Annotated in this window: 106 protein-coding genes (1 of these 106 only partly in view); 49 read left to right on the top strand and 57 right to left on the bottom strand. The window is 66.9% G+C overall.

Annotated features, from left to right (window positions below; genetic code table 11):
* The 17 genes from truD to FEF15_RS08105 all read right to left on the bottom strand — a co-directional run.
* Nucleotides 1-896: tRNA pseudouridine(13) synthase TruD (truD, locus tag FEF15_RS08025; RefSeq protein WP_163558780.1), on the bottom strand; the 896-nt coding region annotated here is incomplete at its 3' end.
* Nucleotides 897-922: 26 nt separating this feature from the next.
* The gene (gene ispF, locus FEF15_RS08030) at nt 923-1,426 is read right to left on the bottom strand and encodes a 2-C-methyl-D-erythritol 2,4-cyclodiphosphate synthase (protein ID WP_163558781.1); all 504 of its coding nucleotides are present in this window, start codon (nt 1,424-1,426) and stop codon (nt 923-925) included.
* Nucleotides 1,427-1,430: 4 nt separating this feature from the next.
* Entirely contained in the window at nt 1,431-2,165 is a 735-nt protein-coding gene (ispD, locus tag FEF15_RS08035) for a 2-C-methyl-D-erythritol 4-phosphate cytidylyltransferase (RefSeq protein ID WP_163558639.1), read from the bottom strand.
* Nucleotides 2,158-2,514, bottom strand: a complete 357-nt coding sequence (ftsB, locus tag FEF15_RS08040; protein WP_163558640.1) for a cell division protein FtsB — start codon at nt 2,512-2,514, stop codon at nt 2,158-2,160. Before ftsB ends, ispD begins: the two co-directional genes overlap by 8 nt.
* A 221-nt stretch (nt 2,515-2,735) precedes the next feature.
* On the bottom strand, nt 2,736-3,812 hold the full coding sequence (locus tag FEF15_RS08045) for a transporter (protein ID WP_163558641.1): 1,077 nt from the start codon (nt 3,810-3,812) through the stop codon (nt 2,736-2,738).
* Between the two features lie 154 nt (nt 3,813-3,966).
* Nucleotides 3,967-4,767, bottom strand: coding sequence for a hypothetical protein (locus FEF15_RS08050; RefSeq protein WP_163558642.1), 801 nt, complete (start codon nt 4,765-4,767; stop codon nt 3,967-3,969).
* Nucleotides 4,768-4,806: 39 nt separating this feature from the next.
* Nucleotides 4,807-5,511, bottom strand: a complete 705-nt coding sequence (locus FEF15_RS08055) for a C39 family peptidase (RefSeq protein ID WP_163558643.1) — start codon at nt 5,509-5,511, stop codon at nt 4,807-4,809.
* A 112-nt stretch (nt 5,512-5,623) separates the two neighbouring features.
* Entirely contained in the window at nt 5,624-6,745 is a 1,122-nt protein-coding gene (locus FEF15_RS08060; RefSeq protein WP_163558644.1) for a hypothetical protein, read from the bottom strand.
* A 54-nt stretch (nt 6,746-6,799) separates the two neighbouring features.
* Nucleotides 6,800-7,429 (bottom strand): hypothetical protein, encoded by a 630-nt coding sequence (locus FEF15_RS08065; protein WP_163558645.1) that lies wholly within the window; start codon nt 7,427-7,429, stop codon nt 6,800-6,802.
* A 38-nt stretch (nt 7,430-7,467) separates the two neighbouring features.
* Nucleotides 7,468-7,998 (bottom strand): hypothetical protein, encoded by a 531-nt coding sequence (locus FEF15_RS08070; protein WP_163558646.1) that lies wholly within the window; start codon nt 7,996-7,998, stop codon nt 7,468-7,470.
* A gap of 879 nt (nt 7,999-8,877) precedes the next feature.
* Nucleotides 8,878-9,672, bottom strand: a complete 795-nt coding sequence (locus FEF15_RS08075) for a hypothetical protein (RefSeq protein ID WP_163558647.1) — start codon at nt 9,670-9,672, stop codon at nt 8,878-8,880.
* 46 nt (nt 9,673-9,718) lie between these two features.
* On the bottom strand, nt 9,719-10,423 hold the full coding sequence (locus tag FEF15_RS08080; protein ID WP_163558648.1) for a C39 family peptidase: 705 nt from the start codon (nt 10,421-10,423) through the stop codon (nt 9,719-9,721).
* 108 nt (nt 10,424-10,531) lie between these two features.
* Complete coding sequence (locus FEF15_RS08085) at nt 10,532-11,584, bottom strand: hypothetical protein (protein WP_163558649.1); 1,053 nt, start codon at nt 11,582-11,584, stop codon at nt 10,532-10,534.
* 52 nt (nt 11,585-11,636) lie between these two features.
* Complete coding sequence (locus tag FEF15_RS08090) at nt 11,637-12,266, bottom strand: hypothetical protein (protein WP_163558650.1); 630 nt, start codon at nt 12,264-12,266, stop codon at nt 11,637-11,639.
* A gap of 2 nt (nt 12,267-12,268) precedes the next feature.
* Nucleotides 12,269-12,703, bottom strand: coding sequence for a hypothetical protein (locus tag FEF15_RS08095; protein WP_163558651.1), 435 nt, complete (start codon nt 12,701-12,703; stop codon nt 12,269-12,271).
* Between the two features lie 377 nt (nt 12,704-13,080).
* The gene (locus tag FEF15_RS08100) at nt 13,081-14,439 is read right to left on the bottom strand and encodes a sigma-54 dependent transcriptional regulator (protein WP_240454111.1); all 1,359 of its coding nucleotides are present in this window, start codon (nt 14,437-14,439) and stop codon (nt 13,081-13,083) included.
* A gap of 171 nt (nt 14,440-14,610) precedes the next feature.
* On the bottom strand, nt 14,611-15,747 hold the full coding sequence (locus tag FEF15_RS08105) for a GNAT family N-acetyltransferase (RefSeq protein ID WP_163558652.1): 1,137 nt from the start codon (nt 15,745-15,747) through the stop codon (nt 14,611-14,613).
* 335 nt (nt 15,748-16,082) lie between these two features.
* On the opposite strand from FEF15_RS08105, the gene FEF15_RS08110 reads away from it, so the two are divergent.
* The 5 genes from FEF15_RS08110 (at nt 16,083) to FEF15_RS08130 (ending at nt 22,372) form a co-directional block, all read left to right on the top strand.
* Nucleotides 16,083-17,477, top strand: a complete 1,395-nt coding sequence (locus tag FEF15_RS08110) for a coniferyl aldehyde dehydrogenase (RefSeq protein WP_163558653.1) — start codon at nt 16,083-16,085, stop codon at nt 17,475-17,477.
* 108 nt (nt 17,478-17,585) lie between these two features.
* Nucleotides 17,586-19,472, top strand: a complete 1,887-nt coding sequence (gene edd / locus FEF15_RS08115) for a phosphogluconate dehydratase (protein WP_163558654.1) — start codon at nt 17,586-17,588, stop codon at nt 19,470-19,472.
* Nucleotides 19,472-20,440: a glucokinase gene (gene glk / locus FEF15_RS08120; protein ID WP_163558655.1), complete on the top strand. Its 969-nt coding sequence runs from the start codon at nt 19,472-19,474 to the stop codon at nt 20,438-20,440. Before edd ends, glk begins: the two co-directional genes overlap by 1 nt.
* Nucleotides 20,441-20,480: 40 nt before the next feature.
* Nucleotides 20,481-21,410 carry a D-hexose-6-phosphate mutarotase gene (locus tag FEF15_RS08125; RefSeq protein ID WP_163558656.1) on the top strand — a complete coding sequence of 310 codons (930 nt, stop codon included), beginning with the start codon at nt 20,481-20,483 and terminating at the stop codon, nt 21,408-21,410.
* A complete protein-coding gene (locus FEF15_RS08130) occupies nt 21,407-22,372 on the top strand; it encodes a carbohydrate kinase (protein WP_163558657.1) in 966 nt (321 codons plus the stop codon). Before FEF15_RS08125 ends, FEF15_RS08130 begins: the two co-directional genes overlap by 4 nt.
* An 85-nt stretch (nt 22,373-22,457) precedes the next feature.
* Here the strand turns inward: FEF15_RS08130 and tal are convergent, their stop codons facing one another.
* The 12 genes from tal to cra form a co-directional block, all read right to left on the bottom strand.
* Nucleotides 22,458-23,411, bottom strand: a complete 954-nt coding sequence (gene tal, locus FEF15_RS08135; protein ID WP_163558658.1) for a transaldolase — start codon at nt 23,409-23,411, stop codon at nt 22,458-22,460.
* A 19-nt stretch (nt 23,412-23,430) separates the two neighbouring features.
* Nucleotides 23,431-24,924: a xylulokinase gene (xylB, locus tag FEF15_RS08140; protein WP_163558659.1), complete on the bottom strand. Its 1,494-nt coding sequence runs from the start codon at nt 24,922-24,924 to the stop codon at nt 23,431-23,433.
* Nucleotides 24,924-26,411 (bottom strand): mannitol dehydrogenase family protein, encoded by a 1,488-nt coding sequence (locus FEF15_RS08145; protein ID WP_163558660.1) that lies wholly within the window; start codon nt 26,409-26,411, stop codon nt 24,924-24,926. The genes xylB and FEF15_RS08145 overlap by 1 nt, the downstream gene beginning before the upstream one ends.
* Nucleotides 26,412-26,461: 50 nt before the next feature.
* Nucleotides 26,462-27,094 (bottom strand): nucleoside triphosphate hydrolase, encoded by a 633-nt coding sequence (locus FEF15_RS08150; RefSeq protein WP_163558661.1) that lies wholly within the window; start codon nt 27,092-27,094, stop codon nt 26,462-26,464.
* Between the two features lie 18 nt (nt 27,095-27,112).
* Nucleotides 27,113-27,901: an L-iditol 2-dehydrogenase gene (locus FEF15_RS08155; protein ID WP_163558662.1), complete on the bottom strand. Its 789-nt coding sequence runs from the start codon at nt 27,899-27,901 to the stop codon at nt 27,113-27,115.
* On the bottom strand, nt 27,898-28,629 hold the full coding sequence (locus FEF15_RS08160; RefSeq protein WP_163558663.1) for an HAD family hydrolase: 732 nt from the start codon (nt 28,627-28,629) through the stop codon (nt 27,898-27,900). Before FEF15_RS08160 ends, FEF15_RS08155 begins: the two co-directional genes overlap by 4 nt.
* Nucleotides 28,630-28,638: 9 nt before the next feature.
* Nucleotides 28,639-29,787, bottom strand: a complete 1,149-nt coding sequence (gene ugpC, locus FEF15_RS08165) for a sn-glycerol-3-phosphate ABC transporter ATP-binding protein UgpC (protein ID WP_163558664.1) — start codon at nt 29,785-29,787, stop codon at nt 28,639-28,641.
* Between the two features lie 15 nt (nt 29,788-29,802).
* Complete coding sequence (locus FEF15_RS08170) at nt 29,803-30,696, bottom strand: carbohydrate ABC transporter permease (RefSeq protein ID WP_163558665.1); 894 nt, start codon at nt 30,694-30,696, stop codon at nt 29,803-29,805.
* 15 nt (nt 30,697-30,711) lie between these two features.
* Nucleotides 30,712-31,602: a sugar ABC transporter permease gene (locus tag FEF15_RS08175; RefSeq protein WP_163558666.1), complete on the bottom strand. Its 891-nt coding sequence runs from the start codon at nt 31,600-31,602 to the stop codon at nt 30,712-30,714.
* Between the two features lie 63 nt (nt 31,603-31,665).
* The gene (locus FEF15_RS08180) at nt 31,666-32,985 is read right to left on the bottom strand and encodes a sugar ABC transporter substrate-binding protein (RefSeq protein ID WP_163558667.1); all 1,320 of its coding nucleotides are present in this window, start codon (nt 32,983-32,985) and stop codon (nt 31,666-31,668) included.
* 159 nt (nt 32,986-33,144) lie between these two features.
* Nucleotides 33,145-34,095 carry a sugar-binding transcriptional regulator gene (locus FEF15_RS08185; protein ID WP_240454112.1) on the bottom strand — a complete coding sequence of 317 codons (951 nt, stop codon included), beginning with the start codon at nt 34,093-34,095 and terminating at the stop codon, nt 33,145-33,147.
* Between the two features lie 80 nt (nt 34,096-34,175).
* Nucleotides 34,176-35,177 carry a catabolite repressor/activator gene (cra, locus tag FEF15_RS08190; protein ID WP_163558668.1) on the bottom strand — a complete coding sequence of 334 codons (1,002 nt, stop codon included), beginning with the start codon at nt 35,175-35,177 and terminating at the stop codon, nt 34,176-34,178.
* Nucleotides 35,178-35,385: 208 nt separating this feature from the next.
* On the opposite strand from cra, the gene ptsP reads away from it, so the two are divergent.
* The 5 genes from ptsP to FEF15_RS08215 all read left to right on the top strand — a co-directional run bounded on the left by ptsP (nt 35,386) and on the right by FEF15_RS08215 (nt 42,906).
* Complete coding sequence (gene ptsP, locus FEF15_RS08195) at nt 35,386-38,253, top strand: phosphoenolpyruvate--protein phosphotransferase (protein ID WP_163558669.1); 2,868 nt, start codon at nt 35,386-35,388, stop codon at nt 38,251-38,253.
* Nucleotides 38,253-39,233, top strand: a complete 981-nt coding sequence (gene pfkB, locus FEF15_RS08200; protein ID WP_163558670.1) for a 1-phosphofructokinase — start codon at nt 38,253-38,255, stop codon at nt 39,231-39,233. Before ptsP ends, pfkB begins: the two co-directional genes overlap by 1 nt.
* Complete coding sequence (locus FEF15_RS08205; protein WP_163558671.1) at nt 39,230-40,990, top strand: PTS fructose-like transporter subunit IIB; 1,761 nt, start codon at nt 39,230-39,232, stop codon at nt 40,988-40,990. Before pfkB ends, FEF15_RS08205 begins: the two co-directional genes overlap by 4 nt.
* A gap of 73 nt (nt 40,991-41,063) precedes the next feature.
* The gene (gene pgi / locus FEF15_RS08210) at nt 41,064-42,722 is read left to right on the top strand and encodes a glucose-6-phosphate isomerase (protein WP_163558672.1); all 1,659 of its coding nucleotides are present in this window, start codon (nt 41,064-41,066) and stop codon (nt 42,720-42,722) included.
* Nucleotides 42,723-42,726: 4 nt separating this feature from the next.
* Nucleotides 42,727-42,906 (top strand): hypothetical protein, encoded by a 180-nt coding sequence (locus FEF15_RS08215; protein ID WP_163558673.1) that lies wholly within the window; start codon nt 42,727-42,729, stop codon nt 42,904-42,906.
* A 104-nt stretch (nt 42,907-43,010) separates the two neighbouring features.
* On the opposite strand, the gene FEF15_RS08220 is transcribed toward FEF15_RS08215, so the two are convergent.
* From FEF15_RS08220 to zwf, 3 genes are all read right to left on the bottom strand, one after another.
* Entirely contained in the window at nt 43,011-43,673 is a 663-nt protein-coding gene (locus tag FEF15_RS08220) for a bifunctional 4-hydroxy-2-oxoglutarate aldolase/2-dehydro-3-deoxy-phosphogluconate aldolase (RefSeq protein WP_163558674.1), read from the bottom strand.
* 33 nt (nt 43,674-43,706) lie between these two features.
* Nucleotides 43,707-44,375 carry a 6-phosphogluconolactonase gene (gene pgl, locus FEF15_RS08225; RefSeq protein ID WP_163558675.1) on the bottom strand — a complete coding sequence of 223 codons (669 nt, stop codon included), beginning with the start codon at nt 44,373-44,375 and terminating at the stop codon, nt 43,707-43,709.
* 108 nt (nt 44,376-44,483) lie between these two features.
* Nucleotides 44,484-45,980, bottom strand: coding sequence for a glucose-6-phosphate dehydrogenase (gene zwf / locus FEF15_RS08230; protein WP_163558676.1), 1,497 nt, complete (start codon nt 45,978-45,980; stop codon nt 44,484-44,486).
* Nucleotides 45,981-46,211: 231 nt separating this feature from the next.
* On the opposite strand from zwf, the gene FEF15_RS08235 reads away from it, so the two are divergent.
* The gene (locus FEF15_RS08235) at nt 46,212-47,069 is read left to right on the top strand and encodes a MurR/RpiR family transcriptional regulator (protein WP_163558677.1); all 858 of its coding nucleotides are present in this window, start codon (nt 46,212-46,214) and stop codon (nt 47,067-47,069) included.
* 81 nt (nt 47,070-47,150) lie between these two features.
* Here FEF15_RS08235 and FEF15_RS08240 read toward each other — a convergent pair whose 3' ends face one another.
* Entirely contained in the window at nt 47,151-47,657 is a 507-nt protein-coding gene (locus FEF15_RS08240; RefSeq protein ID WP_163558678.1) for a DUF4410 domain-containing protein, read from the bottom strand.
* Between the two features lie 194 nt (nt 47,658-47,851).
* On the opposite strand from FEF15_RS08240, the gene FEF15_RS08245 reads away from it, so the two are divergent.
* The 23 genes from FEF15_RS08245 to FEF15_RS08355 all read left to right on the top strand — a co-directional run bounded on the left by FEF15_RS08245 (nt 47,852) and on the right by FEF15_RS08355 (nt 68,299).
* Nucleotides 47,852-48,529 (top strand): beta-ketoacyl synthase chain length factor, encoded by a 678-nt coding sequence (locus FEF15_RS08245; protein WP_163558679.1) that lies wholly within the window; start codon nt 47,852-47,854, stop codon nt 48,527-48,529.
* Nucleotides 48,526-49,314 carry a lysophospholipid acyltransferase family protein gene (locus FEF15_RS08250; protein ID WP_163558680.1) on the top strand — a complete coding sequence of 263 codons (789 nt, stop codon included), beginning with the start codon at nt 48,526-48,528 and terminating at the stop codon, nt 49,312-49,314. The genes FEF15_RS08245 and FEF15_RS08250 overlap by 4 nt, the downstream gene beginning before the upstream one ends.
* On the top strand, nt 49,286-49,555 hold the full coding sequence (locus FEF15_RS08255; RefSeq protein WP_163558681.1) for a phosphopantetheine-binding protein: 270 nt from the start codon (nt 49,286-49,288) through the stop codon (nt 49,553-49,555). Before FEF15_RS08250 ends, FEF15_RS08255 begins: the two co-directional genes overlap by 29 nt.
* Nucleotides 49,473-49,814, top strand: coding sequence for an acyl carrier protein (locus FEF15_RS08260; protein ID WP_163558682.1), 342 nt, complete (start codon nt 49,473-49,475; stop codon nt 49,812-49,814). The genes FEF15_RS08255 and FEF15_RS08260 overlap by 83 nt, the downstream gene beginning before the upstream one ends.
* Before the next feature lie 7 nt (nt 49,815-49,821).
* Nucleotides 49,822-50,367: a hypothetical protein gene (locus FEF15_RS08265; RefSeq protein WP_163558683.1), complete on the top strand. Its 546-nt coding sequence runs from the start codon at nt 49,822-49,824 to the stop codon at nt 50,365-50,367.
* 131 nt (nt 50,368-50,498) lie between these two features.
* Nucleotides 50,499-52,028, top strand: coding sequence for an AMP-binding protein (locus FEF15_RS08270; RefSeq protein WP_240454119.1), 1,530 nt, complete (start codon nt 50,499-50,501; stop codon nt 52,026-52,028).
* Entirely contained in the window at nt 52,021-52,764 is a 744-nt protein-coding gene (locus FEF15_RS08275; RefSeq protein ID WP_163558685.1) for a glycosyltransferase family 2 protein, read from the top strand. The genes FEF15_RS08270 and FEF15_RS08275 overlap by 8 nt, the downstream gene beginning before the upstream one ends.
* On the top strand, nt 52,761-53,705 hold the full coding sequence (locus FEF15_RS08280) for a glycosyl transferase (RefSeq protein WP_163558686.1): 945 nt from the start codon (nt 52,761-52,763) through the stop codon (nt 53,703-53,705). The genes FEF15_RS08275 and FEF15_RS08280 overlap by 4 nt, the downstream gene beginning before the upstream one ends.
* Entirely contained in the window at nt 53,689-55,245 is a 1,557-nt protein-coding gene (locus tag FEF15_RS08285; protein ID WP_163558687.1) for an aromatic amino acid ammonia-lyase, read from the top strand. The genes FEF15_RS08280 and FEF15_RS08285 overlap by 17 nt, the downstream gene beginning before the upstream one ends.
* A complete protein-coding gene (locus FEF15_RS08290; RefSeq protein WP_163558688.1) occupies nt 55,232-55,672 on the top strand; it encodes an acyl-CoA thioesterase in 441 nt (146 codons plus the stop codon). Before FEF15_RS08285 ends, FEF15_RS08290 begins: the two co-directional genes overlap by 14 nt.
* Nucleotides 55,669-56,223 carry a LolA-related protein gene (locus FEF15_RS08295; protein ID WP_163558689.1) on the top strand — a complete coding sequence of 185 codons (555 nt, stop codon included), beginning with the start codon at nt 55,669-55,671 and terminating at the stop codon, nt 56,221-56,223. The genes FEF15_RS08290 and FEF15_RS08295 overlap by 4 nt, the downstream gene beginning before the upstream one ends.
* Entirely contained in the window at nt 56,220-58,505 is a 2,286-nt protein-coding gene (locus FEF15_RS08300) for an MMPL family transporter (RefSeq protein ID WP_163558690.1), read from the top strand. Before FEF15_RS08295 ends, FEF15_RS08300 begins: the two co-directional genes overlap by 4 nt.
* Nucleotides 58,492-59,754: an NAD(P)/FAD-dependent oxidoreductase gene (locus FEF15_RS08305; protein ID WP_163558691.1), complete on the top strand. Its 1,263-nt coding sequence runs from the start codon at nt 58,492-58,494 to the stop codon at nt 59,752-59,754. The genes FEF15_RS08300 and FEF15_RS08305 overlap by 14 nt, the downstream gene beginning before the upstream one ends.
* Before the next feature lie 80 nt (nt 59,755-59,834).
* Nucleotides 59,835-60,329: a DUF3261 domain-containing protein gene (locus FEF15_RS08310; RefSeq protein ID WP_276208205.1), complete on the top strand. Its 495-nt coding sequence runs from the start codon at nt 59,835-59,837 to the stop codon at nt 60,327-60,329.
* The gene (locus FEF15_RS08315) at nt 60,314-61,504 is read left to right on the top strand and encodes a beta-ketoacyl-ACP synthase (RefSeq protein ID WP_163558693.1); all 1,191 of its coding nucleotides are present in this window, start codon (nt 60,314-60,316) and stop codon (nt 61,502-61,504) included. Before FEF15_RS08310 ends, FEF15_RS08315 begins: the two co-directional genes overlap by 16 nt.
* Nucleotides 61,501-61,974 carry a hypothetical protein gene (locus FEF15_RS08320; RefSeq protein ID WP_163558694.1) on the top strand — a complete coding sequence of 158 codons (474 nt, stop codon included), beginning with the start codon at nt 61,501-61,503 and terminating at the stop codon, nt 61,972-61,974. The genes FEF15_RS08315 and FEF15_RS08320 overlap by 4 nt, the downstream gene beginning before the upstream one ends.
* Nucleotides 61,971-62,696, top strand: coding sequence for a 3-oxoacyl-ACP reductase FabG (fabG, locus tag FEF15_RS08325; protein WP_163558695.1), 726 nt, complete (start codon nt 61,971-61,973; stop codon nt 62,694-62,696). The genes FEF15_RS08320 and fabG overlap by 4 nt, the downstream gene beginning before the upstream one ends.
* Nucleotides 62,696-63,955 carry a beta-ketoacyl-ACP synthase gene (locus tag FEF15_RS08330; RefSeq protein WP_346427857.1) on the top strand — a complete coding sequence of 420 codons (1,260 nt, stop codon included), beginning with the start codon at nt 62,696-62,698 and terminating at the stop codon, nt 63,953-63,955. The genes fabG and FEF15_RS08330 overlap by 1 nt, the downstream gene beginning before the upstream one ends.
* Nucleotides 63,956-64,022: 67 nt before the next feature.
* On the top strand, nt 64,023-64,466 hold the full coding sequence (locus FEF15_RS08335) for an excinuclease ATPase subunit (protein ID WP_163558696.1): 444 nt from the start codon (nt 64,023-64,025) through the stop codon (nt 64,464-64,466).
* Between the two features lie 5 nt (nt 64,467-64,471).
* Nucleotides 64,472-65,071 (top strand): 4'-phosphopantetheinyl transferase superfamily protein, encoded by a 600-nt coding sequence (locus FEF15_RS08340; RefSeq protein WP_240454114.1) that lies wholly within the window; start codon nt 64,472-64,474, stop codon nt 65,069-65,071.
* 78 nt (nt 65,072-65,149) lie between these two features.
* Complete coding sequence (locus FEF15_RS08345; RefSeq protein WP_163558785.1) at nt 65,150-66,007, top strand: putative selenate ABC transporter substrate-binding protein; 858 nt, start codon at nt 65,150-65,152, stop codon at nt 66,005-66,007.
* A gap of 13 nt (nt 66,008-66,020) precedes the next feature.
* On the top strand, nt 66,021-66,788 hold the full coding sequence (locus FEF15_RS08350; protein WP_163558698.1) for an ATP-binding cassette domain-containing protein: 768 nt from the start codon (nt 66,021-66,023) through the stop codon (nt 66,786-66,788).
* The gene (locus FEF15_RS08355) at nt 66,785-68,299 is read left to right on the top strand and encodes an ABC transporter permease subunit (protein ID WP_205598498.1); all 1,515 of its coding nucleotides are present in this window, start codon (nt 66,785-66,787) and stop codon (nt 68,297-68,299) included. Before FEF15_RS08350 ends, FEF15_RS08355 begins: the two co-directional genes overlap by 4 nt.
* Here FEF15_RS08355 and FEF15_RS08360 read toward each other — a convergent pair.
* Together FEF15_RS08360 and FEF15_RS08365 are read right to left on the bottom strand one after the other, a co-directional pair.
* Entirely contained in the window at nt 68,296-68,667 is a 372-nt protein-coding gene (locus FEF15_RS08360; protein ID WP_163558699.1) for a RidA family protein, read from the bottom strand. The genes FEF15_RS08355 and FEF15_RS08360 overlap by 4 nt on opposite strands.
* 19 nt (nt 68,668-68,686) lie before the next feature.
* Nucleotides 68,687-69,028, bottom strand: coding sequence for a TraR/DksA C4-type zinc finger protein (locus FEF15_RS08365; RefSeq protein WP_163558700.1), 342 nt, complete (start codon nt 69,026-69,028; stop codon nt 68,687-68,689).
* Nucleotides 69,029-69,158: 130 nt separating this feature from the next.
* Between FEF15_RS08365 and FEF15_RS08370 the strand changes: the two genes are divergently transcribed.
* Complete coding sequence (locus tag FEF15_RS08370; RefSeq protein ID WP_163558701.1) at nt 69,159-70,499, top strand: MFS transporter; 1,341 nt, start codon at nt 69,159-69,161, stop codon at nt 70,497-70,499.
* Here FEF15_RS08370 and FEF15_RS08375 read toward each other — a convergent pair.
* The 6 genes from FEF15_RS08375 to FEF15_RS08400 all read right to left on the bottom strand — a co-directional run bounded on the left by FEF15_RS08375 (nt 70,406) and on the right by FEF15_RS08400 (nt 77,028).
* The gene (locus tag FEF15_RS08375) at nt 70,406-71,260 is read right to left on the bottom strand and encodes a universal stress protein (protein ID WP_163558702.1); all 855 of its coding nucleotides are present in this window, start codon (nt 71,258-71,260) and stop codon (nt 70,406-70,408) included. The genes FEF15_RS08370 and FEF15_RS08375 overlap by 94 nt on opposite strands.
* A gap of 85 nt (nt 71,261-71,345) precedes the next feature.
* Nucleotides 71,346-72,836 (bottom strand): SulP family inorganic anion transporter, encoded by a 1,491-nt coding sequence (locus tag FEF15_RS08380; RefSeq protein WP_163558703.1) that lies wholly within the window; start codon nt 72,834-72,836, stop codon nt 71,346-71,348.
* Between the two features lie 334 nt (nt 72,837-73,170).
* Nucleotides 73,171-74,085, bottom strand: a complete 915-nt coding sequence (locus FEF15_RS08385; RefSeq protein ID WP_163558704.1) for a DMT family transporter — start codon at nt 74,083-74,085, stop codon at nt 73,171-73,173.
* Nucleotides 74,086-74,143: 58 nt separating this feature from the next.
* Nucleotides 74,144-74,932: a slipin family protein gene (locus FEF15_RS08390; protein WP_163558705.1), complete on the bottom strand. Its 789-nt coding sequence runs from the start codon at nt 74,930-74,932 to the stop codon at nt 74,144-74,146.
* 54 nt (nt 74,933-74,986) lie between these two features.
* On the bottom strand, nt 74,987-76,486 hold the full coding sequence (locus tag FEF15_RS08395; RefSeq protein WP_163558706.1) for a nodulation protein NfeD: 1,500 nt from the start codon (nt 76,484-76,486) through the stop codon (nt 74,987-74,989).
* A gap of 194 nt (nt 76,487-76,680) precedes the next feature.
* A complete protein-coding gene (locus FEF15_RS08400) occupies nt 76,681-77,028 on the bottom strand; it encodes a hypothetical protein (protein WP_163558707.1) in 348 nt (115 codons plus the stop codon).
* Nucleotides 77,029-77,235: 207 nt separating this feature from the next.
* On the opposite strand from FEF15_RS08400, the gene FEF15_RS08405 reads away from it, so the two are divergent.
* From FEF15_RS08405 to FEF15_RS08420, 4 genes are read left to right on the top strand one after another with little or no spacing between them, the layout of a single operon-like run.
* A complete protein-coding gene (locus FEF15_RS08405; protein WP_163558708.1) occupies nt 77,236-78,321 on the top strand; it encodes an aminoglycoside phosphotransferase family protein in 1,086 nt (361 codons plus the stop codon).
* A 2-nt stretch (nt 78,322-78,323) separates the two neighbouring features.
* On the top strand, nt 78,324-79,574 hold the full coding sequence (locus FEF15_RS08410) for an ABC transporter substrate-binding protein (RefSeq protein WP_163558709.1): 1,251 nt from the start codon (nt 78,324-78,326) through the stop codon (nt 79,572-79,574).
* Between the two features lie 29 nt (nt 79,575-79,603).
* Nucleotides 79,604-81,298: an ABC transporter permease subunit gene (locus FEF15_RS08415; protein ID WP_163558710.1), complete on the top strand. Its 1,695-nt coding sequence runs from the start codon at nt 79,604-79,606 to the stop codon at nt 81,296-81,298.
* On the top strand, nt 81,295-81,930 hold the full coding sequence (locus FEF15_RS08420) for an ATP-binding cassette domain-containing protein (protein WP_163558711.1): 636 nt from the start codon (nt 81,295-81,297) through the stop codon (nt 81,928-81,930). Before FEF15_RS08415 ends, FEF15_RS08420 begins: the two co-directional genes overlap by 4 nt.
* Before the next feature lie 100 nt (nt 81,931-82,030).
* Here the strand turns inward: FEF15_RS08420 and FEF15_RS08425 are convergent, their stop codons facing one another.
* Nucleotides 82,031-82,423, bottom strand: coding sequence for a hypothetical protein (locus FEF15_RS08425; protein WP_163558712.1), 393 nt, complete (start codon nt 82,421-82,423; stop codon nt 82,031-82,033).
* A 298-nt stretch (nt 82,424-82,721) separates the two neighbouring features.
* On the opposite strand from FEF15_RS08425, the gene FEF15_RS08430 reads away from it, so the two are divergent.
* Together FEF15_RS08430 and FEF15_RS08435 are read left to right on the top strand one after the other, a co-directional pair.
* Entirely contained in the window at nt 82,722-83,411 is a 690-nt protein-coding gene (locus tag FEF15_RS08430) for a TIGR04283 family arsenosugar biosynthesis glycosyltransferase (protein ID WP_163558713.1), read from the top strand.
* Nucleotides 83,401-84,048, top strand: a complete 648-nt coding sequence (locus FEF15_RS08435; RefSeq protein WP_163558714.1) for a TIGR04282 family arsenosugar biosynthesis glycosyltransferase — start codon at nt 83,401-83,403, stop codon at nt 84,046-84,048. Before FEF15_RS08430 ends, FEF15_RS08435 begins: the two co-directional genes overlap by 11 nt.
* 280 nt (nt 84,049-84,328) lie before the next feature.
* Here the strand turns inward: FEF15_RS08435 and FEF15_RS08440 are convergent, their stop codons facing one another.
* From FEF15_RS08440 to doeA, 13 genes are all read right to left on the bottom strand, one after another.
* The gene (locus tag FEF15_RS08440) at nt 84,329-86,110 is read right to left on the bottom strand and encodes a diguanylate cyclase (protein WP_163558715.1); all 1,782 of its coding nucleotides are present in this window, start codon (nt 86,108-86,110) and stop codon (nt 84,329-84,331) included.
* Between the two features lie 112 nt (nt 86,111-86,222).
* On the bottom strand, nt 86,223-86,909 hold the full coding sequence (locus tag FEF15_RS08445; RefSeq protein ID WP_163558716.1) for a haloacid dehalogenase type II: 687 nt from the start codon (nt 86,907-86,909) through the stop codon (nt 86,223-86,225).
* Nucleotides 86,910-87,006: 97 nt separating this feature from the next.
* The gene (locus FEF15_RS08450) at nt 87,007-87,954 is read right to left on the bottom strand and encodes a cyclodeaminase (RefSeq protein WP_163558717.1); all 948 of its coding nucleotides are present in this window, start codon (nt 87,952-87,954) and stop codon (nt 87,007-87,009) included.
* Nucleotides 87,955-87,987: 33 nt separating this feature from the next.
* The gene (gene eutB / locus FEF15_RS08455) at nt 87,988-88,986 is read right to left on the bottom strand and encodes a hydroxyectoine utilization dehydratase EutB (protein ID WP_163558718.1); all 999 of its coding nucleotides are present in this window, start codon (nt 88,984-88,986) and stop codon (nt 87,988-87,990) included.
* A 255-nt stretch (nt 88,987-89,241) separates the two neighbouring features.
* Nucleotides 89,242-90,651, bottom strand: a complete 1,410-nt coding sequence (locus FEF15_RS08460; RefSeq protein WP_163558719.1) for an aminotransferase — start codon at nt 90,649-90,651, stop codon at nt 89,242-89,244.
* 174 nt (nt 90,652-90,825) lie between these two features.
* Nucleotides 90,826-92,319, bottom strand: coding sequence for an NAD-dependent succinate-semialdehyde dehydrogenase (locus FEF15_RS08465; RefSeq protein WP_163558720.1), 1,494 nt, complete (start codon nt 92,317-92,319; stop codon nt 90,826-90,828).
* A 209-nt stretch (nt 92,320-92,528) separates the two neighbouring features.
* Nucleotides 92,529-95,315, bottom strand: a complete 2,787-nt coding sequence (locus FEF15_RS08470; RefSeq protein WP_163558721.1) for a beta-eliminating lyase-related protein — start codon at nt 95,313-95,315, stop codon at nt 92,529-92,531.
* A 56-nt stretch (nt 95,316-95,371) separates the two neighbouring features.
* Nucleotides 95,372-96,370, bottom strand: coding sequence for a C45 family peptidase (locus FEF15_RS08475; protein ID WP_163558722.1), 999 nt, complete (start codon nt 96,368-96,370; stop codon nt 95,372-95,374).
* Between the two features lie 47 nt (nt 96,371-96,417).
* Entirely contained in the window at nt 96,418-98,001 is a 1,584-nt protein-coding gene (locus FEF15_RS08480; protein WP_240454115.1) for a biotin carboxylase, read from the bottom strand.
* A gap of 15 nt (nt 98,002-98,016) precedes the next feature.
* Nucleotides 98,017-98,886, bottom strand: a complete 870-nt coding sequence (locus tag FEF15_RS08485) for a carbon-nitrogen hydrolase family protein (RefSeq protein WP_163558723.1) — start codon at nt 98,884-98,886, stop codon at nt 98,017-98,019.
* A gap of 192 nt (nt 98,887-99,078) precedes the next feature.
* Nucleotides 99,079-99,555, bottom strand: a complete 477-nt coding sequence (locus FEF15_RS08490; RefSeq protein ID WP_163558724.1) for an Lrp/AsnC family transcriptional regulator — start codon at nt 99,553-99,555, stop codon at nt 99,079-99,081.
* A gap of 17 nt (nt 99,556-99,572) precedes the next feature.
* Nucleotides 99,573-100,586 carry a N(2)-acetyl-L-2,4-diaminobutanoate deacetylase DoeB gene (doeB, locus tag FEF15_RS08495; RefSeq protein WP_205598499.1) on the bottom strand — a complete coding sequence of 338 codons (1,014 nt, stop codon included), beginning with the start codon at nt 100,584-100,586 and terminating at the stop codon, nt 99,573-99,575.
* 28 nt (nt 100,587-100,614) lie between these two features.
* Nucleotides 100,615-101,814, bottom strand: coding sequence for an ectoine hydrolase DoeA (gene doeA, locus FEF15_RS08500; protein WP_163558725.1), 1,200 nt, complete (start codon nt 101,812-101,814; stop codon nt 100,615-100,617).
* Nucleotides 101,815-102,013: 199 nt separating this feature from the next.
* Between doeA and FEF15_RS08505 the strand changes: the two genes are divergently transcribed.
* Together FEF15_RS08505 and FEF15_RS08510 are read left to right on the top strand one after the other, a co-directional pair.
* Complete coding sequence (locus tag FEF15_RS08505) at nt 102,014-103,420, top strand: PLP-dependent aminotransferase family protein (protein ID WP_163558726.1); 1,407 nt, start codon at nt 102,014-102,016, stop codon at nt 103,418-103,420.
* 34 nt (nt 103,421-103,454) lie between these two features.
* Entirely contained in the window at nt 103,455-104,390 is a 936-nt protein-coding gene (locus FEF15_RS08510; RefSeq protein ID WP_163558727.1) for a glyoxylate/hydroxypyruvate reductase A, read from the top strand.
* A gap of 78 nt (nt 104,391-104,468) precedes the next feature.
* Here FEF15_RS08510 and FEF15_RS08515 read toward each other — a convergent pair whose 3' ends face one another.
* Nucleotides 104,469-106,424: a methyl-accepting chemotaxis protein gene (locus FEF15_RS08515; protein ID WP_240454116.1), complete on the bottom strand. Its 1,956-nt coding sequence runs from the start codon at nt 106,422-106,424 to the stop codon at nt 104,469-104,471.
* Between the two features lie 333 nt (nt 106,425-106,757).
* Between FEF15_RS08515 and FEF15_RS08520 the strand changes: the two genes are divergently transcribed.
* Both FEF15_RS08520 and FEF15_RS08525 read left to right on the top strand, forming a co-directional pair.
* Entirely contained in the window at nt 106,758-107,324 is a 567-nt protein-coding gene (locus FEF15_RS08520; protein WP_163558728.1) for a nicotinamidase, read from the top strand.
* A complete protein-coding gene (locus tag FEF15_RS08525) occupies nt 107,321-108,667 on the top strand; it encodes a nicotinate phosphoribosyltransferase (protein WP_163558729.1) in 1,347 nt (448 codons plus the stop codon). The genes FEF15_RS08520 and FEF15_RS08525 overlap by 4 nt, the downstream gene beginning before the upstream one ends.
* A gap of 16 nt (nt 108,668-108,683) precedes the next feature.
* On the opposite strand, the gene FEF15_RS08530 is transcribed toward FEF15_RS08525, so the two are convergent.
* Nucleotides 108,684-109,244 (bottom strand): DJ-1/PfpI family protein, encoded by a 561-nt coding sequence (locus FEF15_RS08530; RefSeq protein ID WP_163558730.1) that lies wholly within the window; start codon nt 109,242-109,244, stop codon nt 108,684-108,686.
* 170 nt (nt 109,245-109,414) lie between these two features.
* On the opposite strand from FEF15_RS08530, the gene FEF15_RS08535 reads away from it, so the two are divergent.
* The 4 genes from FEF15_RS08535 to FEF15_RS08550 all read left to right on the top strand — a co-directional run.
* A complete protein-coding gene (locus tag FEF15_RS08535; protein ID WP_163558731.1) occupies nt 109,415-110,086 on the top strand; it encodes a hypothetical protein in 672 nt (223 codons plus the stop codon).
* Between the two features lie 113 nt (nt 110,087-110,199).
* Complete coding sequence (locus FEF15_RS08540) at nt 110,200-111,129, top strand: lysine exporter LysO family protein (protein ID WP_163558732.1); 930 nt, start codon at nt 110,200-110,202, stop codon at nt 111,127-111,129.
* A gap of 376 nt (nt 111,130-111,505) precedes the next feature.
* Entirely contained in the window at nt 111,506-112,924 is a 1,419-nt protein-coding gene (locus tag FEF15_RS08545) for an ATP-binding protein (protein ID WP_163558733.1), read from the top strand.
* A 15-nt stretch (nt 112,925-112,939) separates the two neighbouring features.
* Nucleotides 112,940-113,178: the start of a response regulator gene (locus FEF15_RS08550; protein WP_163558734.1), read on the top strand. 475 nt of this gene lie beyond the right edge of the window; only the first 239 of its 714 coding nucleotides appear in the window; it begins with the start codon at nt 112,940-112,942; its stop codon lies off the right edge, out of view.

Consider the following 113,178-nt stretch of genomic DNA (forward strand, 5'->3'; position numbering starts at 1 on the left):
CCGGCCCGCTCGAGCCCGGCGCACAGGGCCGGGTGGCGCGCCGCCAGCGCCGCCTCGTGCTCGGCCGCCGGCCCCGTGGCGAGGCTCTCGCCGCTGCCCCACAGCACCCCGCCGGGATGCAGGTCGAGGCGTGCCGCGCGCTCGACCAGGCTGTCGTCGAGCGCGGCCACGGCAAACTGGCTCGCGGTGCCGTCGAGCATGGCGACATCGCCCGGCAGCAGACGGTTCCAGCTGCCCTCCCCCAGACGGCTCGCCAGCAGCTCGTTGAACAGAAAGCTGCGCGCCGTGGAGAGCAGCATGCCGTGGCGGTCGTCGCGCTTGCGCCAGCCTCGTGCCAGCAGCGCCGCCGCCCGCGCCAGGTTGCGCCCCTCGGCACCGAAACGCTGCGGGCCGAAGGCATTGGGTACCCCCTGCTCACGCAGCCGCGCCCAGCGCGCCTCGAGCTGGATATCTTCGACCGCCGCCCCGCTCACCACCAGGGCAAAGCGATTGGCGCGGTGCACCCCGCGCTTGAGCTTGCGCGGGTGGCGCGCCTGGGCCAGCACGCGGATGCCGCGGCCCGCCAGCGTCTCGACGAGCCCCTCGGGCGCCTCGCGCCCCGGCAACTGCACGGAGAGCCACTGGCGGGTCACGGCGAAGCGGTCCTTCATGCCCGAGTAGCCGATGGCACGAGCCATCACGCCACAGGCGCGGGCCAATTCGCGCACCGCGTCGAGGGTGGCGAGCTCCCGCGTCTCGACCCACAGCCAGAGGTGCTCGCCCTCGCCTTCCGGGGCGAAGTCGAGGCACTCCTCGACCACGAAATCCTCGGGACTGGCGCGATAGTCGCCGGGTGGCGGCGGCCCGAACTCGGCATCCAACGCACGGGGCCAGGCCGGTGGCCAGGCCTGAGCCATGTCGAACGTCACGTGGCGCGTCTCGCTCACCGGCCACCCTCCGCTGCCCCGGAGGCAGCGTAGCGTTCCAGCAGCACCACCGCCTCGGCGGCGATGCCCTCGCCACGGCCGGTGAAGCCCAGCCGCTCGCTGGTCGTCGCCTTGACGTTGACGGCAGCGCGCGCCACGCCGAGGTCGGCGGCGATGGCCTCGACCATGGCGCCGACGTGCGGTGCCAGCTTGGGGGCCTGGGCAATCACGGTGGCATCCAGGTTACCCACGCGGTAGCCGGCATCAACAACCAGCGCCACTACCCGGCGCAGCAGCTCACGGCTGTCAGCCCCGGCCCAGGCCTGGTCGGTATCGGGGAAATGGCGGCCGATATCTCCCAGCGCCACGGCGCCCAGCAGGGCGTCGCAGACCGCGTGGAGCAGCACGTCGCCGTCGGAGTGAGCGACGAAGCCCTGCGCGAAGGGGATGGCAACGCCGCCGATCATCAGGTGGTCGCCCTCGCCGAAGCGGTGCACGTCGAAGCCGTGACCGATACGCATCATCTCAGGGTGCCTCCCGGGTCATGCTGTCCCCGAGTGACGGCTCGGCCTGCTGGGCGGCGAAAATCCGCTCGGCGAGCGCCAGGTCCTCGGGATGGGTGATCTTGAGGTTGTCGCGTCGCCCCGCCACCAGGCAGGGCGAGAAACCCAGCGCCTCCACGGCCGAGGCCTCGTCGGTGACGCTGTTGCGGCTGTCGCGCGCGGCTTCCAGCGCCCGGCGTAGCAGGCCGTAACGGAAGCCTTGCGGTGTCAGCGCATGCCACAGGCCGTCGCGCGGCTCGGTGACCGCTACCCGGCCGGTGCCATCGTCGCGCTTCATGGTGTCGGCCACCGGGGCGGCAAGCAGCCCGCCCACCGGTTCGTCGGCAAGCCGGTCGAACAGCCGGCGCAGGTCCGCCACGCTGACGCAGGGTCGGGCGACATCGTGCACCAGCACCAGGTCCTCATCCGCCGCGGTGTCGGCAATGGCCGCCAGCGCGTTGGCCACGGAGTCGGCACGTTCAGCACCGCCGGGCACCCGGCGCCAGCAGGCGAAGGGCACCCAGGCGGCATCGAAGTACTCGTCGTCCGGATCGAGACAGAGGCACAACCTGGCCATCGGAAACGCGGCATGCAGTCGTGCCAGGGTGTGGGCCATCACCGGCTGGCCGGCCAGATCGAGGTACTGTTTGGGACGCTCGGCACCCATGCGCCGCCCACGTCCCGCCGCGGGCACCACCAGCCACAGCCTCTCACTCATCGACGGCTCCCGAGGCTCGCGGCGCCGGTTCCATCACGGCATTGGCGTGGCCTGCCAGGCTATCGCTCACCACGGCAACACCGGGCACCCAGTAGAAGCGCTCATCGCTACGCACCATGCCGATGTCGCTGCGGGCGCGCTCCTCGATGGCATCGAGCCCGGTCTTGAGGTCCAGCACCTCGGCGGCCAGCCGCGCATTGCGGTCGCGCAGCGGCTGATTGGCGGCGTCCAGCGTCTCGACGCGCTCGCGGATCTGGCCCAGCTCGCGAACGCCGCCGTCACCGAACCACAGCCGGTACTGCAGCAGCGCGAGCAGCAGGAGCAGCGCCATGGCCAACCACTTGAGCATCGACACCTTCCGTCATGACCTCAGGATGGCGGGCATTATGCCACTGAGGCCCATGCCGGGGCGAGGCAGTCGCGATAAAACGCCAGCACCTCTCCCCGTACCTATCGCGAAAGCAAAGACCGGGTTGAACAAGCCATAGCGCGCCCCAGGCTGGAACTGCCCCAACCGAACGTCAACGGGCCGCATTGCAGCGGCCCGTTGTTTGTGCCCCGGGGGCAGGGTCAGAACTGCAAAGGCATGCGGAAGGTCAGGCTGATATCCGAGGCATCGTCGGTGAGCCCCACACCCAAGCTCGTAACAATAGAGGTGCTGTCGCTCAGGGCATAGGTACCACCCAGGCTCAGCACGCCCACATTGGCATCGCTGCCAACGACTTTTCTAGTAACGCCACCGCGAGTTGTTTCCGACTGCTGGATATATTCATGAGAGTAGGATAGCGACAGGCTGAAACTCTCATTCAGGGCAAAGGCGGTCCCAAACCCGGCGCGAATGGTATCACCCAGCTTTACATCACCAGGCTGATCACCATCAGAAGCGGATATATCGTCGAAACTTTCTTCAAAGTTGTAGGTATATCCCAAGTTGGCGAAGACGATCGCCGGATCCAGGGTCTTGAGAAACGAAACGCCCGTATTAACACCCCAGACACCGTTCCCGGTCGGAAGCTCGTCTGGAACATTGAGATTTTCATTTGATCCGGGCACTGAACGCAGGGCAATGCCATAAGGATCTGTTCCTGTTGGCGCTCTTATTCCAAAGTTCCAGACCAGATCCGGCCGCTCTGCTGTTTCCGGCAAGAGTCGATAGGAAAGTGAAAGACTGATATCACCTATGCCTGCCTCATCCACAGATGACTCAATATTGGCCTCGGTAGACCCACCCGCTCCTATCGATTGATAGGTACTGCTGCGGTAGACAAAGGGCAGATTTACCCCAACCTCTATCCGATCAGTTATCCCATAGCGAGTATTGAAATCGAAGGTGGTGATATGACTTTCTACTGAGTCCAGATTAATCTCGCCCAGAAAGATGGCATCAAGCGCCAAGAAACCTCGCAAAGCCAGCTGCGAGCGATCCGAGTAGGAGTAGTTGATCCCCGGCTCGATGGTCAACCGATCGGAAAAGAGCGCATGCTCTTCGCGAAAGACATTCTCGACGCTCTGGCTGGGACGCGCTTCGCGAACCACCTCGCCTTCTTCTCCGGCCCTCTCGCCGGTGGTCTGTGCCTGGACTGACGATACCCCGCCAAGGGTTGCCGCCGCGATGGAAATGTACAAGAGCGATACTTTATCCCGCATGAATGACCTCGTTTTGTCCACACGATATTCCTTGTGCCAGCGGCACCCTCGACAATCAGCATCAAGCCGTGTCATAGCTGACACGGCTTGAGGATTCAAGCGTCATCAAACCCTAGGGGAGTGTAGACCAGCACGGCGTTGATGCGTAAGTGGATCAGCGCCTGAGTTGCCGCACCGACTCAACGGCGCTGCGCATGCCGGGCACATCGCCATTGGCGCCGCGCTGTCCCATATAGAGCTGTAGCCGCGTCAGGTTACGCACCTGCTGCAGGTCGCTGGTCAGCTGGATCGACTGACGCAGCCCCTGGCTCGGCACGATGGCCTGCTTGGCGCTACCCATCCCCGGTACATCGAGGGACACGTCCATCCCTTGCGGCCCGTGGCTGACCGACACCCGCGTGCCAGACGGCAGGCGCCGTTCGAGATCGTCACGATTGGTGCTACCCCCCCCCTGGTAAGCTGATGCATCGAGGACGTCGATCTGCAAATCATTAGCAGCAGTATTGAAATCCCCAGCTGCCTGGATGGTCTGAACCACGCCGCGGGCATTGCCGGTACCGGCATCGATCACGGTAGCACCATTGCCTTGCCGGATGCTGGAAGCCAACTCCTCGCTCGAGAACGTGGTGATTCGAGGCTCGAATGTCACCTTGGGGATGCTCCCTCTAATGTCACCCACCAGGTTCCCTTGCGCTATCAGATGCTCACCGTGAGAGGTGCGCCACTCACTGGTCACCTGCACACCGAAGAACATCAGTTTTCCCTTGTCAACGAACCGACCGCGCTGTTGGCCAAGTTCCGAATCACTGAGTTCGCGGCCCGATTGGAAATCCGAAAAGTCCGATACGGCGGCATGCACCGCCGGCGCGGTGAGGCTCATCACTCCAGCAGCCATCAGCGATGTCACGCTCACCTTTCTGCAGCTCTGTTTCCACCCTTGCTTGAACATGGTCATTGCCCTCTGGTCGGCTGGCCATTCTGCTGCGCATTGGCGTCAGAAGAGCTCGGCGTGCCGAAATCCGAAATCGAGCAGTTTCTGTTGAGGTACCGGCGCAAAGACATCCCGCATGCGATGCGCCGTCAGCGGCTGCCGTGGATCGAGCAGCACGGTGCTGCGATCGAATCCGTCACCGACGACGGCAAAGATGATGTTGTTCCAGGCTTCCATGAAGTCGTCGCGATCCATCACCCGGTTACCCAGCGCCGGGTCGCCGACATAGACCCGATCACCACTGGCCTTCTTCATGACCACAAAGTGCTTGTAGCCATCGAGGTCCAGCAGCACGATGACGGGGATCGATACCTCGTCAAGGGTAGCCGGCGTCACCTCATACCCGCGGCCACGGTATCCCAGCCTCTCCACGTAGTTCTTGAGATCCAGCAGCGAGAACCCCTGCTGGCGAACCAGCTCGGGATCAGACACTTCAAGCATGCCGGCCAGGACACTTTCCTCCGTCACCGAAGGCAACTGGTAGGCATACTTGAGAATGGTTGCCAGAGAAGCCGCTCCACAGGAAAAATCCGTGCGCTGCTCGACGAGGTTCTCGTATCGGCGCTCACGGATTGACTGAACATCCTTCTTGATCACGGTTCCCGGCATGACATTACCCAGGCTGACACTGGCAGCCTGAGCATCGAAAATTATCAAGGAGAGCCCTATTACCATCCACGGTAGCCAGTGACGATAAGGTGGCTTCATGACTTACTCCTTGGCCAATATGCAAGAAACAGCCTTGGCTTGAAACACCCGGCCTGCAGAAGCAGGCCGGGAATTCAATGAGACATCGTATTGATATCTCGACGATCCACTATCACTCGCCACCACCATTACCACCACCGTTGCCACCACCTGAAGCGGAAGCAATGGCCAGGGAGTTACGCTGCAGATTGTTGGAACCGGCCGCCACGTTGACGCCGATATTGCCACTGGCGCCGCGCAGGGAGTTACCGCCTAGGCTGGCATCGTTGCTGTGGAATTCATAAACCACGACATGAGCCGGCATTTCACCGCTGATGGTCCCTTCCAAGGTAGTATCGCCGGCCGCCATGAAGGCCAGTGCCCCGCCATCTCCATTCAGATCACTACCTCCCTGGGTAGCGGTATCCAGATCAAAGTGGCCGGTTGAGGTACCGCCAGTATGGCTGGAGCCTGACCACATATCAGGATAAACGTTGCCGATCTGGTCCATAGCTAGACCACTAGCATCGATGTTGAATGATGCATCGACTGCGCGGGACTGTACCTCATTACGGCTATGCAGCGCATTGTTGGTGTAATTGTTGTATGCGGTCTGCACACCGCCGGTGGTCGCATCGGCAGACCCGCTAGAGGTATTGGCGGAAGCTGCCAGCGAGTTCTGCTGTGCGTTGCCAACCCCAGCTGCGGCATTGACACCAATATTGCCGGTGGCATTTTGCAGTGAATTACCTCCAAGGCGAGCACTGTTCGGACTACCATAGTTGGCAACAATGTTATTAGAGGATGATTGGGCCGAGAAGGCAGCAGCCTGGCCAAAGACCTCTTCAGCATCTGATGCAGAGAGCGCGGCATCGTTGGCCTGGCTGTTGTTGTCACCGGCTGCCACGTTGACACCCACATTGCCAGAAGAGCCGCGCAGGGAATTACCACCTAAGGATGCATTGTTCTCAGATGCATTATTTTCCACTGAATTATAGTTATTAAGCTGCTTACTATCGACAGTCGCACCGGAATAGTTATCCGCGAAATCGACCGTAAATACAGCAGTATAAAAATTCTTGTACGTATCTGAATCGTGAGTCACCTCCACATCGATCTTGTTATCAAACTTCGAATCAATGTAGCTGTCGGTATCAAACGTGTTGTTTCCGCCTCGGACTTCAGCCAGCGCGTAGGGCGCTGCCATCAGTGCAGCGATTGCGATTGCCAGCGGAGCTTTATGGAACGTTTTCATGATCTTTCTCCTGAATGAACCGAAATGTTCTCTTACTGCTGATTTGCGATCACGCTACTGCCCCAGCGCCATATTCAAACGGAAGCTGTTGCTGGTAGCGTTCCCCGTGCCGGCTGACTGGTTGACCTGGATGACACCCCGGGACCCCTCGAAGGTCGTGCTATCGATCTCGACCTTGTTCTGGTTTGCTCCCGGACTGCCATCGGCACCGCTCAGCCCCTGCTGATCGGCCATCACCTGCTGCAACATGGTGTCGTTGAGGTTGCTGGCCGATATGCCCAGAGCCACACTGAAGGTGTTGCTCTGCACATTCCCTTGGCCCGCCGCCTGGTTGATCGACATCCAACCTTCGGACTGTCGAAAGGCGCGGTCCTGAATCTTGACGCTATCTCTCTGGTTGGCGAGCTTCTCGCCGATTACCGCCTGCTGAAAAAGCGAGTTGGCGGCACTGGCGACATTGCCGATAGCAATACCGCCGCTATTGCTTTGTAAATTACCGTCCCCGGCAGCCATGTTCGTAGTGCTGACACCACTGATCAGGCTCAATGCACTTCCCCCCAGGACCGTACTGTTGCGAACGCCCATCGAATCCTGGGCGATTGTGGAATGCACACCGGCCACTAACAGACAGCCACCGATCAGCGTGGCGAGGCATGTTCTCCGAGCATGATTTCTGTCGATCATGCTGCTGACCACCTGTTGTTTTCTGTACATTGCCATCATTATTTTTGCCCCGTGAGTGGTGAAAGCGCATTACCAATGGTCCCGGATATGCCGGAGGTAACAGCGCCGACACTTCCCCCTGCGTTACCGCCGCCTACACTGCCACTTACCGCTCGGCTGACGCTGCTGCCATTGGACATGGCTCCACGAGAGACAGCCCTTTCCGTTCCTAGCATGCTGTGCAAGCTGCCGATGGGGCCTTGCACACTGCTGCGAATGCCCGAAGCGCGATCATCACTCAAGGCGATGGCCTGGATACCGAGCACATTCTGCCGTTCTGCCAGGCCTCCGTTTCGTGCATTGACTTTGGATACGATAGGGCCGGAGTGACGATCGACTTGGCCTGCCGGAACCGCTTCCACGCGACGCAGAATGACCACATCCCCGGGCTCGACTCCTGGTCTGAGCCGATGGTTCTCATCGGCCTCGGCGTAGCTGGCGATGGTGGCGACGCCCATCATCAGGACCGAACACAGCGCTGCTCGTGTCATCAGGGCTTTTCGGCCTTGTCCAATACGCACCCTGTTCATGGCTACTGCCCCCGCCGCGTGGTCACGCTGGTACTCTGCTGATTACCAAACCCTGTCGAGACAGACTGCCCCGCTCCCTTGTTTCCGCTGCTCGAGCCACCCGCCGGCTGCTCATCCCAGAGAATGACGAAGTCTTTACTGTGGTTTTCGATATCGCCTGCGTGGGCGAAACGTCCACGAATCGAGGCCAAGTCTCCGTCTTCCAGACTCACCATCGATGTCTGTGGGGAGGAACCGAAAACGCTGGCTCCCACCGTTGCCTCAGCAACCTCTTCTGCCTGTGCTGACTGAAGCCCCATCGTGGTAGCCACGACTAACCCGGCCAGCATCACCCCACACCTGAAAGACGGGCGATTCTGAGAGCTAGCACCAAGCTCATGAGCCTCACTCGCGCGGCGACCGCGGTGGTCGCTTGGGTGCCGCTGGGTCGTCAGTCGCTGGTGCATGGCGGGCTCTCCGTTACTTTTTGAAACTCTTGTTTACGTATAAGATAGCAATCGCCGTGCCAACTTATATGTAGTTGATTTTTATATATTTAATCGGATATGAAAAAACGCCAAGTGTTAACTTAATGAAACCGTCTCGTCACCAAACAGGCGGCGGGTGCTGGATTTGTAGGGCTATGTCACCAAAGATCAGCATCTTATGTAACTTCGTGTATCATTGTCACAAGGTTGAACGCACTCATGCCAAAGACGAAGCGACTGACACACAAAAACGCCTGTCCAGGGGGCAGACAGGCGTTCAAGGAGGTGGGGAGGAAAAGTGTAAACCGCCGTGAGCGCTCAGCGGCCCGGCAGTAGGCGTCGGGGGGCGCGCTGCTCAGCGCCGAAGCGTGCTACGTGCTACGGCGCCGCGAAAGGCGGGGTTGGCGCCGACTCACCGGCTCAAACCGCGTGCCGACTCGATGGCGCTGCGTACGCCTGGCACATCGGCATGGGCACCACGCTGTCCCATATAGAGCTGCAGGCGCGTGAGGTTGCGTACCTTTTGCAGGTCGCTGGTCAGTTGAATCGATTGACGTAGCCCCTGGCTCGGCTCGATAGCTTGCTTGGCGCTTCCCATTCCCGGCACATCGAGCGACACCCCGACACCTTGCGACCCACTGCTGACCGACACCCGGGTGCCGGAGGGCAAACGCCGTTCGAGGGAGCCACTGTTGCCGGCGGCTCCCCCTTCGTACGCGGAAGCATCGAGGACGTCGATCTGCAAGTCGTTGGCAGCCGTATTGAAATCCCCGGCAGCCTGGATCGTTTGAACCACGCCACGCGCGTTACCCGTGCCGGCGTCAACCACCGTTGCGCCATTGCCGGTGAGCGCATCTGCGGCGGCAGAATCCGCCGTCACCGTGGTGATCCGTGGCTCGAAGGAAACGTTGGGCGTCTCCCCTCTGAGATCCCCCACCAGATGGCCCTGGGCCCTCAAATGCTCTCCGTGGGAGGTCTGCCATTCGCTGGTGACCTGCACCCCGAAGAACATCAGGCTGCCCTTGTCAACGAAACGACCTCGCTGCTGCGCGAGCTCGGAATCACTGAGTTCACGACTTGACGAAAAGTCGTTGAAATTGGATACGTCGGCTTGCGTCACCGGTACCGTCAGGCCAGCCGTAGTGAGACCCAACAAGGCCGCGACGCTAGCCTTTCTGCAGTTACGTTTCCACCCTTGCTTGAACATGATTGTGACCCTCTGGTCGACCCGCTCTTCTGTTCGTCGCCTGGCCTCAGAAGAGCTCCGCATGTCGAAAACCGAAATCAAGCAGTTTTTGCCGGGGTACCGGCGAAAAGACGTCCTGCATGCGATGCGCCGTCAGGGGTTGACGAGGCTCGAGCAGCACCGTGCTGCGATCGAAGCCGTCACCGACCACCGCAAAGATGATGCTGTTCCAGGCCTCCATGAACTCATCCCGGTCCATGACACGGTTGCCCAGTGCCGGATCACCGACATAGACACGATCCCCACTGGCCTTCTTCATGACCACGAAGTGCTTGTAGCCATCGAGATCCAACAGCACGATTACCGGGATCGAGACTTCCTCCAGGGTTTCCGGCGTCACTTCATACCCCCGGCCGCGATAACCCAGGGTTTCCACATAGTTCTTGAGATCCAGCAATGAGAAGCCCTGCTGGCGAACCATCTCGGGATCGGCCACTTCCAGCATGCCTGCCAGTACGCTCTCTTCGGTTACAGATGGACGCTGGTAGGCATACTTGAGAATGGTCGCGAGCGAAGCCGCCCCACAGGAAAAATCCGTGTTCTGCTCGACGAGGTTCTCGTAGCGACGCTCGCGGATGGACTGGACATCTTTTTCCACCACCGTTCCGGACATGACATTACCCAGACGCATACTGGCCGCCTGAGCATCGAGAAGCGGGAGCAAGAGCCCCAGGAGTAGTGACCCTAGCGCAAACTGCTGGCGGGTTGGCATGACCGACTCCTCGACTCACTCTCGTCAGTTGATGGAAAGCCCGGCCTGCCGAAGCAGGCCGGGATTGCAGTACAGCATCACGATGATGCCGAGCACAGGCGAGCCGGATCAGTTGTCACCTGTGCTGGACGAGGCGATGGAGAGGGAGTTGCGTTGCAGGTTGTTGGTCCCTGCTGCCACGTTGGCACCGATGTTGCCGCTGGCACCGCTCAGCGCACTGCCGTTCAGGGAAGCGTCGTTATGACGGTCGGTATAGGTCAGCCCTGATGTGGGGACCTCACCGCTGACGGTCATTTCGAGCTCAGAGTCTTCGGTGCCCTGGAAGGCCAGCTCCTCCAGTTCTCCAACGTGATCTTGATTGCTTGAGTCTCTTGTTCCTTGATCGTCGTAGATCGGGATATCAACAGAGTCCTGCTGCTCCATGGCCAGGTCGCTGGTATCCAGCGTCACGTCCAGGTCGACCTCGGCGGTTCCACCCGTCTCACGGATCGCTGGCCCGTTACCGGTGGTATTGCCATAGGTTGACTGAACGCCAGCCGAGGTGGCATTGGCATCGCCGGAGGCGCTGTTACTTGAAACCGCCAGCGAGTTCTGCTGGGCGTTACCGACACCGGCGGCCACGTTGGCAGCGATATTACCGGCGGCATTCTGCAGCGAGTTGCCACCCAGCTGTGCCGTATTAGAGCTTCCAATGTTGTTTACCATATTGCCGGAAGCCGACTGGGCGGAGTAGGCTTCGGCTTGGCCGAATACCTCTGCAGCGTCCGAAGTGGCCAGTGCCGCATCGTTGGCCTGGCTGTTGCTGTCACCGGCTGCCACGTTGGCACCGATGTTGCCCGAGGAGCCGCTCAATGAATCGCCGCCCATCGTTGCGTCGTTCTCCGAGCCATCATTGGTAACGGTATTGCCATCGATCAGCTGCTTGCTGTCCACCGTGGCACCGGCGTAATTGTCCGCAACACTCAACGTGAACACGTTGGTATAGAAGTCACTGTCGCTGTTGGTTTCATGTTCGATATCCACATCAATGTAGTTGTCGAGATCCGAATTGATGGTGCTGTCGGTATCGAACTTGTTGCCGCCTTCATCAGCCAGCGCATAGGGCGCGACCATGAGGGTGGCGACGGCAATGGCAAGCGGAGTCTTGTGGAACGTCTTCATGGTTTTCCTCCTGGATGAACCGGATCGTTCGGATTCCTGCATTGCGATTACGCTACTCTCCCAGTGCCATGTTCATGCGGAAGCTGTTGCGAGTAGCGTTTCCCGTACCGGCTGACTGGTTGACCTGAATGACCCCTTGCGCCCCCTCGAAGGTCGAATCCTCGACCTCGATGCGTTGGGAGGCATTGTCCGGGCCGTCTTCGGTCCCATTCAGCCCCTGCTGATCGGCAAGCACACTCTGCAACGTGCTGTCGCTGAGGCTGCTGGCCGATATGCCCAGAGCCACCGTGAAGGTGTTGCTCTGCACATTCCCGAGGCCCGCCGCCTGGTTGATCGACATCAACCCTTCTGCTTGTCGAAAGGCGCGGTCCTCAATGCTGACGTTATCCTGGCGATCATCGAAGCTTGTCTCGATGCGTGACTGTTGCTGTAGCGCGTTGGCCGTGGCGGCGACATCGCCGATAGAGATGGCACCACTGTTCACCTGCAGGTTGCCATCGCCTGCTGCCAGGTTGGTGGCGCTGATCCCGGCAATCTCGCTGAGTGCACTACCGCCCAATACGCTGCCGTTGTGGATGTCTGGCTCGCCCTGCGCCGCGGCGACTTGCATGCCGACGACCAGCAGGGAAATACTGCTCATGGCTTTGATAACGGCGCTTTTATCGCGATGCTTGGTACACATGGCTATTTCCCCAGCTGGATGGTGAGGCTAGTATCCTGTCGATTGTCGCCTCCCATAGAACGGGACTTCACGGTGCGTCTGTCCCCTTTCGAGGCCCCCTTACCACGCTCATCCCAGAGAATGACGAAGCCGCCTCTTTGCTCTTCACCTTCAAGGTTGTCGTCGACGTAACGTCCCACAACCCTTTCAAGATCCCGATCGCCGAGACTCGTCATCTGCGGCAGACCAGCCAGCCCGACAAATCCAGGCTCCACGGTTGTGGGATACCCCTGTTCTGCCCCCTTCCCATGAGCGACCTGCTGACCATTCGGGAGAGTCACCCCGCCCAGAAGCCCCATCAGCAAAGCGGCATACAGCGCACGCTTCCTACTGACTCGCATGACTTCGCTCATTCGCTTAGCTGTCACAATTCGCTGGGGTCGATTCATCAGGTTCATGGTGACACCTGCTCATTTTCCCGTAGCTGGTTCTTGCCCTTAGGGGAGCAATCGGCATGCCAAAATGCAACCTATTGATTTTAATGATTAAACGCACTTATTTAATATAAGGGACCGTTAACCGGATGTACCAGTAAGGCTCATCCATTTAGATGAGACAGGCAGGTGAAACTGAATAATGACGCAAAATCAGTCAATTACAGGCAGAAAAGGCCGAGCGGTACAAGTATGAAAATAAACCCACTAAAACATCACCGAGAGCTGATAGCAGGCATGAAAAAGCCTGGCAGAAGGCCTGCCAGGCTAATAGGAGGCATATCCTAACAAATACTGAACAAGCGAACCGGTAAAAAGGTTGGGACGTCGCTGTTCACAGCTCAAGGGGCGATATTGTGCTTCTCCTTCAACCGGTAAATGGTGACATGCGAGACTCCCAGCTCCTTGGCCGCCGGTCGGACCTTGTTGTGGTTGCGCCCCAGCGCGGCAACCACGGCGTCTCGCTCGGCCTTCTCCTTGGCCTGCTCCAGCGACATGACATGGCGCGGGACCTCTCTCCGTTCGAGCCCCAGGTCAACCGGCTGGATAAGGCGCTTCTCGCACATCACCATGGCACGCCGAATTCGGTTGATCAGCTCGCGAATATTGCCCGGCCAATGATACTGGCGCATCACCACCAGCGCCTCCCGGGAAAAGCCTTTGAGCCGGGCGGTCTTCTCGTCCGAAAAACGTTCGAAGAAGTAACGCGCCAGGATTTCGATATCTTCCGGGTGCTCGCGAAGTGCCGGCACCCGGACATGCAGGACATTCAGTCGATGATAGAGGTCCTCCCGAAAGCGCCCTTCCGCGACCGCTGCCGCAAGATCCACGTGGGTGGCGGCGACGATACGGACATCAACCGGGACATCCTCCAAGCCGCCGACACGCTGGATGCTCTGGGTCTCGAGCACACGCAGCAAGTTGACCTGAAGGTCCAGCGGCAGATCGCCGATCTCATCCAGGAACAGGGTGCCACCCTGAGATGCTTCTATCCGTCCGATCTTGCGCTGAACGGCCCCGGTGAAGGCGCCCTTCTCGTGGCCGAAGAGTTCGGACTGGATCAGGTGTTCCGGCAAAGCCCCGCAATTGACGGTGTGGAAGGGGGAATCGGCACGCGATGAGCGCTCATGGATGGCTTGTGCTGTCAGCTCCTTACCCGTTCCCGACTCGCCGCCGACCAAAACCGGGGCCTCCACGGCCGCCACCTTGCGGATGGTATCGAACAGCGAGCGCATGACCGGGCTGGTTCCAACCATCTCGTACTCTTCCAGGTCGGACGGTGCGATGGCGCCACTCTGCCCATGCGCGGCATCGTCGTGTCGCAGCACCGACAGGGAAATGGCATGGCGCATCAGGCAGTCAAGCTCTGACAAGTCGATGGTCGGCTTCACCACCGCATGGCACAGCGTGGCGACCAGCCGTCGCCTGCCGGCTTCCTTGACGGTCTCGGCAGGCGCGACCACCAGCCAAGGCCAGCGACTCTCGAGCAGCATCGCTTCCAGTTGCAGCAGATCGGCATCCGGCATGCCCGCCAACTGGACGATGCCGACGCCATACGCCATCTCATCCGGCAGGCGGCACTTCGAAAACGGCGGCGACAGACGATGCACCTGCCACCCCAGGGCCTCAAGCCGTTCTCGCAGTCGATTCGTCGCCTCTTGCTCGCCCTCTACCAGCCAACAATGTCGTTCCATAGCCATTCCCTCACTCCTTGTCGGCGGTAACTGTATTGTCAGCTCAAGGCAGCTTTCTGGTGCCAGTCATAATGGGAAGGTCATCAGACCAAGCCCCTAGACCAGCCTGCGTTATCTCTTGCCAAGACAATCAAAATCGTAATCGTCTGGATCAGCGGTCAGTGTAGCAATCCCGGGCTAGCCCTTCCGAAAAGGCAGCGCCCGCTCAGCGGCTCGGCAGTAGGCTTCGACGTGAGCCCGCTCCTCAGCGCAGAAGCGTGCCACGGCGTCGCGGAAGGCGGGGTCGGCAATATGGTGCAGCGAGCGCAGCCGCCGCGGGGCGAAGCCGCGTGTCACCTTGTGCTCGCCCTGGGTGCCGGGGTCGAAGGTGGTGAGGCCGCGCTCGAGGCAGTGCTCGATGCCCTGGTAGTAGCACGCCTCGAAGTGCAGCGAGTCGGCCACTACCTCGCTGCCCCAGTAGCGGCCGTAGAGGGTGCGCGTGCCCTGCAGGCACAGGGCCGCTGCCACCGGCTGCCCCTCGAGACGGGCCTGGATCAGCACCAGGGCCTCGGGCATGGCGGCGTGCAGGCGACGGAAGAAGTCGAGAGAGAGGTAGCCGTGACGCCCGCGCTCCAGGTAGGTGATCTCGTAGCAGCGGAAGAAATGTGCCAGCGCGGCCGCGTCGATGGCCTCGCCAGCCAGGCGATGCAGGGTCAGCCCCTGCTCGGCGACCAGGCGGCGCTCGCGACGGATCGCCTTGCGCCGCTTCGAGGTCATGGCCGCCAGGAAGCCATCGAAGTCGCCGAAGCCGGCGTCGCGCCACTGGAACTGCACGCCGTGGCGTACCAGCAGGTTGGGGCGGGCGGCGAGCCAGGCGTCCACCTCGGCGTCATCGGCAAAGAGCAGATGCCAACTGGAAAGGGCACCATGCTCCCAGGCGCCGGCCAGCACGTCGCGGGCGGCGAACGGATCGATACCCGGCGCCAGCGCCAGGCGTGGCCCCGGCACCGGGCTGAAGGGAATGGCGCTGAGCCCCTTGGGGTAGTAGTCACCGCCGGCGCGCTCCCAGGCATCGGCCCAGGACCAGTCGAAGACGTATTCGCCGAAGGAGTGATGCTTGCGGTAGTGCGGCATTGCACCGACCAGGGTATCGCCCTGCCACAGCGTCAGGTGGCGCGGCACCCAGCCGGTAGCCGGGCTCACCGCTCCGCTTGCCTCCAGGGCATGCAGGAACTCGTGGCGCAGGAAAGGATGGTCGTCGTCGACCAGGGCGTTCCACGCCGCCGCCGAGACCGCTTGGATGGCGTCCAACTCCTTTAAGACCAGTTCGGGCATGGGCTCTCCTGGCGCGAATGACGCATGGCACGCCGGCTCTTCTGTGTGGGAGGCCGGTTTACCGGCGGTTCGACGCTTCGACGAAGGCGCCGAAAGGCGCCCGGCGGTTGCCGCTTTGGCAGCGCTGTGCGCTGCTTCGCGAGCTAAAGCTCCCTCCCACTACTCTCTGCCCACCCAAGGGCAGTAGAACCTGCTGTGGGAGGCCGGCTTCGCCGGGCGAAGGCGCCGCAGGCGCCCTTGTCGGGGCGGTGCAGCTGACAAGCGGCCGGCAAACGGCCTACATTGTGCCCAGACCACCCCCGCCCCTTCCATCATCGTCACACAGGGAGACGTGAATGGCCGATGCCCGCCAGCTGCAGGCGCGCTTCGATGCGCAGCGCCAAGCCTTCCGTACCGAGCCGTATCCTACCCTGGCCACGCGACGCGACCGCCTCGCGCGTCTGGACGAAATGACGCATCACCATCGCCAGGAGGTCGCCCAGGCGATCCGCCAGGACTTCGGCTACCGCGCCGAGACGGAAACCCGGCTGGCGGAAATCGCCACCCTGCGCCAGGCGGTGCGTCACGCCCGTCGTCATCTCAAGCGTTGGATGAAGCCGCGCCGCGCGAGCGTGCCCTGGCGGCTCCAGCCCGGCCGGGCCCGGGTGCACCGCCAGCCGCTCGGGGTGGTGGGCATCATTGCCCCGGCCAACTACCCCTGGAACCTGGCGATGCTGCCGGCCGTCGACGCCCTGGCCGCCGGCAACCGGGTGATGATCAAGCCCAGCGAGCACACCCCGACCACCAGCGAGCTGATGGCGCGGCTCGCCAAGCGCTACTTTGCCGCCGACGAGCTCGTCGTGGTAACCGGCGAAGTGGAAACCGCCCGCGCCTTCGCGGCGTTGCCCTTCGACCACCTGCTGTTCACCGGCAGCGCTGCCACCGGCCGCAAGGTGGCACAAGCCGCCGCCGCCAACCTGACCCCCGTCACCCTGGAACACGGCGGCAAGTCCCCGGCCCTGGTGTGCGCGGATGCCAACCTGGAGAAGGCCGCCGAGCGTATCGCCTTCGGCAAGTGGCTCAATGCCGGCCAGACCTGCATCGCCCCCGACTACGTGCTCGTCGACCAGCCGCGGCTCGGCGCCTTCGTCGACGCCCTCGAACGCGCGGTAACGCGCTTTTATCCCCAAGGGCCGGCCGGCGACGACTACAGCGCCATCCTCGGCGATTCGCAGCGGGAGCGACTGGCTGCCATGCTGGAAGAGGCCCGGGATCACGGCTGCCGGGTCATCCCGCTGGGCGAGACGGTGGAGTTGCGCGAGAGCGCCAAGCTGCCGCCGACCCTGGTGATCGACCCTACGGCCGGGCTGACGCTGATGCGCGAGGAGATCTTCGGCCCCTGGCTGCCGATCATCGGTGTGGACGACCTTGGCACGGCACTGGCGTTCATCCAGGCCAGGCCGCGACCGCTGGCGCTCTACGCCTTCACCGACGATGACGCGGCGCGCCAGCGGCTGCTGACCGAGACCCACTCCGGGGGCGTGGTGTTCAACGACACCCTGTGGCACAACGCCGTGCCCGCGCTGCCCTTCGGCGGCGTCGGGGAAAGCGGCATGGGCGCCTACCACGGCGAGGCGGGGTTCCGCCGCTTCAGCCTGGAGCGCAGTGTCTTCATCCAGGCGCGCCGCAACGCCGCGGGGCTGCTCAACCCGCCCTACCGTCGGTGGCTGCTGAAGCTCCTTGGCCTATGAGGTAATAAAACTACAAATTTACCCAGCATTCCCGTAGTCTTGGTCCAAGATACGGCAATATTTTTGGTAAGATTACCGAAATGACACGTCCGCACACGAGGTAACGCCATGGCCAGCACGACCCCTGCCCTCAACGCCACCGTCGCCGCCGTCACCCAGCGCATCCGCGACCGTTCCGCCCAGCGCCGCGCCCTCTACGAGCAGCGCATGGCCGACCAGCACAAGCGCGGCGTGCATCGCGGCGAGCTCTCCTGCGGCAACCTGGCCCACGGCTTCGCCGCCTGCGGCGAGACGGACAAGAACCAGCTCAAGCTGATGAACTCGGCCAACCTGGGGATCATCTCCTCTTACAACGACATGCTCTCCGCCCACCAGCCGCTGGAGACCTTCCCCGCCGCCATCAAGGAGGCGGCGCGCGCCATGGGTTCCACCGCCCAGTTCGCCGGCGGCGTGCCCGCCATGTGCGACGGGGTCACCCAGGGTCAGCCGGGCATGGAGCTGTCGCTGTTCTCCCGCGACGTGATCGCCATGGCCACCGCGGTGGGGCTCTCCCACAACATGTTCGACGCCGCCCTGTATCTCGGCGTGTGCGACAAGATCGTGCCGGGGCTGTTCATCGCCGCCGCGCGCTTCGGCCATCTGCCGGCGATGTTCGTGCCTGCCGGGCCCATGCCCAGCGGCCTGCCCAACAAGGAGAAGGCGCGCATCCGCCAGCTCTTCGCCGAGGGCAAGGCGAGCCGCGAGGACCTGCTGGAGGCCGAATCGCAGTCCTACCACAGCCCCGGCACCTGCACCTTCTACGGCACCGCCAACTCCAACCAGCTGATGATGGAGATGATGGGCCTGCACCTGCCGGGCACCTCCTTCGTCAACCCCGGCACCGAGATGCGCGAGGCGCTGACCCGCTTTGCCACCGAGCAGACGATCCGCAACACCGAACCGGGCGGCGAGTACCGTCCCTTCTTCAAGCAGATCGACGAGCGCGCCATCGTCAACGCCGTGGTCGGACTGCTCGCCTCGGGCGGCTCCACCAACCACACCATGCACCTGGTGGCCATGGCCGCCGCCGCCGGCCTGACGCTGACCTGGGAGGATTTCACCGACCTTTCGGCGGTGACCCCGAGCCTGATGCAGGTCTATCCCAACGGTCAGGCGGACATCAATCATTTCCAGGCCGCCGGCGGCATGAGCTACCTGTTCCGCGAGCTGATCGGCGCCGGTCTGATCCACACCGACATCCCCACGGTGTTCGGCACCGACATGACCGCCTACACCCAGGAACCCTTCCTCGAGGAGGGCCGGCTGGTGTGGCGCGAGGGGCCCACCGAGAGTCTCGACACCGAGGTGCTGCGCGGCGTTGCCGAGCCTTTCGCACCCACCGGCGGGCTCACCGTGCTCGATGGCAACCTGGGCCGCGGGGTGATCAAGGTCTCGTCGGTGGCCGAGGCGCACCGCGTGGTCGAGGCGCCGGTGATGCTCTTCGAGGACCAGAACGAGCTCAAGGCAGCCTTCGAGGCCGGCGAGCTCGACCGCGACGTCATCGCCGTGGTGCGCTTCCAGGGGCCCAAGGCCAACGGCATGCCCGAGTTGCACAAGCTCACCCCCTACCTGGGCGTGCTGCAGGATCGCGGCCACAAGGTGGCGCTGGTCACCGACGGGCGCATGTCGGGCGCCTCGGGCAAGGTGCCGGCGGCCATCCACATCAGCCCCGAGGCGCTGGACGGCGGGCCGCTGGCCCGGCTGCGCGACGGCGACATCGTGCGCCTGGACGCCAACGCCGGCACCCTGGAGGCCAGGGTGGACGCCCAGGCATGGGCCGAACGCGAGCTTCACGTCGCCAATCTCGACCACTACCACGTGGGGCTGGGCCGCGAACTGTTCGGCGGCTTCCGCCATCTGGCGATGCGTGGCGAGGAGGGCGCCGGCGTGTTCGGCGGCTTCGAGGCCGATGATCTGGCGCGCCAGGAGGGGCAGATCCACGACGAGGACGCCTGATGACCCGTCCGGCCCTGATCGGCGACATTGGAGGAACCAACGCGCGTTTCGCGCTGGTGACCCCGGGTGCCTTCGTACCCCGCGACGTCCTGAGCCTGCCCTGCGCCGACTACCCGGGCCTCGTCGAGGCGGTGACCGACTACCTGACGCGAGTGGGTGCCGTGGACGAGGCCGCTCCACGCGAGGCCTGCCTGGCCTTTGCCTGCCCGATTCGCGGTGACCGCGTGAGCATGACCAACAACGCCTGGTCCTTCTCCCGGGGCGAGGCGCAGCAGGCCCTGGGGGTCACGCGCTTCAAGGCGATCAACGACTTCACCGCCCAGGCGCTGGGCGTGCCCCACGTGGTCGACGCCGACCTGGTCACGATCCAGCCCGGCGAGGCCGTACCGCAGGCGACCCGCCTGGTGATCGGCCCCGGCACCGGCCTGGGCGTGGCCGGCCTCTATCCCGGCCGCCACGCCTGGGTCGTGCTGCCCACCGAAGGCGGCCACGTCACCTTCGCCCCCACCGACGAGCGCGAGCAGAACCTGCTGCGCCACTTTCGCAACCGCTACGGCCGGGTCTCGGTAGAGCGGATCCTCTCCGGCCAGGGCCTTCACGACCTCTACCTGGCCCACTGCTCGCTGAAGGGCGCCAACCCGCGCTGCCACGGCCCGGCCGAGGTGACCGAGGCCGCCGCAAGCGGCGACGGCGTGGCCCGTGATACCCTGCTGCGCTTTCTCAAGATTCTCGGCGAGGTGTGCGGCGATGCCGCCCTGATGCTGGGCGCCCGCGGCGGCGTCTACCTGTGCGGCGGCATCCTGCCGCGCCTGGTCGACTGGCTGCCCAAGAGCCGCTTCTGCGAGGCATTCGCTGCCAAGGGACGGCTGAGCGGCTACACCGCCGCCATCCCCGTCCAGCTGGTCACCGCCGCCTGGCCGGGGCTGCTGGGCGCTGCCGAGGCACTCCACAATGAAGAAGTCGAATGAATCGACGGAAGAGGTCGAGTGACTCGACGAAGGAGATCGCATGATTCCCGATACGCTTGCCGCGCTGATCGACTCGACCGAGGGACAGCGCCGCGCCGAATGGGCCGGCCGTGAGGTGTGGCTGGCCAACGAAGCCTGGGGGGAGCTGGCGGTGTCACTCCAGGGCGCTCAGGTGCTCCACTTTCTACCCAACCCCGCCGCAGGCGCTCCGCCGGCCGGCGCCACGGAGGCGGCCGAGGGCATGGTGCCCGGCGGCTGGCTATGGGTGACGCCCACGCCCCAGCCGCTGCCCGGCACGATCCGCGGCGGCATTCCGCTGTGCTGGCCATGGTTCGCCGACGAGAACACCGCCGACGAGACGCCCGACCGCTCCGGCCCCATGCACGGCCTGGCGCGCCAGGCCGAGTGGCGCCTCGAAGCGGTGGACGAGCACGAGGGTGGCGTGGAACTGCACCTCTCCCCCCGCGAGCGCCTGCACACCCAGCTCGTGCCCCGCGCCGTCATCCAGGCCAACGCCAACCGCCTGCACGTTGAGCTGATCACCGAGCACGTCGGCGAAACCCCGGAGAAGATCAGCGGCGCCCTGCACAGCTATCTCGCCGTGGCCAACGCCTTCGCCTGTCGCCTCGAGGGACTCGCCGGCGCCCGCTACCTGGACAAACTCGCCGGCTTCGCCGAGCAGGAGCAGCAGGGCGAGCTCGCCGTGCGCGGCGGGCTCGACCGCATCTACCACACCAACGCCGAGCTGGCCCTCGACGACGGCGCGCGCCGCCTGCGCATCGCCCGCCAGGGCAGCGACTCCGCCGTGGTCTGGCAGCCGGGCGAGGCGCTGCCCGACGACACCCCCGCCGCCGCGGCGCGTCACTTTCTCTGCGTGGAGTCGGCCAACACCCGCCTCGATCCGGTATGGCTGGTGCCCGGCGCCCAGCACCTGCTGGGGACCACCCTCTCCCTGGAGACCCCCTCATGACCCCCGTGATCGCCTTCGGCGAGGCCCTCGTCGACATGCTCTCGAGCCACCTCGGTGACAACACCGAAGGCCCCGAGACCTTTACCCCTTATGCCGGCGGGGCGCCGGCCAACGTCGCGGTGGCCTGCGCGCGCCTGGGCGTGCCGAGTCGCTTCCTGGGCATGCTCGGCGACGACCACTTCGGCGACTTCCTGGCCAGCGAACTCGCCACCCACGGCGTCGACACCTCGGGGGTAGTGCGCACTCGCGAGGCGCGCACGGCCCTCGCCTTCGTCTCCCGCGACGCCGATGGCGAGCGCACCTTCGACTTCTACCGGCCACCGGCGGCGGATCTGCTCTACCGCCTGGAGCATCTGCCCGCCGGAGTCTTCGCCGAACCCGCCATCGTGCATTTCTGCACCAACAGCCTCACCGAACCGGAAATCGCCGACACCACCCTGGCCATGGCCGAGATGGCGCGCCGAGCCGGCTGCCTGGTGAGCGTCGACGCCAATCTGCGCCACAACCTCTGGGCGAGTGGCGCTGCCGACATCCCGCTGGTCACCCGCCTGCTCGATGCCGCCGATCTGCTCAAGCTCTCGGCCGAGGAGCTCGACTACCTGCGTGCCGACCATCCCCGCGACGCCTGGCTGGCCGAGCGCCTCGCCGCCGGCGTCAAGGTGGCGGTGATCACCGACGGCCCGAACTCGGTAAGGCTCTACACCGCTCACCTCGACGACCGGGTGACACCGCCACGCATCAAGGCCGTGGACACCACTGCCGGCGGCGACGCCTTCATCGGCGGCCTGCTCGCCGAACTGGCTGGCCATTTCGAGGAGTTGGGCATCGTCGGCGACTGGCATCAGGACAGCGCCTTCCTGCACCGCGCGGTGGACACCGCCTGCCGCTGCGGCGCTCACGCCGTGGCCCGGCCCGGCGCCTATGTCGCTCTTCCGACACAAGACGACCTGTCATCCCTCTGAACACGGCGTTCGGCGGCATCCCACGCCACCGGACGCCGGTGGCGTGAACACTTCTCTCCTGCCAGGAAGGGATGGCAGGTGCCGTTCAGGCGCCGAGCCGCTTAGCGATCCGTGCCTCCAGGGTGCGCTGGTCCTCGTCAAAGCGGCGGATACCCTCAGCCAGCTTGTCGTTGGCCATGGCATCCTGGTTGTGGCCCCAGCGGAAGGCGGGCTCGTCGAGCGGCTCGGGGCGCTCGCTGGCAGCGGGAATTTCCACGGCCCGGGTGACCTCACCTTCCTCCGCTGCCAGCTCCTCGAGCAGTGTCGGCGAGAGGGTCAGCCGCGGACAGCCGGCCAGCGCCAATACCTGGCCGACGGTGCGGAAGCTTGCCCCCATCACCACGGTGTCGTAGCCGCCACGGCCGACCCGCTCGCAGACTCGCCGCACGAAGCGTACGCCCGGATCCTCCTCCGGGGCATAGTCGTGGCCGGTTTCCTTCTTGTACCAGTCGGTGACCCGGCCGACGAAAGGCGACACCAGAAAGACGCCAGCGTCGAAGCAGGCCTGGGCCTGGGCCTCGCTGAACAGCAGGGTCAGATTGCATTGAATGCCGTCTTTCTCCAGATACTCCGCGGCGCGGATGCCCTCCCAGGTGGAGGCGAGCTTGATCAGCACGCGGTCGCGGCCCAGACCACGCCGCTCGTAGAGTTCCACCAGTTCGTGAGCCTTGCGGATGCTCGCCTGGGTATCGAAGGAGAGCCGCGCGGCCACCTCGGTGGAGACCCTTCCAGGGATGCGCCTGGCGATCTCCACCCCCTTGGCCACGGCGAGGCGGTCGACGGCGTGCTCGACCCTGGCCTGCGGGTCGGCGATCGCGGCCTCCACGGCAGCGAGCTCCTCGTCGATCAAGGCCTGGTAGCCCGGCATGTCGAAGGCCTTGAGCAGCAGCGAGGGGTTGGTGGTAGCGTCGTGTGGCCGGTAGCGCTCGATGGCGTCCAGATCGCCGGTGTCGGCGACTACCAGGGAGTGGGTCTTCAGGGCGTCGAGTCGTGTGGGCATGCGGTTCCTCCCGAAACGGTCAGTGGGTTGCATGGCGTTCAGCCAAGCACCGGCGATAGCGGGCATAGACGTCGCGATAAGCATCGACGCTGGCAGGGTCCGGCTCGGCCCGCGAGGCTTCATCGAGACGAACCAGGCGCGCGCAGAGATCGGCCAGCTCGCCGCCCCCCGACTGGAACTGATGATGGCACCAGGCCGCCTGCAGGGCAGCGCCAAGAGCCGCGGCATCGGCGATCTCGGGGCAGATCACCCGGGAACCGGTGACGTCGGCGACCATCTGCCGCCACACCGGGCTGCGCGAGCCGCCACCGATCAGGCGAATCTCGCGCACTCCCTCGGCCAGACGACCGAACTGATCCAGGCCGTACCGTAGGCCGAGGGTGGCGCCCTCCACCACCGCCCGACACAGGTTGGCCTGGGTCGTGTTGACGCTGGTCAGGCCGTCGAGGCTGGCGGTGGCCTCGGGCAGCATGGGCACCCGCTCGCCGTTGAAGAAGGGCAGCATCGCGACCCCCTCGGCACCAATGGGTGCGGCGGCCACCCGCTCCCCGAAGGTGGCCAGGTCGAGCCCGAACAGCTCGCGAATGCGCGTGGTCGCGGAGGTGACGTTCATGGTGCAGACCAGCGGTAGCCAGCCGCCATTGCTGGAGCAGAAGTTGGCCACCATGGCGCTGTCGGACACTACCGGCTCGGGAGAGTGGGCGCAGACGGTGCCCGAGGTGCCAAGGCTCAGGGTCACCAGGCCGGGGCGGATATTGCCGGTGCCGATGGCGCCGAGCATATTGTCGCCTCCCCCACTGGAAACCAACACGCCCTCGCCCAGCCCCAGTTCGCGGGCCACCTCGGGACGCACGGTGCCGGCCGGTTCATGGGAAGCGATCAGCCGCGGCAGCACCCGCCCGGCCTCGAGCTCCGGGGCGATCTCGGCCAGGACGTCGTGGCGCCAGTGCCGCGTGCGAGTGTCGAAGTAGCCGGTGCCCGAGGCGTCGCCGGCCTCGGCCACCCGCTCGCCGGTGAGCCAGAAGTTGAGGTAGTCATGGGGCAGCAACAGGGTGGCGATGCGTGCATAGGCCTCGGGCCGGGTGTCACGCAGCCAGGCGATCTTGGAGGCGGTGTAGCCGGTCTGCAGCACCAGGCCGAGCCGGTCGAGGCAGCCATTCTCGCCGCCCAGGCGTTCGATCAGCGCGGCGTTCCAGGCCGCGGTCTCGGTGTCGCACCACAGCTTGGCCGGGTGCACCGGCTCGCCGGTGGCGTCCAGGGCCACCAGGCCGTGCTGCTGGCCGGAGACGCCGATGGCACGGATCGCCCGGGCGTCGACGCCGGTCGTCGCCAGCACCTCAGCGAAGGCACCGCGAAGCGCCGCAATCCACTCGCCGGGGTCCTGCTCGCGACGGCCGCCCTCCCCCTCGTCCAGGCGGTGCGGCCGACTCGCCTCGCCGAGAATGCGTTCACCCTCGACATCGATCAACACCACCTTGGTGCTCTGCGTTCCGCAGTCCACGCCGATGTACATCAGACCTCTCCCTGTGTCGTGACCAGAGCCTCTAGTGTGGCACGCGCGCCACGCTCGTGGAGCAGCGCCAGGGCCGACAGGTAAGCCTCGCGGAAGCGTGGGTCCGCGGCCAGATCGCCGAACAGCTCACGGTTTTCGATGAACGCCGTGGGCCGGGTGCCATTTTCGGCGGCAATGGCCATCAGTTCGTCCCGGAGACGATCCACCACCTCGATGGGTTGGCCTTGCTCGTCGACCCCCTCGGCGTAGCGCGCCCAGCTGGCCACCACCGCCGCGCTGCGGTGGATCTCGCCGCCCCGAGCCAGCTGCTCGCGGATCACCGGCACCAGCCACTTGGGGATACGATCCGAGCTTTCGGCACAAAGCCTCGCCAGGGTGTCCTTCACCTCGGGGTTGGCGAAGCGCTCGATCAGCGTCAGGCGATAGTCCTCCAGGTCGATGCCCGGCACCGGGGCCAAGGTCGGCGAGCCCTCTCGGCGCATGTAGTCGAGCAGGAAGTCGACGAACAGCGGGTCCCGGCACACCTCGTGAGCATAGCGGTAGCCCGCCAGATAGCCGAAGTAGGTCAGCGCCTGGTGGCTGGCGTTGAGCAGGCGCAGTTTCATCAGCTCGTAGGGCACCACGTCGTCCACCATCTGCACGCCGGCCGCCTCCAGCGATGGGCGGCCGGCCACGAAATGATCCTCCAGCACCCATTGGGTGAAAGGCTCGCAGACCACCGGCCAAGCGTCCTCGACGTCGAAGCGTTCGTTCAGCTCGGCGATGTCCGCCTCGGTGGTCACCGGGGTGATGCGATCGACCATGGCATTGGGGAAAGCCACCGAGGCCTCGACCCAGTCGGCGAGTGCCGCGTCCCGTGCCCGGGCATAGGCGGTGAAGGTCTCCTTCGCCACCTCGCCGTTGCCCTGGATGTTGTCGCAAGACATCACCGTAAAGGGAGCGAGACCGCGCTCGCGGCGGCGAGCCAGACCTTCGACGATCAACCCGAAGGTCGTTCTCGGCGCTGCAGGGTGGTCCAGGTCGTGGCGAATGTCGGGGTTGGCCAGATCGAACTCGCCGGAGACCGGATGGAAGTTGTAGCCGCCTTCGGTGACGGTCAGCGAGACGATGCGGATCGCCGGATCGGCCAGCAGCTCGATCACCGCTTCCGGGTCGTCGGGGGCAAACCGGTAGTCGATCAAGCTGCCGATCACCCGCGGCTCGCGGCGACCGTCGGGGTGCTTGATGATCAGCGTATAGAGGTGGTCCTGGCCGGCCAGGGCCTCCTGCATGCGACGGTCGCCGGGCATCACTCCGACGCCGACGATGCCCCAGTCCAGCGCCTCGCCACGGTTCATCAACGCGTCGAGGTACATGGCCTGGTGGGCACGGTGGAAGCCACCGACCCCGAAGTGGACGATGCCGGGGGTGACGGCGCCGCGATCATAGCCGGGCGAGGCGATCTCGGGGGCCAGCCGGCCCAGGTTGGTATTGTTGAGTCGGGTCATGAAATCTCTCCTGCCACACGTGACGAGGGCGTCGCGTGAGGGAATGGGGCTCAATCGCTCGCGGTCCAGTGCAGGTCGGCGGCCACCGAGGCCGCTTTGATGAGGCGGGCGTTCAACATGTCCTTGTGGCGAGTGCGCTCGAGGGCACCGGTCTGGTCCTGCCCCATCTCCCGCCAACGCTGGATGAGGCGCGCTTCGAGCAGCTCGTCGGGCACCTCGAGGAACAGCGTCATATCGAACAGGGGGCGCAGGGCCGGCCAGGGCCCCTCGTCGAGCAGCAGGTAGTTGCCCTCGACGATGACGATGCGATGATCGACAGTGATCAAGCGGCCGCCAGCCCTCGCCAGGTCCAGGGGCCGGTCGAACACCGGCACCGCCACCGTGGCATCGGCACGGCGGATACGCCCCAGGTCGTGTTTGAGCCCATCGCAGTCGAAGGTCTCCGGCGCCCCCTTCACGGGCACCAGTCCCAGGGGCTCGAGCACGGCGTTGTCGTAGTGGTAGCCATCCATCGGCACCACCGCGGCGCAGCCGGCATGGCGGGCGTTGAGTTCGCGGCACAGCCAGCCCGAGAGGAAGGACTTGCCGGCGGCGGGCGGCCCCGCCAGGGCCACGATGAAGCGTCGGCGATCATCCGCCGCCGCCAGCACCCGCTCTGCCACGCCATGGATATTGGGCGTCATAGTGGTGTCTCCCGGCGGTCAGCTCATCCAGTTGCCGCCATCGACGTTCAATGTCTGGGCGAGCACGTATTCGCTGTCGTCGCTGGCCAGAAAGACCGCCGGGCCGGCGTAGTCCGCAGGCCGGCCCATCCGACCGTAGGGCACCGCCTCGCCCACCAGGCGCTTCTTCTCGCCAAGGGGCCGGCCCTCGTAACGGGCGAAGAGGGCGTCCACTTCTTCCCACATGGGGGTCTCCACCACCCCCGGGGCAATGCCGTTGACGCGGATGCCGTACTGGATCAGGTCGAGGGCGCAGGACTGGGTCAGGCTGATCACCGCCGCCTTGGTGGCACAATAGACGCTGACCAGTGGTTCGCCACGGCGGCCGGCCTGGGAGGCCATATTGATGATCCTCCCTCCCTTGCCACGGTCCACCATCGCCTTGGCCACCGCCTGGAGGGTGAAGAAGAGCCCCTTGACGTTGACGGCGAACTGCTTGTCGTAGCTCGCCTCGGTCACCTCCAGCACCGGCGCCATGTCGAAGACGGCGGCGTTGTTGACCAGGATGTCGATGCCGCCGAAGCGCTCGGTGACGCTCGCCACCATGGCGTCGATGGCCTGGCGGTCGCAGACGTCCAGACGCACGCCCATCAGCCGCTGGGCGGGGTGGCCCTCGCCCTGCAGGGTGGTCAGGGCCTCGTCGATGGCGCCCTGGTCGATGTCGGCGATGACCACCGAGGCGCCCTCCTCCACATAGGCTCGAGAGATGGCCAGGCCGATGCCGCGGGCGCCACCGGTCACGACGGCAACCTTGTCTTGGAGCTTCATAGTGTCTTGTCCTCCTGTGAGGTGTCTTGGGTGTGCAAGGGATCAGGCCCCCCTCCCCGCCGATGGTCACCTCGCCACTGCTGAACCAGCTCGGCCAACCCGCTCATGTGGGTCAGCACCTGCCAGGCCCCGGCTTTGCGCAGGCGCTCAGCCTGCCCCGGCTGCACGTGGCTCGCGCCGGTGAAGCCGATCACCGTCATCCCCGCGCCGTGAGCGGCGGTGACCCCGGAGACGCTGTCCTCCACCACCAGGCAGTGCGTCGGCGTAGTGCCCAATGTCTCGGCGGCCAGGCGGTAGAGGGCGGGATCCGGCTTGGGGCGATCCACCTGCTCGGCGGTGAACACCGGCGCCCCATCTAGGCGGGCAGCGAGCCCGGTGGTGGAAAGCGAGGCCAGCACCCGCCGGCGCCGGCTGTTGGAGACCACCGCCTTGGGCAGGTCGATGGCATCGATGGCCGTGGTCACCCCCGGCATCGCCTGGAGCTCCCGGGCCAGCCGCGCCTCGATGGTGTCGTCCACCAGGTCGGTGGCCGCCGGCGGCAAACGATGCGCGCTCAGGCCCTCCAGGTGGCGCAGGATATTGGCGGTGGTCATGCCCAGCGCCTGGCTGAGCACGGTGTCGGCGTCCAGGTCCGGCAGCCACTCGCCGAGCAGCTCCACCAGGGTCGCCTCGGCGATCGCCTCGCTGTCCACCAGTACGCCGTCGCAGTCGAAGATCAGGGTCTCCATGGGGTCCCCTCAGGCGCCGTTGACGTCGGTGGCGGCGCGGTTGTCCTGACGACGCAGGCCGGCCAGCGGGTGCAGCTCGAGGCTGGGAAGGGCCAGGCCATCGCTGTCGAAGAGATGGGCGCGGCCGGACTCGAAGCCGAAGCGCACCTTGTCATGCACGCGATGGGCGACGTCGCCGTCGGCCATGATGGTCACCATGGCGTCGTCCATCTGGACGTACAGCGAGGTCTGGCCCCCCAGGCGCTCGAGAACCTGGATATCGCCGGACAGCGGTCCCTGGTCATCGTCGAGCACCAGGTGCTCGGGGCGGATGCCCAGCTCCAGCGCCGTACCGGGACGCTGGTCCTGGCCCTCCACCGGCACCTTGGTGACGCCGCCGCCCGGCAGGCGCACGCTGATCCCCTCGGCATCGGCCTCCACCACCTCGACGGGCAGGAAGTTCATCTTCGGCGAGCCGATGAAGCCGGCCACGAAGCGGTTGCGGGGATGGTGGTAGAGCTCCATAGGCGAGCCGACCTGCTCCACCACGCCGCCCTGCAGCACCACGATCTTGTCGGCCATGGTCATGGCCTCGATCTGGTCGTGGGTGACGTAGATCATGGTGGCGTCGAGCTCCTCGTGGAGGCGCGCCAGCTCGATGCGCATCTGCACCCGCAACGCCGCATCCAGGTTGGAGAGCGGCTCGTCGAACAGGAAGATGCTGGGATTGCGCACGATGGCCCGGCCGATGGCCACGCGTTGGCGCTGCCCGCCGGAGAGCGCCTTGGGCTTGCGGTCGAGCAGCGGCTCGAGCTGCAGGATGCGCGCCGCCTCGCGCACCTTCTCGCGGCGTGCCTCCTTGCCGACGCCGGCCAGGCGCAGGCTGAAGCCCATGTTGTCCTCGACGGTCATGTGCGGGTAGAGCGCATAGCTCTGGAACACCATGGCCAGGCCGCGATCGGCGGGACCGACCTCGTTCATGCGCGTGCCATCGATCAGGATGTCGCCGGAGGTAGCGCTCTCCAGGCCGGCGATCATGCGCAGCAGGGTCGACTTGCCGCAGCCGGAGGGGCCGACGAAGACCACGAACTCCTTGTCGTTGACCTCCAGGTCGACGCCCTTGATGACGTGGGTGTCGTCGAAGCTCTTGGTGACCTGATTGAGTTGTAACGTTGCCATGTTGGGACTCCCGAATTACTTGACGGCGCCGAAGGTGAGGCCGCGAACCATCTGTTTTTGGGTCAGCCAGCCGAAGACCAGGATGGGCGCGATGGCCATGGTCGAGGCGGCGGAGAGCTTGGCCCAGAACAGGCCCTCGGGGCTCGAGAAGGAGGCGATGTAAGCGGTCAGGGGGGCCGCATTCGATGAGGTGAGGTTGAGACTCCAGAAGGCCTCGTTCCAGCTGAGGATCACCGACAGTAGCCCGGTGGAAGCGATGCCCGGCAGGGTCAGCGGCAGCAGCAGGAACATCACCTCCTGGAGGGTGCTGGCGCCGTCCATGCGGCCCGCCTCGAGAATGTCCTTGGGCAGGTCCTTGAAGAAGGTGTAGAGCATCCATACCACGATCGGCAGGTTCATCAGCGTATAGACGATGACCAGGCCGGTGCGGGTATCGAGCAGTCCAAAATCACGGAACAGTAGATAGATCGGCACCAGCACGCCCACCGGCGGCAGCATCTTGGTGGAGAGCATCCACAGCAGGGTGCCCTTGGTCCGCTTGGTGGGTAGGAAGGCCATGGAATAGGCCGCGGGGATGGCGATCAGCAGCGCCGCGAGCGTCGAGCCGAAGGCCACTACTACGCTGTTAAGGGCGAACTTGAAGTAGTCCGCACGTGCCTGTACCTCAATGTAGCTCTCCAGGGTCGGTGAGAAGATCAGGCTGGGGTCGGCGATGGCTGCCGACTCGGTCTTGAAGCCGGTCAGCACCATCCAGAAGATCGGGAAGAAGATCAGGCAGGCGATCGCCCAGCCCAGCACCGTCAGCCCCAGCCGGCGGGTCCGTGCCGAGCGCATCGGCGAGGTGCGAAGTACCGAGACGGCCGGTGCCTGTCCGTCGCCGGCGAGGGTCTTGGTCTTGACAGTGGTCATGAGAAGCCTCCGGCGCTAGCTTTCCAGGTTCTTGGCCACCATGCGGACCAGGAATATCGCAACGATGTTGGCGAGGATGATGGCGATCACCCCGCCCGCGGAAGCCATGCCCACGTCGAAGTCGAGCAAGGCCTGGATATAGATCAGGAAGGCCAGGTTGGTGGTGGCCAGCCCCGGGCCGCCGGAGGTGGTGACGAAGATCTCGGCGAAGATGGTCAGCAGGAAGATCATCTCGATCATGATCACCACGCTGATCGCCCGCTTGAGGTGCGGCAGGGTGATGAAGAAGAAGATCGCCACCGGCCCGGCGCCATCCATGCGCGCCGCCTCGACCTGGTCGTCGTCCAGCGACTGGATGGCGGTGAGCAGGATCAGCAGCGCGAAGGGCAGCCACTGCCAGGCGACGATGATGATGATCGAGGTCAACGGCAGCGACGAGAACCAGTCCACGGCGGGCAGGCCGAAGGATTCGGCCACCCAGGAGAGCACGCCGTTGGAGGGGTGCATCATCATGTTCTTCCACACCAGGGCGCTCACCGTGGGCATGACGAAGAACGGCGAGATGGCCAGCACCCGCGCCACGCCGCGCCCGGGGAACTCCTGCTGGAAGAGCACCGCCAGCAGGGTGCCGCCGACCACGGTGATCGCCAGCACCGCCCCGACCAGCAGCAGCGTATTGCCCATCGCCGTCCACAGCGCCGGATCGGTGAACAGGTAGCGATAGTTTTCCAGCCCGGCGAAGCCGGTCATCTCCGGCATCAGCAGGTTGTAGCGCTGCAGCGAGAACCAGACGGTCATCGCCAGCGGCACGATCATCCAGAGAAACAGCAGGGTAACGGCGGGCGCCTGCAGCGACAGGGTACGAAGGCCCCCGACGGTGCGCCCGGCGGCTCGTGTCTTGGTCATGATCTGGCCCATTGGGATGGGAGGGATTGTGCCGGCCGGGGTGTCCCCGGCCGACGCGAGGGATCAATCCAGGTAGCCGGCACGCTGCATGGTGCGCTCGGTGGCACGCTGTGCGGTCTGCAGCGCCTGCTCCACCGTGACGTCACCGGTCAACGCCGAGGCAACGGTCTGGCCGACCTGGGTGCCGATCGACTGGAACTCGGGAATGCCCACGAACTGCACGCCGATGTAGGGGCTGGGCTCCAGGGTCGAATCGGTGGGATCGGCACCCCGGATCGCCTCCAGCACGAAGTCGGCGAAGGGCGCCGCCTGCTGGTAGTTCTCGTTGGCGTAGGTGGATTCGCGGGTGCCCGGCGGCACGCTGGTCCAGCCCTGGGTCTCCCCGACCAGTTCGATGTACTCCTTGGAAGTGGCCCAGGTGATGAAGGTCTCCGCCGCTTCCTTCTTCTCCGAGGTGGCCGGGATGCCCAGCGCCCAGGACCACAGCCAGTGGGAGCCCTTGGGCGTCTCGGCCACCGGCGCCGGGGCGAAGCCCAGCCGGTTGGCGACCTCGGATTCGTCCGGGTCGTAGAGCTTGCCGGCCGCCGAGGTGGCGTCGACCCACATGGCGCAGTTGCCGCGGGAGAACAGTGCCAGGTTCTCATTGAAGCCGTTGGAGCTGGCGCCCGGCGGGCCGTAGTTGTCCAGCAGGTCGACGTAGAAGGAAATCGCCTCCTGCCAGGCGGGGGAGTCGAGCTCGGGGTTCCACTCCTCGTCGAACCAGCGACCGCCGAAGGTGTTCACCAGGGTCGAGACGAAGGCCATGTTCTCGCCCCAACCCGGCTTGCCGCGCAGGCAGATGCCATAGGTCTCGTTTCCGGGATCATGGAGCTGGCCGGCCCAGTCGCGTACTTCTTCCCAGCTGGGCTGCTCGGGGACCTCGATGCCTGCGGCGTCGAACAGGTCCTGGCGGTAGTACATCATCGAGCTCTCGCCGTAGAACGGTAGCGCATGCAGGGTACCGTCATGGGAGAGGCCGTCACGGACCGACTGCAGCAGGTCGTCGACGTCATACGCCTCCGGCAGGTCGTCGAGGGGGGTCAGCCAGCCGCGCTCGGCCCAGATGGGTACCTCATAGGTGCCGATGGTCATGACGTCGAACTGGCCACCGCCGGTGGCGACATCGGTGGTCAGCCGCTGGCGCAGCACGTTCTCCTCCAGCACCACCCAGTCGAGCTCGACATCAGGGTGGGCCGCCTCGAACTCCTCGGTGAGGCTCTGCATGATCACCATGTCGTTGTTGTTGACCGTGGCAACGGTAATCTCGGTCTGTGCCTGGGCCTGGGAGGCGGCGGCGACGGCCGCCGTCAGGGTGGCCAGCGGCAGGGCTCGGGTGAGCTTCATGATGGGCTCCTCTCGGGACTCGTGTTGTTGTGTGTCGAACTGGATTTGATCATTTTGATCATAGTCCAATCAAATGATCGAACACGCCCCCAAAAAAAGCAAAACCTTGCCCCTTAGACTTTGGCCGCAGAAATCAGCCGCTTCGAATGATGCACCGCATCAGAGCGACTCGGTGATCCGGCGGGCTGCGGCCTCGTCAGTGATCAGCCCCTTCAACCAGCCACCACGCAAGGCCGCCAGAATGGCGGGAGCCTTCTCGCGGCCGCCGGCCAGGGCGACGAGCGGCTGATCGCGAAACAGTTCCAGCGGCAGGCTGGTCACTCGGCGGGTGATGGAACAGTCGATCACTTCGCCGTTCTGATTCAACGGCCAACCCAGCAACTCCCCCACCGCCTGACGAGAAAGCAGCTCATCGAGTTCCGCCTCGCTAATGAAGTGGTCCTGGAAAAGGGTCGCCTGGCGGTCGATGCGCCCCACGCCGATGAAGGCGGCCTCGGCCTCCTTGGCGACCTCGGCAATGGCCTGGAAAAGTCGCTGATGGAGCATCGCCTCCTTCTCTTCCACCGAGCCGGCCACAACCGGTGCCGGCAGCAGGAAGCGCTCACCACCGGTCTTGTCGGCCAGCACCATGACCCCGTCGTAACGGTTCGCGGAGCCATCGCGGGCCACGTTGCCGACCAGCGAGACGAAGCGATGCTGGGGTCGGTCGAGGCGGCTCAGCGCCTCGACCATGGCGCGCACCGAGCGCCCGGTGCCCAGCGACAGGGTCAGCGGCTCGGTGCGTTCCAGATAGCGGGAGAGCCGCTCGGCAGCGGCCACCGCCAGGTAGTGAGCGCTGCCATCGTGCGCCTCGGAATCGGCCGGCACCACGTCGCAGAAGTCCAGCCCGAAGCGTTCGCGAATCGCACTGCCCATGGCCATGCAGGCCGCGAGGGGATGGTCGATATGCACTTTGACCAGCCCCTCCTGACGCGCCAGGGCGAGCAAGCGCTGCACCCCCGGCCGCGACACCCCGAGCTGGGTGGCGATCTCGTCCTGGGTGCGCCCGCCGACATAGGAGAGCCAAGCCGCCCGAGCGGCCTGATCCAGCTTTCTCTCGAACTTGTCCATGATTCGCGCCACCTCAAGCCAGCCAGAAGTGCCGGGAATGATCGCAAGCCCGCCCTCATCGCACAACGGCTGTCACAGGCCTACTCCACCACCAACCGCTCCGGCAGCCGCCAGCGCAGGGTGCGCGGGATCACCTGCTGGCCGATGCGATAGTCGCCGCGGGTGGCGGCGAGTGCCGCGGTCAGCGCCGCCGCCGCCATGCGCTCGTGATCCTGCACGGCGGAGTTGATCGGCAGCGGCAGGAAGTCGAGCAGGCGGCTGTCGCCGAAGGTGGCCAGGCGCAGCGAGGGCGGCAGGCCGCCCTCTTCCAGCAGGATGTCGAAGACGCCGTCGAGCAGCGTGTAGGAGGCGGTAACCAGCGCATCCGGCAGGCCGTGACGGTCGATCAGCTCGCGCATCTGCTGCGCCCCCTCGGCGCGGTCGTAGCGCTCGGCACAGAGCGTGATCGGGCGCACCCCGCGCCCCGCCAGGGCCTGCTCGAAGCCGGCACGCCGTTCGCCGGTGATGGAGAGCGCCGGCACAGCGTCGAGCCAGGCCACGCTCTCGACCCGTTCGTCGAGCACCGAGCGGGTCAGCCGTTCCGCGGCTTCCCGGTCGTTGCTCACCACGCTGGCGAAATGCGCCGGGTCGAAGCCGCGGTCCACGGCGATGACCGGCAGGCCGTCGGCCATCAGCTCGCGATAGAAGCGGGCGTCCTGGGGCAGGCAGCTCGCCGTGATCAGCACCTCGCAGCGCTGGGCGCGCAGTGACAGGGCCAGATCGCGCTCCGCGTCGGCCTGGTCGTCGGAGCCCACGATCAACACCTGGTAGCCCTGCTCGCGGGCGCCGCGCTCCAGGCGCTTGGCCAGCCGCGCGTAGCTGACGTTCTCCAGGTCGGGAACGATCAGCCCCAGGGTGCGGCTCGTGCCGCGGCGCAGTGCCGCCGCCTGGGCATCCACCCGGTAGCGGTGCTCGCGCACCACGCCCATCACCCGCGCCACGGTATCGGGGCTGATGCGCCGCTCCTCGGCCTTGCCGTTGATGACGTAGCTGGCCGTGGTGCGCGACACGCCGGCCAGGCGCGCGATTTCGGCGAGTGTCATGGTTGTCCTCGTTGCAGCTGGGCCCAGTCTACGCGACGCACCGGCATCTCTACCCCCTGCCAAAGTCTAAGATAGCTCACCTTGCCAAACGGCATGAATCGATCCAGCATGAAAATCATCGCTGGTGACACGATTCAGCTTACCGTAAATAACCGCCATTGCCGACACTCAACGCACCCCATGGCGTGCCGGCTGGAAGGAGAGTCCCATGCTGACCCTAAGCCCGGAAGACATCCGCCTCGACTGCCAGGCCGCGGACTGGCGCGCCGCCCTGGAGCAGGCCGCCGAGTCGCTGCATGCCGCCGAACTGGTGACCCCCGCCTACCGCGACGGCCTCTTCGCCCGCGAGGCACAGTCTTCCACCTTTCTCGGCAGCGGCATCGCCATCCCCCACGGCACCGCCGATAGCCGCACCCAGGTGCGCGCCACCGGCATCCGGGTGCTGCAGTTCCCGGCCGGCGTGGAGTGGCACGACGGCAACCGCGTTCACGTCCTGGTGAGCATCGCCGCCCAGAGTGACGAACACCTGGGCATCCTGCGCCAGCTCACCCACGTGCTCGACGACGAGAACGTCGCCGAGCGCCTGGCCGCGGCCGAGTCCACCGAGGAGATCGCCACCCTGCTCTCCAAAGCGGTGGTCGAGGCGCGCCTGGACGCCGACACCCTCTGCCTGGGGTTTCCCGCCCGCGACATCCGCGAGCTGGCCCTGGCCGGTGCCGCTCGCCTGCGCCAGCTCGGCTGCGTGGGCAGCGACTTCGTTGCCGCCCTGGCCGAGCACGCCCCAGTGCGCCTGGGCCAGGGCTTGTGGCTGGCCTCCAGCCACCGCGGCGTCGAGGCGCCGGCGCTCGCCCTGGCCACCCCCGAGACGGCACTGCGCGAGGCGGACGAGGCAGTCACCGGGGTGTTCAGCCTCGCCGCCGACGGCGAGGCCCATCGGGGCCTGCTCGAGCGCCTCCTGGCCCTGCTGGATAGCGACGCCGGCGAGAGCCTGCGCGGCGCCGACGCCGCCACCGTGCTGGCACGGCTCGCCGGCGAGTCGGCCACCGCCCACACCCGGCTGGCCCGGGTGCTCAACGCCCACGGCCTGCACGCCCGCCCCGCCAAGCAGTTGGTGCAGGTGGCCCGTGAGCAGGCCGTGCCCGTCCGCGTGCGACTCGCCGAGGGCGGCGGGCAGGCGGTGTCGGCGGCCAGCCTCACCAAGGTGATCAACCTCGGCGCCCGGCGCGGCCAGCAGCTCGCCTTCTCCGCCGAAGGCGACGGCGCCGAGGCGGCGCTCGCCGCCGTGTGCCAGGCCGTCGAGGGCGGCCTCGGCGAGTCGGTGCGGCCCTTCGACGAGAGCCGCGAGCACGTCGCCCCGCGCGAGGACGACACCCCGCCCCCCGAGCCGCTGCCCGCCGACGCGCCCCATCCGGGTATCGCCGCCTCGCCGGGGCTCGCCATCGCGCCGGCCTTCGTGTTCACCACGCCGCGCTTCGACTATCCAGAGCGGGCCGACGACCCCGCCGCCGAGACGCGCCGCCTGGAGGCGGCGATCCGCGAGGGGGCCGAACAGCTCGAGGCGCTGGTGCGCGAGGCCCGCGGCGGCGAGGTGGCGCAGATACTGGCCATGCACGAGGAGATGCTGGAAGACCCCGAGCTGTATCAGGCCGCCCGCGAGGGCATCCAGGAAGGCCGCTCCGCCGAGGCCGGCTGGTGGGAGGCCATCGACACGGCCGCCCGCGCCCAGGCGAGGCTCGCCGACCCCTTGCTCGCCGAGCGCGCCGCCGACCTGCGCGACGTGGGGCGCCGCGTGCTGGGCATCCTGTGCGACGTCAAGCTGCCCGACCCGCCGGATCACCCCTACATCCTGGTCACCGACGACATCGGCCCCTCCGACGTGGCCCGCCTCGATACCCGCCGCGTGCGCGGCCTGCTCACCGCCCGCGGCGGCGCCACCGCCCACAGCGCGATTCTCGCCCGGGCGCTGGGCATCCCCGCCGTGGTGGGCGCCGGGGCGCGAGTGATGACCCTGACCGACGGCACCGAACTGATCCTCGACGGCGAGCGCGGGCGCATCACGCCGAGCCCCTCCGCCGAGCGGCGCGAGGCCGCCGAGCAGCGTCTGGCCGAGCGCGAGCGTCGCGAGGCCGAGGCCTGGGAAGCACGCTTCGGCGAGGCGCGCACCCGCGACGGCCACCGCGTCGAGGTGGCCGCCAACCTGGGCAACACGGCACATGCCCTGGACGCCGTGGAACGCGGCGCCGAGGGGGTGGGGCTGCTGCGCACCGAATTTCTGTTCATGGCCCACGCCAAGCTGCCCGACCTCGACACCCAGATCGCCGAGTACCGCGAGGCCCTCGACGCCCTGGACGGCCGCCCCCTGGTGGCGCGCACCCTGGACGTGGGCGGCGACAAGCCGCTGCCCTACTGGCCGGTGCCCCAGGAGGCCAATCCCTTCCTCGGCCTGCGCGGCATCCGCCTGACGCTGACCCGCCCCGAGGTACTCGAGACCCAGCTGCGCGCCCTGCTGCTGGCCGCTGTCGGCAAGCCGCTGCGCATCATGCTGCCGATGGTCAAGGACGTCGCCGAATTCCGCGCCGCCCGCGAGATCGTCGACCGCCTGCTCGCCGAGATCCCCGCCGAACAGCGTGCCAGCAACCTGCAGCTCGGGGTGATGATCGAGGTGCCCTCCTGCGCCCTGCTGGCGCCGAGCCTGGCCGCCGAGGCGGACTTCTTCTCGGTGGGTACCAACGACCTGACCCAGTACACCCTGGCCATCGACCGCGACCACCCCGAGCTCTCCGCCCAGGCCGACGGCCTGCACCCGGCGGTGCTCAAGCTGATCGAGATGACCGTGGCCGCCGCCCACGCCCAGGGCAAGTGGGTCGGGGTGTGCGGCGAGCTGGCCAGTGACGCCACCGCCGTGCCGGTGCTGGTGGGCCTTGGCGTCGACGAACTGTCGGTGAGTGCCCGCCAGGTGCCGCTGGTCAAGGCGCGCCTCGCCGAATTCGACCTGACGGAGGCGCGCGCCCAGGCCGAACTGGCGCTCGCCCAACCCACCAGCGAGGCGGTTCACGACGCCCTGGAGGTGCGCTGATGGCCCGCGTACTGACCCTCACTCTCAACCCGGCGCTGGATCTCTCCATTGGCCTCGAGCGCCTCGAGCCCGGCGCAGTCAACCGCACCCGCGAGACCCACCTCGCCGCCGCCGGCAAGGGCGTCAACGTGGCCCGGGTGCTGGTGGCGCTGGGCCACGACGTCACGGTGTCGGGTTTTCTCGGCACCGACAACGACGGCCCCTTCCTGCGCGCCTTCGAGGCCCTGGGCGTGGAGGACGCCTTCCTGCGCGTGCCCGGCGAGACGCGCATCAATGCCAAACTGGCCGAGGCCGATGGCCGGGTCACCGACATCAACGGCCCCGGCGCCACCATCGGTGAGGCTGCCTGGCAGCGCCTGCTCGACGGCCTCGACACGCGCCTGGCCGACGCGCACCGCCGCCCCGACGCCGTGGTGATCGCCGGCAGCCTGCCGCCGGGAGTGACCCCGGACCACCTCGCCGGCCTGGTCAACCGCCTGCGCGGCGCCGGGCTGCCGGTGTGGGTCGACACCAGCGGCGAGGCGCTCACCGCCGCCATCGCCGCGCACCCCACCGCGGTCAAGCCCAACGAGCACGAGCTGGCCGCCTGGGCCGGCCAGGACCTGGCCAGCGCCGAGGCGCGCCTCAAGGCGGCCCTGCGCCTCTACGCCGGGGGCGTCGAGGAGGCGCTGCTCTCCGCCGGCCCCGAGGGCGTGCTCTGGGTGAGCCGCCGCGGCGCCTGGCAGGCCGTGCCGCCGCGCCTCGCCGTGGTGAGCACGGTGGGCGCCGGCGACACCCTCCTCGCCGCGCTGCTGCACGGCGTGCTCTCGGGGCACACCGCCGAGCAGGCGCTGCGCCTGGCTACGGCGCTCTCCGCCGAATCCGTCCGTCATGTCGGCGTGGGCGACGCCCGCGCCGCCGACTTCCCGCAACTCCAACAACAGACCCGCGTGCGGCGTCTCAATGACGTCGATGCCAGCGCGGGGGGAGCCTACGCATGAACGCCATCCTCATCACCGCCTGCCCCAGCGGCATGGCCACCACCTTCCTCGCCGCGCGCCGTCTGGAACAGGCCGCCGGTCGCCTCGGCTGGCAGGTCCAGGTCGAGATGCACAGCGAGCTCGAACCGCTGACGCCGGTCAGCGCCGAGGCGATCGCCGCCGCCGACCTGGTCGTGGTCGCCGCCGACCACGTGCCAGCGCCGCAGCGCTTTGCCGGCAAGCGCCTCTTCCAGGCCCCTGTCGGCGAGGCGCTGCCCGACCCGCAGGCCTTCCTCGAGCGCGCCGACCGCGAGGCGGCCGAGTACACCCCGCCCAGCGAGGACGAGACGCCCCTCACTCAGCAGGCCGCCGCCCACCGGGACGCCGGCCGCAAGATCGTCGCCGTGACCGCCTGCCCCACCGGCGTGGCCCACACCTTCATGGCCGCCGAGGCACTGAGTGAGGCGGGCAAGGCGCTCGGCCACGCCATCCGCGTGGAGACCCAGGGCTCGGTGGGCGCCCAGGATGCCCTCACCGACGACGAGATTGCCGAGGCCGATGTGGTGATACTGGCCTGCGACATCGAGGTCGACCCCACCCGTTTCGCCGGCAAGCGTGTCTACCGCACCTCCACCGGCAATGCGCTCAAGAAACCCAAGCCGACCATCGAGGCGGCCCTCGAACAGGCCCAGGTGGAGGGCGCCAGTGCCGCGGCCCAGGACGGCGGCCAGGCGAAGACGAGCGTCAAGGAGAAGGGGGTCTACAAGCACCTGCTCACGGGGGTCTCCTTCATGCTGCCCATGGTGGTGGCCGGGGGCCTGCTCATCGCCCTCTCCTTCGTGTTCGGCATCGAGGCCTTCCAGGAGGAAGGCACGCTCGCCGCGGCGCTGATGCAGATCGGCGGCGGCACGGCGTTTGCGCTGATGATCCCGGTGCTCGCCGGCTACATCGCCTACTCCATCGCCGACCGCCCCGGCATCGCGCCGGGTATGATCGGCGGCATGCTGGCCTCGGAGATCGGTGCCGGCTTCATCGGCGGCATCCTCGCCGGCTTCCTGGCCGGCTATATCGCCAAGGCGGTAGCAACCCACGTCAAGCTGCCAGCGAGCGTCGAGTCGCTCAAGCCGATCCTGATCATCCCGCTGGTGGCGAGTTTGGTGACAGGGCTTATCATGATCTATGTGATCGGCGAGCCGGTGGCCGGCCTGCTGGCTGCCCTGACCGCCTTTCTCGAGAACATGGGCTCGGCCAACGCCGTACTGCTGGGCATCCTGCTCGGCTCGATGATGTGCTTCGATCTGGGCGGGCCGGTCAACAAGGCCGCCTACACCTTCGGCGTGGGCCTGCTCGCCTCCGAGACCTACGGCCCCATGGCGGCGATCATGGCCGCGGGCATGGTGCCGGCCATCGGCATGGGCATTGCCAGCTTCGTCGCCAAGGCCAAGTTCTCGGAGCCGGAGCGCGAGGCGGGCAAGGCGTCGTTCGTGCTGGGCTTCTGCTTCATCACCGAAGGCGCTATCCCCTTTGCGGCCAAGGACCCGCTGCGGGTGATCCCGGTGTCCATTGTGGGCGGGGCCATCACCGGTGCGCTCTCCATGCTGGTCGGCGCCCAGCTGATGGCGCCTCACGGTGGTATCTTCGTGCTGCTGATTCCCAACGCCATCACGCCGGTGGTGCTCTACCTCGGGGCTATCATCGCCGGCTCTCTGGTCACCGGGCTCGGCTACGCGGCGCTCAAGCGGAGTGCCACGCCGGTGGCGGTCACCGCCAACGCCTGAGCCCGCACCATCACGGGCAGGCCGAGAGCTGCCCGTGATGTTCACCTCACCGACTCACTACCTGGAGCGCCTCATGTTCCACCTCACTCGCAGTGTCACCTGGCAGGCGCTCAAGCGTCTGCACACCGAAACCCAGAACGACCGTATCGCCGACTACTTCGCCGCCGACCCGCAGCGCTTCGAGAAGATGAGCCTGCGCGTGGGCGGACTCTTTCTCGACTACTCCAAGCACCAGGTCTCGGAAGCCGTGCTCGACACCCTGATCGAGCTGGCCGAACACTCGGCGCTGGTGCAGCGCCGTGCGCAGATGTTCTCCGGCGACATCATCAACGTCACCGAGGACCGGCCGGTGCTGCATACGGCCCTGCGTACCCTCGGCGAGGGGCCGCTGATGGTCGACGGCAAGGACGTGATGCCGGAGATCCAGCGCACCCGCGAGCAGATCCAGCGCTTCTCCGAGGCGGTGCGCAGCGGTGAATGGAAGGGCTATAGCGGCCAGCGGATCAAGGACGTGGTCAACATCGGCATCGGCGGCTCGGACCTCGGCCCCAATATGGCCAGCCGGGCGCTGCTCAAGTATCGCCACGGCGACCTCAACTTCCACTTCGTCTCCAACGTCGACGGCACCCACATCCAGAAGGTGCTCAACCGCCTCGACCCAGCCACCACGCTGTTCATCGTCTCCACCAAGACTTTCTCCACCCAGGAGACGCTGCTCAACGCCAAGACCGCCAAACGCTGGTTCCTGGAGAACGCCGGCGAGGACGCCGACGTGGGGGCGCACTTCGTCGCCGCCTCGACCAACAGCAAGGCGGCCATGGAGTTCGGCATCCGCGAAGAGAACGTCTTCGAATTCTGGGCCTGGGTCGGCGGGCGCTACTCCATGTGGTCCTCCATCGGCCTGCCCATTGCGCTCTCCATCGGCTACGACGGCTTCATGGAGATGCTCGAGGGCGCCTACGAGATGGACCAGCACTTCCTCAAGGCCCCCTTCCGCGACAACATGCCGGTGCTGATGGCGCTGATCGGCATCTGGTACATCAATTTCCACGGCGCCGAGACCCACGCCATCGTGCCCTACGACCAGGCCCTGCATCAGCTGCCCGCCTTCCTGCAGCAGCTCGACATGGAGTCCAACGGCAAGTCGGTGGATATCTTCGGCCACCCGGTGGACTACAAGACCGGACCCATCGTGTGGGGCCAGACCGGCTCCAACGGCCAGCACGCCTTCTTCCAGCTGCTCCACCAGGGCACCCGCTACGTGCCCATCGACTTCATCGCCTCGCTCAAGCCGGAGCCGGGCTTCGAGGAGCACCACTTCGCCCTGCTCACCAACATGCTCGCCCAGGCCAACGCCTTCATGGAGGGCAGCCAGAAGGGCGGCCAGCTCGACCCCTACAGCTGCCCGGGCAACCGCCCGTCGAGCACCCTGCTGCTCGACGAGCTGTCGCCGCGCAACCTCGGCGCGCTGATCGCGCTCTACGAGCACAAGGTGTTCGTGCAGGGGGTGATCTGGAACATCAACTCCTTCGACCAGTGGGGCGTGCAGCTGGGCAAGCAGATCGCCGGCGAGATCAGCAGCCGCATCGACGCCCACAGCCAGGACTTCGATGCCTCCACCCAGGGGCTGCTGGCACTGGTGCGCGGCCACTTCCCCGACGCGGGGCGGACCGAGGCCGCCGAGCCCCCGGCCGCCAAGGAGAAGTCGCGCAAGGCGCGCTCCCGGACCTAGGCGGATGGCGAGCGGGAAGCGTGCCTCCCCGCTCGCCGGAGGACTGGCGATTCTCGTCAGGCTGGTCAAGAACCGCCACAAGAATGGCGGCCACTACTCGGTGCACGCCAACGTGTCGCCGTCCAGCCGCCAGGCAGCGAAGCGCACGGCACGCGATGCCCGGGCGGAGTGGAAGGCATTCTGACCCGGCATCACGGCAAAAAACCCGGCCACGGGGGCCGGGTGCAAGGACGGCCAGGCCGTCGAGAGAGCACAGGGGAGCTCTGGCAGAAAAGCGCGGTACAGTACTCAGTGGTGGAAGCGCTCGGCCACCTCGCGGGCCAGTTGGCGGATGCCGTTCCAGTCCTCGGCGGCGACCAGCGACTTGGGCGTGAGCCAGGAGCCGCCCACGCACATGACGTTCTTCAGCGCCAGGTAGTCATCGGCATTGTCGAGGTTGATGCCGCCGGTGGGGCAGAAGCGCGCCTCGGGAATGGGGCCGGCGAAGGCCTTGAGCGCCTTGACGCCACCGCTCGCCTCGGCGGGGAAGAACTTGAAACGCCGGTAGCCGTACTGCCAACCGGTCATCAGCTCGGAGACGGTGGCCACGCCGGGCAGCATGGGCACGGGGCTGCCCACGCCGTAGCGGTAGAGCGCCTCGGTGGTCCCCGGCGTCACCACGAAGTCGGCCCCCACCTGCTCGGCCTGGCGGTACTGCGCCGGGGTGAGCACGGTGCCCACGCCAATGCTGGCCTGGGGCAGCGCCTCGTTGATGCGGCGGATCGCCTCCAGGGCGCAGTCGGTGCGCAGGGTCACCTCAAGCACGGAGAGGCCACCCTCGAAGAGGGCGCGAGCCAGGGGCACGGCCTCCTCCACCCGCTCGATGGCAATTACCGGAATCACCTCGGCCTTGAGGCAGATGCTGTCGAGTTCGGTGGTGCGCGTGGATGGCAGCTGTTTTTCGATGGTCATGGCAAGCACTCCAGAAAGGGGCGGTGGTAACGATCAGGGGGCCCAGTAGACCGCCAGCGGACAGGAAAGGAAGGCGCGGATGGGCAGCTCGCGACTGTCGTCGCCGGCGAGCGCCTGTGCCAGCACGGCGCGCTTGTCGTCGCCGGTGATGTGCAGCACGTGACGCCGCGCCTGATGGAGTCGATCGGCGCTCAGGGTGAGGCGCGGCTGGGGCTGGCTCGGCGTGCGCACCGCCACCGCGGCCTCGGCCGTGGCGAGCGCCAGCGCCAGCTCCTGGCTGTCGGGGAAGAGCGAGGCGGTGTGGCCGTCGCCGCCCATGCCCAGCACCACCAGGCTGGCCGGCCAGGCCAGCCGCTCGAGCCGCTCGGTCACCTCGGCAACCCCCTGCTCGGGGGTGTCATCGGCCGTGGTCAAGGGCACGAAGGTCGCCGCCGCGGCCGGGCCCTGCAGCAGGTGCTCGCGCACCAGGCGGGCGTTGCTCTGAGCATCGTCCTCGGCCACCCAGCGCTCGTCGGCCAGGGTCACCTCGACGCGCTCCCAGGGCAGCTTGGCCCCGGAGAGTGCCTGGAAGAAAGGCACCGGGGTGGAGCCGCCGGAGACCACCAGCAGCGCCCGCTCGCCGTTGGCCAGGTCGGTGCGCAGCGCCTCGGCAGCGGCTTCGGCGAGCTGGCTGGCTAGCTTGTCGCGGGGGGATGCGTTCATGTCAGTCGTCCTCGTACCAGCTGCGGCCACCCTGGGGGATCATGGCGGCCTTGCAAGAGCCGCCACCGGCTTCAGGGGCCGGCCGCGCTTCTGCAATGGTCTTCATACTCAATAGTCTTCATACCAGCTGCGGCCATCCTGAGTGATCATGGCGATGGAAGCCACCGGCCCCCAGGAGCCGGCGGGATAGCGCCGCGGCGCCTCGCCGAGATCCTCCCAGGCGGCGATCAGGCTGTCGCACCAGCGCCAGGCGTGCTCCACCTCGTCGCGGCGCACGAACAGGTACTGGCGCCCCTTCATCACCTCGAGCAGCAGCCGCTCGTAGGCGTCGGGAATCCGCGTCTTGGGGAAGGCGCTGCTGAAGTCCAGGTGCAGCGGCCCGCGGCGCAGGCGCATGCCCTTGTCGAGGCCGCTGTCCTTGGTCAGCACCTCGAGCGCGATGCCCTCGTCGGGCTGCAGGCGGATCACCAGCTTGTTGGCGGCCAGGTTGCGCTGGTCCGGATCGAAGATGTAGTGCGGCTGCTGGCGGAAGTGGATGATGATCTGCGAGAGCTTCTCGGGCAGGCGCTTGCCGGTGCGAATGTAGAACGGCACCCCCGCCCAGCGCCAGTTGGCCACCCCGGTCTTCATGGCCACGAAGGTCTCGGTGGCGCTGTGCCGGTTGGCTCCCTCCTCCTCCAGGTAGCCGGGCACGCCGGCCCCGTCGATGGTACCGGCGATGTACTGGCCGCGCACCACGTCGCGCCCCAGGGCCGCCTCGCTGAACGGCTGCAGTGCCTTGAGCACTTTGACCTTCTCATCGCGGATGGCGTCGGCGTCGAGGTTGGCCGGGGGATCCATGGCGATCAGGCAGACCAGCTGCAGCAGGTGATTCTGCACCATGTCGCGCAGTTGGCCGGCGTCGTCGAAGTAGCCCCAGCGCCCCTCGATGCCCACTTTCTCGGCCACGGTGATCTCCACGTGCGAGATGTGGTTCTGGTTCCACTGGGTGCCGAACAGCGGGTTGGCGAAACGCAGCGCGATCAGGTTCTGGACGGTCTCCTTGCCCAGGTAGTGGTCGATGCGATAGATCCGCGACTCGGGAAAGACCGCGCCGATGGCGTCGTTGATCTCGGCGGAGGAGTCGAGGTCGTAGCCAATGGGCTTCTCGACCACCACGCGGCTCTGATCATCGAGGCTGCCGCTGGCCTCGAGGTGGCGGCAGATATCGCCATACAGGTTCGCCCCCACCGCCAGGTAGACCACCAGCGGCCGCTCGGCGCCCTCCTGGCGCCACTCGCGGATCGCTGCATAGCCTTCCTCGGTGGTGAAGTCGAGCTGGCAATAGTCGAGGCGGGCGAGAAAGCGCTCCAGGGCCTGGCGGTCGAGCTCGGCGGCCTTGACGTGGGTCGTCAATGCCGCCTCCACCTCCTTGCGGAAGCCGTCGGCATCCAGCGGCTGGCGCGCCAGCCCCAGCAGGCGCGTGGCATCGGACAGCAACCCCTCGCGGTCCAGGTGGTAGAGCGCCGGGTAGAGCTTGCGCTGCGACAGATCGCCCAGCGCCCCGAAGAGGGCCAGATCGATGGCGGGGCGAATCTCCTCGGCTGACCGCGTGGTTGCGTTCATGTCGGCTCCCATCTGGTTAATTTACCAAAAAAGTACGCCACGAGCGGGGCGAAGTGCAATCTTTTCTGTAATTTTACTCCAAATTTACCCTGCTGCGATCCTGGTTCGCACGATCTCGATGCCTCGCGCTAGCATAGCGGGAGAAATGTCGTAAAATCACCACATCAATAGTGCTCTCAGGCGCCACCTGCCGCCGTTCACCCCTTGCTGTCACGGAGACACCTCCTCATCATGGCCCATCACGACCTGCTCCAGCGCATTCGCCGGCGACTCGACGAGCTCAACCGTTCCGAACGCAAGGTAGCCGACGTGATTCTCGCCGACCCGGCCCGCGCCACGGGACTCAGCATCGCCAGCCTGGCACAGGCCGCCGCGGTCAGCGAGCCCACGGTCAACCGCTTCTGCCGCAGCTTCGATGCCAAGGGCTATCCGGACTTCAAAATCAAGCTGGCCCAGAGCCTGGCCGGCGGCACCCCCTACGTCAGCCAGTCGGTGGAGCCCAGCGACGACGCCGCGGCCTACACCGGCAAGATCTTCGGCGCCACCATCGCCGCCCTGGACCAGGCGCGCCGCGAGATCGACCCCGCCAAGGTCGAGCGCATGGTCGACTACCTCACCCAGGCCAAGCAGATCCACTTCTTCGGCCTGGGCGCTTCCGGCGCAGTGGCCCAGGACGCCCAGCACAAGTTCTTCCGCTTCAACCTGCCGGTCACTTCCTACGTCGACGTGCTGATGCAGCGCATGATCGCCGCCGCCTGCCACACCGGCGACGTGGTGGTGGTGATCTCCTGGACGGGCCGCACCCGCGAGCTGGTCGACATCGCCCGTCTCGCGCGCGAGTCAGGCGCCGTGGTGCTGGGCATCACCGCCCCGGCGTCGCCGCTGGCCCGCGAGTGCACCGAAAGCCTCGAAGTGCCCACCCCCGAGGACACCGACTACTACATGCCGATGACCTCGCGAATGATCCAGCTGGCGCTGATCGACGTGCTCGCCACCGGGGTCACCCTGCGCCGCGGCGAGGACTTCCTCACCCACCTGAAGAAGATCAAGGATAGCCTCAAGGAGACGCGCTATCCGGCACAAGGATAGTCTAGTGCAAGAGGCTTCTAGTGCAGTCGAGATAGAGGGCGCTGCGTGGTGGATGTTACCTCGCAGCGCGTTGAGGAGGGATTAAGGCAGTTGGCGATGCAGTTCTGCTACCAGTTCATCAATGTTTTCTCGTATGGCTATGTCCATGCTGCCACCGAAAGCCCCGATGGATAAATCCGTGTCGCTCGCCAACTGCAACAGCTTGGTACTGTCCTCGGCGCGCCGTATGGCCAGCACAGTACGTACCATACCCTTTCCAGCGCCGAAACCAATCCAGTAACGCTTGGCCCGACTGCCATAGGTAATGTTCATGTGGGTCTCTACCACCAACGCATCGGGACCTTCGACCGACGCTGCATCCACCAATTGATAGAAGCCCGAGTCCTGAATCACGCCACGAATGCGGTGAGTGGCATAGTCACTGAACTCCCGATTCAGGCGTAGGTGGTTGTTCTCCTGCTCAGTTGAGTTGACCTCCACCTCAAGCACCTGAACCCATGGATATTCATCAAGTCCGGCTGCCGCCTGGTCAGTCCTCACATGCGCAGTGCCACAACCAGCGAGGAGCAGCAACAGACAGCCAATCATTATTGCTCTCAACATCCCTCATACCTCTCCTTGGTGAACCCCGTTTTGCCTTAGTGACAGCCACTTGAAGGCACAAGGCAACTCATCGGCAATACATCAGAAAACTTTAATCCGAAAGTTGCGACTCAAGCCGGGTTGGGGGTCGCCCGGTTTTCCGGTAATATCACGCTCCACTCAACTGGCTCTCTTTGGTCATGGAACGACTGTGCCTCAGCGACTGGCGTGGCTGGCATGGTGGGGCAACCCGCTCGCTACCGCCCACTCAGCACCGGCTATCCGATTTCGATCGCCCCGGCAACTCATTGCCGGGCATGCTGCGCCGACGACTGGATGAAACCGGTCGCGCCGTCTGCGACATCCTGGCAGCACTGGACCCGGAAGCTCGTTACCCGCTGATTCACGCCTCCCGTCATGGCGATGCCCGCCATACGCTTGCCATGCTGGAAGCGCTGGCCGCCGGGGAGCCCCCATCACCGACTCGGTTTTCCATGTCCGTGCACAATGCGGTACTGGGCGTTCACTCCATTGCCCAGCAGCACCGTCGTCCCCTACAGGCACTTGGCGCCTGCGGCCAGGAGTTCGACGCCCTGCTGGTAGAGGCCACCGGCTACCTTGCCGAGGGCCACCCTTCAGTCGTTATCGCCCTTTCGGAAGGCGCCCTTCCTGAAGCGTATGCTGACCATGTGCGCCATCCCGGTATCCCCTGCGCGGTAGGCCTGCGCCTGTCCAGGGAGAGCGGCAGTGCCCTGGTGGCCACAAAGGGTTCGGGGTCGGGGTCGGTCGACCCAGATCCGCTGGACGTCATGGAGTGGCTTGCTGGCGCCACGTCGGTTCTCGAGGGACGTCAACGCTGGCACCTGGAGGCACCATGACCCTCGACCAGTGGCGGCGAGGCCTAGGCACCGCCATCTCTTTCCTCGCGTTCGGCATTGGCGGCGTTGCGATCGGGCTGGTCGTCGCTCCCCTCCTGCAGGTGAGCGTGCGTGACCCCGCGCGCCGGCGCCACTTGGCCCGGCGCTTTATCCAGCGGACCTTCTACGTATTCGTCACCCTGATGCGTGGCCTCGGCGTGCTCGACTACCGCTTCGAAGGCCGTGAACGACTGGCCAGACCGGGACTGCTGTTGCTGGCCAATCATCCTTGCCTGATCGACGTGGCCTTTCTGCTGGCTTACGTTCCCAACGCCGACTGCATCGTAAAGGAAGGACTCATCAAGAACCCCTTTACCCGCGGGCCGATACGCGCTGCCGGCTATATCACCAACCGGGAGCCAGAAGCCGTGCTGGATGCCGCCCGGGCCAGCCTGGCGGAAGGCAATTCACTGATCCTTTTTCCTGAGGGCACTCGTACCGTACCTGGCCGACCGATCAAGTTTCGCCGCGGTGGAGCCAATATCGCCCTGCGCACCTCGACCAACATCACGCCGGTACTGATCCGGTGCACGCCGACGACCCTGACCAAGGGTGAGCCCTGGTATCGCATTCCACCGCAGAAAGTACAAATCGACCTACGGGTGCTTGATGACCTGCCGATAGAGCAGGAAGCAGCCCAGCCGACGTGCCAACAGGCCCGGCGGCTGACCCGGTTGCTAAGCAGCCACTTCAACAGGGAACTGGAGCAATTTCACCATGAACGAGACACAACAACTGTCGCTTGACCTGAAGCGAATGATCATCGAGGCCCTCGAACTCGAAGACATCTCCCCCGATGACATAGAGGACCAAGCACCGCTGTTCGGTGAGGGACTAGGACTCGATTCCATCGACGCTCTGGAACTGGGACTTGCCCTGCAAAAGCGCTTCGGTATCAAGCTCGATGCCGAAGCCGAGGAGACGCGCCGCCACTTTGCCAGCTTGGCAGCCCTGCAGTCGCTCGTGGAGGCCCGCCGTGTCGCTTGATACTCCCTCTACCGTCAAACGGGCGGACATACTCGCCCATGTCCAAAAAACCTTGGTGGAACTCTTTGAGTTGGATGCCAACGAAGTCCAGCCTGAGGCGCGGCTCTACGAGGACCTGGATATCGACAGCATCGATGCCGTGGACCTGGTCGTCGAGCTCAAGCAGTTCACCGGACGCCGCATCAATCCCGAGGACTTCAAGTCCGTGCGCAGTATCGACGACGTGGTCACCGCCGTCGAACACCTGATGCAGGCGTGAGTCGCGCGTGCGAGGGTTCAAGCTGCTGGTCGTACCGCTGGCCTTGGCCTGGCCCCTGCTGGTGTGGGGGCTGCATGATTTGCTGGGCAGCTGGCCCTTGCTGGCCGTTGGAGCGGGACTGCTGGCCTGGCGCCTGCCAGAGGCCCGTCGGCTGGCCGCCATCGCGGCGGCCGGTCTGTTGCTGACAGGCCTTCTCGTCAATGCCGAGTTAGGTATGCGCGCCTACCCCGTCGCCATCAACGCCGTGATGCTCACTGTGTTTGCCGCCAGCCTGTGGCAGGGACCGCCGGTAATCGAACGGCTAGCCCGACTTCGCCAGCCCGACCTCCCCGAGGCAGGGGTACGCTACACACGCCGGGTGACACAGGTCTGGTGCGCATTCTTCTTCGCCAACGGGTCGATTGCCGCCTGGACCGCCTGCTGCACCAGCCTGGCAACCTGGTCACTCTACAACGGCGTCATCAGCTACGGACTGATCGCCTTGATGTTCTCCGGCGAGTGGCTTTGCCGTCGCCGGCTGCGGAGGATCTCATCGTCATGTACGTCCCTCTGACCCACCTGCCTTGGCGCCACGCCGGCCTGCAACATAGAGCACTTTCCCCGGCCTGGTGCCAGCCGAGCGCCCTGGCAGGGCCTGTCGATGCCTGGCGAGACTGGCTCGAGGGTCGCGCCAGGGGGCGATGGCTGCTCCAGGCCTCGGATCCCACGGCGTTCTGCGCAGCCCTGGTAGCTCTTTGGGAAAGTGGCCGCAGTGCAGTGTTACCCGGAGACGACCGATCAGTAACCCAGCGCCGGCTCGCGGCTAGCGTCAATGGCGTCCTGCCACAAACCCTTCCCGTGCCAACTGGCGCCGCGCCAGCTCCTCCGGTGCGCCTGGCCCCCAGCGCCGAAGCACTCGTGCTCTATACCTCAGGCTCCAGCGGCGAGCCTCTCATGCAGGCCAAGCGTTTCGATCAGTTAGAGGCGGAGCTTGCCACCCACGCCGAACTCTGGCCCCTCGAGAGGGGAGCCGTCATTTCCCAGGTAAGCCATCAACATATCTATGGCCTGCTGACCGGCGTGCTGCGCCCCTTGTGCCACGACACGCCGTTCTGCGGCGATGACAGCCGTTATCCCGAGGTGATGGCCGACCGCCTGGCCGAAGCAGTCAAAACCGGCCTTGCGCCCATTCTGGTCAGCTCGCCGGCGCAGCTCTCGCGGCTGCCGGCGCATTTGCCCTGGTCAGAGGCCACCCCGGCCCGGATCTTCTCTTCCGGCGCACCGCTTGCCGCAGAACATGCCCGGGATGCCGAAACGCTTCTCGGCGCCCCGGTGATCGAACTCTATGGCAGCACCGAAACCGGCGGCATTGCCAGCCGCCGCCAAGCTGAGAGAGTCGACTGGCAGCCACTGCCCGGCGTCGAGCTCACGTTGCGCTCGTCGGAGCTGTTACTGCGCTCTGCCCACCTCGAGCATCCAGCCCGCTGGTGGCACCAAGCAGATCGTGTTGAAACGACGGAGCACGGCTTCCGCCTCCTGGGCCGCGCAGATCGTCTAGTCAAGGTCGCCGGCAAGCGCGTGTCACTAGCCGCCATCGAGCGCGATCTCATCCGCCTGCCGGCAATCGAGGAGGTTCGCTGCGTGACCCTGGGACGTACCGATGGCCGCCTTGGAGCCGTGGTAGTGGTGCCGCGGGAAGCGCTACCCAGAGACCATGCCAGCCGTCGCCAACTGGTCGATCAGTTGCGCCGTCATCTGGCCGACACCCAGACACCGGTGGCCATCCCCCGCTACTGGCGTTTCGTTGACGCCCTGCCGACCAACCCGCAGGGCAAGCTCGACCGTGCCATCATCGCACGCCTGTTTGCCGACCTAGACAATCCCCGAATTCCACGCTGGCTAGGAGAGCAGGTTGACGGTCCCGATGAGCGGCGGCTGACGCTGGAAGTGCCGGAGCGCCTGGCCTATCTAGAGGGGCATTTCGCCTCCTTCCCAGTGGTTCCCGGGGTGGTCATGCTCCAGTGGGCCATTGAACTGGCCAACGAGGTCTTCGGCAGCGCCGGCAACTTCCGCGGCGTGGAACGTCTGAAGTTTCAGCGCGTGCTGCGCCCCAGCGCCCACTTCACCCTGCACCTGAAGCGTCACGAAGATGGACTGACCTTTTCCATCGACTCCCACGAGGGACGTCATTGCAGCGGCCGGGTTCGCTTCGTTGTCAGGGGGCAAGATGCCTGAGCCTCGTCCCTGCGCCCTGGTGCCGGTCTACAACCATCCTGCCACCATCGCCGATGTCTGCGCTGCCCTCGATGACCTGGGGCTGCCGGTACTGCTGGTGGATGACGGCAGCGATGCGCCCTGTCGCCGCGAGCTCGATCGCCTGGCAAGACTTGGCCACCACCTGCTGCGTCTGGCCCCGAACCAAGGCAAGGGCGCAGCCGTCAAGGCCGGCCTGCGCGAGGCCGAGCGTCTGGGCTTCAGCCACGCCCTGCAGGTGGATGCCGACGGCCAGCATCACCAGGCGGACCTTCCCCGCTTTCTCGAGACTATGAGCCGGTCACCGGACACTCTGCTGATCGGCTTCCCACGTTATGACGACAGTGTGCCCAAGGTGCGGCTCTATGGTCGTTATGCCACCCATGTCTGGGTGTGGATCAATACACTGTCGCGCGATATTCGCGACACCATGTGCGGGGTACGCCTGTATCCTGTCGCGGCACTTAACCACCTGTTGGCATGTCATCCCTGCGGTAACCGGATGACCTTCGACACTGAAGTGCTGGTGCGCTGGCACTGGGCGGGACGGCGGCTTCGCAACCTCCCTGTCAGGGTCCATTACCCTGCCGACGGAGTCAGTCACTTTGCGCCCTGGCGTGACAATGCACAGATCAGCGCCATGCATACCCGGCTGTTCTTCGGCATGCTGGTGCGGCTGCCGAAACTGCTCGGACAACGTCGGCGGTCACTCTCATGAACCGCTGGCACTGGGCCCGCATCGGCGAGCGAGGCACGCTGCTAGGTATGCTTGCCATGGTGCAGATCCGGCGCCGTCTCGGTAACTGGCCCTTCCGCCTGACACTGGGGCCGGTGATTCTCTGGTATTTCCTTGCCCACGGCATTGCCCGCCGGGCCTCGCGGGCCTACCTGATGCGCTTGGAGCCGTCGCTTACCGACCGGCCCTTGTTCAGCTTCTACCGCAGCTATTGCCACTTCCTGACCTTTGGCCAGTCATTGATGGACAAGGTAGCGGCCTGGAGTGGGGATTACCCGCCGTCCAGTCTGCGAGGCGAGGGCGTCAGGCAGTTTGAGGCAGCCATCGCAGAGCAACGCGGCGGGCTGGTGCTGGTCGCTCATCACGGCAACCTGGATGTGGTCAACGCCCTGCACGACCGCCACGGGGACCTTCAACTGACTGTCTTGATGCACACCCGCAATGCGGGCAAGTTCAATACGTTACTTGAACGCGTCACCGGTCGACGACAGCCCGAACTGCTTGAAGTCACCGAGATTACCCCCGCCACCGCCCAACGGCTCGATGAGCGTATCCGCGGTGGAGGCTTTGTGGTGATCGCCGCCGACCGGGTGCCGATCGGTGCCGGGCGCAGCCGCCCACTCGACTTCCTGGGCGCGCCCGCCGTCTTCCCTGAAGGCCCCTTTCGCCTGGCGACCCTGCTGCGTTGCCCACTGTACACCCTGTCCAGCGTCCGTGAAGGTAAAGGCTTTCACATAGACTTCGAGACCTTCGACGATACTCGCAAACTGCCACGCCGTGACCGGGAGGCGTGGCTCGGCGATGCCATGCAACGCTATGCCGACCAACTGGCCAAGCGGGTACGAGAACACCCGCTGCAGTGGTTCAACTTCTATCCGTTCTGGCTCAACGACACGGAACAAACCCATGACCATACCCTCTGACCCATGCCCTCCTCTGACTCTCAACGGCGACCCCGTGAGCCTCGAGGAGGTGCTCGACGTAGCCGAAGGCAAGCGCCGTGTCAGGCTCTCGGCGGATCCCGCTTTCCGCGAGCGTATCGCCCAGGGCAACGCTTTCCTCGAGACGCTGCTGAACGAGGATGGCGTCGTCTACGGGGTGACCACCGGCTACGGTGACGCCTGCACCCGTGCCGTCCCCGTCGCGGACGTGGCCAGCCTGCCCCACCAGCTCTATACCTTCCACGGCTGTGGCCTGGGCCAAACCCTGTCCGTGGAAGCCGCCCGGGGGGTGGTGCTGGTACGCCTGGTATCACTATGCCGTGGTGTGTCGGGGGTCAGTCTTGAGCTACTCGAGCACCTGGTCTGGCTGCTCGAACACGATGTCCTGCCGGTCATTCCGGAGGAGGGCTCGGTGGGGGCCAGCGGGGACCTGACACCGCTCTCCTACCTGGCCGCGGTACTCTGCGGCGAGCGCGAAGTGCTCGACAACGGCCGCCGGCGACCGGCTGCCGAGGCGCTGGCCGAACGTGGCCTCACTCCCTATCGGCTCAAGCCCAAGGAGGGGCTGGCGCTGATGAACGGCACGGCGGTGATGACCGCACTCGGCGTCTTCGCCTATGCCCGCTGTGCCTATCTCGCGCGCCTGGCCACTCGCATCACCGCACTTTCGGTACATGCCCTCGCGGGCAACCCCTACCACTTCGATGCCGACCTGTTTGCCGCCAAGCCCCATCCCGGCCAGGGCCAGGTGGCCGCCCGCCTGCGCGAGGATTTGCATGCGCCGACTACACCGCGCAACTCACCGCGTCTGCAGGACCGCTACTCCACCCGCTGCGCTCCCCATGTCATCGGTGTCGCGGAAGATGCCTTGCCCTGGTGGCGACAATTTCTCGAGAACGAGCTCAACAGCGCCAATGACAATCCTCTAGTCGATGCCGAGGGCGGCAAGGTGATGCACGGCGGTCACTTCTACGGCGGGCACGTGGCCTTTGTCATGGACAGCCTCAAGCAGGTGGCTGCCAACCTCGCCGATCTGCTCGACCGTCAGCTCGCCCTGCTCGTGGATGTCCGCTACAACCACGGACTGCCCAGTAACCTGAGCGGTGCGACGCCCGAACGCTTACCCCTTAATCATGGCTACAAGGCGGTGCAGATTGCGGCCTCGGCCTGGACCGCCGAAGCGCTGAAGCTGACCATGCCCGCCAGTGTCTTCTCGCGCTCCACCGAATGCCACAACCAGGACAAGGTCAGCATGGGCACGATCGCCGCCCGGGATGCCCTGCGCGTATTGACCCTGGTGGAACAGGTGGCCGCTGCGACCCTGCATGCCGCCTGCCAGGGGGTCGAGCAGCGCAGCCGACAGCCCAACACGCCCCCGCTACCCGAGAGGCTGGCGGGCTTCCTTGACGAGTGTCGACGAGATATCGCCCCGCTCGAGGAGGATCGTGCCCTGGACAGTGACCTTAATCACCTCTGTGAGTTGATTCGTGACCGCCGTTGGAGCCTGTATGACGCCGGATGATCGCCCCTTGCCCCGGGCCGAGGTCGAGCTGGAAATTCCCTTCCATGACGTAGACATGATGCAGGTAGCCTGGCACGGCCACTATGTACGCTACCTGGAGGTTGCGCGCTGTCAACTACTCGATGCCATTGACTACAACTACCCGCAGATGGGCGAATCTGGCTTCGCCTGGCCGGTGATTGACCTGCGGTTGCGCTATGCCGCTCCCGCTCTCTTCGCCCAACGGATCGCCATCGAGGCCCGCCTCAGTGAATGGGAGCATCGCCTCAAGGTCGATTACACCATCCGCGACGCCGACACGCGCAAGCGCTTGACCCGGGCCTGGAGCATCCAGGTTGCCGTGGGACTCGATGATGGGGAGATGCGCTTGGCGTCACCACCAGCCTTCGTCGAACGCCTTGTCGCTTGGCAGGAGGCCAACACGTGACCCGCTGCCTTCTCGTTATCTTCCTGTTGGCACTGCCTGTGGTGAGCAAGGCCGCAGAAACGGTTGATCCCCATAATCTCGAAGAACAGTTGCGCGAGCATGCACCTGAGTGCGGGCGCTTCGCCCAGCACCGTTGGATGGCCGATATGGAGCTCGGCCTCGACAGTGAAGGCCACTTCCAGCGCCAGGGGGATGCCTTGGTCTGGTCAACTCTCTCTCCGGTGGCTGACCGGCTTCACCTCTCTCTCGACAACCCCGACCTGCCCGTGGGACTCAAAGCCATGCTGCCGATTCTCACCGGGCTGCTGGAAGGCGACTGGGCGAGTCTGGGCACTCTCTTCAGGGTACAGTTGAAAGGTGAGTTGAGCGCATGGCAGGCCCAACTTACCCCCACCGATGTCAACGTCGCCGAACGCATCGAGGAAGCCAGTGCCAGCGGCGGGGATCTCGTCGAGCACCTGGCGCTGGACTTCACCAACGGCGACCGTCTGACACTGACGCTGATGCCCACCGACTGCCAGGTACTGGATGCCGAGGAGTCCGGCGTATGAAGGACCGGCGGGCTAGAGTCGCTGCACTGGCCTGGGGCTTGGCGTTGGTAGCCTGTGCGCTGCTACTGAGTGCCCAGCTCCTGCGTGACGCCCCGTTGGATACCCGACTCACGGCGCTGCTCCCCGAGACCCCTCGCACGGCGCTACTCGAGCGGGCCGAGGAGAACCTCGACAGCACTGTTGAATCCCAGGTGCTGCTGCTACTGTCTGGGCCGGATGCCGTCGCTAGCCTCACCGACCTGAAGCAACGACTGCAAGCCTCGGGCAGCATTGCTGCCTTTGCCAGCGACAACCCACCACGTCCCGACCAAACGCTGGCCCCCTATCGCTACCGCCTGTTGGCGGCCCCCATGGTCGAGGCCACTGCCGAGGCATGGCAGGCGCGTGGATTGTCGCGACTCTTCACCCCCGGCATCGATGCCGAACTACGCGACGACCCTTTCGGGTTGCTCGATGCCTGGATAGCGCATCGTTTCGCCGGACCAGTGACTTGGCGTGATGGCATGCCCGTTGTAAGCCGGGACGGACAGCGTTGGGTGCTGATGAGCGCCACCCTGGCCGGCAGCCCGTATGACATGGCCCGTCAGCGCCCGCTGGTCAAAGCCATCGCTGATTTCGAACAGGCCCATCCCGAACTGGAAGTCCTCCGCGCGGGCCTGGTCTTTCACGCGGCGGCCGGCACCCGCCAGGCGAAGCGCGAAATCACCACCATCGGCCTTGGCTCGCTGGTCGGTATACTGTTTCTGCTGGCCTGGGTTTTTCGACGGCCCGCTGTATTGGCCAGCCTGCTGCTGCCCGTCGCCGCGGGTGTGCTGTTCGCCCTGCCGCTGACCTGGACTCTATTCGGAACGCTCAACCTGCTGACCCTGGCTTTTGGTGCGAGCCTGATAGGTCTCGCCGTGGACTATGCCCTGCACCTGCAGTGCGCCCGCGCTTTACACCCCTGCTACGCCCTCTCACGGCTGTGGCCGGGGCTGGCTCTGGGACTCATCTCGAGTCTGACCGCCTATCTGATACAGCTGGCCACCCCCTTGCCCGGGCTACGCCAGATGGCCACCTTCACCGCTCTGGGATTGCTCGGTGCCTGGCTGACCGTCCGCCTGTGGCTGCCGCTGTTGCCGCTTAGCCCACACCCCGCCACTTTGGCAGTCGCCGAACGGCTTAACCACATCCGTCTGCAATCAAAGGCCGCCGGTCCTTGGTTAGTGCTGACCGCACTTGGCCTGATCGCACTCGGCCTGGCCTTGACCACCCTGTCAGCGGAGGACGACCTGCGCCAGCTCAACCCGTCGCCTCCCGATCTGGTACGAGAGCAGCAGCAAGTCCAGGCATTGCTTGAGCGAACCACTGGTCAGCACTATCTAGTGGTTACCGACACGACCGAGGAGCGACTGCTGGAGCGTCTTGAAGGACTTGATGCCCCGCTGTCTCGACTGGTTAGCGATGGGCATCTGTCTAGCTACCATCACCTCGCCCAAGCCGTACCTTCGGCCGCCACCCAGAACCGCAACCTGGCACGTGTTCGCCAGCGATACACTGAGGCCCTCCCCGGTTTGCTTGATGCGGCCCAGCTCCCCAGCAACCTGAGCGAGACACTCCAGGCACCTTTGATCTCGCCGCCGATGCTCACCCCTGAAACTTGGCTAAAGTCTTTGGCCGGTAACGCCGATAGAGCGCTGTGGCTCGGGGACGCCAACGTCCCGGCGGCCCTGGTACAGCTCGAGGGTGTTGATGCTTCCGCTCAACGAGCCCTTACCCAGCTGGCCGCTGGTAGTTCCGAGCTCCACTACCGAGACCGTGTGGGTGAGCTCACGGCCCAGCTCGCCCAGCTGCGCGAGCAGATCACTCGGTGGCTGGGGCTGGCTCTGCTGGCACTGATCGGGCTCTTCGGCTGGCGCTATCGGCGCCGGGCCTGGAGAGTGCTGCTGCCCCCGGTGGGTGCCGTGCTCCTGACGCTGGGGCTCTTCGCCGTCCTGGGCATCGGGGTAACGCTGTTCCACGTGCTGGGCCTGCTACTGGTGCTGGGTATCGGCCTGGATGCCGGCATTTTCAGCACGGAACACCCCGAGGATCCCGCGGCATGGCTAGCGATCAGTCTGTCCTGCGCCTCGAGCTTGCTGGCCTTCGGGCTATTGGCCCTTAGTGCCACCCCGGCGCTACACCAGTTGGGCCTGACCTGCCTGGCCGGACTCGTCGCCACCTGGGCGCTAGTGCCCTTTGCCCGGGCAACGGGTAGTCCCGATACATACCAAAAGGAGCAAGCCTCACATGGAGAAGTGTGAAACCACCGATGTCGCGATCATCGGCGCTGGACCGGCCGGCGCCGCGGCTGCCGCCTGGCTGGCCCAACGAGGGTATGGAGTCCGAGTCCTGGAGCGCCAGCACTTCCCGCGTTTCTCCATCGGCGAGAGCCTGTTGCCCCAGTGCATGGTGCACCTCGAAACCTGTGGGCTGCTGGAAGCAGCCCAGGCTGGCGACTACCAGCCCAAAAACGGTGCCGCCTTCTGTTGGCGAGGCTCGGAGTCCGCCATCGATTTTCGCCACAAGTTCAGCCCCGGGCCCGGTACTACCTGGCAGGTTGAGCGGGCCGATTTCGATCATCGCCTTATCGAGGCGGCCAGTCAGGCCGGTGCCGAGGTCACTCACGGGGTAGAAGTCACTGACTTTACGGCGGATAGGGAGTCACCCCGACTGACTCTGCAGGACGAGTCCGGCACCATGCAGCATCTCAATGCCCGATTCGTTCTCGACGCCAGCGGCTATGGTCGCGTGCTGGCCAGGCTGACGGGGCTCGACCGCCCCTCGACCCTAGCCAATCGCAGCGCCTTGTTCACTCATGTCGAAGACCGTATCCGTTGCCCGGACCATGATCGCGAGAAGATCCTGATCGGCATCCACCCTCGGCACTCCGGTATCTGGTACTGGCTGATTCCCTTTCGCCATGGACGCACCTCGGTGGGAGTCGTGGCCGAGCCCGCCATTCTCGAAGCGGCCGGAAGCGACGACCCGACGCGCCTCTGGTCATTGATTGGCGAAGAGCCGCGCTTCGCCGAGTTGCTCGAGAACGCCGAGGCAGTGCGCGATATCGCTCGGTTACAGAGCTACTCCGCCGATATCAAGCGACTGCACGGACCGGGCTTTGCGGTCCTCGGCAACGCTGGCGAATTCCTCGACCCGGTCTTCTCTTCTGGGGTGACCATCGCCCTGGACTCGGCGGTGCGTGCGGCACCCTTGGTCGCCCGGCAGCTCGAGGGGCATACCGTTGACTGGGCGGCTGAGTTCGAGGCTCCGCTACGTCGCGGTGTGGCCACTTTCCGGGATTTCGTGGATGCCTGGTACGACGGCCGACTGCCACGCATCATTTTCCATGACCAGCAGTCCCCTCGGCTGCGCGGCATGATTGGTTCGGTACTGGCAGGCTACGCCTGGGATACCGATAACCCCTTCGTCGCCGCCAGCCGCCGACGGCTCGATCGCTTGGCTGAGTCTTGTGCCATAGAAGCCTCGCCCGACAAGGCCACGGTGACATGAGAGCGCGGAGCCCGAGGAGATCCCGATGGGTCAGGGCCATATCGGCTATCCTGGCGCTGAGCTGGCTGACGGCCTGCGCGATGCAGCCGCCCTCGCCGCCTGTACCAGCGCTGGAAGCGCTGCCCAGCGCCGCGCCCTCCGTTCAGCGATTGACCTTCATTCACGGAGAGGAGCGTCGGGTGCTGATCGGCATGCTGCGCCACGACCGCGACAGCCTGAGGCTGGCGCTGCTCAGCCCTCAAGGGCAACGGCTTCTTACCTTGGTTCGCGACCAGGAAGGGATTCGCTTCCTTCCCGGAGCGGCTTTCGAGCCACCCTTTACCGCCGAGTGGCTGGCCAGCCGCCTGAGCTGGAGCCTTTGGCCTGCCGAACACCTTCGTGACGCCTTCGATGGCAGCGACTGGACGCTGGAGGCCACGGGCAACGAGCGCTGGATCCGGCACCGCGGTCGGCTCGTTGCCCAGCTTGTCGGTGGCCCCGAATGCCGTATCATCCACGACCTCGAAGGCGGCTACCGACTCGCTATCACCGCTGCCGACCACGACCGAGCCGAGGCCCCATGTCGCGTCCCGTAAGCCCGCAGTCAGCGCCTGCCTGTCGCCTGCATCGCCCCGCGGTGGTCTGTTCTCTGGGCAATGATCCGGCAACGATCGCTGCCGGGCTGTTCGTTGGGCAGCGCGGCCTGGAAATCAGCGATGCTTTCACCCCCGGCAGACTCCTACCATTGGGGCGTGTCACTGCATTGCTGCCAGATGATAGCGATTGGCCTGCTGTACACCGCTCACGCAATAACCGTCTGCTGGCCGCCGCTCTGGAGCAGCTCATGCCGACTCTGGAGGCCTTCCAGGGTCGACATCCCGACGCTCGTATCGGTGTGGTGCTAGGCACCAGCACCTCGGGCATCGGTGAGACGGAAACCGCTCAGGCTACCCGCCGCCAACACGGCGACTGGCCCAGGGATTTTCACTACCAGCGCCATGAAATCGGTGCTCCCTCCTGCTTCGTCGCCGAGCAGCTTGGTGTGACTGGCCCTGCCTACACCCTATCCACGGCCTGCAGTTCCAGCGCCAAAGCACTTGCCAGCGCCCGACGACTGTTGGCCGCAGGGGCCTGCGACGCCGTAATCGCCGGTGGTGCCGACAGCCTCTGTCATCTGACGGTCAACGGTTTTGCTGCGCTGGAGGCTGTCAGCGACAGCCCCTGCCAGCCGTTCTCCACCACACGCAACGGCATCAACCTGGGGGAGGCCGCCGCCCTGTTCCTGGTGACACGGGAAGCGGGAGGTATTCAGCTGGCAGGGTACGGGGAGAGCAGCGACGCCCATCACATATCCGCGCCCCGGCCCGATGGCGAAGGGGCCCGACACGCCATGCAGGGAGCGCTCGAGATGGCCGGAGTTGTACCATCGGCTATCGACTATCTCAACCTCCACGGGACGGCAACGGTGCAGAACGACAGCATGGAGGCCAGGGCCGTGTCAGCCCTGTTCGGCAACTCCCTGCCTTGCAGCTCGACCAAGGCCCTGACCGGTCACACCCTCGGGGCTTGTGGGGCGCTGGAAGCGGCCTTCTGCTGGATGGCTCTGGAGGCCGGCCGACTTCCGCCCCATGTCAATGACAACCGAGTCGACCCTGATCTGCCGGCACTCGCCCTCACTACCGGAGGCCCTGCCAACCTCAAACGGGCACTCAGCAATGCCTTCGCCTTCGGCGGCAACAATATCGCCCTGCTGCTGGAAAAGATGTCATGAAAACAACACACCCTTCCATCGCCGCACTGGTTCCCCACCAGGATCCCATGTGCCTCCTCGACACCTTGCTCGAGGCCGGTGAGGAGTCTCTACTCGCCGAGGTGACGCCACGCTGTCAGAGCCTCTTCGCCGTCCCAGAAGGGATTCCAGCCTGGGTCGGGATCGAGTGGCTGGCCCAGGCCATTGCCGCCTGGTCTGGCCGGCGCGCACTGGCCAAGGGTGGCACGCCTCGCATCGGTTTTCTCCTCGGTAGCCGACATTACCACTGCGAAGTGGCACATTTCCCCTTCGATCGCCCGGTGCGTGTGGAAGTGACTCTCGACTATCTCGCTGGCAACGGTCTCGGGGCCTTTCGTGGACGCCTACTGGATACCGAGGAATACACTCTTGCCGAGGCCGCCCTCAGCGTCTACGAACCGGACAGCCCCGAGGCCATGGCCGCCATGTTGCAACAGGACTCCTCTTCATGACCGATACGCTTCTCATCACAGGCTCAAGCCGCGGCATTGGCCGCGCCATTGCACTGCGACTGGCCCGTGACGGCTTCGATATCGTGCTGCATTGTCGGCAACGCCGCGATGCCGCCGAAGCCGTTGCCGACGAGATCCGCTCCCTGGGTCGGCAGGTGCGTATCCTGAGCTTTGATATCGCCGACCGTGAGGCCACCCGCCGCGCCCTGGAGGAGGATATCTTCGCCTACGGCGCTTACTACGGCGTGGTATGCAACGCCGGCATCACCGCCGACGGTGCCTTCCCGGCCCTCTCCGATGACGACTGGGACAGTGTCATCCATACCAACCTCGACGGCTTCTACAACGTGGTCAAACCGTTGACGATGCCAATGATTCGCCGCCGGGCCCCCGGCCGCGTCGTGGTCCTGTCGTCGGTCTCGGGCCTCATGGGCAATCGCGGCCAGGTCAACTACAGCGCCGCCAAGGCCGGCCTGATCGGTGCAGTCAAGGCCCTGGCAGTGGAACTGGCCAAACGCCGCATTACCGTCAATTGCGTCGCACCGGGCCTGATCGACACCGACATGACCGAGGGCCTGGCCAGCGAGGAAGCCCTCAAGATGATTCCCATGCAGCGTACCGGCACCAGTGAGGAAGTCGCAGCCGCCGTAAGCTTCCTGTGTTCGCCAGATGCGGGCTATGTAACTCGCCAGGTAATTGCCGTGAATGGGGGAATGTGCTGATGACGACAACGACAGGCCGCAGTGATGGCATGGGTCGTCGGGTGGTGGTCACCGGTATGGCCGGTTTTTCTCCCATTGGCAATGACTGGCCGAGCATTCGCTCACGCTTGGCGAAGCTGGAGAACGGCGTTCGCCACATCGAAGACTGGGCTGTCTACGAGGGCCTCAATACCCGCCTTGGCGCCCCTGTCAGCGATTTTGAACTACCCCCCCATTATCATCGCCGCGTGCTACGCAGCATGGGTCGCAGCGCTCAGATGGCCACCCGAGCGAGCGAGTTGGCACTCGAGGACGCTGGCCTGCTCGACTCACCATTGTTGACCAGCGGAGAGCTGGGGATCGCCTACGGCGCCTCGGCAGGCGAGCCTGAGGCAGTCGCCGATTTCGGTAATATGCTGATCAACAAGACTACCGATGGGCTCAATGCGAATTCCTATATCCGCATGATGGCCCATACCGCCCCCGTCAACATCGGTGTCTACTTCGGCGTTCGTGGGCGCATACATACCACCTCGAGCGCCTGCACGTCAGGGAGTCAAGGTATCGGCTACGCCTATGAGGCGATTCGATTCGGCCGCCAGAAAGCCATGATCGCCGGCGGGTGTGAAGAATTGTCTGCGTCCGGCGCAGCAGTCTTCGATACCTTGTTCGCCACCAGCACATGCAACGATGCGCCACACACCTCCCCCCGGCCTTTCGATGCCGAGCGTGACGGTCTGGTGATCGGCGAAGGGGCCGGCACGCTGATCCTTGAAGATTTGGAACACGCCCAGGCCCGCGGTGCCCCCGTCTATGCCGAGCTGGTCGGTTTCGGTACCAACAGCGACGGCCGCCATGTCACCCAGCCCGACGCCGGCATGATGGAAAAAGCCATCCGCATGGCGCTCGATGACGCCGGACTGGCCCCGCAGCAGATCGGCTATGTCAGCGCCCATGGCACGGCCACCGACCGTGGCGACATCGCCGAGAGCCTTGCTACCCAAGCGGTATTTGGCAGCCACCAGGCGATCAGCGCTTTCAAGAGTTTCACCGGCCATACCTTGGGCGCCTGCGGAGCACTCGAGGCCTGGGTGGCTATCGAGATGATGCGCGAGGGCTGGTTTCACGCCACCGCCAACCTCGACCGCCCCGCCCCCGCCTGTGCCGAGCTGGATTATCTTCGCGGCGAGGGGCGCCACATCGATTGTGAATTCGTGATGAGCAACAACTTTGCCTTTGGCGGAATCAACACCTCCTTGATCTTCCGCCGTTGGCCCTGATGCCGCACGGCATCCCATACCTGACCGGAAACGGGACGGCTCCAACCAAACCAGAAGGAACGAGACAATGAAGAAGGGACGACTGACACTGACGGCGCTTCTCAGCGGCCTGACTCTGGCTACGGCAGCCCAGGCCCGGGATACCCAGCACTTGCTACCCATCCAGGACGCCATGAATGCACCGGCAGCACGTGAAAAGCTGGATCCGAATATTCGCTTCGTCTTTGCCGACGCCCCCCGCGCCGAGGTCATCGAGAACCACGGCAACTTTGTTACCAACAAGAAGACCAACGCCTTCAACAAGAGCGATGAGGAGGCCTGTCGCTGGGTGATGCTCTCGGCACTGCTCAGCCTGCAGGAGCGCGTTCGTGCCGAGGGGGGTAACGCAGTGATCAATATCGAAAGCTTCTACAAGCAGAACGTGATGGCATCACAGAGCGAGTACGAATGCCATGCCGGCGCCTTGATGGCCGGTGTGGCTCTGCGTGGCGATGTCGTCACCCTGCGCTGAGTACGATGACGCCCTGCCTCGACCTGCTCCTGGCACAAGTCCCCGCTGGCAGTAGCGGGGCTTGTCTGTCGAGGCTGGGGCGCGAGCTGCTCGCTCGTCTCACCGCACGCCAGGGCTTCCACTGTCCGGTGAATGGCTGGTCGCCCAGGGGAGGCGGTGTGCCAAGCCACCCCAGCCTTCCCGGGACTTGGTACGCCTGCCTGAGTCATCGTGATCGACGCGTGATCGCGGGGCTCGCCAACGTCCCCGTAGGCATCGACCTTGAACATTCACAGCCTCGCCACGCCGCTCGCTTGGCGGCGCTGGTCGACCTGTTGCCAGAAGCATCGACTCGTCACGCCATTCTTGCCGATGCAAACCCCCAGCAAGTCTTCTACCGGGCCTGGACTCTACATGAAGCGCTCTTCAAGCTTGACTGCCTATCCGGCAACCCACCAAGCACCGTGCTAGGGACTCGACTGTCGCGCCTCAAGCCGGCCGGAAGCACCCAGGCCTGGCAATGGCAGCACCGAGGATGGACCCTGAGCATCTGCGCCCATCATCAGGGGTTGCGCATTCGTAGCCTTCCCGCCATCCCTCTCACCAAGGGAATGGCGCTGCGCTAGAACACCCAGTGTGACGGGCTTGCCATGGCCGTCCCCAACCACAACAATAGCGGCTTTCTCTTCGCCCAGGAGTCCCCCATGCGCCGCGCTGTGCTCACCGCCGTCGCCTTCGCGCTCGTCGCCCCGGCTGCAGCGGCCGAGACCTTTCGCTTCACCGCCATTCCCGACGAGGACCAGTCGCGGTTGATCGAGCGCTTCTCCCTGGTCGCCGACTATCTCGAGGCGCGCCTGGGCGTCGAGGTGGAGTACGTGCCGGTGAAGTCCTACGGGGCAGCAGTCACCGCCTTTCGCAACGACCAAGTGCAGCTGGCGTGGTTCGGCGGACTCTCCGGGGTGCAGGCGCGCCGCCTGGTGCCGGGCTCGGTGGCCCTGGCTCAGGGCAGCGAGGACGACGCCTTCAAGAGCTATTTCATCGCCCATGACTCCACCGGCCTCGAGCGCACCGACGAGTTGCCCGATGCCGTCGAGGGCATGACCTTCACTTTCGGGTCGCGCACCTCCACCTCCGGGCGGCTGATGCCCGAGCACTTCTTCCGCCAGCGCTTCGACGACGCCGACCCCGAGGCGTTCTTCTCGCGGGTCGGTTATTCCGGCGATCACTCGCGCACCATCGCCCTGGTGGAGGCCGGCACCTATGACCTGGGCGCGGTGAACTACACGGTGTGGGATGCCGCCGTCGAAGACGGCCGCGTGGATACCGACAAGGTCAGCGTGATTTGGGAAACTCCCCCCTACCCCGACTACAATTGGACCCTGCGCGGCGACGCCGACGAGCGCTTCGGCGAGGGCTTCACCGAGCAGGTGCAGGCCGCCTTCCTGGAAATGGACGACCCCGAGCTGCTGGCCACTTTCCCCCGCGAGGCCTTCATCCCCGCCGACAACGCCATGTACGTCCCCATCGAGCGGGTGGCGGAAGACCTCGGTTTGCTGCGCTGAGGGCGTCCTGACGATGGAGAGCGAGCAACGCCGGCCCCTGGTCGCCCTGCACGGCGAATCCTTGGGCCATGGCCGGGGCCGACAGAGTCAGGTGGTGCTCAACGACCTGACGCTGGCGCTGCACGAAGGCGAGCGCATCGCCCTGCTCGGCCCGAGCGGCGCCGGCAAGTCGACCCTGCTCGCCACCCTGCGCGAGCGGCTGAGTGAGCAGGCCGTTTGGTGCCCGCAACACCACGGCCTGGTGCCGCAGCTCGCCGTCTACCACAACGTCTACATGGGACGGCTGGCCGAACGCTCGGCGCTGGCCAATCTGTGGAACCTGGTGCGTCCGCTCCAGGCGCCCTGGGGCGAGATCGCCGAACTGGCCGGGGAACTCGGCCTTGCCGGCCTGCTGCGCCGCCCGGTGGGCGAGCTCTCCGGTGGCCAGCGCCAGCGCGTGGCCATCGCCCGAGCCCTGTACCAGTCGCGGGATATCTTCCTCGGTGACGAACCGGTGGCCAGCATCGACCCGCACCAGGCGCTGCGCCTGCTGGCCGTGATCGACGAACGCCACACCACGGCGGTGATCGCCCTGCACCAGCGCGAGCTGGCGCTGTCGCACTTCGACCGGGTGTGGGGGCTGCGCGACGGGCGCCTGGCCATCGATGCCCCGGCCCGCGAGCTGACGCTGGCCGACCTCGACGCCCTCTACCCCGACGCCGGCTCCCCTTCGCCAAGCGATTCCGACACGCCCGTACCCTTCGACCTGACCACCCTGCCCTGCGGCCGGGGACGAGCGTGAGCGAGGCGAGCATCGACGCCCGGCGCCCCCGCTGGCTGGCTGGTGCCACCCCCGGCGTGCGCCTGGCACGTCATACGCTGACCCTGGTGGCACTCGCCGTGGTACTGCTGCCGCTGGCCGACCTGGCGATCCTTACCCGCGATCCCTGGGCCGAGCTCGGCCGCATGGCACGGGGGCTGGCCTGGCCGGCCTGGGGCTCGCTGGAGTCGCCGTTCTCGGCGCTTGGCCTGACCGTGGCGGTGGCGCTGTGGGGCACGCTCGGCGGCCTGGTGCTCGGCTTTCCCCTGGCACTGCTCTTCGCCCGTTCGCGGCTGATACGCGCCGGCTGCGCCTTCGTGCGGGCCATCCACGAGCTCTTCTGGGCGCTGCTCTTCCTGCAGGTGTTCGGCCTCTCGGCGCTGACAGCGCTCGCCGCCCTGGCGATTCCCTACGCCGGCATCTTCGCCAAGGTCTATGCGGAAATCCTCGAACAGACACCCCGCGCGCCCCGCGACGCCCTCGCCCCCGGCGTCGGCCGGCTGTCGCGCTTCGTCTATACCGAGTTGCCGCTGGCCTGGGCGCGGCTGGCCGCCTACACCCGCTACCGCTTCGAGTGCGCCCTGCGCGCCAGCGTGCTGCTCGGCTTCGTCGGCCTGCCCACCCTGGGCTTCCACCTCGAGACGGCGTTTCGCGAGGGGCGCTATCCCGAGGCCGGGGCGCTGCTGTGGCTATTCTACCTGCTGATCGCCACGCTCCCCTGGTGGGGCCACCGGCGGCTGATCCCCGTTCTGCTGGTGGGTGGGGCGCTGCTGCTCGGTCCCTGGCCGAGCGTGGACGGCGGCCTGCTGTGGCGCTTCGTGTCGGGCGATATCTGGCCGGCGCCGCTGCTCGCCGGCGACTGGGCGGGGCTTGTCGCCTGGGCGGCGCGCATTCCCGACCTGGGACCGGCCATCGGCAACACCCTGCTGCTGGGGCTGCTCGGCACCGTGGGCGCGCTCGGCGTGGCGCTGGCGCTCTGGCCGCTGGCCTGCCGCCACTTCGGCAATCGCGCCACGCGGCTTGCCGGCCAGGGCTTGCTGGTGTTCCTGCGCTCGACGCCGGAGCTGATGCTGGCGTTCGTCTTCCTGCTGCTGCTCGGCCCCTCGCTGCTGCCCGCCTGGCTGGCGCTGGCGCTGCACAACGGCGCGCTGATCGCCTTTCTGGTGGCGCGCCACGCCGATGCCATCACGCCGGGCATGCCGGGGCTGCCCGCCTCGGGACGGCTCGCCTACGAGCTGCTGCCGCGGGTCTACCCGGGGCTGCTCGCCCTGCTCTACTACCGCGCCGAGGTGATCCTGCGCGAGACGGCGATTCTGGGCATGCTGGGGGTGGCCACGCTGGGCTTCTACATTGAGGAGGGCTTCGAGTACCTGATGTTCGATGTCGCCTTCGCCCTGCTGCTGGTCACTGCCGCGCTGAACATAGCCGTGGACGCCCTGTCGCGGCGGCTGCGGCCGCGGGAGGCGCCCATCGAGGATCCCTGCGCCCGTTAATAGCTGTACTCGCCGATGACCAGTGCGGTGACGGTGATCTCCACCCGGAGCTCGTCGGCGGGCATGGAGGCGCAGACGCAAGTGCGCGCCGGGGCGTGGCCGGTGGGCACCCAGGCGTCCCACACCGCGTTCATGGCGGCGAAATCGTGGCTGTCCCGGAGATAGATCGTGGCCGACAGCAGGTGCTCGCGGTCGGAGCCGATCTCGGTGAGCAGCGCATCGACGCGCGCCAGCATGCTCTCGGTCTGCTCGGTGATATCGCCGTGACGCGCCTCGGGGCCGGCCACCTGGCCGCACAGCCAGGCCACGCCGTTGTGGATCACGGCGCGGCTCATGCGCGCCTTGGTGTCGTGCCGGGTAATCGTCATCGCGTGTCTCCTTGGCCAGTCACTGCGCGCAGTCGATGCATTTGAGCACCAGCGGATCCCACTCCAGACGCTTCTTGCCGATCCACTCGCCGCACTCGATGCATTCACCGTACTCGCCGCGCTCGATGCGGACCAGCGCCGCGGTGATGCGCTTGAGCGCGAGCTGGCGACGCTCCTCCTCGGCCTTGGCCATGACCTGCCCCTGTAGGGCATCCATGCGCGAGAGTCGCCCCACCGCGGTCTGGTCGAGCATCACGGTATCCCGCGTACTGCGGCTGGCCTCGCTCTCGGCCTGCAGTTCCTCGCGCAGGTCGTGAAGCCGCGTTACCACGGCATCCATATCCAGTTCCGGATGATTCATGTCTCTCTCCCGACGCCACCCAACAGCGCGGGCCCGTCGCCCTGTCGATACGTCTCAACTGCTATCATAGTGGGCTTTTGCACTCGGGCCGCCGCTTCCGGCCATCTTGCCACTGCATCGGGAGATCGTCATGGGCTACCGCACCCTGCTGCGGGATCATCGCGGGCTGCTGGGCATCGCCTTTCTGGCGATGTTCTCCTCGAGCCTGGGCCAGAGCTTCTTCATCGGGCTTTTCCAGGCCCCCATCTCGGCGCAGCTCGGCCTCAGCGCCGGCCAGTTCGGTACCGCCTACGCCGCGGTGACCCTGGTCGCCGGCTTCGCCGTGCTGCGCCTGGGGCCGGCCATCGACTGGGTCGCCCCGCGGCGTTTCGCGTTGATCGTACTCAGTGCCCTGGCCGTCGGCGTGCTGCTGCTCACGCTCTCGCCCTGGTGGGGGCTCGGGCTGCTGGGACTGGGGCTGGTGCGACTCTGTGGGCAGGGCATGCTGACCCATCTCGGCAACACCCTGGCCGGGCGCGAGTTCTCGGCCATGCGCGGGCGCGCCCTGGGTCTGGTGGGCATGGGCATGATGCTGGGCGAGACGGCCCTGCCGCCATTGATGGCGGCGCTGCTGGTGTGGCTGGGTTGGCGGGAGCTGTGGTGGCTGTTCGGCGGTGTGCTCCTGGCGCTGTGGGCATTGGCACTACTGCGCGGCCCCTGGCCGAAAGCGCCGGGCCAGCGCCCAAGCCGCGGCCAGCGTCGCGACGGGCCGCGTCCCTTCCGCGAGCGGCGTTTCTGGGCCCTGCTGCCGCTGCTGATGGTGCTGCCGATCACCATGACGGGGCTCTTCATCTACCAGGCCCGGCTCACCGAGGACCTCGGCAGCAGCCTGGGGGTCTACGCCCTGGCGCTCACCGGCATGGGGCTCGCCAAGCTTCCCGGCGCACTGATGGGCGGGCGCTGGGTGGATCGGCTGGGCCCGGTGCGCCTGGCACGGCTCTACCTGCTGCCCTACGCCCTGGCGCTGATCGTCGCCCTCACCCTGGGCGGCCACCTCGGGGTCTGGGCCCTGATGGTCGGTGGCGGGCTGGCCATCGGTTCCCAGGAGTCGATTGCCACCAGCCTGCTGGTGCGCATCTGGGGTGCCGAGCACCTGGGCACGGTGCGTGCCACCCTGAGCGCCGCCATGGTCTTCTCCACCGGCCTCGCTCCGGCGGTGCTCGGCCTGGCGCTCGACCTCGGGGCGCCCTTCCAGGGCGTGCTCGCCGGCATGCTGGCCTTCCTGGTCGCCGGCTGGTGGCTGGCCCAGGGCGTGCTCGCCGGCGTGGGGAGCGAGCCCCCTGACACGCCGTCGCCGGCCCGCAGGCCGGCGACGTCACAGGGGCGGAACCGACCGCCTCAACGCAACAGCAGCACCGGCTTAGTGGCCTTGCGCAGCATCGCCGTGGTGGTGCTGCCCACCAGCAGGTGGCGGATGCGCGAGTGGCCGTAGGCGCCCATCACCAGCAGGTCGATGTCGTTTTCGTCCTGGTAGGTGCGCAGCGCCGCCTCCACCTCGCCAGCGCGGATGGCACCTTCCGCCTCGTGGCCGGCCTCGCGCAGGGTCGCCAGCGCCCAGTCGAGCTGCGAACGGTTGTCGCCGGTCTCGGCGCCGACGATCACCACGTGAACGGGGATGCCATCGAACAGCGGGCTCTTGGCCAGCATCTCCACGCCCTTGCGGGTGGTCTTGCTGCCGTCGAAGGCGAGCATCACCTTCGCGGGGCGCGTGAAGGTGTCGGACACCATGAGAATCGGCCGGTGCAGGGTGCGCACCACGCGCTCCAGATTGGAGCCCAGGTGCTCGCTGGCCTGGTGGGCGGTCTCGCCACGCTTGCCCACCACCAGCAGGCGGATTTCGTTTTCCAGTTCCTCGAGGGTTTCCACCAGGGTGCCGTTGCGCTGGCGGGTGCCAGGCTCCGCCACCCCGTCTTGAATGGCGCGCTCCTTGGCATCCTTGAGCATCAACCGGCCCTGCTCCTGGGCCACCTTGGCACGCTTCTCGTCCAGCTCGGAGAGCTCTTCCAGCAGGTGCTCCCGCGAGCCCAGGCCGATGTTGCCGGAGAGGTCCGCCTCGGCGGTCTGGGGGTGGTTGTCGACTACGTGCAGGAAGGTCAGTGGCGCGTCGAGCGCCAGGCTGGCCCAGGCGGCGTAGTCGCACACCCCTTCGGAAAACTGCGAGCCGTCGATGGCGGCCATTACCTGATCTGTCATCGTTGCATCCTGAAGGTGGTTGTCCTGTCTCGTTCTACACCATCGAAGCAGCGCATCACAGGGATGCCCTGCCCCGATACGAACGTCAATGGCCGCCCATCAGTTTTTCGACGGCTTCCGGATCGTCATGCACGGCGTAGCGGTCGACGATGGTGGCGCTCGCCTCGTTGAGGCCGATCAGCTCGACGTCGGTGCCCTCACGACGGAACTTGATCACCACGCGATCCAGCGCCTGCACGGCGGTAATATCCCAGAAGTGTGCCCGTGACAGGTCGATGGTGACGCGCTCTACGGACTCCTTGAAGTCGAAGGCATCGCCGAAGCGCTCGGAGGAGGCGAAGAACACCTGGCCCACCACCCGGTAGACACGCGCGTTGCCGTCGTCGGCCTCCTCAGAGCCGATGTAGAGGATGTTGCCCACCTTGTTGGCGAAGAACATGGCGGCGAGCAGCACGCCAACGAAGACGCCGATGGCCAGGTTGTGGGTACCCACGGTCACGACCACGGTGGCGACCATGACGAAGTTGGTGCTCATCGGGTGCTTCTTGAGGTCCTTGATAGAGCTCCAGCTGAAGGTACCGATCGAGACCATGATCATCACCGCGACGAGCGCGGCCATGGGTATCTGCGACACCCAGTCGGCGAGGAAAACCACCATCAACAGCAACGCCACGCCGGCAATCAGCGTCGACATCCTCCGCCGGCCGCCGGATTTGATGTTGATCACCGACTGGCCGATCATCGCGCAGCCCGCCATGCCGCCCAGCAGGCCGGCGCCGATGTTGGCGATGCCCTGACCCTTGCACTCGCGGTTCTTGTCGCTTTTGGTATCGGTCAGATCGTCGATGATGGTGGCGGTCATCATCGACTCGAGCAGGCCCACCACGGTGAGCATCAGCGAATAGGGCAGGATGATCAGCAGGGTCTCGAGGTTGAGCGGCACCTCCGGCCAGAGAAAGACCGGCAGGCTGTCGGGCAGCTCGCCCATGTCGCCCACGCTGCGAATCTCCATGCCGGTGGCCAGGTAGACGGCGGTGAGCACCACGATGCACACCAGAGGCGAGGGCAGCGTCTTGCCGATCACCGGCAGGTAGGGGAAGCCGTAGATGATCGCCAAGCCGGCCGCGGTCATGGCATACACATGCCAAGTGACGCCTGTTAATTCAGGAAGTTGGGCCATAAAGATCAGGATCGCCAGGGCGTTGACGAAGCCGGTGACCACCGAGCGCGACACGAAGCGCATCAGGTCGGCGAGCTTGAGATACCCCGCGATGATCTGCAGGACACCGGTGAGCAGCGTCGCCGCCAGCAGGTACTCGAGGCCGTGCTCCTTGACCAGGGTGATCATCAGCAGCGCCATGGCACCGGTGGCCGCCGAGATCATGCCTGAGCGACCACCAGCAAAGGCGATGATTACGCAGATGGCAAAGGAGGCATAGAGGCCCACCTTGGGGTCGACGCCGGCGATGATCGAGAAGGCGATAGCCTCGGGAATCAACGCCAGGGCCACGACGATGCCCGCGAGAGTGTCGCCCTTGAGGTTGGAGAACCAACTCAGTTTCATTTTTTCGTACATGCTGCGGTCCATTCAGGGGTGGTTATGGGGCCACGAACGGCGGCACGCCGGCCAACGCTTGCCGAGCCTCGTTCGACAGGGCGGGCGTTCGTGGGTGTCTGATTACTGTCGAGCTAGCTGGGGAGGCGCCAGGGCGCCGAAGACATCGATACGATGTCGTGCACTGATGCCGTCAAGGCGGCACCAGCGCGAAAGAGAAGGCGGGATCGTGCGCTAGGGCGGCGTGGCCAGCCCAGTCAGAGGCGTCGTCACGTGCGGTCGTTCCTCGGCTCCGGGTCTCGGAATACCGCCTGCGACCTTGGTCTAGGCAGCACCCCCGAAAGAGCGCGAAAGTCTAGCAGAGATCGTGCTGCAGTGCATCTTGACGCTGCCGCCACTCCAGGCGGCGCTCGTAGAGCCCCTTGGCGAGCAGGGTGCCGAGCACTAGAGCGCCCCCCACCAGGGCGATGGGCGCCGGGCGCTCGTCGAGAATCCACCATACCCAGAGCGTGCCCACCACCACCTCGAGCAGCATCAGCAGCCCCACCTCGGCGGCCGGCAGGTAGAGTGGCCCGCGCTGGATCAGCGTGAAGCCCAGCGGCAGCAGTCCCAGGCACAGCAGTACCAGCCATACCAGGCTGTCGGACGACGGAAGCCGCAAGCCCACCGTCAGGCTGCCGAAGACGGCCGCCACCACGGCCACGATCAGCCCGGAGAGCGTCAGCATGGGGCTCATGTCGATACCCGGGCGGGTACGGCACAGGGTGAAATTGGCGGCCAGGCTGGTGGCCGCCAGCAGCGCAAAGGCGTTGCCAATCCAAGAGCCAGCGCCGGCGTCGTCGAGCACGATCATCGAGGTGCCCAGCAGGCACAGCCAGATGGCCAGCCAGGTGCGCCTCGGCAGGCGCTCGCGGAGAAAGAGGCGCGACAGCAGCGCGGCGATCAGCGGCGCACCGGCCAGGATCATCAGCACATTGCCGCCCTTGGTGTACTGGTTGCCCAGCACGAAGCCGAAGGTGGAGCCGCTGAACAGCAGTGCCACGCCGATGCCGGTCCAGCCGCAGCGCCGGTAGGCGGCGGCGAAACCCCGGCCATGGCGCGCTACGACGATGGCAATGAACCCGAGCGCGGTGAGCAGGCCCCGCCACACCAGGATCTCGGCGTCGGGCAGGCCGATCAGCTTGATCAGCAGGGCATCGGGGGAAATGATCAGGGCACCGCCGCCGGTCATCAGCAGACCCTGCTGGCGGTGCGACAACCACTGGTTCAAGGCGACCTCGCGTACCGTTGAGTCGCCTCAGGGTGCCACAGGAGGGACACGCCGCCCATCAGGCGCTGTCACCGGAGGCGGGTGGCGTGCCGCCGCCCTTGCCGGTGCGCATCTCGCGGAAGGCCTCCATCAGGTCGATGGGCAGCGGCACCACGATGGTGGAGGCGTTCTTGTTGCTCATGTCGCTCATGGTCTGCAGGTAGCGCAGCTGCAGCGCGGCCGAGTTCTCGGACATGATGTTGGCCGCCTCGACCAGCTTCTTGGAGGCCTGCAACTCGCCCTCGGCGTGGATCACCTTGGCGCGCCGCTCGCGCTCGGCCTCTGCCTGGCGGGCGATGGCGCGGATCATGCTCTCGTCCAGATCGACGTGCTTGATCTCCACGTTGGCCACCTTGATCCCCCAGCCTTCCGCCGAGGCATCGATGATCTCCTGGATGTCGTCGTTGAGCTTGTCGCGCTCGGAGAGCATCTCGTCCAGATCGTGCTTGCCGAGCACCGAACGCAGGGTGGTCTGGGCCAGCTGGCTGGTGGCATTGACGAAGTGCTCCACCTGGATGATCGCCTTCTCCGGGTCCACCACCCGGAAGTAGAGTACCGCGTTGACCTTGACGGTGACGTTGTCCTGGGAGATGACGTCCTGCTCGGGCACATCCATGGTGATCACCCGCAGATCCACCACTTGCATCTTCTGGATGGCGGGGATGACGATGATCAGCCCCGGCCCCTTCACCGCCTGGAAACGCCCCAGGAAGAACACCACGCCGCGCTTGTACTCGGGCAGGATGCGAATCGAGGCCGCGAGCAGCATCAGCAGCAGTACGACCGGAACGAGATAGGAAATCATCATGGCTGTGTCTCCCTGTGAGTCATCAACGGTCAGATACGTGGCCGCGCGCCGGCATCAGGCGTTCTCGCGGCGTTGGGGCGCCTCCAGCGGCTCGACGTCGACGGTCAGCCCGTCGATGCCCACCACCCGTACGCTCTCTCCCTTGCGCAGCGGACGGGAGCTGCGGGCGTTCCAGCGTTCGCCGCGCAGCCGCACGTGCCCCTCAGTCTCGAAGTCTTCCAGCACCGTGGCCTCGCTGCCCTGGAGCTCCTCCTGGCCGGTCTTCGCCGGCCGCCGGCGCAGCCCCAGGAAGCGCGTCATCACCCACAGCATCAATACGGCCGCCAGCAGGGCGACACCCCCGATCAGCGGCAGCGAGATACTCAGATTGTCCGCGTCCATCAGAATCACCGATCCGATCACGAAGGCGACGATGCCGCCGATACCGAGGATGCCGAAGCTGGGCATCAGCGCCTCGCCCACGATCAAGCCCAGGCCCACCAGGATGAGCGCCAGCCCCGCGTAGTTGACGGGCAGCACCTGGAAGGCGAACAGCGCCAACAGCAGGCAGATGATACCGATGGTGCCCGGTACCAGGCTGCCCGGGTTGGAGAGCTCGAACACCAGCCCGTAGAAGCCGATGATCATCAGGAAATAGGCGACATTGGGGTTGGTGATGACCTGGAGCAGCTGGGTGCGCCAGTCCGGGTCGAAGCGCTCGATGGCGAGCCCCGCCGTGCTGAGTTCCCGCTCGCCGTACTCCATGACCACCGTGCGCCCGTCGATCTGTTCGAGCAGGTCGTCGAGGTCGCGGGCGACCACGTCGATGACATTGCGCTCCAGCGCTTGCGAGGCGGTGAGGTTGACGGCTTCGCGCACCGCCTCCTCGGCCCAGTCGGCGTTGCGCCCGTGGCGCTCGGCCAGCGAGCGGATGTAGGAGACGGCATCCTCCAGCACCTTGCGCTCCATGGCGGTCTCGCCGCGGCGCGGCTCGTCATTCGCCGTCTCGTCCGCGGCTTCCGCGTCGGCCGCGTCCTCGTCGGAGGCCTCGCCGTTGCTCTCGCCGGTCTCTTCCTCGCCGGTCTCTTCCTCGGCGCTCCCTTGGCCTTCTTCTTCCTCCTCGCCGCCCAGGCCGGGCAGGCCGCCACCGCCCATCTGCACCGGCGTCGCCGAGCCCAGGTGGGTGGCCGGCGCCATGGCCGCCACATGGCTGCCGTAGATCAGGTAGGTGCCCGCGCTGGCGGCCCGGGCCCCGCTGGGCGAGACATAGATCGCCACCGGCACGCTGGCATTGAGCATGGCGGTAATCATGTCGCGCATGGAGGCGTCCAGGCCGCCCGGGGTGTCCATCTCCACCACCACCAGCTCGGCATTGCGCTCGGCCGCGCGCTCCAGGCCGCGCTGGAAGTAGTCGTTGGTGGCCGGGCCGATGGTGCCCTCGACGGTCATCACCAGCGCGGTCCGCTGGCTCTCCTGCGCTTGGCTCTGCCAGGCCGCGAGCCCGCCAAGGACCAGGCAGACCAGGCTGAGCAGCAGCAACAGGCGATGTCCGAGGCTCCCTAGCCGTGCACTCATGATGCCCTGTCCTCCCATCGCGGCCACCCGAACCGGGTCCTTGCCGAACAGACCGCCGCTGGCACGGGTTGGTTCAGCTTCTTCTGATTCCAGCCTAGCAGCCTGTCGGACTTGGCGCTGATCCGCACCGGCGGCAAAAGGGCCCGGTGCCGTCTCACCGTACCGGGCCCTGCAGAGCTTTCATCGTTTTCGGGTCACAAATCGTGCGGCTCCCCGGCGTAGCGCTTCTGCACCTCGACCACGTAGGCGGAGAGCGAGGTCAGCTCCTCGCTGCCCCAGGCCAGCGGCTCGGCCTCCATGGGTGCCACCATGCAGATCTGCACCATCTCGTCGGCATGCACCTCCGGCATGTTGAACTGGTTGCGGGCCATGGCCACCTCGTGGGGGAAGGGCTGCTCGAAGGTTGCCGGGTAGCCGATGTCGTTCCCCTCGCTGCCGTGGCAGGTGGCACAGGCCATGCCGTTGGTGCTCAAGGAGGTGTCGGAGTAGAGCGCCTCGCTGCGAGCCAGCAGCTTGCGGCGTTTGTCGCCATGGTATGACATAGTGGTTCTCCTCCATGGCTCTCGAAGATTGTCGGTATTGTTTCGATCTCATTAGCCAGGGTCATGGCGCACCGTTGCGACGCAGCGGTGTCACTTGGTAGGTCAAGCCCGGCCGGACTTACACTCGGCCGCCGGCGGGCCCTGTAAGGAAAGCGACGACAGCGCGACCATGCACTGACCGAAATTCACAGTCACGCCGAGGAGCCCATGTCGGATACCGTCACCCACACGTCGCCTGCGACTCGCGACCTGTGCAATCGCCTGGAACGGGCGCTGACCCGGGCCGGCCGCGGCGGTGGCGTTCGTGACCTGCGCCCCATGGCCGATACCGGCCTGGCGCACCACCACCTGTGGCTGACCCGAGACGGCGACGACTGGGTGGCGCGGCTACCCAAGCAGAGCCAGCTCGGCCTGGATGCCCACGCCAATCTCGACTACCAGGCCGCTTGCTTCGAGCGCGCCGGGCGCAGCGGCCATGCGCCCTCGCTGCACGGCGTGCTCTCCCCGTCGGAGGAGCTGCCGCGCGGGGGCCTGCTGGTCAGCGCCGTACGCGGTCGCGCCGCCCGGCTACCCGCAGACCTGCCGGCCATCGCCGAGGCCCTGGCCCACCTGCACGGCCTGCCGTTGCCACCGCGCGACAAACGCCCGCCGCTGCTGGCGCCGGCCGATCCCTGGGCGGCGATGCGCGAGGAGGTCGCCGGCCAGGCCGACTACCTCGAGGCGGCAGGGCTCACGGCGGCCGTGCGCCAGCGCCTGGAGAACGAACTGGCCGCCCTGCCCACGCAACTGCCCGACAGCGCCACGGCCCGACCGCGACTGATCAGTTTCGATGCCCACCCGGGCAACTTCCTGATCCGCGACGACGGCAGCGCCGTGCTGGTCGACCTGGAGAAGTGCCGCTACGGACTGACCGGCTTCGACCTGGCCCACGCCAGCCTCTACACCTCCACCACCTGGGACGTCGCCAGCCATGCCGAGCTGAGCCCCGCGCAGGTGGCCGACTTCTATCGCCGCTGGATGGCCATCAGCGGCCTCGACGACGTGGCGACTCTGCTCACCTGCCGGCGCGCCATGTGGCTCTGGTCTCTCACCTGGTGCGCCAAGTGGCGGGCCAGCCACGGCCGCGCCCAGGACACCGAGGCGCAGGGTGAGGACTGGTCGGCCGAGCTCAGCGACGCCGCCCTGATCGCCCATGTGCGCGACCGGGTCGACCACTACCTGTCCCTGCCCGCCATCAAACACGTCCAACGCGAGTTCGACGCCCTGGCCACCACTCTGGAAAAGGATGCCTGACGATGTCCCACGCCTTTGTTGATCGCCTCGCTCTACGGGCAAGCGTCGCGCTCACCGCCCTCTCTCTCGCCACCCTCGCGCTGGCCGCCCCGCTGGCGGCCGCTCCCGACCCGGCCGACTGGGACGCCGTGCGCGAGCAGGCCCGTGGCCAGACGGTCTACTGGAACGCCTGGGGCGGCGACACCCGCACCAACGCCTACATCGCCTGGGTGGGCGAGCAGATGGCAGCCGAGCTTGACGTGGAGGTGGTCCACGTCAAGCTCGATGACACCGGCACCGCCGTGTCCCGGGTGGTAGCGGAGAAGGCGGCGGGCAACGTTACCGACGGCAGCATCGACCTCGTCTGGATCAACGGCGAGAACTTCGCCGCCATGAAGGCGCGCGACCTGCTCTTCGGCCCCTTCGCCGAGGCGTTGCCGCACTTCGCGCTGACCCGCCCCGAGGCCAATCCCGAGGTGGTAACCGACTTCACCCTGCCTACCGAGGGCTTTGAATCGCCCTGGGGCAAGGCGCAGATCACCTTCTACTACGATAGCGAGGCGGTGGAGACGCCGCCGGCGAGCATCGCGGCGCTGCTCGACTGGGCGGAAGCCAACCCCGGGCGGTTCACCTACCCGCGCATTCCCGACTTCACCGGCAGCACTTTCCTCAAGCAGGCACTGATCGCCCTGACGGACGGACAGGCGCGCGACGCCCTCTATGCGCCGATCGAGGAGAGCGACTTCGACGCCATGACCGCGCCGCTGTGGGAGTACCTGGACGCCCTGCATCCCCACCTGTGGCGCAGCGGCCGCCAGTTTCCCGCTTCGGGCCCGGAGCTGCGCAGCCTGATGGGCAGCGGTGAGCTGGCTCTCGCCTTCACCTTCTACCCCTCCGAGCCGGCCGCCGCGGTGGCCGACCAGGAGTTGCCGCCGAGCACGCGCAGCTACGTGCTGGACGAGGGTACCCTGGGCAACGTGCACTTCGTGGCCATTCCCTTCAATTCGCCGCACAAGGCGGGGGCCATGGTGCTCGCCAACTTCCTGCTCTCCGCCGAGGCCCAGGCCCTCAAGCAGGACCTGGCCGTGTGGGGTGACCGTACCGTGCTCGATGTCGCCCATCTCGATCCCGAGACCCAGGCGCTGTTCGCCGTGGACGAGGAAAACCCAGCGATGCTGCCCGCCGAGGCGTTGCACGAGACGCTGCCCGAGCCGCACCCCAGCTGGATGGATGCCCTGGAAGCGGCCTGGCAGGCCCGCTACGTCGGTGACTGAAACTCACCACGCTGTGAGGCCGTGACGCCATGCTGCGTCTGGTTCCCGCGCTGATCGTCACCCTGCTGGTGGGGCCCATTCTCGCCGGCGTGGCCATGGTGCTGCTGCCCGCCTTCGGCTACCTGCCGGCGCTGGGCGGCGATACCCTCACCCTGGCGCCGTGGCGCGAGCTGCTGGCCCAGCCGGGCCTGGCGCGCTCGGTGGGGGTGAGCTTCGCCAGCGGCCTGGTCACCACGGTGGTGTCACTGGCCGTGGTGCTGCTGTTCCTGGCCGGCGCCTCGGGCACGCGGCTCGACCACTGGCTGCGCCGGCTGGTCTCGCCGCTGCTGTCGCTGCCCCACGCCGCCGCTGCCTTCGGACTGGCCTTCCTGATCGCCCCCTCGGGGCTGGCGGCACGGTGGCTCTCGCCGGGACTGACCGGCTGGGAGCGCCCCCCGGATCTGCTCATCGTCCAGGACCCCTGGGGGCTCTCGCTGATGGCGGGGCTGATCATCAAGGAGATCCCCTTCCTGCTGCTGATGAGCCTGGCCGCCCTGCCCCAGTTGGAGGCACCGCGCCGCGTGGCCATGGCTCGCTCGCTCGGCTATCGCCCCGCCCTGGCCTGGCTCAAGGCGGTGGCCCCGGCGCTCTACCCGCTGATCCGCCTGCCGGTCTATGCGGTGATCGCCTTCGCCTCCTCCGTGGTGGACGTGGCGATGATCCTGGGTCCCAGCCTGCCACCCACGCTTGCCGTGTCGATCCTCACCTGGTTCAACGACCCGGACCTCTCCCGACGCTTTCTTGCCTCGGCGGGAGCGGTGCTGCAGCTGGGCGTGACCCTGGCGGCCCTGGCCACCTGGTGGGGCCTGGAGTGCGGAGTCCGCCGACTGGGGCGGCGCTGGGTCGAAGGCGGCCAGCGCCGCTGCGGCGAAGTGCCGCTGCGCCTCGCCGGCAAGGGCGCACTGCTCGTGGCCACCCTCACCGCCGGCCTGGGGCTCGTTGGCCTGGCTTTCTACTCCGTGGCCGGCTTCTGGCGCTTTCCCGACGCCCTGCCCGCCAGCCTTACGCTCACCCACTGGACCCGCGCCCTGCCCACCCTGGGTGGGCCGGTCGCCACCACGCTGGTGATCGCGGCAAGCGCCACGCTGCTCGCCCTGGTCCTGGCCCTGGCCGCCCTGGAGAACGAGCAGCGCAGCGGACGCCATCCTGCCGAGGGGCGTCTTGCCTCGGCGCTGACGCTGCTCTACCTGCCACTGATCGTGCCGCAGATCGCCTTTCTCTTCGGCCTGGTGGTGCTGCTCGAGACCCTGGGGCTGCGTGCTCGCCTCGCCCTGGTGATCCTCGGCCACCTGCTCTTCGTGCTGCCCTACGTCTTCCTGTCGCTGGCCGAGGCCTATCGCCGCTTCGACCCGCGCTGGGACCAGCTCACCCTCACCCTGGGCCGCTCGCGCAACGCCACTTTCTGGCGGGTACGCCTGCCCATCCTGCTCGCCCCGATGCTCACCGCCGCCGCCGTGGGCTTGGCAGTCAGCATCGGTCAGTACCTGCCCACCCAACTGCTGGGCGCCGGGCGTATCACCACCGTGACCACCGAGGCGGTGTCGCTCGCCGCCGGCGCCAACCGCCGGGTGATTGGCGTCTGGGCGCTGGTCCAGGCGAGCCTGCCACTGCTGGGTTTCGTCATTGCCCTCGGCGTGCCGCGCTTGCTGTGGGCGAAGCGCCGCGACCTGCAAGGAGCGCCATGAACGACCGACACACCCTGACCCTCGACGCCATTCGCATCGCATTGGACGGCAAGACGCTGATCGCGATCGACAGCGAAGTGGGCCCCGGCGAGGTCCTCACCGTGATGGGCCCTTCCGGCTCGGGCAAGTCGACCCTGCTCGCCTACCTCGCCGGCTTTCTCTCCCCGGCCTTCCAGGCACGGGGGCGCGTGCGGCTGGATGGCCGCGATATCACCGACCGCCCCGCCGAGCAGCGCGACATCGGCCTGCTCTTCCAGGACCCGCTGCTCTTCCCCCACCTCTCGGTGGCCGGCAACCTGCGCTTCGGCCTGCCGCGCCGGACGCCCGACAAGGCGGCCCGCATCGACCAGGCACTGGCGGAAGTGGGTCTGGCGGACTACGGAGAGCGCGACCCGGCCACGCTCTCCGGCGGTCAGAAGGCGCGCGTGGCCCTGATGCGCCTGCTGCTCTCCGCGCCCTGCGCGGTGCTGCTCGACGAGCCCTTCTCCCGGCTCGATACGCAGCTGCGCCAGGAGATGCGTCAGCTCGTCTTCTCCCGCTTGCGCGATGCCGGCCTGCCGAGCCTGCTGGTCACCCACGACCGGGAAGATGCCGACGCCGCCGGCGGGCGGGTGATCGAGCTCAAGGACTGAGTGCCGCAAGATCACAGGCTGCTTCATCCCGCCACAGCGCGTAGCAAAACGGCCAGGTATCACCTGGCCGAAAAGGATGGACGTCGAGCAACCACTGGCATCAGTGCATGCTCGTTCTCAGTCGGTAAGCATTTCTGTCATCGCCTCCCAGCTGCTGACCCCGTACTTCCAGCATGTAACGTCCTGGCTGCAGGGCACGAACAAGGGTGAAGTTGCCACCCCGTTCCATGGACTCCGCCACGACATTGCCCCTCTCGTCCCGCAGCACGGCGCGCAGCCGCGCATGGTGAAAACCAGCAGGCCACAGGTCGCTGTCGATCCGAACCTCGGCCGGGGCTTCGAGCTGCAACTGGTAGCGGTGAATACCGCCCACGTACTGGGAGGGCGAGTTGCCTACTTTAAGCTGATAATCTCTTGCCATGGCCTGGCCTGTCACACCGGACAATAGCGCCATCGCCAGCAAGGCGATCACCCATCTGGCCATGCCGTTCATGGATGTGTCTCCTCTGGTATGGGCGGCCTGAGAGCCGCCCGGTACGGGCAGACGGTTCACAGCAAATCCTCCGCCCATTCGAAGCATAATCCTTGCAGGAGCCTGCATAGCTGCCGCAGGTAATAATATTTACTGCTATACCGCTCGTTTTTGGGAGCAAGCCGCCAGGCCGATCCAGGGAATGCCTGGCTGCCTCGCGCTATCCTTGTCGGGCGTCGCCGGGGCTGCTCCGCCGCGTGCCGCGTAAGGCTCTCCGACTCACGACGACCCTCTCTAAACCCGCAACCGGATGGATAGGATGGACAGACCGCCGCTCAGCGTGATCATCCCGACCCTGAACGAGGCCGAGGGCGTCGAAGCGACGCTCACCGCCCTGCTCGACTTGCGGGGCAGTGACGTGGAGGTCATCGTCGCCGACGGCGGCAGCCGGGACGCCACCGTGGCGCTGGCATGCCCGCTCGCCTCGCAGGTGATCGAGGCCCCACCCGGGCGTGCGCGGCAGATGAACGCCGGCGCCCGGGCGAGCCGCGGCGAGCAGCTGCTTTTCCTGCATGCCGACACCCGGCTGCCCAAACGCGCCGACCGACTGGTCGCGCAAGCGCTGGCCGGGCCGCGCTGCTGGGGGCGCTTCGACGTGCGCCTGGCCGGCCGCCATCCGCTGCTGCCGATGATCGCCTGGGCCATGAACCGCCGCTCGCGGCTCACCGGCATCGCCACCGGCGACCAGGCCCTGTTCATGACCCGCGAGGCCTTCGCGGCCGTGGGCGGCTTTCCCGACCAGCCGCTGATGGAGGACATCGAACTCAGTCGACGGCTGAAGCGCCTCTCGCCGCCGGCCTGCCTGCGCGCCAAGGTCACCACCTCCGGGCGCCGCTGGGAGCAGAGCGGCGCCTGGGCGACCATTCATCTGATGTGGCGGCTGCGCTGGCGCTACTGGCGCGGCGAGTCGCCCGAAACACTGGCCATGGAGTATCGCGATGTGCGCTGAACCCGAGGGCGACTTCCCCCTCGCGCTCCTTGCCAAGGGGCCGATTCCCGGGCAGGTCAAGACCCGCCTGATTCCCGCGCTGGGCGAAAGCGAAGCCGCCGTGCTCCATGAGAGCTTGCTGCGCCATACACTCGCCCTGGCCATCCAGGCCACCGCGCCCCACCGCATCACCCTGTGGACGGCCCTCGATCACGCCCACCCGCTCTTCCTCGAGTTGGCCAGCCGCCACGGCATCGGCTTGCGTGCCCAACCGGAAGGCGACTTGGGTGAGCGTATGTACTGCGCCCTGGCCGCCATGGACGGGCCGGGCCTGGTGATCGGCAGCGACTGCCCGGTGCTCACGGCGCCACTGCTCGCGCGCTGCTGGCAGGCCCTCACCACGGCCGATGCCGTCTGCCTGCCCGCCGAAGATGGCGGCTATGCGCTCATCGGTGCACGCCGTGCCGAGCCCCGGCTCTTCACCGGCATCGACTGGGGCACGAAGCGCGTCATGGCCCAGACACGGGAGCGCCTGCACGAACTGGGCTGGCAGCTGGCCTGTCCGGCCACCGTCTGGGACGTCGACCGCCCCAAGGACGTGGCGCGCTGGCGGGATCTGGAACGCCTTGCCGCGGGGAGGAGCGGTCCGGCATGCTGAGCCTCACCGCCTTCCGCGCAGGAGTGCCCGACGTGACCCAAGAGCCACAGGACGAGCGCATGCAGCGCCTGGCCGCCGTCCGCCCCCGCCTGCTCCCCTTCGCCCGCCTGCGCCTGCGCAACGGCATCGAGCACGGCTGGCTGAAGTATGGACCGAACGATACAAAAAAGGGCGACCCGCAAGGCCAAGACGACAGAGGAGACACCCGTCCGGCCGGGCGTCTTGCGACACGACCTCACCCAAGCCGCCCGACTGCCTCGCTTGACTCGGCGGCGGCCTCTCAGGCCAGGCGCACGTCCCCCTTTCCCGCCCGCTTGGCGACGTACATGGCGCTGTCCGCGCGCTGCAGCAGCGTCTCCGGCGTGAGGTCGCCATCCGGCGCGTAGGGCGCCACGCCGATGCTCGCGCTCACCCGCGCCTCGCCCCGGGGCAGCATCAGCGGCCGATCAATGACGGCGATCAGCTTGCGCGCCACCGCCAGGGCATCCTCGGCGCCGATGCCCTCCAGCACGACCACGAACTCGTCACCGGCCAGGCGCCCCACGCTGTCGGTCTCGCGCACCGCCTCGCGCAGACGCGCGGCGATCTCACGCAGCAGGCTGTCGCCGGCCGCGTAGCCCTGAGCATCGTTGACCGCCTTGAAGCCGTCGAGGTCGATGAACAGCAGCGCCAGCGGCGCCCCCAGGCGACGGGCCCGCGCCATGGCCTCGGGTAGCCGTTCGTTCAGGGCCCGGCGGTTGGGCAGTTGGGTGAGTGGATCGGTGCGCGACTCTCGCTCGCGCAGCGCCTCGAGCTGGCGCCGTTCGCGAATGTCGTGGATAAACAGGCTCAGTCGCACCTTGCCGGCCAGGGTCCAGCGACGACAGTGCACTTCCAGGGGCAGGCGCGTGCCGTCGCGGCAGCGCGCCTCGAGCTCGCTGACCGCGTCGACCCTCGGCTCGCCCTCGGGAAACAGCAGCTCGGGCAAGCTTTGCCCCCAAACCTCCTCCCGCTGCCAGCCGAACAGCAGCTCGGCGGCCCGATTCCAGTAGCGGATATGCCCGTCGGCATCGGTGTCGACATAGGCATCGAAGGCGTTCTCGATCACCAGGGTCAGCTCTTGGGTGCGCTCCGCCACCTCGGCTTCCAGCGACTGGTTGAGCCGTGCCAGGGCGGCCTCGGCCGCCTTGCGCGACTGGATGTTCTCGGCGATGCAGATGACATACTCCAGCTCGCCCCCGGGCCCCAGCTTGGACGTGAGGTGCAGGTTGACCCACAGCGTTTTGCCGTGACGGGTCAGCCAGCGCAGCTCGAGGTGCAGGGTCGCGCGCTCGCCCGCCATCAGCTCGGCGAGGCGCTGCCGCTCGGTGTCACGGTCGTCGGGGTGGGTGATCCCCGGCGGCGTGACGCCGATCAGCTCGCCCTCCGTGTAGCCGAGCATTCGGCACAGGCTGGGATTGACGCTGACCCAGCCGCCGTCGAGAGCCAGCAGTGCCATGCCCATGGAGCTCTGATCGAAGACGGCGCGGAAACGCTGCGCCAGGGCCTCGCGATCGCGCTCGGAGCGCTGGCGTCCCCGCCGCTCGTCGACGAGCTGCTCACGGCGATGGATGTCATGGCACAGCACCTCGGCGAGGTCGCGCAGCATCGTCAGCTCCGCCTCGGTGAGGCGACGCGGGTGCCGATCGGCGATGCACAGCGAACCGATGGCCAGCCCGCCGGTGGTGCGCAGGGACACCCCGGCATAGAAGCGAAGCCCCTCCTCTGTGTCGACGGCGGGATGGTCGGCGAAGCGCGGATCACGACGCAGGTCCTCCACCACCAAGGGCCCACTCTGGGCGATGGTATGAGCGCAGATCGCTTCGCTCCGCGGCGTAGCGCACATGCCAAAGCCAACCTCGGCCGCCAGCCGTTGCTCGGTCTCGCCGATCAGGGTCACCGCCGCCATGGGCACGTCGAGGCAGCGCGTTGCCAGGCGTGTCATCCGCTCGAAGAGGGGGTCGTCGCGCGACTCCAGCAGGTGCAGCGAATGCAGTACCGCCAGCCGCTCCGTCTCGTCAGCCGGGACCGGATACCTCACCATGCCGCTGTCCTGCCTCTTGCCGGATGTGTCATTTCAGCATGGTGACAAATCGGCCCTGTGACCGTCAGCCCCTTGTGGCCCAGGGTTGCCTCCGCTCAGCGCACCGGCGAACTCATCCCAGTCGCTCGGCCAGGGCGTCGAGGTCGGCCACGGTCATGTCGGGCTCGATGCCCCAGGGGTCGAAGGGGGCCTCGGAGCTGCGCCGCACCCAGGCGGCGTGCAGCCCGGCGTGGCGCGCCCCGATGACATCGAAGGGATTGCTGGAGATCAGCCAGGTGTCGCCGGGGTCGACCTCGAGGCGCTGGCGCAGGTGGGCGTAGACCGCCGGGTCGGGCTTGAAGCGCTTGACCTCGTCGACGCTGACCACCGCCTCGAAGTGGGCGCGGATGCCCGCCTGGTCGAGCAGCCCCTCCACCGCCGCGGCGGTGCCGTTGGAGAAGGCCACGCAGCGCACCCCGGCGCGGTCGAGGCGGGCCAGCGCCGCGGCCGTCTCGGGGAAGGCCGGCAGCCGGGCGTAGACCTCCATCAGATGATCCTTGTCGGTCTCACGAAGCTCGGTCTGCAGTGCCCGGTCGGTGAAGTCCAGCGCCTCGCGGGTGCACTGCGAGAAGGGCACGTAGGCGCCCATCAGGCCGCGGCGGAAGCTGTACTCGAGCTGCTTGTCACGCCAGCGCCGGGAGAAGTCGGCGGCCTGCGCTGCCTTGCCTGAGGCGGAGAGACGCGTTTCCAGTTCGGTGACCACACCGTGGGTATCGATCAGGGTGCCGTAGACATCGAAGGCCAGTACCTTGGCGGACATCGCCATCCTTCCTCTGTTGGGTGATAGCTGGGGATGAGCCCCCAGTCAGCCTGCGGCAGTCGCCGCGCGGGGGCAAGTCGACCTCTGGCCAAGCCGCTCAGCCGGCAGCAAACCGCTCGAGGGCGAAGGCGGCGATGGCGGTGTCCTGCACGCCGGTCCCGGTCAGGTCGCACACCGTGATGGTGGCGTCGGTCAGGCGCAGGCGCTGCCCTTCGGCGATCACCCGGCCGAGCTCGTGCACCTTGAAGGGGGGCTCCCGGCCGGCGAAGACCTTGAGCTCGCCGTTGGTCTCGCTCTGGGCGCGGGTGTCGGCGACGAAGGCGTCGGCGCGAATCATCACCTCGTCGTCGAGCTCGCGTTTGTCGGGACTGTCGGCGCCCATGGCGGTGACGTGCACGCCCTCGGGCAGATCCTGGGCACGCAGGAGCGGCTCGCGGGCCGGGGTGGTGGTAATGATGATATCGGCCTCTTGGCAGGCGCGGTTCACGCTGTCATGCACGTTGACGGCAAGCCCCGTCGCGCGCATCCGCTCGGCGTAGGCCTCGGCGGCCTCGCGGCGTCGCGCCCAGACATCAAGGGTATCGATATCGCGCACCAGGCGCAGCGCCCGGACCTGCTGCTCGGCCTGCTCGCCGGCCCCCAGCACCGCCACCCGGTGGCTGTTCGCCCGCGACAGGTGCTTGGCGGCCAGGGCCCCGGCCAGCGCCGTGCGCACCATGGTGAGATACCCCTCGTCGAAGAGCACCGCCTCGACGAGGCCCGTCTCGGCCGAGAACACCATCATCAGGCCGTTGAGGCTCGGCAAACCGCGCTGGGGGTTGTCGAAGGCCCCGGTGCTCACCTTGATGGCGAAGCGCTTGGCGCCCTGGATGTGCGCGGTCTTGACGTCCACCTCGCTGCCGAACTCCGCCATGGCCATGGAGAGAATCGGCGGCTGCACCGCCTCGTCGCGCCCCAGCGCGGCGAAACCCGCCTCCACCGCGGCCAGGGCGTCGGCATCGAGGGTCACGACCTCGGCAATGGCATCGCGCTGATAGAGCTGCATGGCAACCTCCGAAGGGAAGACGCAGAAAGACTGCTAGCGTCCCGCCAGGGTCCGAGCCTGGTCAAGGGTTTCCAGCGCCACGCCGTTGCCGGAGAGGATCAGCGCTACCGTCTCGCCGCGTACGTCAATGCCGTGCTCGGCGAGCGCCGCCAGGCCCACCGCGGCGGCGCCTTCCACCAGGAGTTTCTCGTGCTCGAGGATATCGACCATGGCACGAGCGATGGCCGCCTCGGAGACCTGGTAGTGGTCGTCCATGACCTCGCCTACCAACGCGAAGGTGCAGAGATTGTCGAGGCCGATGCCGCCGCCCAGCGAATCGGCCAGGCTCTCAACCTCCGCCACGGCGACGGGATGGCCGGCCTTGAGGCTCTCCCACATGGCCGCGCCGTGCGTGAGACTGACGCCGGTCACACGTGCCTCGGGGCGAATGGCCTTCACTGCCGCGCCGATGCCGCCCAACAGCCCGCCGCCGGAGAGCCCGACGATGACGCGGTCGAGGTTCGGCACGTCTTCCAGCAGTTCCACGCCGATGGTGCCCTGCCCCGCCACGATCAGCGGGTCATCGAAGGGCGGGATCAGCGTCATGCCCTGCTCGCGCACCAGCCGCTCGACCTCGGCGAAGGCCTCGTCCTGACTCGCGCCGACGCGCCTCGCCTCGGCGCCCAGCGCCTCGATGGCGGCCACCTTGTTTGCCGGCACCAGCCGGGAGAGGCAGATCACTGCCGGCACCCCGAGCCGCGACGCCGCATGGGCTACCGCGCGGCCATGGTTGCCGGTGGAGGCGGTGGTGACGCCGGCGGCCAGGGCATCGCGGCCGTGGCGCTCGATCAAGGCAGCGATCATGTTGGTGGCGCCGCGCAGCTTGAAGGCGCCGGTGGGCTGGCAGGTCTCGAGCTTGAGACGGATATCGGCATCGAAGCGTTCGGAAAGCGCCGCCGAGCGCACCAGCGGCGTGCGCACCGCCTGGCCGGCAAGGCGGTGGCGTGCCCGGTAGATCGCTTCCAGCGTCACGCCGTGTATGGGTTCGGTCATGTCACCTCCCCCTCAATACCTGGACGCTGCAGATACCGAGTGGGAGGGAGCTTCAGCTCGCGAAGCAGCGCGTAGCGCTGCCCTAAATCGGGCGCCTTTCGGCGCCTTCGTCGAAGCGTCGAACCGCCGGCAAAGCCGGCCTCCCACTGCCACTCACTAACAGCAGCAGACACCAATCACTATGAAGCCTTCTCTCATATGACCAACCTCGCCGCGGGCTGGCCGGGGCGAGGTCGAGACATGCCAAAGGCGCGATCAGGCGAGCTGGGCCTCGCCGCTGCGCACCAGTTCGTCGGCCACCTGATCGACGGCTCGCCGGGTGCGGGCGACGATCTCGTCGACCTCGGCGCGGGTGGCCACCAAGGGCGGTGCGAAGCCCAGAATGTCACCCTGGGGCATGGCGCGGGCGATCAGATTCTGTTCCAGCGCGGCGGCGGCGATGCGCGGGCCGACCTTGAGCGCCGGGTCGAAGGCCCGGCGCCGGACCGGGTCGGCGGCGAACTCGAGTGCCGCCAGCATGCCCACCCCACGCACGTCGCCGACCAGCGGATGATCGGCGAAGGCGGCCTGCATCTCGCGCTGTAGGTAGGCGCCGGTCTCGGCGGCGTTGGCGGTGAGTCCCTCGCGCTCGATGATGGCCAGGTTGGCCAGCGCCGCGGCACAGCCCAGGGCATGGCCGGAATAGGTCCAGCCATGGCCGATGGGGCCGTACTCGCCGGTGCCCTGCTCCAGCACGTTCCACACGCGGTCGCCGACGATGACGCCGGAGAGCGGCTGATAGGCGCTGGTCAGGCCCTTGGCGACGGTGATCAGGTCGGGCTGGATGCCGTAGTAGTGGCTGCCGAAGTCGGCGCCGATCCGGCCGAAGCCGCACACCACCTCGTCGGCGATCAGCAGCACGTCGTACTTGGCGAGCACCGCCTGGATCGCCTCCCAGTAGCCCTCGGGCGGCGGCACGATGCCGCCGGTGCCGAGCACCGGCTCGCCGATGAAGGCGGCCACGGTCTCCGGGCCCTCGGCCAGGATCATCGCCTCGAGCTTCTCGGCACAGTGCCGGGAGAACTCGCGCTCGCTCACGCCCTTGAGCTCGGCGGCGCGCTGGTAGTAGAACGGCGCCTCGGTATGGCGGATCGTCTCGATGGGCAGGTCGAAATGGTCGTGGAACGCCTTGAGGCCGGTGAGCGAGCCGGAGGCGATGCCGGAGCCGTGGTAGCCCCGCTGGCGCGCGATCACCTTCTTCTTCTGCGGGCGGCCCAGCACGTTGTTGTAGTAGCGCACGAGCTTGAGCTGGGTCTCGTTGGCATCAGAGCCGCCCAGGCCGTAGTAGACCTTGGACATGCCGGGGCCGGCGAGCGCGAGGAGCTTCTCGGAAAGCGCGATCTGCGGCTCGTTGGAGTGGCCCACGTAGGTGTGGTAGTAGGAGAGCTCCAGCGCCTGCTGGTAGATGGCTTCCGCCACCTCGGTCCGCCCGTAGCCGATGTTGACGCAATACAGCCCGGCGAAACCGTCGATGAACTCGCGGCCGTCCTTGTCGATCACATGGATGCCCTTGCCACCGGTGATCACGCGCCCGGGCGCATCGCCCTGGGCGAAGTCGCGCAGGTGGGTGGAGGCATGGAAGGTGACCTGGCGGTCGCGGTCGATCAAATCCTTATGCAAGCTCATATCGCTCTCTCTTCTGTCAAGGCTCCCCGGCTCCGCCGGGGAGAGTGTTTTCAATAGTGATTCGTTCGTGTGTGGGAGGGCGATTTATCGCGCGAAGCAGCGCGCAGCGCTGCCAGGTAAGGGCGCCTGGCGGCGCCTTCGCCCGGCAGAGCCGGCCTCCCACAGAACCGGGGCTCAACTACCCGATACGGAGCCCAGGGCGCCGAGGCAGTAATACTTCGTCTCCAGATACTCATCGATGCCGGTGATACCGCCCTCGCGGCCCAGACCCGACTGCTTGACGCCGCCGAAGGGCACGGGAGGGCCGGTCATCTTCACCGAGTTGACCGCCACCATGCCGTACTCCAGGGCCCGCAGCAGCTTCCAGATGCGGCGGATGTCGTGGGTATAGATGTAGGCGGCGAGGCCGTACTCGGTATCGTTGGCCATCTCGATCACCTGGTCGTCATCCGAGTAGGCGGTGATCCCGGCCACTGGGGCAAAGTTCTCCTCGCGCCACACCTTCATCTCCGGGGTCACGCCGGTGAGCAGCACCGGCATGAAGAAGTTCTCGCCCGGCGCCTGGCCCTGGTCGCCGGCCACCAGGTTGGCCCCCTGGGAGATGGCGTCGTCGACGATGCTGGCGGCCTTCTCCACCGCCTGGCGGTGGATCAGCGGGCCCAGGTCGATCTCCGGCTCGAGGCCGTTGCCCACGGTGAGCGCCGCCATGCGCTCGGCGAACTGCTCGACGAAGGCGTCGTGGATCGACTCGTGGACCAGGATGCGGTTGGCCGCCAGGCAGTCTTGCCCCGCGGTCTGGAACTTGGCCGCCACGGCGGCGTAGGCCGCCTCCTTGGGGTCCATGTCCTGGCCGACGATGAAGGGGGCATTCCCTCCCAATTCGAGGGAAACGCGCTTCACCGTACCCGCGCACTGCTCGAGCAGCAGCCGACCGACCCGAGTGGAGCCGGTGAAGGAGAGCGCCTTGATGCGCTCCTCGGCGCACAGGAGCTTCGACACCTCGGCGGCCTCCCCGAGCACCACGTTGAACACCCCGGCGGGAATGCCGGCGCGCTCGGCTAGCTCGGCGAGCGCCAGCGCCGAGAAGGGGGTCTCGCCGGCCGGCTTGACGATCACCGGGCAGCCGGCGGCCATGGCGGCGGCGGCCTTGCGGGTGATCATGGCCAGCGGGAAGTTCCACGGCGTGATCAGCGCGGCGATGCCCACCGGCTCCTTGAGGGTGCCGAGCGCGGCATTGGGAATGTGGCTGGGGATGGTCTCGCCGTAGGCGCGCTTGCCTTCCTCGGCGAACCAGCGCACGAAGCTGGCCCCGTACTCCACCTCGCCGCGCGCATCGGGCAGCGGCTTGCCCTGCTCCAGGGTCATGATCGTCGCCAGATCCTCGCGGTTGGCCTGCAGCAGGTCGTACCAGGCGAGCAGGCGCTCGCAGCGCTCGTCGGCGCGCAGCGCGCGCCAGTGCACGAAGGCCGCCTCGGCGGCATCCACGGCGCTGCGGATCTGGTCGGGTTCGAGCCAGGGGATGTGACCCAGGGCCTCGCCGGTGGCCGGGTCGATCACGGCCTGCTCGCGGCCGGCGTCACCGTGGGTCCACTTGCCGTCGATATAGGCGTACTGACGGAACAGGCGCGGATCGTTCAGCGCATTGGTCAGCGTCTTGGACAGTTTCATGCTGCACCTCCCCTTGCACGCCGGCCCGGTCGAGGGCCGGCGGTGGCAAAAATGGCCGGGCGGTGGGCCACCGCTCGATACCTACAGGGTAAGGGAGCGACGGACACGGGAGTTTTTGAAAGGCGGCAGCACGCATGGAGGTTTTTTTGTCATGGGCGGCAGGCATGCGGTTTTTTCTGCGCTGCCGCCGCATCGTCTTTCAGCCGGTCTCATCCGGCGGGCGGGCCAGCCAGCGCCGCCTCGGTGAACACCAGCAGGCCCAGTTCCGGGCGGTAGCCGTGGATCTCCGTGACGTCGAGTGCCTGCAGAAAGTACAGGATGTCAGCGCTGACCACCTGCCCCGGTACCAGCACGGGGAAGCCCGGCGGATAGGGGATCACGAAGCTCGCCGAGACCACGTCGCGGCCGTGCTGCATCTGCGCCTGCAGTTCGCCATTGTCGAAGCGCAGGTATTCGGTGTTCTCCTCGTCGTAGCTGAGGAAATAGGCGCTGCGGATATCGCCCTCCGGAGTGTCGCTGGTCGGCTTGGGACGGAAGGCGTCGTGGAAGCGGCTGAAATCGGGCAGCGGCGGCAGCTCCTGGGTCAGCGAGTGCACCCGCTTCTCGATGATCTTGCGCTCGGGGCGGCTGCTCTCCTCCCAGCGATACTCGAACTCCTTGGCCAGCTTCATCAGCACGTCGAGCAGGTAGGCGATGGCGCCGCGCGAGGTACCGATGTTGGTCATGAACAGCACGGTGTTGCGCGAGGTCTTGTTGATCTGGATGCCGTACTGGTTCATCAGGTACTCGTTCTTGAAGGCGTCGCCGTCGACCCCAGTGGTGCCGATGGCGATGGTGATCCGCGTGGGGTCGACCACGAACTCGTCGCGCGCCCAGGCCTCCTCCATCTGGTTCCACCCGGTGACCGGGTCGTAATAGGACTCGACCCCCGACTCGCGGTAGGCCGCGGGCACCATGTCGCTGTTCTTGAGCACCCGGAAGTACTTCTGCAGCAAGGGGTTGCTGTAGAGCTGCTCGCGCAGCGACAGCGCCGTCTCCACCTGGGCGTGGACCAGCTCGAAGCCCTCCATCTCTGCCTGCATGCGCCCCACGTCCAGCGAGGCGAGGATCTGGTAGTTGGGCGAGGTGGAGGTGTGGGTCATGTAGGCCTCGTGGAAGGGCGCCTCCACGCGATGCCGGAAGTCCTGGTCGTAGACATGGATCATCGACCCCTGGCGCAGCGAGGTGAGCGTCTTGTGGGTCGAGTGGGTGGCATAGGTGCGGATGCGCACCCGCTCCGGATCGGGCATTAGCCTCCGATCGAGCCAGGTGGTGTCGTCGTCGGGGTCGAGCTGATCGAATTCCGCCTTCCAGGCGGCGTACTCCTCGTGGTAGGCCTCGCTGCGATAACGGTAGCGCAGGGTGCGGGCGGTGTTCATGGCGGTGCGCGGCCGGTAGGTGGGATTGAAGGAAGCGAAGGCGAACCACGCTTCGTCCCACAGGAACACCAGGTCGGGCTTGATCGCCAGGCACTCCTCCATCACCCGGCGCACGTTGTAGACGATGCCGTCGAAGGTGCAGTTGGTGAGCAGCAGCATCTTGACCTTGTCGAGCTGCCCGGACCGCTTGTAGGCGAGCAGGGTCTTCTTGATCTCGTGCAGCGGCACGGCGCCGTACATGGAGTAGTCGTCGAGGGGATAGGAGTCCAGGTAGCAGACATGCGCCCCGGACAGCACCATGCCGTAGTGGTGCGACTTGTGGCAGTCGCGGTCGATGAGCACGATATCGCCCGGCTTGATGAGCGCCTGTACCACGATCTTGTTGGCCGTCGAGGTGCCGTTGGTGACGAAGTAGCTGTGGCGGGCCCCGAACGCCCGCGCGGCGTACTCCTGGGCCTTCTTGATGGGGCCATAGGGCTGCAGCAGGGAATCCAGCCCCCCCGAGGTCGCCGAGGTCTCGGCAAGGAAGATGTTGATGCCGTAGAAGTCGATCATCTGCCCCGCCCAGTGCGAGCGGGTCACCGACTTCCCCCGCGAGATGGGCATGGCGTGGAAGACGCCGGTGGGCTTCTTGCTGTACTCGCGCAGCGCATCGAAGAAGGGGGTGCGGTAGCGGCTGTCGATGGCGCGCAGGATGGTGTGGTGCTGCTCGATGTAATCCGTCTCGCGGTAGAAGATGCGGTTGAAGAAGCGGATGTCGCGGCTCGCCGTGGCCTCGACCTCGCCGCTGGTGACCAGGAACTGGTCGATCTCGGGGCGCAGCTCGTGGATCATCGAGCTGAGCAGGATGCTGCGCTCCGCCTCGGTCTGATGATCGAGATGGCTCTCCGAGAGGCCCTCGAGGTAGTTGCGCAGCGCGCTCAGGTTGTACTTCGACTTGTAGGGGAACTCGTAGCGGATCAGGCAGGCCTGGATGTTGGGGTTGACCAGCACCGCGATCAGCGCGTCCTCGAAGCTTCGCACCGTGACCACGTCGTAGACGAAGCGGTCCTCGGGGCGGCGCAGATTGTGGAAGGCCTCGCGCACCACCTCCTCTTCCTGGGCGGAGAGGTTGTCGACGATGAGCAGCTCGAAGTAGGGCTGGGCCGCGCTGTTGGAGGCCGGATGGCCGCGCCGGAGCTGGTTGAGGGCATCGAGAGTCTCCAGGTCCTCGGCATCGGCGTCGGTCTCGGAGAGGTCGACGTGGCGGCGACGGTAGGACTCGCTGATCAGCGCCCGCACCAGGCGCTTGACCACCTTCTCGAGCAGCACGTACTCCTCGCGGTTGAACAGCGCCCAGAGGTGGCGGAAGTCCTCCTTGGAGGGGAAGGCGTGGTAGTCCTCGATGATCTCGAGGCGCGTCAGCTTGACGTCGACCGCCTTGACCAGGTTGCGGACACGGCTCTCGTCGCCGCCGCGCACCAGCAGGCCCAGGTCGCGCTTGAGCGCATTCCAGGTATCGGCGCGCAGATGGGTGATCTTGTGATAGAAGCCCAGCGCCGTGTAGGGCGTTTCGGTATGGCTGCTCTCTTGCTGCATGGCGACACCTTCCATGTACGTTGTTGTTCAGTGCCCGGCGTGACCGCTCGGCGGCCTCAGCCCATGGCCGAGCCACCCGGCCCGTAGCGCACCCGCCGGTGTTCCTCGGGAAAGTCATCGAAGGAGAGGTCGAGCCACTGGCCGGGCCAGTGGAACTGGGCCAGCCCCTCGCGGGGGCGATAGACGGCGGTGTAGACGGTCCCCAGGCCACGCCCGTAGTCGTGGCGAAACAGCGGCGGCGAGAAGAAAGCCGAAATGAGGCGCTGCTCGGTGGTCGACTCGTCGTCCACCAGGATCGACAGCTGGCGTTCGCGGATCAGCGTCTCCGAGGCCAGCGCGTGGGCATACCACTCGATCTTCTTCTGGTGGTTGGTGGCCACCGGCACGCGGCGGATGCTGGCGCGACGGTCCGGGGCGATCATCGCCGTGACGTAGCGACCCGCGGCGTCGGCCACGGTGATGTTGTAGGCCATGTGGGTGGGCACGCGGGCCAGCACCTCGGCAGCCTCGGGCACGCTGTCGCAGAACTCCAGGAGGTAGCGCAGGATGATCGGCGCGCCGAAGCCCTCGCCCACCACCCGCCGGCCGCCGAAGGCCAGCGACACCGCGAGCCCGCGGTCGTTCATGCCGTCGAGCACCCCCCACAGGCAGTCGGACATGGCGATCACCCCGCGCCCGTTCCACCGCGTGTAGAGGATGGTGCCCTCGCAGAGCTCCGGCGGGTAATCGTAGTTGCGCGCCAGCACGGTAGTGGCGGGGCGCGCCAGCACCGCCTGGGAGCAGCCGGTGATGTAGGGCGGCGGCCGGTAGAGGCTCAGCAGCCGCGCGGCCAGGTCGCCCCCGCCGGCCAGCTCGCAGAGCGTGCGGTAGGTGTCCACCAGCTCCGGCATGTGGCGACGCAGGGCGTTGTAGCAGGCGAGGTACCCGGGGCGCTCTCGCTCCCCCTCGGCCAGGTACCAGGCTTCGTAGGCCGGCCAGTGGTAGTCGAACAGCGCGCGCCACTTGGCGCCCGGCGTCGCCTCGTGAACGGTGCGAAACAGCAGCGTCTTGTGCATCTCGATCGGCGGCGCGCCGCACGCGGCAGCGACGCCGCCCTCCCCGCTCACAGGATCTTGAAGTTGCCGCCGCCCACGGCGTGGCTCACGGCAACTTCCTCCACCACCGGGTCCTGCAGCGCCTGGCCGGCGTACTTCCCGCGGATACCCGCGATCCACGCTTTGGCCCGCTCGGTGAGCTGGAAGTCGTCGTCCATCAGCCGCCCGCGGGTGATCAGGATGCCCAGGTCCGCCCCTTCATAGCGGAAGTCCCCGGCACCGCTGATGCGCAGGAAGAAGGCCTCCTGGTCGTTCTCCGCCGCGTGAGGGTGATAGCTGTAGTGGTCGTAGGCGATGGTGCCATCCTCGTTCATGCGCCACACCCCGGTACGCGGCGCCTGGGTGAGCAGATCGACGCTCTCCTCGGTGTGCTTGATCACCAGCTGGCTCCAGCTGTCGACGCTGTCGGGGTGCGACCAGCGCTCGTTGATCTCGTCGATGTCCAAGTCGAAATCGAGATCGGAGAACTCCAGCAGGTGAAAGAGGAACAGCGGGATGTCGGAATGGGCGAAGGCCGCCACGTTGGTCAGCGAGCTGGCCCCGGTGACCCGCGGGTTGAGCTCGCCCAGATAGACCTCGCCCGTGTCCATGTCGATCAGGAAGTCGAGCTCGAAATAGCCGCGATAGCCCTCGTCGCGCAGCGCCTCGCCGAACTGGAAGGTGTACTCCCGGGCCTTGTCGCGCACCTCCTGGGTGAAGGCGCCGGCGAACATCTCGTTGCCGCACCAGCCGCCCTTGTAGGGAGTGAGCGTCTTGAAGCCGACCAGCTCGGTCATCAAGGGGCCCACCACGGTGCCGCAGCGGGTGGCACAGGCCTCGATGGCCGAGCCGCGGCAGTTGATGCACTTCATGATCTTGACCTCGGGCTCGGCCTCGATCTCCTCGGCGTGCTTGTAGTAGTCATCTTCGCTGGCGATGAAGAAGGTGGTGTGGCCGGAGTCGCCGAAGGCGGTCTGTACCACCAGATCGTTACCCAGATCCTTGCTGACCTCGCACAGCTCCTGGTAGCTGCCCACCTTGGCCAGCACGTTGGGCACGCTGGGCACACCGGCCTTGTTGCCGATGCGCACCGTCTCGATCTTGTTGTCCATGCGTTGACGCAGTGCCGCCGGCGGGAAGGCGACCTTGAGGCCCAGCTGCTCACAGATCGCTTCGGTGTGCTCGTCAAACATCAAGAAGGCGGCTGTACCGGCGTTGTCACCGTCGGCCCGCGACTGGATGAAGTCGATCACCTCCTTGTGCTCGAGCAGGTAGTTGTTGATGTCCTCGATGCTCTCGAAGTCGCGGGGAAACTTCTCCTTGGGCACGAAGACGTTGCGCTGCTGGCCCTCGAAGCAGTCTATGTAGTTGATGTGGCGGAAGTTGCTCACCCAGTCACCGATACCCAGCAGGTTGAAGTTGGTGGCCGAGATGAAGTAGACGGGCTCCTTGTTGTTGCGGAAGTGGCGACGCACATCAGCAATGCTGGTGATCTTGTTCATTGTTGTCGCTCCATCGATGGCGGGAGTGGCGGCATCGGCCGGGGTAGATGCCGTGGCGGAGTCCCCGGGGCGGAACAGTCGTCGCAGCAGGCGTACCAGGGACTCCAGCATGGTGATCTCCTTGGGTCAGAACTCCTCGACATCGGCCCGGCGGGGCTTCTCCAGCGGGCCAAGGGTGTCGAGGAAGGGCGTCGAGCCGCTTTCGGCGCGGTACAGCGGGAAGTCGACACGCCGGTCGCGGAAGCTCTTCAGCGGCTGGCCGAGGCCGCGCAGCCCGGTTTCGCGCTCGCGACGCACCCGGTTCAGGTCCACCTCGATGGGCATGATCTCCTCGCCGGTGCCGGCCTGGTGAATGACGTCGCCGGACGGCCCGACGACGATGGAGCGGCCGTTGCCGATGGCACCGGCGCCGTTGATGTCGAAGAAGTAACACTGGTTGACCGCGGCGTTGGTGCGCGCAATGGCCAGCTCGATGTCGCGGTCGATGGTGTCGGTCATGGTGGGGTGGAGAATCACCTCGGCTCCCATGGCGGCCAGGGTGCGCGTGGTCTCGGGGAACCACATGTCGTAGCAGATCGACACCCCGAAGCGGCCCACGTGGGGCACGTCGAAGGTGACGAACTCGCTGCCGCTCTCCACGCCCGCCTCGTAGGGGCGGAAGGGGAACTGCTTGCGGTAGCGGGCCACCACGTGGCCGTGGGGGTCGATCACCGAGAGGGTGTTGTACACGCCGGCCTCGGTCTGCTCGAACATCGAGCCGGGGATCAGCCAGATGCGGTGCTGTTCGGCCAGCTGGCAGAACAGCATCTCGGCGTGGCTGGGCAGCGGCTGGGCGTGATGAGGGGAAGCGCCCAGCGGCATCAGCTCGCTGAACACCACCATCTGCACCTGGGGGAAGCGACTCATCAGCACGTCGACCCGGTGGCGCATGGCCTCGGTGTTGTCACCATGGTGCAAGGCTTGCAGCTGCACGCCGGCAATCGTGAAATAGGACATCGTCTCGCGTCTCTCTCCGTCAGGCGATCTCGGTCGGTCTGGGCGTGGCGCAAAGCGCCTCGGCTCCGCTCGGGCGGTGGCCGCAGGGATCACCCGGCAGCCGTCAGTGACGGCTCACTACACACCTGAGCTTAAGCCAATTCCCATCCACTGAACATCAACGCTGAACGTCCGCACGGCCACGGACGGGGCTCAGACGGCGAAATCCTCGGGCGCGAAGCCGGCCGGCGGACGCTTGACGACCTTGGTGACGATGTAGGTGAAGTAGCGCTCGATGCCGGCATCCGAGGTCAGCCAGCTGTCGATCAGGCGCTGGTAGGCGTCGATGGAGTCGGCCTCCACCTTGATCAGGTAGTCGACACCACCGCCCACGGCCACGCACTCGGTGACCGCGGGGGTGTCGTGCATCAGCGCCTCGAAACGGGCGAAGCTCGAGGCGTTGTGGGCCTTGAGCTCGATCTGCACCCACACCGGGGTGCGCTTGACCAGCGCCTCGGGGTGGATGCGGGCGCTGTAGCCCTCGATGATCCCGGCCTTCTCCAGGCGGCGCACCCGCTCCCAGCAGGGACTCACCGAGAGGTTGATCGCCTCGGCGAGCTTGGACTTGGTGATGCGGCCATCCCGCGACAGGATCTCGAGTATCTTCAGGTCGTAGCGATCGAGCTTCATGCGATGGGGCGTCCCTCTCAACCCAGGGAGTCGACGATGTCGGCGATCACCGCAATGGTATCACCCATATTGACCAGCGCCGGGTGGCGACGTGCCGCCAGTACACCGCTGCGCTCGGCGCGGTACGTCACCGGCGGCGTGCCGCTGCGCGTCAGGTCATAGACGCGGGCGATCGCCTCGCCCTTCTCGACCCGCTCGCCGAGGGCGAAGGCGAGTTCCAGCAGCCCCGTGTGCTCGCTCTGCACGTAGCAGCTGGCATCCGGCATGTCGAGATAGACCTGCGGCTCGGCGGGCATCGACACCTTGCCTGCCATCAGGCCGTAGTGGATCAGGAAATTGCGCACGCCGCGCTCGGTGATGGCCAGGCTCTCGGGCGTCGAGGTGCCGCCGCCGCCGAGTTCGGTGGCCACGAAGATCTTTCCCTGGCTCTCCACCACGGTATCGAAGAGCGCCGCGGCGTCGAGCTCGAACATCATCATGGCATAGGGGGCGCCGAACGCCTTGGCGCCCTCCAGGGCACGGCGCTGCTGCTCGGCGTCCTCCAGCACGTGGGAGGCACCGAAGGGAATGATGTCCAGGGTGCGCCCGCCGGAGTGCAGGTCGAGTACCACGTCGCTCATCGGCACCATCACCCGGGTGAAGTAGTCGGCGATCTTCTCGGTGACGGTGCCATCCGGGTCGCCGGGAAAGCTGCGGTTGAGGTTGCCGCCGTCGAGCCCCGAGGTGCGCTTGCCGGCCATCACCGCCGGCTGGTTCATGCACGGCACGATGATCACCCGGCCCTGGACGTCCTCGGCGCGCAAGTCGCTTGCGAGCTTCATCAGCGCGGTGATGCCCTCGTACTCGTCGCCGTGGTTGCCGCCGGTGAGCAACGCCGTGGGGCCCGCGCCGTTCTTGACCACGGTGACGGGAATCATCACCGCACCCCAGGCGGATTCGTCGCTGGAGATGGGCAGCTTGAGAAAGCCGTGCTGCACGCCGTCCGCCTCGAAGTCGACGGTCGCGGCGATGGGGCTGGGTCGCTTGGTCATGGTCAGGGTCTCCTTGTTTCGCCCCGGCTCAACGGACGAAAAGTTGTCGGGGAAAGTCCGCCAGCGTCTCGCAGCCGGTCTCGGTGATCAGGATGCTCTCGGTGATCTCCAGGCCCCACTCGTCCTCCCACAGGCCGGGCATGAAGTGGAAGGTCATGCCCGGCTCGAGCACCGTCTCGTCGGAGGGACGCAGACTCATGGTGCGCTCGCCCCAGTCCGGCGGGTAGGAGATGCCGATGGGGTAGCCGCAGCGGGCACCGCCGCGGTCGAAGCCGTACTTGTCCATGGCCGCCCCCAGCGCCATGGCGATATCGGCGGTGCGGTTACCGGGCTTGGCCACCGCCAGGCCGTTGTCGATGCCCTCGAGCAGCGCCGACTCGGCGCGCACGAACTCCGCCGGGGGCCGGCCCAGAAACACGGTGCGTGACATCGGCGCATGGTAGCGCTTGAAGACCCCGGCGATCTCGAAGAAGGTGCCCTCGCCTTCACGAAAGGGGGTGTCGTCCCAGGTGAGGTGCGGGGCGGCGGCGTCCTTGCCGGTAGGCAGCATGGGCACGATGGCCGGGTAGTCGCCGCCGTAGACCTTGCCGTTCTCGTCGCACCAGCCTTCGATGCCCACGCGGTAGATCTCCGAAACCAGCTTGCTCTTGGGCAGCCCCGGCTCGATCACTTCGAGGATGCGCGAGTGCATGCCCTCGACGATCTTCGCCGCCACGCGCATGTACTCGACCTCCTGGGCGGACTTGATGGCGCGGCACCAGTTGACCAGGGAGTTGGCGTCGGCAAAGCGGGCGTGGGGCAGCTCGCGCAGCAGGCTCTGGTAGGCCTTGGCGGAGAAGTAGTAGTTGTCCATCTCCAGCCCCACCACCCCCTGGTGCCAGCCGCGGTCGGGCATGATCGACTGGGCCAGATAGTCCATGGGGTGCATGTCGGGGTTCTGGACGTAGTAGTCCGGGTAGTAGGTGATGTTGTCGGGATCCATCCAGCAGGTGCGCAGCGCCCCGTTGGCGTCCATGCGCCGCCCGTACCACACCGGCTCTCCTTCCAGGCCCAGCAGCACGCACTGGTGGACGTAGAAGGACCAGCCGTCGTATCCGGTCAGCCAGGCCATGTTGGAGGGGTCGCTGATCACCAGCACGTCGATGCCGCGACCGGCCATCTCGGCGCGCACCTTCCAGAGCCGGCTGGCGTATTCCTCACGCGAGAAGGGCAGATTCACCTGGTTCATGGAGCCGCTCGCCATCGCATCACCACTAACCGACCGCCTCCAGGAGCACGAGGGGCCGGGCCAAAATGGTCGGACAAGGGATCGGACGCCCCGCATTGTCATGAACCGCCACCGCCCTGACCATGACAATTGTCCGTCAATGCCGCTAAGCTGATAGTAGCACTCGCCCTTGGCTGGCGGTCAAAGGCTTTATTGGATCATGACAATTGACCTGACCCCGTACCTCAGCGACACCGGTCCCAAGTACCTGGCCATCGCCCAGGCACTCTCCGAGGCGATCCGCCAGGGCGAGCTCACGCCGGGCACCCGCCTGCCGCCCCACCGGCAGATGGCGGAGAGCCTCGGCGTCAGCGTGCAGACGGTGTCGCGCGCCTATGCCCAGGCCGAGAAGATGGGCCTGGTGCAGGCCCGGGTGGGCAGCGGCACCTGGATCAACGCCCTGGACGATGCCCGCGAGTCGGCCTACCTGCGCGGCCACGAACCGCGCCACGAGAGCCCGCTGATCGACCTCTCCATCGCCCATCCGGTGTGCCCCCCGGGCCACCACCTGCGCTTTCGCCAGGCGCTGGCGATGCTGGCTGACCACGCCAGCCCCGAGGTGATCACCGCCAACCGCCCCATCGCCGGGCTGTCCCATCAGCGCGAGCGGGCCAGCGCCTGGCTCGCCAGCCGGCTCCACGTCCCCGGCGAGATGGACGACCGCATCCTGTGCAACGGCGCCGCCCACGCCCTGATGCTGGCCATCTCCAGCGTGGTGCAGCACGGCGACCTGGTACTCACCGAGGCGCTCACCGACCACGGTCTGATCGCCCTGTCGCGCACCCTGGGCTTCCAGTTGCGCGGGGTGGCCGTGGACGGCGACGGGGTGATCCCCGAGGCGCTGGACGGCGCCTGCCGCCGCTTCAAGCCGCGAGCCGTGTGCCTGACGCCCACCCAGCTCAACCCCACCGGCGCTACCATGGGCGAGGCGCGCCGCGACGCCGTGGCCGAGGTGCTGGCCCGCCACCGGGTGTGGCTGATCGAGGACGATGTCCACGCCCTGCTCGAGGCTCCCGGCCTGACTCCGCTCACCGCGCGGCTGCCCGACATGGGCTTCCACGTGACCAGCTTCACCAAGGTCACCGTGCCGGGGCTGCGCGCCGGCTACCTCACCGTGCCGCGCGGCCAGCTGCACCATGTGCTGCCCCGCATGCGCGCCACCAGTTGGATGGCCACGCCACTCTCCTTCGAGCTCGCCGACCAGTGGCTTGCCGACGGCACCATCGAGACGCTGGCCGCCGAGCAGCGCCAGTTGCTCGCCACCCGCCAGCGCCTGGCGGCGCGGTTGCTCGCCCGTCACGCCCTGGCCTCGCGCCCCACCAGCCTGCACGTCTGGGTAACGCTTCCGGATGCCTGGCGCGCCGAGGAGCTGCAGCAGCACGCCGAGCAGGAGGGCATCGCCATCACCACGGCGGTACCCTTCATGGTCGAGCAGACGCCACCCCCACGCCGCATCCGCGTGAGCCTGGGCGCCGAGCAGGACCTCGACCGCCTCGAGGAGGGACTCAAGCGCCTGGCGGTGCTACTCGAGGAGGCACCGCCACCCATGATGCAGATCGTCTACTGACCCACCGCCATTCACGAGAACAGGAGGAGCTGTCATGCGCGTACTGGTCCATATCGACGACGCCGAGCTGTGGCGCGACGCCCTGGCTCGCCGTCTCCCGGAAGCCGAGGTCATCACCAGCGCGGCCCCGGAAAGCGCCCGCCGCGCGGCCGACTACCTGGCGGTGTGGAAGCCGCCCGAGTGGCTGCTGCGCGAGCCCACCGCCCTCAAGGGCATCGTCAACCTGGGCGCCGGCGTCGATGCCCTGCTGAACAACCCCGGCCTCCCCTCGGGGGTGCCCATCGTCAAGCTGCGCGATGCCGGCATGGCGGAGCTGATCGGCGACTACGTGCGCTACGCCGTGCTGCACTTCCAGCGCGACTTCGACCGCTACCGCCGCCAGCAGGCGCATGCCGAATGGCGCGAGCACGCCGTGGTCGACAAGGCCGACTGGCCGGTGGGCGTGCTGGGGCTGGGCGCCATCGGCGCCAAGGTGGCCTCCATGGTCGCCGCCGACGGCTTCCCGGTGCACGGCTGGAGCCGCTCGCCCAAATCGCTCGAGGCCGTCACTTGCCACCACGGCGACGCCGGCCTGGCGGCGTTGCTGGCCCGGGTGCGCAGCCTGGTGCTGCTGCTCCCCGACACCCCGGCCACGCGCCATATCGTCAACGCCGAGACCCTGTCGGCGCTGCCGGCCGGCGCCAGCCTGATCAACCCCGGGCGCGGCACACTGGTCGACGAGGCTGCCCTGCTCGAGGCGCTGGGCGAGGGTGAGCGTGAAGGCCGGCTGCGCGGCGCCGTGCTCGACGCCTTTCCCGAGGAGCCGCTGGCGGCCGAGAACCCGCTGTGGTCGCACCCGCGGGTGTGGATCACCCCGCACATGGCCGGGCCCACGCCCCTCGGCGCGGCACTCGACCAGGTCGCCGAGGCCCTGCGCGCCTTCGCGGCGGGCGAGCCCATCGATACCGTCGATCCCGCAGCCGGCTACTGAACGCTCGGCAACAACCCTCCCGCCACCCGCCAGCGGCCGGGCCCCGGGCCCGGCCGCCGGCTGGTGCTGGCGGGTGCCTCAGCTCGACGGCAGCAGCTGCTTGAGACGACCGCCGTAGAGCTCGGCGGCGACCTTGAAGCGCCCGATCAGCCCCGACATCTCGCCGGCCTGGTCGTCCAGCGAGCGGCTCGCCGCGGCCACCTGCTCGACGAGAGCGGCATTCTCCTGGGTGGTCTGCTCGAGCTGGGCCACCGCCTGGTTGATCTGCTCGATACCCGCCGACTGCTCGGTGGTGGCCGCCGACATGTCGCTGACCAGGTCGGCGACCTGGCGCACCTCGCGGGTGATCGCCGCCAGGGCATCATGGGTCTCGCTCACCAGGCCGTCGCCCTTGGCCACGCGCTGGGCGTTGTTGTCGATGAGTCGGCGAATCTTCTCCGCCTCGTCGGCACTGCGGCTGGCCAGCTTGCGCACTTCGCCGGCCACCACGGCGAAGCCGCGCCCGTGCTCGCCGGCGCGTGCCGCCTCCACCGAGGCGTTGAGCGCCAGCAGGTTGGTCTGGAAGGCGATGCTGTCGATGGCCTCGACGATGGCGTTGATCTGGCGATTGGCCTCGTGGATCTCGCGCATGGCATCGCGTGCCTGGGCGGCCACCTGGCTCGCCTGGTCGGCGCGGCTCGCCGTCGCCTCGCTCATGCGCTGGGCCTCGCGGGCGTTATCCGCCGACTGGCGCACCGTGGAGGTGATCTGCTCCATGCTGGTGGCGGTCTCCACCAACGACGAGGACTGCTCCTCGGTGCGGCTGGCCAGGTCCTGGTTGCCCTGGGCGATCTCGCCGCTGGCCGAGGTCACGCCCGAGGCGCCCTGCTGGATGCTCGCCACCAGTGCCTCCATGCTCTCGGTGGAGGCATTGAAGGCCGCATAGAAGCGGGAGAGCTCGTCGGTGCCGGGCACCGGCAGGCGCTGGGTCAGGTCGCCGTCGCGCTCGGCGATCTGGCGCAGGGCGGCCTGCAGGGGGCCGACGATGCTGCGCACCAGCAGGGCGGCCAGCAGCAGGGCCGCGCCGACGGCCAGGCCGGCAAACAGCGCGAAGCGCCACAGCTCGCCACGGGCATCGGCCGCCAGTGCCTCGGCATCGGCCAGCACGCCGGCGGCCATCGCCTCTTCCACTCCCTTGAGACGCTCGATCTTGGCCGTCTGGGTATCGAACCAGCGCGCCGCATCGAGCCCGTAGCCGCCGTTGACGCCCTGGTTGACGGCGATCTGTCGCATCATGGTGAGCCGGCCGGCATCCTCGTGCTCCGCGGTGGCGGCCTGGTAGCGCTCGCTCATCGCCGGCCGGGCCAGGGCCAGGAAGCTATCCTCGAAGGCCGAGGCTTGGCCGAGCAGCTCCATGAAGGCGTAGTAGGTCTGGGGCGCCATGCGGTTGGCCGAGAAGGCGCCGGCAAGCAGGGCGCGCTCGATGCCCGCGGTTTCCTTGAGTTCCATCAGGGCGGCGTAGGCGCTGAGGTCGCGCGACAGCGTGCCGGCATCGACCCTGGCAGTGAGGCGCGTCGCGATCTCCATCAGGGTGCCGTTGAGGCCGCTGTAGTAGGCCAGCGACTCGCTCGGCTTGATCGCCAGGGAGTCGATGGCAGCCCGCCGCGAGGCCAGTTCGGCGAGGTCGGCGTCGAGACCCTCGCTGAGCGCGGCGATCCGCGGGTCCCCGCCGGCATCGAGCGCGGACGAGCTGCTGCGAAACGCCGCCAGCCGCTCGTCCGCGCGGCCGCGCTGCTCGGCCAGACGATTGCCGAAGCTCTCGCCGTCGCTGCTTAGGTAGCCCGAGGAGAGGCCGCGCTCCACCTGGAGTTCGTGCACCAGATCGCCGACCCGATTGGCCAGGTGGGTCATCTGCTCCACCTCGGCCATGTCGGCGGCCAGCTGCTGCCGCTCGAGGATGCCGCTGGCCGCCAGCCAGGCGATGACGAGAATGGGAAGGGCCAGCGCAAGCAGGAACTTGCGCGACATGGAAATACGATGAAGGACATGGGTCATGAGATGCTTACCTGCCGAACCTGAGTGATCGCAACAAGAAAGTGCGGTGGAAATCGGGTGGTGCGTGATTGTTGTTGTGATATCAGCCGGCTGTCTCCCAGGACCGGTACCGACTGGGACCGGTCACGCAAAGGGCTACGCGGTTACCGTCAATGTCGGCCTGGAAAGGTTCGCCTTTAGTCCAATGGTCATGAAAGCGTCATAAATTTGACCGACATCATGTCCGCTACGCGGGGCGGACCGACAAACCGGGGGTTGTGCTCCGGCTACACGAACCGCACATCAATGAGTAGGCTGATAGGAGAGAGCCCACTCACTGCACGGAGGTACGCCATGACGACGCACGTCGATTACGGCCCCCACGACCTGCTGCTGGTCGTGGACATGCAGAACGACTTCTGCGAGGGCGGCGCCCTGGCAGTGTCGGGCGGTGCCGCCCTGGTACCGGGCATCAATGCGCAGATCCAGGCCGCCCGCGAAGCCGGCGCCTTGGTGGCCGCCTCCCGCGACTGGCACCCCGTCGATCATGTGAGCTTCGAGCATCGCGGCGGGCCCTGGCCGGTGCACTGCGTCCAGGACACGCAGGGGGCGGCCTTTCACCCGGATCTCGCCCTCACCGACGATGTCATCCGCGTGAGCAAGGCCACCGCCTTCGACGCCGACGCCTACTCCGCCTTCGACGGCACCGGCTTCGGCGGCTACCTGCGCGACCGCGGCATCCAGCGGGTGGTGGTGTGCGGCCTGGCCATGGACGTTTGCGTGCAGGCTACCGCCAAGGATGCGCTCAAGGAGGGCTTCAAGGTGGTACTGCTCGAGACGCTGACCGAACCGGTCGACCCCGAGGCGCGCGGTCGCATCCGCGAAGAGCTCGAGCAGGCTGGCGCCGAGGTCCGCGCATGAGCCAGCGCCCGCCCTACGGCGTCGACGACAGCGACCTCGCGCTGCTCACCGACCTCTACCAGTTGACCATGCTGCAGGCCTACTGGAAGGAAGGCATGGAGGAGCGCGCCACCTTCAGCCTCTACTTCCGCAAGCTGCCGCCGACGCGGCGCTTCATGCTCGCCTGCGGCCAGCAGCACGCCGCCGAGCTGGCCACCCGGCTGCGCTTCAGCGATGCCCACCTCGCCAGCCTGGCCGAGACCGGCACCTTCGACGACGCCTTTCTCGACTGGCTGAAGGACTTTCGCTTCAGCGGCGACATCTGGACGCTGCCCGAGGGCACGCCGGTGTTCGAGAACGAGCCCTTCATGGAGGTGGACGCGCCGATTGCCGAGGCGCAGCTGCTGGAGAGCCTGGTCATGAACCTGGTGCAGCTGGAGACGGTGATCGCCTCCAAAGCGGTGCGCCTCGTGCTCGCGGCCCACGGGCGTCCGGTGGTCGACTTCGGCCTGCGCCGCATGCATGGCATCGACGCCGCGGTGCGGGGAGTGCGCGCCTACCGTACCGCGGGGCTGGCGGGCACCAGCAATGTGCTCGGCGGGCTGCGCCACGACCTGCCGCTGCGCGGCACCATGGCGCACAGCTATATCCTCGCCCACGACGACGAACGAGAGGCGTTTCGTGCCTTCGCCCGCCACTACCCGAACACCACCCTGCTGGTGGACACCCACGACACCCTGGCGGGCGTGGACAAGGTGATCGCGCTGATGGCCGAGGAGCCCGCGCTGCGCGTGGCCGCCATCCGGCTCGATTCCGGCGACCTCGGCGAGCTCGCCCACCGCTCCCGCGAGCGGCTCGACGCAGCCGGCCATGCTGACGTGAAGATCATCGCCAGCAGCGGCCTCGACGAACACAAGATCGCCGCCCTGCTCGACGACGACGCGCCCATCGACGCCTTTGGCGTGGGTACCGAGATGGGGGTGGCTGCCGACGCCCCGGTGATCGACCTCTCCTACAAGCTCGTCGAGTACGCCGACACGCCGCGGGTCAAGCACTCCACCGGCAAGATCAACCTGCCGGGTCGCAAGCAGCTCTATCGGTGCTTCGACGCCGCGGGGCAGATGACGGGCGACGTCATCGCCCGGCGCGAGGAGCCGGGCATCGAGGGCGAGCCGCTGCTGCGACCGCTGGTACGCGGCGGCGCGGTGAACGCCGACGCGATGGCGCTGGCCGACGACGCCCGCGAGCGCGTCCAGACCTCACTCGACGCCATGCCCGTCACGCTTCGGCGTCTCGACCCGGGCCGGCCCGACTACCCGGTCGCGCTGAGCTCCGAGCTCGACCGGCTCCGCTCGCAGACCTGACGCGGCTCCCGGGCGCTCAGTCGAGGAGCGCCTGGAACTGCTTGAGCCATTCGCCATGGGCCGGCCAGGCCGGCGCCGTGACCAGCCGCCCCGAAGTGACCGCCTGGTCGACGGCGATCTCGGCGTAGTCGCCGCCCGCCAGGCGCACTTCCGGGGCGCAGGCCGGGTAGGCGGAGACGCGATGCCCCTCGAGGGAGACCGCCGCCGCCAGCAGCTGGGCGCCGTGGCAGATTACGGCCATGGGCTTGTCGTTCTCCACGAAGTGACGCACCAGATCGAGCACCCGCTCGTCGAGGCGCAGGTATTCCGGGGCGCGGCCGCCGGGAATCACCAGACCGTCGTAGGCGGCCAGCTCGACCTCGGCGAAGGTGGCGTTGAGGGTGAAGTCGTGCCCCGGCTTCTCGGAGTAGGTCTGGTCGCCCTCGAAGTCGTGGATGGCGGTACGCACCTTGTCGCCCTCGCGCTTGTCGGGACAGACCGCATCCACCCGATGCCCCATGGCCTGCAGGGCCTGGAAGGGCACCATGATCTCGTAGTCCTCGACATAGTCACCGGCGATCAGCAGCAGTCTGGCCATGGGAGTCTCCTTGCGTGGATAGGGCGGCTGGAAAATGTCACGCTTTGCAAGCGAAGCCTAGTCGAGCGGGTCCATAGCGCAAATTCCGTGCACGCCGGAACCCGTCGGGGCGCGACGCGCTCCCACATTGGCCACCCCATGCTCAGCGGGTCTTGCCACGGGAGCCTTCGATGCCGCACTCAGCCCTTCCTCGCCATGCGCAGGCCGCCCTGCTGCTGGCCGCGCTCCTGGCCCCGGCGCTGGCCTTCGCCGGCCCCGAACCCACGCCCTTCACCGCACGCTATCAGCTGGAACTGAGCGGCTGGCCCGATGCCACCATCGACCATCGCCTCGTGCGCGAGGGCCACCACTGGCTCAGCGAGATGCGCGCGGCGATCGCCCTGGCCCGCGGCGAGGAGCGCAGCCGCTTTCGTGTTGCCGCCGAGGCGGTGGAGCCGCTGCACTACGCCAGCAGCTACTCGCTGCTGGGCATGGGCGAGCGCTACCAGCTGGCACCGGATGCCCTGCGCCAGCGACTCGACCGCCAGACGGCGCTCTTCGCCCTGTCGCGGCGGGCCCTTGCCGGCGAGTGCACCACGCCCTGCCGGCTCGACTACCAGGACCACGAGGGAGAGAAGGAAACGCTCGAGTTCCGCGTGCTGGCGCGGGAGCGCCTGAGCGTGCCGGCGGGCGACTTCCCGTCGGTGACGGTGGAGGCCCGCGACCCCGCGAAACCCGATCGCCGCCTGGTGCTGCGCTTCCACGCCGAGCTCCCCGGCCTGCTGCTGGATGCCGCCTACCACCGCGACGGCGAGCGCCGCAGTCGCCTGGCGCTCACCGCCCTGGAGCAGCCCCGGCCCTGACACGCCGCCCCATTGGCCAGCCTCCCGGGTTGGGCTAGAGTGTGCCGCTTCGGTTCGCTCAGCGGCGGGCCGTCACGCCTTTTCGGACGAAACCTGAGGAGAAGGGAATCTCGATGCTGAGCGGTCTACTGCTGGTGCTGCTGCCGCTGCTTCTGGGCTACCTGGTGCCGGTGCCCCATGCCGGGGTGATGGCCGCCATCAATCGCGGCGTCAACGCCACCATCTACGTCATCCTGTTGCTGATGGGCGTGAGCCTGGCCGGGCTCGACGACCTGGCCCGCCAGCTCTCGCGCATGGGCGGCCAGGCGCTGCTGCTCTTCGCGCTGCTCTCCGCCTGCAACCTGACGGCGCTGGCCTGGCTGGCGCGCCGCCCTCACGTGCGCCTCGACCCCGCCCGCACGGTGGCCGGCGCCCCCACCAGCAAGCTCGCCGCCCTGGCCGGCTCGCTGGCCCTGGTGGCGGTGGTCGTCGCCGGCGTACTGGCGGGGCTGGCCGCCGCCGCCCTGGGCGGCGGCGCGGCGCTCTTCGCCGGCGCCGAGCGGCTTGCCGAATGGGTGCTCTACCTGCTGCTGGCGCTGATCGGCTGCCAGCTGCGCAACTCCGGCATGCCGCTGCGCCAGATCCTGCTCAACCGCCACGGCCTGGCGATCGCCGCCACCCTGGCGGGCAGCTCGCTGGTGGGCGGCCTGCTCGCCGCGCCGCTGCTCGCGCTGGCCTGGAACGAGGGGCTGGCGCTCGCCGCCGGCTTCGGCTGGTACTCGCTCTCCGGCATCCTGATCGGCGACGGGCTGGGGGCGCGGCTGGGCGGCGTGGCCTTCTTCAACGACCTGCTGCGCGAGCTCGCGGCCTTCGTGCTGATCCCACTGACCATCCGCCGACACGCGCCGCTGGCCATCGGCTACGGCGGCGCCACGGCCATGGACTTCACCCTGCCGGTGATCCAGCAGCACGGCGGCGTGGCCTGCGTGCCGGTGGCCGTGGTCTCTGGCTTTCTGCTGTCGCTGCTGTCGCCGCCGCTGATCCTGTTCTTCCTGTCCTTATGACAATCAGGGCTATCATCGTAGTTATTTTGGGTTCATCGCAGACTGGCGTGAACTGGCTCTGTGGGAGGGAGCTTCAGCTCGCGAAGTAGCGCGCAGCGCTACCCATGGGGCGCCTACGGCGCCTTCGCCCGGCAGAGCCGGCCTCCCACCCTGAAGTTTGCCAAACATGTTCACTCTAAAGTGCGAAGAGTCTTATTTAGTGGGAGGCAGCGCCATCCTCCCTCTTAGCCACTCTCTACCGTGGTTGCCATCAACTGCGAAAGCCCTGTTATCACAAGGGGTAGGCTTGCACCAATCTTGCACTGTTGTTGATCATTGGCTGCATCGCCATCGCCGATACTGAGGCGTCATCGCCACCGCTGCCGAGACCCGCTCCATGGCCCTACGCCTGCCCCGTCCCGCCGTGTCCCGCCTGGGCATCAAGCTGTTTTTGATCATCCTGCTGGGCAACGTGGTGATCGCCGGCCTGGTGTTCCTGGCCGTGTCGCGCAGCCTCGACCGCGGCTTCATCGAATACCTGGAGACCACCCAGGCCAACCGCGCCGCGACGCTCGCCGAGGGGCTCGGCGAGGAGTGGGCAAGGCGCGACGGCTGGCAGTGGCTGCGCAACTCGCCCCCAGCCTGGCACCGACTGGTGCGCCAGCAGCTGTGGCCCGGCGAGCGCCGCCCGCCCCACGGCATCGAGCGCCAGCTGGGCGATGCCCGCGACTTCGTGCTCCACGATGCCCAGGGCCTGCCGGTGATCGGCCTGCCGCCCGACAAGAACGGCGACGCCGCCGAGCTCGAATGGCTGCCCATCCGGCATGACGGCGAGCAGGTCGGCACCCTCGGCTATCGCCCGCCGCGCCAACTGCTGGCACGCATGGAGCGCGTCTTCCTGGAGCGCCAGCAGCGCAACTTGAGCATCATCATCGCCGCTCTGGGGCTCGCTTCGCTGCTGCTGGCCGGGGCCCTGGCGTGGTGGCTGGGGCGGCGCACTCGCGGCATGGCACTCGCCACCCGGCGCCTCACCGAGGGCGACTACAGCACCCGCCTGCCCCAGCGCGGCCGCGACGAGCTGGCCCGCCTGGCGGGCGACTTCAACGTCCTGGCGGCCACCCTCGAGGCCAGCCGCCAGGCCCGGGAGCGCTGGGTCTCGGACATCGCCCACGAGCTGCGCACGCCGCTCGCCGTGCTGCGCGGCGAGATCGAGGCGATGCAGGACGGCATTCGCCCGCTCAACCCCGACAGCCTGCGCTCCCTGGGCCAGGAGGTGGGACAGCTCGAACGCCTGGTGGCCGACCTGCGCTTGCTCTCGCAGAGCGACGCCGGGGCGCTGGAGGTCCAGCTCGCTCCCCTGGACCTGGCCGAGCACCTCGGCGCGCGCCTCGAGGAGGCGCGCGGCTGGCTGGCCGACAGCGGCCTGACGCTGACCGCCGACATTCACGGCCCGGCGTGGATGCGCGGCGATGCGCGGCGACTGCGCCAGCTGTGGACCAACCTGCTCGACAACAGCTGCGCCTATACCCAGGCACCGGGACAGCTCGAGGTGCGCCTCGCCGTGGTCGGCGACCGGGTGCGCGTCACCTGGCAGGACAGCGCCCCGGGGGTGCCCGAGGCGGCGCTGGGCAAGCTCACCGAGCGCCTCTATCGTGTGGAGGGCTCGCGCAGCCGCGCCAGCGGCGGCAGCGGTCTGGGGCTCTCCATCGCCGGGGCCCTGGTCAAGAGCCACGGCGGCACCTTCACGCCCTCGGCGTCGCCGCTGGGTGGGCTATGCTGGACCCTGGAATTCCCGCGGCTCGACGCCGCCGGCTGACAAGGAAGCACCGCCATGCACGACACCGACTCCCGCCGCGACAGCGTGCTGATCGTCGAGGACGAACCCAAGATCGCCCGCCTGGTCGCCGACTACCTCGAGGGCAGCGGCTTTGCCGCGCCCCAGCTGGACCACGGCGATGCCGTGCTGCCCTGGCTCCAGGAACGGGCCGCGGAGGATCACCTTCCCGACCTGGTGCTGCTCGACCTGATGCTGCCGGGCACCGACGGCCTGACGCTGTGCCGCGAGATCCG

This window comes from Halomonas sp. NO4 (genome assembly GCF_010994375.1).
In the GTDB taxonomy this organism is placed as follows: domain Bacteria; phylum Pseudomonadota; class Gammaproteobacteria; order Pseudomonadales; family Halomonadaceae; genus Halomonas.

Coding starts and splice junctions, on each gene's coding strand:
- FEF15_RS08275 (WP_163558685.1), top strand. CDS start 52,021: ATGCCTGAGCCTCGTCCCTGCGCCCTGGTGCCGGTCTACAACCATCCT.
- FEF15_RS08400 (WP_163558707.1), bottom strand. CDS start 77,028: ATGTCATACCATGGCGACAAACGCCGCAAGCTGCTGGCTCGCAGCGAG.
- fabG (WP_163558695.1), top strand. CDS start 61,971: ATGACCGATACGCTTCTCATCACAGGCTCAAGCCGCGGCATTGGCCGC.
- FEF15_RS08205 (WP_163558671.1), top strand. CDS start 39,230: ATGAACGCCATCCTCATCACCGCCTGCCCCAGCGGCATGGCCACCACC.
- pgl (WP_163558675.1), bottom strand. CDS start 44,375: ATGAACGCATCCCCCCGCGACAAGCTAGCCAGCCAGCTCGCCGAAGCC.
- FEF15_RS08180 (WP_163558667.1), bottom strand. CDS start 32,985: ATGAAGCTCACCCGAGCCCTGCCGCTGGCCACCCTGACGGCGGCCGTC.
- FEF15_RS08425 (WP_163558712.1), bottom strand. CDS start 82,423: ATGAACGGCATGGCCAGATGGGTGATCGCCTTGCTGGCGATGGCGCTA.
- FEF15_RS08065 (WP_163558645.1), bottom strand. CDS start 7,429: ATGATCGACAGAAATCATGCTCGGAGAACATGCCTCGCCACGCTGATC.
- tal (WP_163558658.1), bottom strand. CDS start 23,411: ATGCCCACACGACTCGACGCCCTGAAGACCCACTCCCTGGTAGTCGCC.
- ispF (WP_163558781.1), bottom strand. CDS start 1,426: ATGCGTATCGGTCACGGCTTCGACGTGCACCGCTTCGGCGAGGGCGAC.
- FEF15_RS08215 (WP_163558673.1), top strand. CDS start 42,727: ATGGCGAGCGGGAAGCGTGCCTCCCCGCTCGCCGGAGGACTGGCGATT.
- FEF15_RS08310 (WP_276208205.1), top strand. CDS start 59,835: ATGCAGCCGCCCTCGCCGCCTGTACCAGCGCTGGAAGCGCTGCCCAGC.
- FEF15_RS08345 (WP_163558785.1), top strand. CDS start 65,150: ATGCGCCGCGCTGTGCTCACCGCCGTCGCCTTCGCGCTCGTCGCCCCG.
- FEF15_RS08430 (WP_163558713.1), top strand. CDS start 82,722: ATGGACAGACCGCCGCTCAGCGTGATCATCCCGACCCTGAACGAGGCC.
- FEF15_RS08175 (WP_163558666.1), bottom strand. CDS start 31,602: ATGACCAAGACACGAGCCGCCGGGCGCACCGTCGGGGGCCTTCGTACC.
- FEF15_RS08415 (WP_163558710.1), top strand. CDS start 79,604: ATGCTGCGTCTGGTTCCCGCGCTGATCGTCACCCTGCTGGTGGGGCCC.
- FEF15_RS08515 (WP_240454116.1), bottom strand. CDS start 106,424: ATGACCCATGTCCTTCATCGTATTTCCATGTCGCGCAAGTTCCTGCTT.
- FEF15_RS08260 (WP_163558682.1), top strand. CDS start 49,473: ATGCCGAAGCCGAGGAGACGCGCCGCCACTTTGCCAGCTTGGCAGCCC.
- FEF15_RS08540 (WP_163558732.1), top strand. CDS start 110,200: ATGCTGAGCGGTCTACTGCTGGTGCTGCTGCCGCTGCTTCTGGGCTAC.
- FEF15_RS08185 (WP_240454112.1), bottom strand. CDS start 34,095: ATGGACAAGTTCGAGAGAAAGCTGGATCAGGCCGCTCGGGCGGCTTGG.
- FEF15_RS08105 (WP_163558652.1), bottom strand. CDS start 15,747: ATGCCCGAACTGGTCTTAAAGGAGTTGGACGCCATCCAAGCGGTCTCG.
- FEF15_RS08395 (WP_163558706.1), bottom strand. CDS start 76,486: ATGAGTGCACGGCTAGGGAGCCTCGGACATCGCCTGTTGCTGCTGCTC.
- FEF15_RS08330 (WP_346427857.1), top strand. CDS start 62,696: ATGACGACAACGACAGGCCGCAGTGATGGCATGGGTCGTCGGGTGGTG.
- FEF15_RS08255 (WP_163558681.1), top strand. CDS start 49,286: ATGAACGAGACACAACAACTGTCGCTTGACCTGAAGCGAATGATCATC.
- FEF15_RS08235 (WP_163558677.1), top strand. CDS start 46,212: ATGGCCCATCACGACCTGCTCCAGCGCATTCGCCGGCGACTCGACGAG.
- FEF15_RS08530 (WP_163558730.1), bottom strand. CDS start 109,244: ATGGCCAGACTGCTGCTGATCGCCGGTGACTATGTCGAGGACTACGAG.
- FEF15_RS08080 (WP_163558648.1), bottom strand. CDS start 10,423: ATGCCAACCCGCCAGCAGTTTGCGCTAGGGTCACTACTCCTGGGGCTC.
- FEF15_RS08545 (WP_163558733.1), top strand. CDS start 111,506: ATGGCCCTACGCCTGCCCCGTCCCGCCGTGTCCCGCCTGGGCATCAAG.
- FEF15_RS08285 (WP_163558687.1), top strand. CDS start 53,689: ATGACCATACCCTCTGACCCATGCCCTCCTCTGACTCTCAACGGCGAC.
- FEF15_RS08240 (WP_163558678.1), bottom strand. CDS start 47,657: ATGATTGGCTGTCTGTTGCTGCTCCTCGCTGGTTGTGGCACTGCGCAT.
- edd (WP_163558654.1), top strand. CDS start 17,586: ATGGCCAGCACGACCCCTGCCCTCAACGCCACCGTCGCCGCCGTCACC.
- FEF15_RS08470 (WP_163558721.1), bottom strand. CDS start 95,315: ATGCAGCAAGAGAGCAGCCATACCGAAACGCCCTACACGGCGCTGGGC.
- FEF15_RS08090 (WP_163558650.1), bottom strand. CDS start 12,266: ATGTGTACCAAGCATCGCGATAAAAGCGCCGTTATCAAAGCCATGAGC.
- FEF15_RS08250 (WP_163558680.1), top strand. CDS start 48,526: ATGACCCTCGACCAGTGGCGGCGAGGCCTAGGCACCGCCATCTCTTTC.
- ftsB (WP_163558640.1), bottom strand. CDS start 2,514: ATGCTCAAGTGGTTGGCCATGGCGCTGCTCCTGCTGCTCGCGCTGCTG.
- FEF15_RS08300 (WP_163558690.1), top strand. CDS start 56,220: ATGAAGGACCGGCGGGCTAGAGTCGCTGCACTGGCCTGGGGCTTGGCG.
- FEF15_RS08390 (WP_163558705.1), bottom strand. CDS start 74,932: ATGATGATTTCCTATCTCGTTCCGGTCGTACTGCTGCTGATGCTGCTC.
- pfkB (WP_163558670.1), top strand. CDS start 38,253: ATGGCCCGCGTACTGACCCTCACTCTCAACCCGGCGCTGGATCTCTCC.
- FEF15_RS08335 (WP_163558696.1), top strand. CDS start 64,023: ATGAAGAAGGGACGACTGACACTGACGGCGCTTCTCAGCGGCCTGACT.
- FEF15_RS08360 (WP_163558699.1), bottom strand. CDS start 68,667: ATGACGATTACCCGGCACGACACCAAGGCGCGCATGAGCCGCGCCGTG.
- doeA (WP_163558725.1), bottom strand. CDS start 101,814: ATGAACCAGGTGAATCTGCCCTTCTCGCGTGAGGAATACGCCAGCCGG.
- FEF15_RS08100 (WP_240454111.1), bottom strand. CDS start 14,439: ATGGCTATGGAACGACATTGTTGGCTGGTAGAGGGCGAGCAAGAGGCG.
- glk (WP_163558655.1), top strand. CDS start 19,472: ATGACCCGTCCGGCCCTGATCGGCGACATTGGAGGAACCAACGCGCGT.
- FEF15_RS08375 (WP_163558702.1), bottom strand. CDS start 71,260: ATGACAGATCAGGTAATGGCCGCCATCGACGGCTCGCAGTTTTCCGAA.
- FEF15_RS08170 (WP_163558665.1), bottom strand. CDS start 30,696: ATGACCACTGTCAAGACCAAGACCCTCGCCGGCGACGGACAGGCACCG.
- FEF15_RS08150 (WP_163558661.1), bottom strand. CDS start 27,094: ATGACGCCCAATATCCATGGCGTGGCAGAGCGGGTGCTGGCGGCGGCG.
- FEF15_RS08490 (WP_163558724.1), bottom strand. CDS start 99,555: ATGAAGCTCGATCGCTACGACCTGAAGATACTCGAGATCCTGTCGCGG.
- FEF15_RS08305 (WP_163558691.1), top strand. CDS start 58,492: ATGGAGAAGTGTGAAACCACCGATGTCGCGATCATCGGCGCTGGACCG.
- FEF15_RS08480 (WP_240454115.1), bottom strand. CDS start 98,001: ATGCTGGAGTCCCTGGTACGCCTGCTGCGACGACTGTTCCGCCCCGGG.
- FEF15_RS08410 (WP_163558709.1), top strand. CDS start 78,324: ATGTCCCACGCCTTTGTTGATCGCCTCGCTCTACGGGCAAGCGTCGCG.
- cra (WP_163558668.1), bottom strand. CDS start 35,177: ATGACACTCGCCGAAATCGCGCGCCTGGCCGGCGTGTCGCGCACCACG.
- FEF15_RS08340 (WP_240454114.1), top strand. CDS start 64,472: ATGACGCCCTGCCTCGACCTGCTCCTGGCACAAGTCCCCGCTGGCAGT.
- FEF15_RS08380 (WP_163558703.1), bottom strand. CDS start 72,836: ATGTACGAAAAAATGAAACTGAGTTGGTTCTCCAACCTCAAGGGCGAC.
- FEF15_RS08440 (WP_163558715.1), bottom strand. CDS start 86,110: ATGGTGAGGTATCCGGTCCCGGCTGACGAGACGGAGCGGCTGGCGGTA.
- FEF15_RS08420 (WP_163558711.1), top strand. CDS start 81,295: ATGAACGACCGACACACCCTGACCCTCGACGCCATTCGCATCGCATTG.
- FEF15_RS08510 (WP_163558727.1), top strand. CDS start 103,455: ATGCGCGTACTGGTCCATATCGACGACGCCGAGCTGTGGCGCGACGCC.
- FEF15_RS08095 (WP_163558651.1), bottom strand. CDS start 12,703: ATGAACCTGATGAATCGACCCCAGCGAATTGTGACAGCTAAGCGAATG.
- pgi (WP_163558672.1), top strand. CDS start 41,064: ATGTTCCACCTCACTCGCAGTGTCACCTGGCAGGCGCTCAAGCGTCTG.
- FEF15_RS08290 (WP_163558688.1), top strand. CDS start 55,232: ATGACGCCGGATGATCGCCCCTTGCCCCGGGCCGAGGTCGAGCTGGAA.
- FEF15_RS08485 (WP_163558723.1), bottom strand. CDS start 98,886: ATGTCCTATTTCACGATTGCCGGCGTGCAGCTGCAAGCCTTGCACCAT.
- FEF15_RS08405 (WP_163558708.1), top strand. CDS start 77,236: ATGTCGGATACCGTCACCCACACGTCGCCTGCGACTCGCGACCTGTGC.
- zwf (WP_163558676.1), bottom strand. CDS start 45,980: ATGAACGCAACCACGCGGTCAGCCGAGGAGATTCGCCCCGCCATCGAT.
- FEF15_RS08085 (WP_163558649.1), bottom strand. CDS start 11,584: ATGAAGACGTTCCACAAGACTCCGCTTGCCATTGCCGTCGCCACCCTC.
- FEF15_RS08370 (WP_163558701.1), top strand. CDS start 69,159: ATGGGCTACCGCACCCTGCTGCGGGATCATCGCGGGCTGCTGGGCATC.
- doeB (WP_205598499.1), bottom strand. CDS start 100,586: ATGACCAAGCGACCCAGCCCCATCGCCGCGACCGTCGACTTCGAGGCG.
- FEF15_RS08350 (WP_163558698.1), top strand. CDS start 66,021: ATGGAGAGCGAGCAACGCCGGCCCCTGGTCGCCCTGCACGGCGAATCC.
- FEF15_RS08130 (WP_163558657.1), top strand. CDS start 21,407: ATGACCCCCGTGATCGCCTTCGGCGAGGCCCTCGTCGACATGCTCTCG.
- FEF15_RS08145 (WP_163558660.1), bottom strand. CDS start 26,411: ATGACCCGACTCAACAATACCAACCTGGGCCGGCTGGCCCCCGAGATC.
- FEF15_RS08535 (WP_163558731.1), top strand. CDS start 109,415: ATGCCGCACTCAGCCCTTCCTCGCCATGCGCAGGCCGCCCTGCTGCTG.
- ugpC (WP_163558664.1), bottom strand. CDS start 29,787: ATGGCAACGTTACAACTCAATCAGGTCACCAAGAGCTTCGACGACACC.
- FEF15_RS08220 (WP_163558674.1), bottom strand. CDS start 43,673: ATGACCATCGAAAAACAGCTGCCATCCACGCGCACCACCGAACTCGAC.
- FEF15_RS08520 (WP_163558728.1), top strand. CDS start 106,758: ATGACGACGCACGTCGATTACGGCCCCCACGACCTGCTGCTGGTCGTG.
- FEF15_RS08450 (WP_163558717.1), bottom strand. CDS start 87,954: ATGCAGCTCTATCAGCGCGATGCCATTGCCGAGGTCGTGACCCTCGAT.
- FEF15_RS08155 (WP_163558662.1), bottom strand. CDS start 27,901: ATGAAGCTCCAAGACAAGGTTGCCGTCGTGACCGGTGGCGCCCGCGGC.
- FEF15_RS08320 (WP_163558694.1), top strand. CDS start 61,501: ATGAAAACAACACACCCTTCCATCGCCGCACTGGTTCCCCACCAGGAT.
- ispD (WP_163558639.1), bottom strand. CDS start 2,165: ATGAGTGAGAGGCTGTGGCTGGTGGTGCCCGCGGCGGGACGTGGGCGG.
- FEF15_RS08110 (WP_163558653.1), top strand. CDS start 16,083: ATGGCCGATGCCCGCCAGCTGCAGGCGCGCTTCGATGCGCAGCGCCAA.
- FEF15_RS08445 (WP_163558716.1), bottom strand. CDS start 86,909: ATGTCCGCCAAGGTACTGGCCTTCGATGTCTACGGCACCCTGATCGAT.
- FEF15_RS08050 (WP_163558642.1), bottom strand. CDS start 4,767: ATGACCATGTTCAAGCAAGGGTGGAAACAGAGCTGCAGAAAGGTGAGC.
- FEF15_RS08475 (WP_163558722.1), bottom strand. CDS start 96,370: ATGCACAAGACGCTGCTGTTTCGCACCGTTCACGAGGCGACGCCGGGC.
- eutB (WP_163558718.1), bottom strand. CDS start 88,986: ATGACCGAACCCATACACGGCGTGACGCTGGAAGCGATCTACCGGGCA.
- FEF15_RS08505 (WP_163558726.1), top strand. CDS start 102,014: ATGACAATTGACCTGACCCCGTACCTCAGCGACACCGGTCCCAAGTAC.
- xylB (WP_163558659.1), bottom strand. CDS start 24,924: ATGTACATCGGCGTGGACTGCGGAACGCAGAGCACCAAGGTGGTGTTG.
- ptsP (WP_163558669.1), top strand. CDS start 35,386: ATGCTGACCCTAAGCCCGGAAGACATCCGCCTCGACTGCCAGGCCGCG.
- FEF15_RS08055 (WP_163558643.1), bottom strand. CDS start 5,511: ATGAAGCCACCTTATCGTCACTGGCTACCGTGGATGGTAATAGGGCTC.
- FEF15_RS08060 (WP_163558644.1), bottom strand. CDS start 6,745: ATGAAAACGTTCCATAAAGCTCCGCTGGCAATCGCAATCGCTGCACTG.
- FEF15_RS08460 (WP_163558719.1), bottom strand. CDS start 90,651: ATGAGCTTGCATAAGGATTTGATCGACCGCGACCGCCAGGTCACCTTC.
- FEF15_RS08315 (WP_163558693.1), top strand. CDS start 60,314: ATGTCGCGTCCCGTAAGCCCGCAGTCAGCGCCTGCCTGTCGCCTGCAT.
- FEF15_RS08525 (WP_163558729.1), top strand. CDS start 107,321: ATGAGCCAGCGCCCGCCCTACGGCGTCGACGACAGCGACCTCGCGCTG.
- FEF15_RS08125 (WP_163558656.1), top strand. CDS start 20,481: ATGATTCCCGATACGCTTGCCGCGCTGATCGACTCGACCGAGGGACAG.
- FEF15_RS08160 (WP_163558663.1), bottom strand. CDS start 28,629: ATGGAGACCCTGATCTTCGACTGCGACGGCGTACTGGTGGACAGCGAG.
- FEF15_RS08365 (WP_163558700.1), bottom strand. CDS start 69,028: ATGAATCATCCGGAACTGGATATGGATGCCGTGGTAACGCGGCTTCAC.
- FEF15_RS08075 (WP_163558647.1), bottom strand. CDS start 9,672: ATGTTCAAGCAAGGGTGGAAACGTAACTGCAGAAAGGCTAGCGTCGCG.
- FEF15_RS08070 (WP_163558646.1), bottom strand. CDS start 7,998: ATGAACAGGGTGCGTATTGGACAAGGCCGAAAAGCCCTGATGACACGA.
- FEF15_RS08435 (WP_163558714.1), top strand. CDS start 83,401: ATGTGCGCTGAACCCGAGGGCGACTTCCCCCTCGCGCTCCTTGCCAAG.
- FEF15_RS08045 (WP_163558641.1), bottom strand. CDS start 3,812: ATGCGGGATAAAGTATCGCTCTTGTACATTTCCATCGCGGCGGCAACC.
- FEF15_RS08465 (WP_163558720.1), bottom strand. CDS start 92,319: ATGAAACTGTCCAAGACGCTGACCAATGCGCTGAACGATCCGCGCCTG.
- FEF15_RS08245 (WP_163558679.1), top strand. CDS start 47,852: ATGGAACGACTGTGCCTCAGCGACTGGCGTGGCTGGCATGGTGGGGCA.
- FEF15_RS08280 (WP_163558686.1), top strand. CDS start 52,761: ATGAACCGCTGGCACTGGGCCCGCATCGGCGAGCGAGGCACGCTGCTA.